At 63.3% G+C, this 115343-nt stretch carries 107 protein-coding genes and 4 pseudogenes (1 of these 111 only partly in view); 57 read left to right on the top strand and 54 right to left on the bottom strand.

Annotated elements, in window-relative coordinates; genetic code table 11:
• Positions 1–166 carry the 3' portion of a response regulator gene (locus ECTHA_RS20605; protein WP_025280199.1) on the top strand. Its footprint begins 3089 nt before the window's first position, so 166 of the gene's 3255 nt are visible here — the last part of the coding sequence; the start codon falls outside the window, past its left edge; the stop codon is at positions 164–166.
• A 268-nt stretch (positions 167–434) separates the two neighbouring features.
• Here ECTHA_RS20605 and pufB read toward each other — a convergent pair whose 3' ends face one another.
• The 4 genes from pufB to ECTHA_RS0114630 form a co-directional block, all read right to left on the bottom strand.
• Complete coding sequence (pufB, locus tag ECTHA_RS0114645; protein ID WP_025280200.1) at positions 435–575, bottom strand: light-harvesting antenna LH1, beta subunit; 141 nt, start codon at positions 573–575, stop codon at positions 435–437.
• Between the two features lie 50 nt (positions 576–625).
• Entirely contained in the window at positions 626–838 is a 213-nt protein-coding gene (pufA, locus tag ECTHA_RS18515) for a light-harvesting antenna LH1, alpha subunit (protein ID WP_025280201.1), read from the bottom strand.
• 242 nt (positions 839–1080) lie between these two features.
• Positions 1081–2727 (bottom strand): alpha/beta hydrolase, encoded by a 1647-nt coding sequence (locus ECTHA_RS0114635; RefSeq protein WP_025280321.1) that lies wholly within the window; start codon positions 2725–2727, stop codon positions 1081–1083.
• Positions 2728–2762: 35 nt separating this feature from the next.
• Positions 2763–3911, bottom strand: a complete 1149-nt coding sequence (locus ECTHA_RS0114630; protein ID WP_025280320.1) for an FAD-dependent oxidoreductase — start codon at positions 3909–3911, stop codon at positions 2763–2765.
• A gap of 180 nt (positions 3912–4091) precedes the next feature.
• Between ECTHA_RS0114630 and ECTHA_RS0114625 the strand changes: the two genes are divergently transcribed.
• From ECTHA_RS0114625 to ECTHA_RS0114615, 3 genes are all read left to right on the top strand, one after another.
• Positions 4092–5165, top strand: a complete 1074-nt coding sequence (locus tag ECTHA_RS0114625; RefSeq protein WP_025280319.1) for an alkene reductase — start codon at positions 4092–4094, stop codon at positions 5163–5165.
• Positions 5166–5270: 105 nt separating this feature from the next.
• Positions 5271–6452 (top strand): alkaline phosphatase family protein, encoded by a 1182-nt coding sequence (locus ECTHA_RS0114620; protein ID WP_025280318.1) that lies wholly within the window; start codon positions 5271–5273, stop codon positions 6450–6452.
• A 50-nt stretch (positions 6453–6502) separates the two neighbouring features.
• A complete protein-coding gene (locus ECTHA_RS0114615; RefSeq protein WP_025280317.1) occupies positions 6503–6802 on the top strand; it encodes a hypothetical protein in 300 nt (99 codons plus the stop codon).
• 4 nt (positions 6803–6806) lie between these two features.
• Here the strand turns inward: ECTHA_RS0114615 and ECTHA_RS0114610 are convergent, their stop codons facing one another.
• Genes ECTHA_RS0114610 through ECTHA_RS18510 form a run of 3 tightly spaced genes read right to left on the bottom strand, consistent with a single transcriptional unit; the run spans position 6807 to position 9127 of the window.
• Positions 6807–8096, bottom strand: a complete 1290-nt coding sequence (locus tag ECTHA_RS0114610; protein ID WP_025280316.1) for an ATP-binding protein — start codon at positions 8094–8096, stop codon at positions 6807–6809.
• Positions 8093–8779, bottom strand: a complete 687-nt coding sequence (locus ECTHA_RS0114605) for a response regulator transcription factor (RefSeq protein ID WP_025280315.1) — start codon at positions 8777–8779, stop codon at positions 8093–8095. Before ECTHA_RS0114605 ends, ECTHA_RS0114610 begins: the two co-directional genes overlap by 4 nt.
• 3 nt (positions 8780–8782) lie before the next feature.
• The gene (locus tag ECTHA_RS18510) at positions 8783–9127 is read right to left on the bottom strand and encodes a PepSY domain-containing protein (RefSeq protein ID WP_025280314.1); all 345 of its coding nucleotides are present in this window, start codon (positions 9125–9127) and stop codon (positions 8783–8785) included.
• A gap of 194 nt (positions 9128–9321) precedes the next feature.
• Here ECTHA_RS18510 and ECTHA_RS0114590 point away from each other — a divergent pair, with 194 nt between their 5' ends.
• The 5 genes from ECTHA_RS0114590 (at position 9322) to ECTHA_RS0114570 (ending at position 12031) form a co-directional block, all read left to right on the top strand.
• Positions 9322–9717 carry a thioredoxin family protein gene (locus tag ECTHA_RS0114590; RefSeq protein ID WP_025280312.1) on the top strand — a complete coding sequence of 132 codons (396 nt, stop codon included), beginning with the start codon at positions 9322–9324 and terminating at the stop codon, positions 9715–9717.
• Positions 9714–10040, top strand: a complete 327-nt coding sequence (locus ECTHA_RS0114585) for a DUF2288 domain-containing protein (RefSeq protein ID WP_084307043.1) — start codon at positions 9714–9716, stop codon at positions 10038–10040. The genes ECTHA_RS0114590 and ECTHA_RS0114585 overlap by 4 nt, the downstream gene beginning before the upstream one ends.
• A 91-nt stretch (positions 10041–10131) precedes the next feature.
• Positions 10132–10521 (top strand): DUF3775 domain-containing protein, encoded by a 390-nt coding sequence (locus ECTHA_RS0114580; protein WP_025280310.1) that lies wholly within the window; start codon positions 10132–10134, stop codon positions 10519–10521.
• A 13-nt stretch (positions 10522–10534) separates the two neighbouring features.
• Positions 10535–11038, top strand: coding sequence for a DinB family protein (locus ECTHA_RS0114575; protein ID WP_025280309.1), 504 nt, complete (start codon positions 10535–10537; stop codon positions 11036–11038).
• A gap of 27 nt (positions 11039–11065) precedes the next feature.
• A complete protein-coding gene (locus ECTHA_RS0114570; RefSeq protein ID WP_025280308.1) occupies positions 11066–12031 on the top strand; it encodes a M14 family metallopeptidase in 966 nt (321 codons plus the stop codon).
• A 19-nt stretch (positions 12032–12050) separates the two neighbouring features.
• Here ECTHA_RS0114570 and ECTHA_RS0114565 read toward each other — a convergent pair whose 3' ends face one another.
• Together ECTHA_RS0114565 and ECTHA_RS18505 are read right to left on the bottom strand one after the other, a co-directional pair.
• Positions 12051–12533, bottom strand: coding sequence for a F0F1 ATP synthase subunit epsilon (locus ECTHA_RS0114565; protein WP_238984801.1), 483 nt, complete (start codon positions 12531–12533; stop codon positions 12051–12053).
• Positions 12530–13264, bottom strand: a complete 735-nt coding sequence (locus ECTHA_RS18505; protein WP_025280306.1) for a cytidylate kinase-like family protein — start codon at positions 13262–13264, stop codon at positions 12530–12532. Before ECTHA_RS18505 ends, ECTHA_RS0114565 begins: the two co-directional genes overlap by 4 nt.
• Before the next feature lie 54 nt (positions 13265–13318).
• Here ECTHA_RS18505 and ECTHA_RS0114555 point away from each other — a divergent pair, with 54 nt between their 5' ends.
• Genes ECTHA_RS0114555 through ECTHA_RS0114545 form a run of 3 tightly spaced genes read left to right on the top strand, consistent with a single transcriptional unit; the run spans position 13319 to position 16602 of the window.
• Positions 13319–14809 carry a putative nucleotidyltransferase substrate binding domain-containing protein gene (locus tag ECTHA_RS0114555; RefSeq protein WP_338042713.1) on the top strand — a complete coding sequence of 497 codons (1491 nt, stop codon included), beginning with the start codon at positions 13319–13321 and terminating at the stop codon, positions 14807–14809.
• A gap of 35 nt (positions 14810–14844) precedes the next feature.
• Entirely contained in the window at positions 14845–15834 is a 990-nt protein-coding gene (locus ECTHA_RS18500) for a DUF1028 domain-containing protein (protein WP_025280304.1), read from the top strand.
• Between the two features lie 24 nt (positions 15835–15858).
• Positions 15859–16602 carry a sulfite exporter TauE/SafE family protein gene (locus ECTHA_RS0114545; protein ID WP_238984800.1) on the top strand — a complete coding sequence of 248 codons (744 nt, stop codon included), beginning with the start codon at positions 15859–15861 and terminating at the stop codon, positions 16600–16602.
• 92 nt (positions 16603–16694) lie between these two features.
• Here the strand turns inward: ECTHA_RS0114545 and ECTHA_RS0114540 are convergent, their stop codons facing one another.
• The 20 genes and pseudogenes from ECTHA_RS0114540 to rpmH all read right to left on the bottom strand — a co-directional run bounded on the left by ECTHA_RS0114540 (position 16695) and on the right by rpmH (position 42332).
• Positions 16695–17162, bottom strand: coding sequence for a phasin family protein (locus tag ECTHA_RS0114540; protein ID WP_025280302.1), 468 nt, complete (start codon positions 17160–17162; stop codon positions 16695–16697).
• Positions 17163–17523: 361 nt separating this feature from the next.
• Positions 17524–19563 (bottom strand): type VI secretion system Vgr family protein, encoded by a 2040-nt coding sequence (locus tag ECTHA_RS0114535; RefSeq protein ID WP_158407525.1) that lies wholly within the window; start codon positions 19561–19563, stop codon positions 17524–17526.
• A complete protein-coding gene (locus tag ECTHA_RS0114530; protein WP_025280300.1) occupies positions 19526–20485 on the bottom strand; it encodes a type VI secretion system baseplate subunit TssG in 960 nt (319 codons plus the stop codon). Before ECTHA_RS0114530 ends, ECTHA_RS0114535 begins: the two co-directional genes overlap by 38 nt.
• 38 nt (positions 20486–20523) lie before the next feature.
• Complete coding sequence (gene tssF / locus ECTHA_RS0114525) at positions 20524–22311, bottom strand: type VI secretion system baseplate subunit TssF (RefSeq protein ID WP_025280299.1); 1788 nt, start codon at positions 22309–22311, stop codon at positions 20524–20526.
• A gap of 80 nt (positions 22312–22391) precedes the next feature.
• Positions 22392–22877, bottom strand: a complete 486-nt coding sequence (locus ECTHA_RS0114520; RefSeq protein ID WP_025280298.1) for an Hcp family type VI secretion system effector — start codon at positions 22875–22877, stop codon at positions 22392–22394.
• An 81-nt stretch (positions 22878–22958) separates the two neighbouring features.
• Entirely contained in the window at positions 22959–24476 is a 1518-nt protein-coding gene (tssC, locus tag ECTHA_RS0114515; RefSeq protein ID WP_026623838.1) for a type VI secretion system contractile sheath large subunit, read from the bottom strand.
• 54 nt (positions 24477–24530) lie between these two features.
• A complete protein-coding gene (gene tssB / locus ECTHA_RS0114510; RefSeq protein ID WP_025280149.1) occupies positions 24531–25055 on the bottom strand; it encodes a type VI secretion system contractile sheath small subunit in 525 nt (174 codons plus the stop codon).
• Positions 25056–25088: 33 nt separating this feature from the next.
• The gene (locus tag ECTHA_RS0114505) at positions 25089–26693 is read right to left on the bottom strand and encodes a TssA family type VI secretion system protein (protein ID WP_025280150.1); all 1605 of its coding nucleotides are present in this window, start codon (positions 26691–26693) and stop codon (positions 25089–25091) included.
• Positions 26690–30148 (bottom strand): type VI secretion system membrane subunit TssM, encoded by a 3459-nt coding sequence (tssM, locus tag ECTHA_RS0114500; RefSeq protein WP_084307037.1) that lies wholly within the window; start codon positions 30146–30148, stop codon positions 26690–26692. The genes ECTHA_RS0114505 and tssM overlap by 4 nt, the downstream gene beginning before the upstream one ends.
• Complete coding sequence (gene icmH / locus ECTHA_RS0114495; RefSeq protein WP_025280152.1) at positions 30145–30867, bottom strand: type IVB secretion system protein IcmH/DotU; 723 nt, start codon at positions 30865–30867, stop codon at positions 30145–30147. Before icmH ends, tssM begins: the two co-directional genes overlap by 4 nt.
• The gene (gene tssK / locus ECTHA_RS0114490; RefSeq protein WP_025280153.1) at positions 30864–32198 is read right to left on the bottom strand and encodes a type VI secretion system baseplate subunit TssK; all 1335 of its coding nucleotides are present in this window, start codon (positions 32196–32198) and stop codon (positions 30864–30866) included. The genes icmH and tssK overlap by 4 nt, the downstream gene beginning before the upstream one ends.
• A 31-nt stretch (positions 32199–32229) precedes the next feature.
• Positions 32230–32715: a type VI secretion system lipoprotein TssJ gene (gene tssJ, locus ECTHA_RS18495; protein WP_025280154.1), complete on the bottom strand. Its 486-nt coding sequence runs from the start codon at positions 32713–32715 to the stop codon at positions 32230–32232.
• A gap of 502 nt (positions 32716–33217) precedes the next feature.
• Complete coding sequence (gene hrpB / locus ECTHA_RS0114480; protein ID WP_238984796.1) at positions 33218–35686, bottom strand: ATP-dependent helicase HrpB; 2469 nt, start codon at positions 35684–35686, stop codon at positions 33218–33220.
• 241 nt (positions 35687–35927) lie between these two features.
• Positions 35928–36602, bottom strand: a complete 675-nt coding sequence (locus ECTHA_RS19645; protein ID WP_084307033.1) for an RloB family protein — start codon at positions 36600–36602, stop codon at positions 35928–35930.
• Positions 36602–37873: an AAA family ATPase gene (locus ECTHA_RS0114475; protein WP_025280156.1), complete on the bottom strand. Its 1272-nt coding sequence runs from the start codon at positions 37871–37873 to the stop codon at positions 36602–36604. Before ECTHA_RS0114475 ends, ECTHA_RS19645 begins: the two co-directional genes overlap by 1 nt.
• 387 nt (positions 37874–38260) lie before the next feature.
• On the bottom strand, positions 38261–39607 hold the full coding sequence (gene mnmE / locus ECTHA_RS0114470; RefSeq protein ID WP_025280157.1) for a tRNA uridine-5-carboxymethylaminomethyl(34) synthesis GTPase MnmE: 1347 nt from the start codon (positions 39605–39607) through the stop codon (positions 38261–38263).
• A 318-nt stretch (positions 39608–39925) separates the two neighbouring features.
• Positions 39926–41575, bottom strand: a pseudogene (gene yidC, locus ECTHA_RS18490) (membrane protein insertase YidC); the annotation flags it as partial.
• Positions 41568–41819: a membrane protein insertion efficiency factor YidD gene (gene yidD, locus ECTHA_RS19640; protein WP_084307031.1), complete on the bottom strand. Its 252-nt coding sequence runs from the start codon at positions 41817–41819 to the stop codon at positions 41568–41570. The pseudogene yidC and the gene yidD, both read right to left, overlap by 8 nt.
• Entirely contained in the window at positions 41795–42112 is a 318-nt protein-coding gene (rnpA, locus tag ECTHA_RS19635; RefSeq protein WP_239822049.1) for a ribonuclease P protein component, read from the bottom strand. Before rnpA ends, yidD begins: the two co-directional genes overlap by 25 nt.
• A gap of 85 nt (positions 42113–42197) precedes the next feature.
• The gene (gene rpmH / locus ECTHA_RS19630) at positions 42198–42332 is read right to left on the bottom strand and encodes a 50S ribosomal protein L34 (RefSeq protein ID WP_082829751.1); all 135 of its coding nucleotides are present in this window, start codon (positions 42330–42332) and stop codon (positions 42198–42200) included.
• A gap of 200 nt (positions 42333–42532) precedes the next feature.
• Here rpmH and dnaA point away from each other — a divergent pair, with 200 nt between their 5' ends.
• The 13 genes from dnaA (at position 42533) to ECTHA_RS0114395 (ending at position 60489) form a co-directional block, all read left to right on the top strand.
• Positions 42533–43951 carry a chromosomal replication initiator protein DnaA gene (gene dnaA, locus ECTHA_RS0114455; protein ID WP_025280160.1) on the top strand — a complete coding sequence of 473 codons (1419 nt, stop codon included), beginning with the start codon at positions 42533–42535 and terminating at the stop codon, positions 43949–43951.
• A gap of 277 nt (positions 43952–44228) precedes the next feature.
• Positions 44229–45329 carry a DNA polymerase III subunit beta gene (gene dnaN, locus ECTHA_RS0114450; protein WP_025280161.1) on the top strand — a complete coding sequence of 367 codons (1101 nt, stop codon included), beginning with the start codon at positions 44229–44231 and terminating at the stop codon, positions 45327–45329.
• Positions 45330–45331: 2 nt separating this feature from the next.
• A complete protein-coding gene (gene recF, locus ECTHA_RS0114445) occupies positions 45332–46411 on the top strand; it encodes a DNA replication/repair protein RecF (RefSeq protein ID WP_025280162.1) in 1080 nt (359 codons plus the stop codon).
• Between the two features lie 320 nt (positions 46412–46731).
• Entirely contained in the window at positions 46732–49155 is a 2424-nt protein-coding gene (gene gyrB / locus ECTHA_RS0114440) for a DNA topoisomerase (ATP-hydrolyzing) subunit B (protein WP_025280163.1), read from the top strand.
• Positions 49156–49284: 129 nt separating this feature from the next.
• Entirely contained in the window at positions 49285–49857 is a 573-nt protein-coding gene (locus ECTHA_RS0114435) for a LemA family protein (protein WP_025280164.1), read from the top strand.
• An 18-nt stretch (positions 49858–49875) separates the two neighbouring features.
• Entirely contained in the window at positions 49876–50772 is an 897-nt protein-coding gene (locus tag ECTHA_RS0114430; protein ID WP_051582662.1) for a GIDE domain-containing protein, read from the top strand.
• A 137-nt stretch (positions 50773–50909) separates the two neighbouring features.
• Positions 50910–52952 (top strand): oligopeptidase A, encoded by a 2043-nt coding sequence (gene prlC, locus ECTHA_RS0114425; protein WP_025280166.1) that lies wholly within the window; start codon positions 50910–50912, stop codon positions 52950–52952.
• A complete protein-coding gene (gene xth / locus ECTHA_RS0114420; RefSeq protein ID WP_025280167.1) occupies positions 52949–53716 on the top strand; it encodes an exodeoxyribonuclease III in 768 nt (255 codons plus the stop codon). The genes prlC and xth overlap by 4 nt, the downstream gene beginning before the upstream one ends.
• A gap of 11 nt (positions 53717–53727) precedes the next feature.
• Positions 53728–55191, top strand: coding sequence for a 4-hydroxy-3-polyprenylbenzoate decarboxylase (gene ubiD / locus ECTHA_RS0114415; RefSeq protein ID WP_025280168.1), 1464 nt, complete (start codon positions 53728–53730; stop codon positions 55189–55191).
• A gap of 144 nt (positions 55192–55335) precedes the next feature.
• Positions 55336–56979 carry a methyl-accepting chemotaxis protein gene (locus ECTHA_RS0114410; RefSeq protein WP_025280169.1) on the top strand — a complete coding sequence of 548 codons (1644 nt, stop codon included), beginning with the start codon at positions 55336–55338 and terminating at the stop codon, positions 56977–56979.
• Positions 56980–57013: 34 nt separating this feature from the next.
• A complete protein-coding gene (locus ECTHA_RS18485) occupies positions 57014–58513 on the top strand; it encodes an ATP-binding protein (protein ID WP_025280170.1) in 1500 nt (499 codons plus the stop codon).
• The gene (locus tag ECTHA_RS0114400; RefSeq protein ID WP_026623835.1) at positions 58485–59918 is read left to right on the top strand and encodes a sigma-54-dependent transcriptional regulator; all 1434 of its coding nucleotides are present in this window, start codon (positions 58485–58487) and stop codon (positions 59916–59918) included. The genes ECTHA_RS18485 and ECTHA_RS0114400 overlap by 29 nt, the downstream gene beginning before the upstream one ends.
• Positions 59919–60078: 160 nt before the next feature.
• Positions 60079–60489 (top strand): DUF4168 domain-containing protein, encoded by a 411-nt coding sequence (locus ECTHA_RS0114395; protein ID WP_025280172.1) that lies wholly within the window; start codon positions 60079–60081, stop codon positions 60487–60489.
• Between the two features lie 60 nt (positions 60490–60549).
• On the opposite strand, the gene ECTHA_RS0114390 is transcribed toward ECTHA_RS0114395, so the two are convergent.
• The 8 genes from ECTHA_RS0114390 to ECTHA_RS0114355 form a co-directional block, all read right to left on the bottom strand.
• The gene (locus ECTHA_RS0114390; RefSeq protein WP_025280173.1) at positions 60550–61110 is read right to left on the bottom strand and encodes an LbetaH domain-containing protein; all 561 of its coding nucleotides are present in this window, start codon (positions 61108–61110) and stop codon (positions 60550–60552) included.
• Positions 61111–61197: 87 nt separating this feature from the next.
• Positions 61198–62139: an NAD-dependent epimerase/dehydratase family protein gene (locus ECTHA_RS18480; RefSeq protein WP_025280174.1), complete on the bottom strand. Its 942-nt coding sequence runs from the start codon at positions 62137–62139 to the stop codon at positions 61198–61200.
• Positions 62140–62349: 210 nt separating this feature from the next.
• Positions 62350–63639, bottom strand: a complete 1290-nt coding sequence (locus ECTHA_RS18475; protein ID WP_025280175.1) for a heme biosynthesis HemY N-terminal domain-containing protein — start codon at positions 63637–63639, stop codon at positions 62350–62352.
• Between the two features lie 3 nt (positions 63640–63642).
• Entirely contained in the window at positions 63643–65154 is a 1512-nt protein-coding gene (locus ECTHA_RS19125) for a uroporphyrinogen-III C-methyltransferase (protein ID WP_084307027.1), read from the bottom strand.
• Positions 65147–65980, bottom strand: a complete 834-nt coding sequence (locus ECTHA_RS0114370) for a uroporphyrinogen-III synthase (protein WP_029762141.1) — start codon at positions 65978–65980, stop codon at positions 65147–65149. Before ECTHA_RS0114370 ends, ECTHA_RS19125 begins: the two co-directional genes overlap by 8 nt.
• Positions 65977–66945 (bottom strand): hydroxymethylbilane synthase, encoded by a 969-nt coding sequence (gene hemC / locus ECTHA_RS0114365; RefSeq protein WP_025280178.1) that lies wholly within the window; start codon positions 66943–66945, stop codon positions 65977–65979. Before hemC ends, ECTHA_RS0114370 begins: the two co-directional genes overlap by 4 nt.
• Before the next feature lie 183 nt (positions 66946–67128).
• Positions 67129–67863: a LytR/AlgR family response regulator transcription factor gene (locus ECTHA_RS0114360; RefSeq protein WP_025280179.1), complete on the bottom strand. Its 735-nt coding sequence runs from the start codon at positions 67861–67863 to the stop codon at positions 67129–67131.
• Positions 67863–68936: a sensor histidine kinase gene (locus ECTHA_RS0114355; RefSeq protein ID WP_025280180.1), complete on the bottom strand. Its 1074-nt coding sequence runs from the start codon at positions 68934–68936 to the stop codon at positions 67863–67865. The genes ECTHA_RS0114360 and ECTHA_RS0114355 overlap by 1 nt, the downstream gene beginning before the upstream one ends.
• Before the next feature lie 90 nt (positions 68937–69026).
• On the opposite strand from ECTHA_RS0114355, the gene argH reads away from it, so the two are divergent.
• The 5 genes from argH to ECTHA_RS18460 all read left to right on the top strand — a co-directional run bounded on the left by argH (position 69027) and on the right by ECTHA_RS18460 (position 76339).
• Positions 69027–70427, top strand: a complete 1401-nt coding sequence (gene argH, locus ECTHA_RS0114350; protein WP_025280181.1) for an argininosuccinate lyase — start codon at positions 69027–69029, stop codon at positions 70425–70427.
• A gap of 264 nt (positions 70428–70691) precedes the next feature.
• The gene (locus ECTHA_RS0114345; RefSeq protein WP_025280182.1) at positions 70692–71072 is read left to right on the top strand and encodes a response regulator transcription factor; all 381 of its coding nucleotides are present in this window, start codon (positions 70692–70694) and stop codon (positions 71070–71072) included.
• Between the two features lie 52 nt (positions 71073–71124).
• Positions 71125–73266 carry a 3'-5' exonuclease gene (locus tag ECTHA_RS0114340; protein WP_025280183.1) on the top strand — a complete coding sequence of 714 codons (2142 nt, stop codon included), beginning with the start codon at positions 71125–71127 and terminating at the stop codon, positions 73264–73266.
• Between the two features lie 5 nt (positions 73267–73271).
• Entirely contained in the window at positions 73272–73571 is a 300-nt protein-coding gene (locus tag ECTHA_RS18465; protein ID WP_203225289.1) for a hypothetical protein, read from the top strand.
• Entirely contained in the window at positions 73568–76339 is a 2772-nt protein-coding gene (locus ECTHA_RS18460) for an ATP-binding protein (RefSeq protein WP_035369641.1), read from the top strand. The genes ECTHA_RS18465 and ECTHA_RS18460 overlap by 4 nt, the downstream gene beginning before the upstream one ends.
• Here the strand turns inward: ECTHA_RS18460 and ECTHA_RS0114325 are convergent.
• Positions 76326–77099, bottom strand: a complete 774-nt coding sequence (locus tag ECTHA_RS0114325) for an alpha/beta hydrolase (RefSeq protein ID WP_238625255.1) — start codon at positions 77097–77099, stop codon at positions 76326–76328. The genes ECTHA_RS18460 and ECTHA_RS0114325 overlap by 14 nt on opposite strands.
• 64 nt (positions 77100–77163) lie before the next feature.
• Here ECTHA_RS0114325 and hemB point away from each other — a divergent pair, with 64 nt between their 5' ends.
• From hemB to ECTHA_RS0114310, 3 genes are all read left to right on the top strand, one after another.
• Entirely contained in the window at positions 77164–78165 is a 1002-nt protein-coding gene (gene hemB / locus ECTHA_RS0114320) for a porphobilinogen synthase (RefSeq protein ID WP_025280187.1), read from the top strand.
• A gap of 12 nt (positions 78166–78177) precedes the next feature.
• Entirely contained in the window at positions 78178–78990 is an 813-nt protein-coding gene (aroE, locus tag ECTHA_RS0114315; RefSeq protein ID WP_025280188.1) for a shikimate dehydrogenase, read from the top strand.
• A gap of 115 nt (positions 78991–79105) precedes the next feature.
• A complete protein-coding gene (locus ECTHA_RS0114310) occupies positions 79106–79765 on the top strand; it encodes a YiaD family glycine zipper/OmpA-like lipoprotein (protein WP_025280189.1) in 660 nt (219 codons plus the stop codon).
• A 41-nt stretch (positions 79766–79806) separates the two neighbouring features.
• On the opposite strand, the gene ECTHA_RS0114305 is transcribed toward ECTHA_RS0114310, so the two are convergent.
• Together ECTHA_RS0114305 and gorA are read right to left on the bottom strand one after the other, a co-directional pair.
• Positions 79807–80361 (bottom strand): gamma carbonic anhydrase family protein, encoded by a 555-nt coding sequence (locus tag ECTHA_RS0114305; protein ID WP_026623833.1) that lies wholly within the window; start codon positions 80359–80361, stop codon positions 79807–79809.
• 31 nt (positions 80362–80392) lie between these two features.
• Positions 80393–81739 carry a glutathione-disulfide reductase gene (gene gorA, locus ECTHA_RS0114300; RefSeq protein ID WP_025280293.1) on the bottom strand — a complete coding sequence of 449 codons (1347 nt, stop codon included), beginning with the start codon at positions 81737–81739 and terminating at the stop codon, positions 80393–80395.
• A gap of 134 nt (positions 81740–81873) precedes the next feature.
• On the opposite strand from gorA, the pseudogene ECTHA_RS20755 reads away from it, so the two are divergent.
• The 6 genes and pseudogenes from ECTHA_RS20755 to ECTHA_RS0114280 form a co-directional block, all read left to right on the top strand.
• Positions 81874–82050: pseudogene (locus tag ECTHA_RS20755) on the top strand (HAMP domain-containing protein); the annotation flags it as partial.
• Positions 82051–82320 (top strand): annotated as a pseudogene (locus ECTHA_RS20750) (methyl-accepting chemotaxis protein); the annotation flags it as partial.
• Positions 82321–82754: 434 nt separating this feature from the next.
• Complete coding sequence (locus ECTHA_RS0114290; protein ID WP_025280291.1) at positions 82755–83024, top strand: type II toxin-antitoxin system Phd/YefM family antitoxin; 270 nt, start codon at positions 82755–82757, stop codon at positions 83022–83024.
• Positions 83025–83324 (top strand): type II toxin-antitoxin system RelE/ParE family toxin, encoded by a 300-nt coding sequence (locus ECTHA_RS19625; RefSeq protein ID WP_025280290.1) that lies wholly within the window; start codon positions 83025–83027, stop codon positions 83322–83324.
• Between the two features lie 141 nt (positions 83325–83465).
• Positions 83466–83732, top strand: coding sequence for a CopG family ribbon-helix-helix protein (locus ECTHA_RS19620; RefSeq protein ID WP_084307025.1), 267 nt, complete (start codon positions 83466–83468; stop codon positions 83730–83732).
• Positions 83729–84016, top strand: a complete 288-nt coding sequence (locus ECTHA_RS0114280) for a type II toxin-antitoxin system RelE/ParE family toxin (protein ID WP_025280260.1) — start codon at positions 83729–83731, stop codon at positions 84014–84016. The genes ECTHA_RS19620 and ECTHA_RS0114280 overlap by 4 nt, the downstream gene beginning before the upstream one ends.
• Positions 84017–84076: 60 nt before the next feature.
• Here ECTHA_RS0114280 and ECTHA_RS0114275 read toward each other — a convergent pair whose 3' ends face one another.
• Positions 84077–84784 carry a TVP38/TMEM64 family protein gene (locus ECTHA_RS0114275; RefSeq protein WP_238625263.1) on the bottom strand — a complete coding sequence of 236 codons (708 nt, stop codon included), beginning with the start codon at positions 84782–84784 and terminating at the stop codon, positions 84077–84079.
• Between the two features lie 174 nt (positions 84785–84958).
• Here ECTHA_RS0114275 and ECTHA_RS20435 point away from each other — a divergent pair, with 174 nt between their 5' ends.
• From ECTHA_RS20435 to ubiA, 6 genes are all read left to right on the top strand, one after another.
• Positions 84959–85099 carry a hypothetical protein gene (locus tag ECTHA_RS20435; RefSeq protein ID WP_156946844.1) on the top strand — a complete coding sequence of 47 codons (141 nt, stop codon included), beginning with the start codon at positions 84959–84961 and terminating at the stop codon, positions 85097–85099.
• Positions 85096–85788 carry a TIGR04283 family arsenosugar biosynthesis glycosyltransferase gene (locus tag ECTHA_RS0114265; protein WP_025280262.1) on the top strand — a complete coding sequence of 231 codons (693 nt, stop codon included), beginning with the start codon at positions 85096–85098 and terminating at the stop codon, positions 85786–85788. The genes ECTHA_RS20435 and ECTHA_RS0114265 overlap by 4 nt, the downstream gene beginning before the upstream one ends.
• A gap of 13 nt (positions 85789–85801) precedes the next feature.
• The gene (locus ECTHA_RS0114260; protein WP_025280263.1) at positions 85802–86422 is read left to right on the top strand and encodes a TIGR04282 family arsenosugar biosynthesis glycosyltransferase; all 621 of its coding nucleotides are present in this window, start codon (positions 85802–85804) and stop codon (positions 86420–86422) included.
• 31 nt (positions 86423–86453) lie between these two features.
• Entirely contained in the window at positions 86454–87416 is a 963-nt protein-coding gene (arsS, locus tag ECTHA_RS0114255; RefSeq protein ID WP_025280264.1) for an arsenosugar biosynthesis radical SAM (seleno)protein ArsS, read from the top strand.
• Between the two features lie 76 nt (positions 87417–87492).
• A complete protein-coding gene (locus tag ECTHA_RS19120) occupies positions 87493–90879 on the top strand; it encodes a sensor domain-containing protein (RefSeq protein ID WP_025280265.1) in 3387 nt (1128 codons plus the stop codon).
• 223 nt (positions 90880–91102) lie between these two features.
• On the top strand, positions 91103–91933 hold the full coding sequence (gene ubiA, locus ECTHA_RS0114245) for a 4-hydroxybenzoate octaprenyltransferase (RefSeq protein WP_051582714.1): 831 nt from the start codon (positions 91103–91105) through the stop codon (positions 91931–91933).
• Here the strand turns inward: ubiA and ECTHA_RS0114240 are convergent.
• A complete protein-coding gene (locus tag ECTHA_RS0114240) occupies positions 91848–92654 on the bottom strand; it encodes a ComF family protein (protein ID WP_026623831.1) in 807 nt (268 codons plus the stop codon). The genes ubiA and ECTHA_RS0114240 overlap by 86 nt on opposite strands.
• A gap of 87 nt (positions 92655–92741) precedes the next feature.
• On the opposite strand from ECTHA_RS0114240, the gene ECTHA_RS0114235 reads away from it, so the two are divergent.
• The 5 genes from ECTHA_RS0114235 to infA all read left to right on the top strand — a co-directional run bounded on the left by ECTHA_RS0114235 (position 92742) and on the right by infA (position 97066).
• Positions 92742–93200, top strand: a complete 459-nt coding sequence (locus ECTHA_RS0114235) for a hypothetical protein (protein WP_026623830.1) — start codon at positions 92742–92744, stop codon at positions 93198–93200.
• The gene (gene bioB, locus ECTHA_RS0114230; RefSeq protein ID WP_025280269.1) at positions 93193–94176 is read left to right on the top strand and encodes a biotin synthase BioB; all 984 of its coding nucleotides are present in this window, start codon (positions 93193–93195) and stop codon (positions 94174–94176) included. Before ECTHA_RS0114235 ends, bioB begins: the two co-directional genes overlap by 8 nt.
• Complete coding sequence (gene bioF / locus ECTHA_RS0114225) at positions 94173–95342, top strand: 8-amino-7-oxononanoate synthase (RefSeq protein WP_025280270.1); 1170 nt, start codon at positions 94173–94175, stop codon at positions 95340–95342. The genes bioB and bioF overlap by 4 nt, the downstream gene beginning before the upstream one ends.
• Before the next feature lie 215 nt (positions 95343–95557).
• The gene (locus ECTHA_RS19115; RefSeq protein WP_025280271.1) at positions 95558–96448 is read left to right on the top strand and encodes a DUF2726 domain-containing protein; all 891 of its coding nucleotides are present in this window, start codon (positions 95558–95560) and stop codon (positions 96446–96448) included.
• Positions 96449–96841: 393 nt separating this feature from the next.
• Positions 96842–97066 (top strand): translation initiation factor IF-1, encoded by a 225-nt coding sequence (gene infA, locus ECTHA_RS0114215; RefSeq protein WP_025280272.1) that lies wholly within the window; start codon positions 96842–96844, stop codon positions 97064–97066.
• An 89-nt stretch (positions 97067–97155) separates the two neighbouring features.
• Here infA and ECTHA_RS0114210 read toward each other — a convergent pair whose 3' ends face one another.
• Genes ECTHA_RS0114210 through ECTHA_RS0114200 form a run of 3 tightly spaced genes read right to left on the bottom strand, consistent with a single transcriptional unit; the run spans position 97156 to position 100006 of the window.
• Positions 97156–98385 (bottom strand): bifunctional alpha/beta hydrolase/OsmC family protein, encoded by a 1230-nt coding sequence (locus tag ECTHA_RS0114210; RefSeq protein ID WP_025280273.1) that lies wholly within the window; start codon positions 98383–98385, stop codon positions 97156–97158.
• Positions 98386–98418: 33 nt separating this feature from the next.
• Positions 98419–98865 (bottom strand): hypothetical protein, encoded by a 447-nt coding sequence (locus ECTHA_RS0114205; protein ID WP_025280274.1) that lies wholly within the window; start codon positions 98863–98865, stop codon positions 98419–98421.
• Complete coding sequence (locus tag ECTHA_RS0114200; RefSeq protein ID WP_025280275.1) at positions 98858–100006, bottom strand: MFS transporter; 1149 nt, start codon at positions 100004–100006, stop codon at positions 98858–98860. Before ECTHA_RS0114200 ends, ECTHA_RS0114205 begins: the two co-directional genes overlap by 8 nt.
• A 249-nt stretch (positions 100007–100255) precedes the next feature.
• On the opposite strand from ECTHA_RS0114200, the gene ECTHA_RS0114195 reads away from it, so the two are divergent.
• Complete coding sequence (locus ECTHA_RS0114195) at positions 100256–101146, top strand: universal stress protein (RefSeq protein ID WP_025280276.1); 891 nt, start codon at positions 100256–100258, stop codon at positions 101144–101146.
• A 60-nt stretch (positions 101147–101206) separates the two neighbouring features.
• Here the strand turns inward: ECTHA_RS0114195 and ECTHA_RS0114190 are convergent, their stop codons facing one another.
• Positions 101207–103030 carry an ABC transporter transmembrane domain-containing protein gene (locus ECTHA_RS0114190; RefSeq protein WP_025280277.1) on the bottom strand — a complete coding sequence of 608 codons (1824 nt, stop codon included), beginning with the start codon at positions 103028–103030 and terminating at the stop codon, positions 101207–101209.
• A 172-nt stretch (positions 103031–103202) separates the two neighbouring features.
• On the opposite strand from ECTHA_RS0114190, the gene ECTHA_RS0114185 reads away from it, so the two are divergent.
• The gene (locus ECTHA_RS0114185) at positions 103203–104621 is read left to right on the top strand and encodes a phospholipase D-like domain-containing protein (protein WP_025280278.1); all 1419 of its coding nucleotides are present in this window, start codon (positions 103203–103205) and stop codon (positions 104619–104621) included.
• Positions 104622–104628: 7 nt separating this feature from the next.
• Here ECTHA_RS0114185 and ECTHA_RS0114180 read toward each other — a convergent pair whose 3' ends face one another.
• The 6 genes from ECTHA_RS0114180 to ECTHA_RS0114155 all read right to left on the bottom strand — a co-directional run bounded on the left by ECTHA_RS0114180 (position 104629) and on the right by ECTHA_RS0114155 (position 110442).
• Complete coding sequence (locus ECTHA_RS0114180) at positions 104629–106050, bottom strand: carotenoid oxygenase family protein (protein WP_025280279.1); 1422 nt, start codon at positions 106048–106050, stop codon at positions 104629–104631.
• The gene (gene radC / locus ECTHA_RS0114175; protein WP_025280280.1) at positions 106047–106718 is read right to left on the bottom strand and encodes a RadC family protein; all 672 of its coding nucleotides are present in this window, start codon (positions 106716–106718) and stop codon (positions 106047–106049) included. The genes ECTHA_RS0114180 and radC overlap by 4 nt, the downstream gene beginning before the upstream one ends.
• Positions 106719–106809: 91 nt before the next feature.
• On the bottom strand, positions 106810–107931 hold the full coding sequence (tcuB, locus tag ECTHA_RS0114170; protein ID WP_025280281.1) for a tricarballylate utilization 4Fe-4S protein TcuB: 1122 nt from the start codon (positions 107929–107931) through the stop codon (positions 106810–106812).
• Between the two features lie 14 nt (positions 107932–107945).
• Positions 107946–109865 (bottom strand): SLC13 family permease, encoded by a 1920-nt coding sequence (locus ECTHA_RS0114165; protein ID WP_025280282.1) that lies wholly within the window; start codon positions 109863–109865, stop codon positions 107946–107948.
• Positions 109866–109898: 33 nt separating this feature from the next.
• On the bottom strand, positions 109899–110159 hold the full coding sequence (locus ECTHA_RS0114160) for a helix-turn-helix domain-containing protein (RefSeq protein ID WP_025280283.1): 261 nt from the start codon (positions 110157–110159) through the stop codon (positions 109899–109901).
• 1 nt (position 110160) lies between these two features.
• Complete coding sequence (locus tag ECTHA_RS0114155) at positions 110161–110442, bottom strand: type II toxin-antitoxin system mRNA interferase toxin, RelE/StbE family (protein ID WP_025280284.1); 282 nt, start codon at positions 110440–110442, stop codon at positions 110161–110163.
• 68 nt (positions 110443–110510) lie between these two features.
• On the opposite strand from ECTHA_RS0114155, the gene ECTHA_RS0114150 reads away from it, so the two are divergent.
• A complete protein-coding gene (locus ECTHA_RS0114150) occupies positions 110511–111122 on the top strand; it encodes a class I SAM-dependent methyltransferase (RefSeq protein ID WP_025280285.1) in 612 nt (203 codons plus the stop codon).
• On the opposite strand, the gene tcuA is transcribed toward ECTHA_RS0114150, so the two are convergent.
• Positions 111111–112484 (bottom strand): FAD-dependent tricarballylate dehydrogenase TcuA, encoded by a 1374-nt coding sequence (gene tcuA, locus ECTHA_RS0114145; protein ID WP_035369638.1) that lies wholly within the window; start codon positions 112482–112484, stop codon positions 111111–111113. The two genes, ECTHA_RS0114150 and tcuA, sit on opposite strands and share 12 nt — an antisense overlap.
• A gap of 249 nt (positions 112485–112733) precedes the next feature.
• On the opposite strand from tcuA, the gene vapB reads away from it, so the two are divergent.
• Complete coding sequence (gene vapB / locus ECTHA_RS0114140; protein ID WP_025280287.1) at positions 112734–112964, top strand: type II toxin-antitoxin system VapB family antitoxin; 231 nt, start codon at positions 112734–112736, stop codon at positions 112962–112964.
• An 8-nt stretch (positions 112965–112972) separates the two neighbouring features.
• Positions 112973–113374 carry a type II toxin-antitoxin system VapC family toxin gene (locus ECTHA_RS0114135; protein WP_029762163.1) on the top strand — a complete coding sequence of 134 codons (402 nt, stop codon included), beginning with the start codon at positions 112973–112975 and terminating at the stop codon, positions 113372–113374.
• Between the two features lie 42 nt (positions 113375–113416).
• Here ECTHA_RS0114135 and ECTHA_RS0114130 read toward each other — a convergent pair.
• Positions 113417–113851 (bottom strand): annotated as a pseudogene (locus ECTHA_RS0114130) (FAD-binding domain-containing protein); the annotation flags it as partial.
• Positions 113852–114080: 229 nt separating this feature from the next.
• On the opposite strand from ECTHA_RS0114130, the gene ECTHA_RS0114125 reads away from it, so the two are divergent.
• Positions 114081–114677, top strand: a complete 597-nt coding sequence (locus ECTHA_RS0114125) for a hypothetical protein (protein WP_026623440.1) — start codon at positions 114081–114083, stop codon at positions 114675–114677.
• A gap of 45 nt (positions 114678–114722) precedes the next feature.
• Positions 114723–115343: helix-turn-helix domain-containing protein (locus tag ECTHA_RS0114120; RefSeq protein WP_026623827.1), on the top strand; the 621-nt coding region annotated here is incomplete at its 3' end.

Raw genomic sequence — 115343 nt, 5'->3', positions numbered from 1 at the left:
CGCCTCAAGCACTCACACCCATCTCACTGTGAGTCTGGGCGTGGCCTCGGCGCGGCCGAAACTCCATGAGGGAGACCCTGGGGCACTCATCAACCTCGCCGATGAAGCCCTCTACAAGGCCAAGGCATCCGGACGCAATCAGGTCGGACTCCACTCAGGCCAGTAGGGCACCGGGTACATTCTGCGTAAATACTTAAGGGGGGGCGGGGGTCAGAACTCACGCCGGGGAGGCGTGTTGGTCATTTTTCGCCGAGAGGGGGTTGCAATACCCGAGCAATTTAGTCAAACTCGGCTTCAAGTCCTCTGGGAACGGTAGAGGAGCCTGATTCGCCGCCGATCCACTGGCCTCTGCAAAAGTCACAGTCGATCGTTGATGGGCGAATCAGCCACTCCTCTACCCGCACCGCTACTTCACAGAAGCGGCATGGCAGACCTTAGTAGAAGGGTCTCCACAGGAACACCAGGAAGTGAGCAGCAGCAGCCAGCACCATGAACACGGTGAAGGTGGTCTTGAACTGCTCGTGGAATTCCTTGGCCTGTTCTTCGGTCAGACCGGAGATGCTGTTGTCATACATGATGATTATCCTCTGATTAGGTCGATGGCTTGAGTGAGCGGTGTAATCGCTTACTCAGCAGCTTCTTCAGCAGCAACTTCCGCGGACGCATCAAAGGTCAGCGGGTTGTAGTTGTCGTTGCTGTACACGAAAGCGTGAACGACCAGGGCCACGACCAGGACGGCCATCAGGATGGGCATCAGCCAAGTGCCGGGGTTCACCACCAGCCACAGCTTCCAGTCGTCTCTGGGGTTGCTCGGCTTGCTCGGTCTGTATTCGCTCATTTCATTAGTCCTCTTGGTTTTTCCGGATCTCGTGCGAGATCCAGGTCATTGCACTCGCCACAACTACTCAAACTTTGTCTCACCAAACCCGTTTAGGCTGCGCCACCGGGCTGGCGTTGGGGTGTAAGTCTACGAGGACACAGGGGGATGTCAAGGCACCGATACACCGACAAGCCCAACTCTCCCGCAAGACTCCCAAAAGCTTGAGCCACGTCAACATGGCGACCTGCCAGAGTCGATTTTCAGTCGTTGAACAGGGCACGCAAACGCTCGATATCCGATTCACTCCACCCCTCCGGTTCGGTCAGCACGCGCCAGGCGTCGATGTAATCGTTTGCCGCGAAGGTGTGACCAAAGCCCGCAGGCGTTGACCCGGCCGCCATGTCCGCTGCCAGTTGCAGCATGGTCACGATGGGGTACCAGCGCAGATCCGGCGACACATCCGGTCCACGGGGTTCCCTTATCCATTCGGGTTCCCGATAAAAGCTCTCCGGATCGAAGAAGGTGATGGGGTCACTGGCATGCTGCAGGTAGGCGATGCGGAACGCCCCCCACTCGCCGTCGTAACGATCAAGCCCCTGATGCTGGTTCATGAATCGCACCACGTCACCATCGCGGAAGCTGGGCAGCCAGGCCGACGTGCCCGGGTCACGCTCCCGGGTGGCCTTGCGCCAGGTCTCGCTGCGAAATGGGGGACCACTCCACAGGGCGCCATGAAAAGGATCCTGGATCACATCGTAGATGTCGAAGGAACGATCCGAATTGAGGGCTCCCAGGCTCAGGCCGTGAAGGTAAAGCCGGGGGCGTTCGTCGGCGGGCAGGCTCGACCAGTGCCCATACACCTTCTCGAACAGGGCGCGGGCCATCTCGGCCCCGTATTCACCTTCCACCATCAGTGACAGGGCGCTGGGCAGGTAGGAATACTGGGCCGTGACCGTGGCAATATCCCCCCGGTGCAGATACTCCATCGGATTCAGCGCAGCGGGATCCACCCACCCGGTCCCCGTGGGCGTCACCAGCAAAAGGACGGAACGCTCGAAGGCGTTGACCCGCTTGAGCTCCCTCAGGGCCAGGTCGGCCCGCTCCTCTGCCGTCTCTGCGGCGTTCAGGCCCACGTAGATGCGAATGGGCTCCATGGTGTTCTCGCCAAAAAACTCGCTCAGATCCGACGCCCTGGGCCCGGATGAAACGAAATTGCGACCCTGCCGCCCCAGGTCGCGCCAGTCCACATAGGAATCCACGCTGCCTGCCTTGAGGGGATCCGTGGGCCGGGTCAACTCATCCTCGATCAGGGCATCCACCTGCTGATAGGAGTTGTCGGCAGCGCGCAGGGCCAGCGAGAAGATCACCCCATCAATGACCGACCAGAACAGGGCGGCAGCCACCAGGACACCCACCACATTGGAGACGTGCTGGGGGATATAGCGCCCCAGCCATAGCGCCAGGAAGCGGAAGGTGTGCTTGAACAACCTGGCCAGCGTGAGCAGGATCACGAACACCACCAGGGTCATCAGGCCCACGCTCACCGGCTGCACGCCACCGGCCTCTTCCATCTCCATGAGCGCCCGCAGGGCGTTCTGCCACTCCCCCGCCTGCCATAGAAAAGTCACCGCCACCACCGAGCAGATCACCGTGGCCAGGATCTTGATGACCCAATCCACCCGCGGTCCGGGCACCGGCAGTTCCACGTAGGACCACAGCCAGCGACCAAAGAAACCCACCGCGTAACCGGCGGTGAAGGACAAACCGGAGATCAGCCCCTGAACCAGAAAGGGACGGGGCACCAGACTGGGGGTGAGCGAGAAGGCGAAGAACAGCGTGCCCACCAGCAGGCCCACCACAGAGAACTGGCGCCATAACCGGGCCAGTCGATTGGCATACACACCCATGAAACCCATACCTTGAAGATCGTGTGGTGGAGATTTTACAGAATCGAAGGCAACTGCCGGGTGAGCGCCTGATGCTCGCGGGTGGCTTCCCGACCGGTGAGTGCAAAGCCCAGCAGCTTACCCTGCTCGTCATGGAACAGGGCCTTGACCCCCTCCCCGACCTCTTCCACCGACCATTGCCCCCGGGCATCCGGCGAGACCGGCGAGACCACCACCGGGTGGCTTGGAGTCTTCACCCGAACCGGCATCGCCGGATAGGACACCGCCGTGGGCTCCCCAGCCAGGGTGCGACCCAGGGCGGGGGCTGCCTGCATGATGGGCATCACATAGGGCAGAACCTGCCCCTCCACCTCGGCACAATCGCCCAGGGCATGAATCCCCTCCGCGGAGGTGATCAGGTGACGATCCACCACGATCCCGCGGTTCACCTCCAGTCCCGCCGCCTCGGCCAGGGCCGTGCGCGGGCGCAGCCCGATGGCAGAGAGCACGGCTCCCGCCCGAATCCTGTCGCCGTTCTTCAGGTGCAGGCAATAACCATCACCCTCACGATCGACCCGCGTCACCACCGTCTCCAGGTGAAAGGTGATGCCCGATTGCTCCAGACCCCGCTGCAGGGCGCGGCCCGCCGCTTCGGGCACCAGCCGACCCAGGGGATAGGCATCCGGCCCGATCACCTCCACCTGGCGCCCGCTGCCGGAGATATCGTTGGCAAACTCACAGCCGATCAATCCCGGACCAATGAGGGCCACCCGGTCGACACCCTCCAGGGTCCTCCGGAAACGGGCGTAATCCGCCAGGGAATTCACGGTCATGATGTCCCCTGCGCCGTCACCCTCGTAGGAGAATTCGATGGGGCTGGCCCCCACAGCCAGCACCAGGCTGTCAAACTCCAGTGATTCACCCGATTCCAGGCACAGTTTGCGTGCACGGGTGTCCAGGGACGCCACCGTGGTGCGTGCCCGGATATCCGCGTCCAGTTCCCGCGCCATGTCCTGCGCCGACTGCTGCACCAGGGACTCGGCGGTCTTGCCCTGGGTCAGGGCATTGGAAAGCATGGGCTTGGTGTAGTATTCGCCGTCATCCTGCGTGATCAGGGTGAGCGGAGTGGATGTGTCGTGCTTGCGCAATTCCCGCGCCACGTTGTAACCGGCCAGCCCGGTACCCAGGATGAGAGTGCCTGCCATGGTGATCCCTTGCGTGGATGGGTGAACCCCCATGATAGACCCTTCCCCCCTCACAGGCACACGGGCGCCAGGGCTTCCAGCCAAGCCCCTCGGGGTGCATGCCACCCCGCCGAATCCTGCTAGACTTCCGGCCTGGCTTTCATCCCTTAGTGATCAACCCCATCCTGGCAGGAAGGCATCATGCCCAAGAAAGACATCGATCTGTTTTCCCGACTGTATGCTGGCGCCCTGGATCTGAAGAACCGCATCGTCATGGCCCCCATGACCCGCTCCCGGGCCGATGATGATGGCATGCCCACGGAGTTGATGGCCCAGTACTACGCCCAGCGCGCCGGGGCGGGGCTGATCATCAGTGAGGGCACCTGGCCCTGCCCCATGGGCAAGGGCTATATCCGCACCCCCGGCATCTACACCGAGGAACAGGTGGACGCCTGGGGCAAGGTGACCGAGGCGGTCCACGCCGCTGGCGGCTCCATCGTGCTGCAGTTGATGCATGCCGGGCGCATTTCCGACCCTTCGTTCCTGCCCGGAGGGGCCACGCCGGTATCCGCCTCGGCGGTGCGCCCCGAGGGGCAATCCTACACCGCCGAGGGCCTCAAGCCGCACGTCACGCCCCGGGCGCTTGAAGTGGACGAGATCGAGGAAATCATCGAGGACTATCGCATTGCCACCGCCATGGCCTTCCAGGCGGGCTTCGATGGTGTGGAGTTGCATGCGGCCTCCGGTTATCTGCCGGAACAGTTCCTGTGCTCAAGCACCAATCAGCGTACCGATGACTACGGTGGCAGCGTCGAAAACCGGGCCCGCTTCATCCTGGAGTTGCTGGAGGCCATGACCTCCGTGCGCAGCGGCGATTACATCGGCATCAAGATCGCCCCGGAGATGGGCTTTAACGACATCCATGACGACAACCCCCAGGAGACCTATGGCTACCTGGTGGATCAACTGGGAGATTACCGGCTGGCCTACCTGCACGTGGCCCTGTTCGGCACCGATGTGGACTACCACGGCCTGCTCAAGCCCCGTTTCCGCGGCGATGCCTATCTGGTGGGCGGCGGCCTCACCCGGGAGAGCGGGGAAGCGCTCATTCAGTCGGGGCGCGCGGATGCGGCCGTCTACGGCACACCGTTCATTGCCAACCCGGACCTGCCCGAGCGGTTCCGGCGCAACGCGCCGCTGGCCGAGGCGGACAAGGATACGTTCTATTCAGGCGGCCCCGAGGGTTACGTGGACTACCCGAAGCTGGATGGCTGAAGCCCGGCCCCAGCCCCTCTCCCCGCAAGAGAGAGGGGCCTGGAGCGCATCTTTCATCATCGGGGGTGACTCGCCACCGTGATGCATGAGAGTTAGCATTGGGGAATGTCAGAACCTTCCCGACACCCCCTCCCCGACCCACCCGATTATCAGGGCGGCAGCCTGGCCAACCTGATGTCGTCCCTCATCACCGGGCTGGGCGGTACGCCCTCCCCGTCGCTCCCCCCGCTTCGACTCCTGCCCCCCGATGAGATATCGGGCCACCGGCATGTGGTCCTGGTGGTGGTGGACGGCCTGGGCGATGAGTTCCTCAAGAGTCAGCCGGCACCCTTTCTGAACACCCATCGCCGGGGGGCCATTCACTCCGTGTTCCCCACCACCACGGCCACCGGTGTCACCACTGTGCTCACCGGCGACGCGCCAGCCCAGCATGGGCTGAGTGGCTGGTATGTGCATTTTCGGGAACTGGGCTCCGTACTGGCTGTGCTGCCGGGCACTCCCCGCCATGGCGGAGTCGGCTACGACAGGGTGAACCTGGACCTCAGGGGAGTGCTGGGTCATCGAGCCCTCTTTGATCGCATCCCGGGCCCGTCAGCCATGGCGGCCCCGGAAAAGATCGCCCGTACCCCCTACAACAAGCTTCACCTGGGCAAGGCCAGCCTGCTGCCCTTCAAGCGCCTGGAGGACATGGTCAATCGGGTGGATACTGCCATCCGCGGGCGTGCCGGGACCCGCTATGTCTATGCCTACTGGTCGGAACTGGACACGCTGGGCCATCATCATGGACCGGACTCACGCCAGACGCGGGACCAGCTGGCCCGCGTGGATGAGGCACTGGCGCGCCTGGCGCGACGCCTGGCAGGCACCGATACCCTGCTGGTGGTCACCGCCGATCATGGCATGGTGGACGTCCTGCAGCGCCTGGATTTGAGCGCCTACCCCGAGATCAGCCGTTGCCTGGCGCTGCCTCTGTGTGGCGAGCCCCGCGTGGCCTGGGCCTATGTGCGCCATGGCTATCACGAGGTGTTCCAGCAGCGCGTTGAAGCGGAGCTGGGTCATGCCTGCACCGTGCTGCCAAGCCGCGATTTACTGGAACAAGGCTGGTTCGGCCCGGGAGTGCCCCACCCGGAACTGGAGGCCCGCATCGGTGACTTTGCGCTCATCATGCACCCTGGCTGGATCATCCACGACCGCATCCCGGGACAGAAGCCCCACGACATGGTGGGCGTGCATGGGGGACTCGATCCCCGGGAGCTCTACATTCCCCTGGCCCGCACGGTGTGTTGAAAAGGGCGTGTTATCATGGGCTGCCCACCCACATGGAACAGGACACCGCCATGAAAGAAGCCCCTACCCTGTTCGACAGCGCCGCCAGCCAGACAGTGGAACTGGCCAACACCCTCACCGAAAAGGATCCCCAGGCCGACCTGTGGGAGATTGCCGACGGCATGCTGGCCGGGGCCGTGCATTACTGGCTGTACACCCGTCAGCCCTGTGGCGACCCCCTCTGCGAGGAATGCGCCGCCATCAGTACCGCCGAGGAACGCCTGGCCCAACTGCTCAAGGACCTGGAACAGTACGCCCGGGAAAGTGACTACTTCCACTCCCCCACTGATCTCAACGTGGGCAGGGCCTGACCCGTCAACCCGGGAGACGAATCACCAGCGCCGCCCCACCCAACTCCGAGTCCTCAACCAGTAGATCCCCCCCATAGGCCGTCACGATCTCGCTGACCACTGCAAGGCCGATGCCCTGCCCGGGCACCCCCTCATCCAGCCGACCCCCACGCGCCAGAATGGCCGGCACCCGGTCGGCGGGGATGCCCGGGCCATCATCCTCCACGCGGATCTCGAGCAACCGTCCCCGGTGCCCGGCCACCGCCCTCACCCGCTGGCGACAGAACTTCCAGGCGTTATCCAGGAGGTTACCCAGCACCTCCATCAGGTCCCCCTCGTTGCCACGAAAATGGCTGCCTGGCTGCACCTGCATGGAAAACGCCACACCCTTGTCCCGGTAGACTTTGTTCAGGGTGTCCGCCAGCCGCTGCATCACCGGGGCCACATCCAGCGGTGCCGCCAGGGCGCTGCGCCCCGAGGTGGCTGCGCGCTGTAACTGGTAGGCCACGATGCGATCCATCCGCTCCAGCTGTTCCAGCACCTGTCGGCTGTCGAGGCTGTCGGTATCGGACCGTTGCTCCAGGCTGCCGCGTAACACCGCCAGCGGGGTCTTGAGGCTATGTGCCAGATCGGCCAGCCCGTCCCGGTAACGGGCCAGCTGAGCGCGCTCCTGCTGTATGAGGGTATTGAGGTTATCGGTGAGGGGCTTGAGTTCTGCCGGGTAGTGGCCGGTGATCTGACCCTGATCGCCCTGCTCCATGGCCCGCAGTTCCCGGGCCACCCGACGCAACGGCATCAGTCCCAGATACAGGGCCAGGGACTGGGCCGCCAGCAACAGCACTGCCAGGACGGCGAGCCAGCCCCACAGACTCCGCCGGTACTCGCTCAACTGCGCTTCCAGCCCCGATCGATCCTCCATCACGGTGAAGGTCAACGGCACCAGTCCGCCGGGTGTCTCCCAGTCCACGGTCATACGGGCCAGGAATCGATCTTCCATACCGACACCCATGGGCAGGCCCAGCGCTGAGGGGGAACGCCAGAGGATGCGCCCGCGGGCATCGGTGACATGGGCCTGGAGCCCCGAATCCGGTAGGGTGAGACGCGCATCCGGCAACCGCTCCGGCATGCTCACGGCGCCCCCGGCATCCACCTCCACGGTGCCCATGAGCATGAACAACTGAGCCTGCAGGCGCTCCTCCAGGGCATGGGTGGCGCTGTCACGAAAGGCCCGCTCCAGGGCCAGGGCTGTGAGTCCGGCGAAGATGGCCACCACCAGGGCGGCGATCAGGCCCACGCGCAGCGTGAGGGAGTTCATGGGTCCCCGTCGGGGCGCAGCGTCAGGCGGTAGCCCCGGCCACGCAGGGTCTCGATGGGCGCATGACGACCTTGTGGGTCCAGCTTGCGCCGCAGGCGCCCGATCAGCACCTCCAGCACATTGCTGTCCCGATCCTCGTCATGGGGATAGAGATAGTCGGTGAGCGCCTGCTTGGACAGCACCTGCCCGGGGTGTCGGGCCAGGTGTTCCAGCAGGCGGTATTCGAAGGTGGTGAGGGCCACGGCATCCCCCTCCATGGAGACCTTCTGGGCCTGGGTATCCAGCACCAGCGGACCCAGGCTGAGGCAGTCGTCGGTACTGCCCACGGCGCGACGCGCCAGGGCCTTGAGGCGGGCCACCAGCTCCTCCATGTGAAAGGGTTTCACCAGATAGTCATCGGCGCCTGCCTCAAGCCCCTGCACCTTCTCCTGCCACTGACCGCGGGCGGTGAGAATGAGGATGGGCAGCCGGCGTCCCTGGGCCCGGGCACGGCGAATCACTTCCAGTCCCGGCAATTCCGGCAGCCCCAGATCCACCACCGCCACATCGGCGGGGTATTCCATCAAGCGGTAGAGCCCATCGCGGCCATCGCTACTGGTATCCACCATCCAGCCCTCGTCCTCGAGGCGCTGGCGCAGCTGGGCCAGCAGGGAGGGTTCATCCTCGATGACCACCACGCGCATGGGCTAGAGCCATTCCCCCGTGGCCGCATCCACCAGGATATGTCGCACCCGCTGATCCTCGATGAGCACCCGGATGCGATGCACCTGTCGACCCTCATGCTCCTGTGTCTCGGCGGACAGCACCCGCCCCCCGGTCTGCTCCTGTACCTGGGCCACCGCCTCGTCCAGGGTGACGGGGCCATTCTGGGCCACCTGCAGGGCGTGGCCGGCACCGGCGCCCGGGTAGGTCACCCCGGTGCCGGCATGGACCGCACCCCAGGCCGCCAGGCACAGGCAAAGGCACAACATCCCGAGCAACGGGATGACCTTGCCGGGCAGCGAATGTGGGATGCAGTGGATCATGGCCATGAGTTTACCAGTCCGCGGACGAAAGGCGCATCAACCACCCCCCGGCTCTCCTCTGAAGGATGGTCTGTGGCACCATATCCCCGCAAGACCGGTCATCAGCCGAACCGCGGGTTCGTGCATCTACACTCTGCGCCCGTCGTGCTGAATGCCGGCTGAACCCGCTGGCCCTCAACGCCCGAATCAGGACCCACTCCATGGACTCCACCGCCTGGATCATCGTCAGCCTCATCGCCTTGTTCCTGCTGGGACAATTCGCCTTTCTGTACCGCTCCAAGGGCATGCAGGGGCGGGTGGCCCCGGACATGACCGACCTGCTCAGCGAGGCCCAGAAGGCGCAGCCGCGGCTGATCTTCTACTTTCACAGCCCCCGCTGCGGCATGTGCAAACAGGTCTGGCCGATCCTCAAGCCGTTGATGGATGAGCGCTTCGACATCATCGAGGTGGATGTGAGCAAGCGACCGGATGTGGCACGCCGCTTCAAGGTCATGGGCACCCCCACCCTGATGCGTGTTCAGGAGGGCCGGATCGAAAAAGTGATGATGGGGGCCAAGGACGAGAAGACCATCCGTGACTTCGTGGAGGCCCCGTGAGCCAGCCAACGCAACCCCAAACCGTCCAGGCGAGGACCCCACAGGAGATTCGCCAGTTGCTGGAGCCCGAGAAGGGCCCGATCACCTGGCCGGAACTGCAGCCGCACTTTGCCCGCGGCGTGGTGCTGCATGTGGCCGAAGAGCTCCCCCTGCTGGATGCTGCCATTCACCTGGTGCAGGACGACAAACTTCGCGTGCAGGATCTGCTCACCCAGGGCCTTCTGGCCCGCGCCGATGTGGATCACGCCAAGGACTGGGAGGCACGCAAACCCCGATTCGAGGCGGTGGTGGTCGCCCCCTGGGTGCTGGTGCGGGAGATCTGACCCGCGCGCGGGCTCCATGGAATGGGCCCCCATGCGGGAGCCGACATGATCCGTTATCATCCCGGGTTAACACGTCATCAGGGGAAAACCCATGTTGCAGATCAGCCCGAACCTGGTGTGCTGGTTCATCAGTCACGCCAGGGAGTTTCACGCCCAGGAAGACGTGATGATGCCCGAGGAACCGGATCACCAAGCCGACGACTGGATTGAAGAGGCCCTGGAAGAACACGCCGACAACGTGGTTTACCTGGAACTCAAGAACACCGTGGAGGAACTGGAGCCCGAGCTTCAGGCCAACATGGTGGCCTTGATGTGGCTGGGGCGCGGCGACTACAGCGAGGACGAGTGGGATCTGGCGCTGGAAGAGGCCAAGTCCAACTGGACGCCGCGCACCGCTGACTACCTGCTGGCCACGCCCATGGGGGCCGACTACCTGGCCGAGGGCCTGGCCATGCTCGGCCACTCATGCGAAGACGACTGATCGGAAAGCCCTGATGGACGTCCTCTATTCCCTGCGACTTCAGGCCCGCTACAGCCGCTGGGCCCACGCCCAACTGCTGGAGCACTGCGACGGCCTGCAGGACGAAGTGCGCAAGACAGAATGGTTTGGTACACAGGGATCGATTCACGGCATCTTCAACCAGATGCTGCTTCAGGATCGCATCTGGCTGGGGCGGATGCTGGACAAGCCCTATGTTTACCGCTCTCCGGATCAGGTGCTTTATACCGAATACGGTCTGCTGCGCGCCGAGCGCATGCGCACGGACAGCGAGATCATGAACTTCGTTCAAAGCCTGGCCTACCCCAACCTGGACAAGAAGATCACCTTTACCCTGGATCATGAACCCCGGGAGTGCACGCTGGTGCTGGGGGAGTGCCTGCTCAACCTGCTGCATCGCCAGTCCACTCAGCGAGGGCAGATCACGGCACTGCTGGAACAGTCGGACGTGGATCTGGCCCCGCTGGACATGCTGGCCATGCCCGGCATCGCCGATTGATCCCACCCCGCCTCCGAGGCCCGAGCCATGAAACAACCCTCTGCCCTGAAATCCATTACCTATCACGGTCTGGAGACCGGCCCTCGTCTCATCGTCCTCGGGGCCGTGCACGGCAATGAGACCTGTGGTACCCAGGCCATCCACCGGATGATGCAGGAACTGGACGCGGGGCAGAGGGAACTGGCCCGGGGCACACTGACCTTCGTGCCCATCACCAACCCCCTGGCCTGGCAACTGGAACAGCGCAACGGCGAACGCAATCTGAACCGCAACTTTCGCCTCACGGATACCCCGGAAGACTTCGAGGACCGCATCGCCAACCGCCTGGGGCCGTTGCTCCAGGCCCATGACGTGCTGCTGGACCTGCACTCCTTCCATACCGGCGGCGAGCCCTTCGTGATGCTGGGCCCGCGTAACAATGACTCCGAGCTGGAGTATTTTCAGCAGGCCGAAGCGGAACAGGCCCTGGCCCGCTGCCTGGGGGTGCGCCGCATGGTGGAGGGCTGGCTGGACACCTACGCCCGGGGCGTGGCGCGGCGCCTGCGCAACCCCAACGCCAGCCTGCGGGCTCAGATGCTGAGCACCGACCCCGGTTATGGCATCGGCACCACCGAATTCATGCGGGCCCATGGGGGCTATGCGGTGACGCTGGAGTGCGGACAGCACGACGACCCGAACGCACCTGAGGTGGCCTATCAGGCCATCATCAACACCCTGGCACACCTGCAGTTGCTGGATCTCCCCGCCCCCACGCCCCGTCAGGATGTGGAAGTCCTGCAACTGGTGGAAGTGATCGACCGGGATCACCCGGAAGACCGTTTCACGCGATCCTGGGGAAGCTTTGACCCGGTCCAGGCGGGTGACGAGATCGGTCACCGGCATACCGGCGAGCCCGTGGTGGCCCCCTGTGACGGTTTCATCGTCTTCCCCAACCCCAACGCCCTGCCGGGCAATGAGTGGTTTTACCGGGCAGAGCTCAGCGACCGCTTTTGAGGACAAGAGCCTGAGCAGGTCACTCCGTGCCCTGTGCTGATCGTCCGTTTTTCTTCTTCTTCCGCCGCACCCCATCCAGGACCTTGAGCTGCGCCACGGCGCGCAGGAATTCCGCATGGGCGGCATCCCGGTCGGTGAACAGCACGCTCTCGCGCATGATCTCCTCGGCGTCACGCTTGGCCTCCAGGGCCGCCTTCTCGTCGATCTCGTCGCTGCGCAGGGCAGTATCCGCCAGCACGATCACCCGATGGGGCTGGATCTCCAGCATGCCACCGGAGATGTACAGCAGATCCTCCTCGGTCTTCCCCTCGGGCAGGTAACGCACCACGCCCGGGACAATGGGCGTGAGCAGTGCCGAGTGGCCGGGGAAAATCCCCAATTCGCCGCCGGTGCCCGTCAGGCAGACCTTGTGCACGGAGCCACTGAACAAGGCTGCCTCGGCACTGACAATCTCCAGATCCATGGTCGCCGTCAACGGTACGGATTGCTCTCTAACGGTCACACACGTCTCCTGCCCTTGCCCTTGGTCGCACCACTGCCACTGGTGGGCTGGGTCGGCACCTGGATGCCGGCGTCTGCCATGGCATTGAGAATCAAATTGACCACCTTATCCCAGTCATGAAGCTTGTCAGTGTTGATCACCAGATCGAATTGGTGGAAGTCGTTGGTGCGCCGCTGCACCATGTTCCAGAGAAACTGTTCGCGCTGATGATTGATGGTTTCCACCTTCTCCCGGGCCTCGGCCTCCGGCAGATCCTCATCCAGGGCCACGCGCACGGCACAATGCCTGGGGGAGCCGGCAATGCGAACCCGAAAGGCCCCCCGATCCCGCAGGAAGATATGCGCGCCCCGGCCCACGATGACCCCGCCCTTGGGGCTGATGGCCAACAGGACATCCACCAGTGCCCGCCGGTAGGTGGTGAGGAAATAGGCATCGCCGGAGAGCACGGAATACACCCAGGTACTCTTCCAGGCAGAAACCTTCTCGTCCAGTTCCCGAAGCAGATTGCGGTCCTGCTCGGCGTGCTTGGCCACACGATCCAGCAGTTCCTCGTCAAAAAACTCCACCTGTAACCGCTCGGCCAGCAGGCGGGCCACCTGCTCACCGCCCGCGCCGTAATCCCGGGAGACAGCCACCAGGGGTGGCGTTTTCGCAGCCCTTCCCCGGTCGGGATCAATCTCCCGTGACTGGGTACGAATATAACGCTGCAGCAGTTCGTTGACGTCGCGCATGCACCACCTTCGGCCTTGTCCGAGGATTCATGGTACAACGTGTGCCTGCTCACAATGAATAACCCACTGCCAATGCCAGCTGCAAAAGGATCCGACGCGCTCATGCATGATGAGGTCCCCTATTTCCGTCCCGTACATCAAATCTGCCAGCGACAGGTGGTGACCTGCCAGCCAGGCGAAAACCTCGTTGATGTGGTAAAAACCATGAGGGATAAGAATATATCCAGCGTGGTGGTCTGCGATGAGGGGGGCGCCCCCATCGGCATCGTCACCGACCGGGACCTGCGCAACAAGGTGGTGCCCTCGGACAAGGCACCCGGATCGTTCCTGGTTCAGGACGTGATGAATAGCCCGCTGACCACGATTGGCGAACATGATGTGCTGTATGAAGCGCTCTATCGCATGTCCAACCAGGGTATCCACCGGCTGGTGGTGGTGGACTCGGAGGGGGCACTCAACGGCATCATCACCGACACGGATATTCTGCGCATGCAAAGCCATTCCCCACATCAACTGGTCAGGGATATCGAACGGGCGCGCAGTATTGAGGATCTCAGCGCCCTGCACACCCGCATCCAGGACCTGGTCGTGCACCTGAGCGGCACCACCACACCGGTGCGCGACATGGTCAAACTGATCGCCAACCTGAACGATCAGATCCTGCTGCGCCTGGTGACCCTGGTCAAAAGGGAGCAGTTTCCCAACCTGGCCCGCGGCTACGCTTTCGTGGTGATGGGGAGCGAGGGACGCTGCGAACAGACCCTCTCCACCGACCAGGACAATGCCATCCTCTACGCGGATGACCTGGACGAGGACGAGGTCCGCGAGATCGAGGCCTTCTCCCACACCCTCATCGATCATCTCATCAGCATCGGCGTGCCCCCCTGCCCCGGCGGCATCATGGCCAAGAACAAGGCCTGGCGACGCAGCCGCTCCGAATGGCTCAAGGAGCTGGACCGCTGGCTCATCACGCCCAGCCCGGAGAACATCCCCAACGCCAGCATGTTCACTGACATCCGCACCCTGCACGGGGATCAGTCCCTGGAGAAGCAACTCAAGCAGCATATCTACAAGCGACTGGCCGAGAACAAGCTATTCCTCATGCGGATGGCCGAGAACATGCTACGTTTCCAGCCGCCGTTGGGCTGGCGCGGCAAGATCAAGACGGGTGCTCAGGGCGCGGGACGCGGGCAGGTGGACCTCAAGAAGGGCGGTATCTTCGCCCTCACGGACGGTATCAAGGCCCTGGCCCTGGAGGCCGGCGCCCTGGATGGTGGTACCCACCAGCGGCTGCAGATGCTGGTGCGCAAAGGGGTGCTGGCCAAGGATCAGGCTGGCGATCTCGAAGAGAGTTTCGACTTTCTGGTGCTCATGCGCCTGCGCGGCCAGGTGCGGGACATCGAAAAGGGTAAGACTCCCGGCAATACGGTGATGCTCGATGAACTCAGCCAGATGGAACAGGGCAAGCTGCGCATCGCCTTCGAGGATGTGGCCAAGTTTCAGCGCTTTATCAGCAGCCACTTCAATTTGGGACTGCTGCGCTGAGACCTCCAGGGAATCTCCCACACCAGGGATCGACCATGCCACACGCCTGCTGCCATACGCCGCCCCCGGGCCCACCGGTGGCCACCTACTCCATCGTCGCCCGGGACCCTGATTCAGGACGGATGGGGGTGGCGGTGCAGTCCCATCATTTCGCAGTGGGCAGCGTGGCCCCTTTCGCCAGGGCTGGCGTGGGGGTCGGCACCATCCAGTCATTTGCACGATTGATCTACGGCAGCGAAGGCCTGCGTCTGATGCGGGAGGGCTCCAGTGCCGGAGACGCCCTGCGCCGGCTGCTGGCCCGGGATCATCACATGGACTTTCGGCAAGCGGCCATGGTGGACACCGAGGGCAATGCCGCCGCTCACACGGGCCAGCTCTGCATTGACCAGGCGGGCCACAGTCTGGGCGATGGCTTTGTGTGTCTGGGCAACATGCTGCTCAGGAAGGACACCTGGGATGCCATGGGCAGCGCCTTCGAAGCGGCTTCCGGGGAATTGCATCACCGCATGCTGGCAGCCCTGGAGGCGGCACAGAACAACGGTGGCGACCTGCGCGGTCGACGCTCGGCGGCCATGATCGTGGTGAACGCCAAGGCCACCGGTGATCCGGCGGAGGATACGCTGCTGGACCTGCGGGTGGAGGACCACACCAGCCCGGTCAAGGAGTTACGACGTCTGGTCACCCTCTGGGAGGCCTATGACCACAACACCCGGGGCGGGCATCACCTCCGGCATGGTGAATATGATCAGGCCATCAAGGCCTTCATGCGCGCCGAGGAGCTGGCCCCAGAAGAAGCAGAACTGGTTTTCTGGCGCGGGGTGGCCATGGTCAATGCGGGCTATCTGGAAGAGGCCCGCCCCCTCTTCAGAGGTCTCTTCAAGGCTTCGGACCACTGGGCGCTGCTGCTCACCCGGGTGGCCCGCAACCGCTTCCTGCCGCACGACCCTGAACTGCTGCGCACGCTGATTCCCGAGGAGTTCAGGGAAGCATCAGAGGTGGCCGAAGCGCTTGAGCACAACGGCTGAGCCGATGATGCCATGAGCTTTGGCATGGAAGAGATCCTCATCGCCCTGATCGTCACACTGGTGGCGGGGCTGGTGCACGGTGCCTTCGGCCTGGGATTCCCCATGGTGGCCACACCGGTGCTGGCCCTCTTCACCGACGTGATGACGGCCATCCTGCTCACCCTGGCCCCGAATATTGCCGTCAATCTCTGGAGCCTGCTGCGCGGCGGCGGTTGGCGGGAGAGTGTGGCCCGTTACTGGCCGGTGGCCGTATGGATGCTGGTGGGCTCGGGCGTTGGCACCCTCATCCTGGTAGCCATGGATCCCAACCCCTTCCGACTATTGCTGGCCGCCACGGTGGTGCTGTATCTGGTGTCCGACCAGCTCAAACGGGTGAACTGGGGCTGGATGCGACGATACCCGGGACCCAGCGGTGCCGGGGCGGGCTTCGTGGGCGGCATACTGGGTGGCACGGTGAACGTGGGCGGCCCGGCGCTGATGATCTATTTCCTGGAACTGCGGATCGCGCCGCTGGTGCTGGTGCAGGCCATCAACCTGTGCTTCCTGCTGGGCAAGAGCACCCAGGCGCTCACCTTCGCCGCCCTGGGCCTGCTGGGCCTGGAACTGCTTTGGCTCTCCCTGCCCCTGGCCATCACCGCCCTGATCGGCCTTAGAGTTGGCATGTGGATCCGTGAACGGGTGAACGCGGACACCTACCGGGGCTGGCTGCGCGGGCTGCTGTGGCTTCTGTGCATCCTGCTGGTCGTGGAGTTTTTCCGGGAACTGTAGCAAGGGCGGACAACCGCACCGCAAGGCATCCATGCCTTGCCGACAGCCGCACCTCGTCAGTAGCAGGGTGCGACTGTCGGGATCAGACCGGACTAGGACTTGCTCTTCTCCGAGATCTCCTTGAGTTCCTTCAGGCTCTCCCGGAAGCGCTCATCCAGTTTCTGCATGGAAGACTCCTGGGCGGCGCGCATGCTCTCGCTGATCTCCCGCATGTTCGCACTCATGCGCTCGTACATGGCACCGATCAGTTCCACCTGGTGACTGGGCAGATCACCGGCCTCCGACCTGGACAGCTTCTCGGTGTTCTTGTTGACCTCCTCCATGGCCTCCTTCACCAGTTCCGACTGACGCTTCATGAGCGCCTCGGTGCTCTCGAACAGGGTGCGATTGGCGGCCACCATGGCCTCCACGTTCTTGCGCTGAGCCTCCATCAGTGCCTTCGTGTCCATCTGCGGCATCTGATACTGCTTCAGCATCTGATTCATCTGTTCCATGTAACGGTTCGGATCAAACAGCTTCATCATCTCCGACATGTCGAAGGGGTTTTTCTGTTCTGCCATGTGTCCTGACTCCTTAGGGGTGTTGGGAAGGCGTCATGAACGCCTTGGTGAACTCACTCCCCGAGGGTAGACGAAAACCGCCACTCATACACCCTCCCTCTGCCCGGATGACCGGGGACAAAGCTGTGGATAAAGCCTGAGCTCGCGGTGGATGAATCAGGGTCGTCGAGTTATCCACATTCCACGCACACCCTATCCTTGAATTGCCCCAACGGTACTGCACAGGTTTCAATGAATACAAAGCCATGATTTATAATGTTTTTTACATAGTTTTCCCGCTTTGACCAGCCCCCTTATTATTATTATTGGTAGTTAATTAAAAAACTTGTAATAAAGGGCGCCACAAAAAAAATTCATCGCCTCAGCCTCCGTTGTGGGTGATCCCGTCCCCCTGCACCCTGATGGTTTCAGCTTCAATACGGACCTCCCGCCCCTGGATGAACAACTCACCCCGGGGAGTAAGGCGAATCCCGGCATTGGCATGACCAATATGGATTTCTCCGGACTGACTCTGCAGGGTGACTCTCCCGCCGGCCCACATCGCCAGTCGACCGCTCGCCACATGGCACTCCAGATCCCCCTGCCGGACCTCCAGGCGCATGCCACGTCCCGCCCTCAGATCCATGGCTCCCTGGCTGCGCTGTTCCAGATCCCCCTGTGCTGCCTCAAGATGCACATCACCTCCTGCCTGAATCCTCAGATCCTCCCCGGAGGACAACTGCAAGGAACCCTCTCGGGTCTCCAGGGATGAAGCCCCCTGAACGTTGACACGCTGATCCCCGCCTACCTCCAGAATCTGATCCCCACCCGTCTGAATGGACAACGCCTGTCCCGCCTGCCAGAGCATGCGGCCATCATCCGCGTGCAGGGCCAGGTGGGGGTCTTCCGGCGTGGCATCCATGAGCAGACGCAACCCATGGTCCCGCGTACTGAGCCTGACACGGGGACCCTGGGGCTGGTCATCCATGAGCAGTTCGTTGCCCCCGTGGGTTCGCAACAGGTTCTGGTGGCGGTTGTGAGCGGTCACGGGACTGGGGTGGTCGGTATTGGGCAGGGCGCCCAGGATGATGGGGCGGTGCGGATCGTTGTTCTCGAAGGCCACCAGCACCTCCGTGCCCGCATGCAGGGGAAAGTGAAAGCCGAAGTCATCACCCGCATAGGGTGTGAGCATGCGCACAGGATGGCTGGCCTGACCGGGTGGATGCTCACGGGAGTCGAAATCAAACCGGATCCGGTAACGTCCCTGGGCATCCAGATGGACGGACTCGCCCTCGGGCCCGTCGATGCGGGCCACAAAACGGGCGCTGCTGCGGTGAGGCTTCAGCGGCGGGCGATAGGATTGAGTGGATGGGATGAGTTCAATCCGTGTGCTGAACGCCGGGCCTGGGGTGGGTGCGCCCTCGGGCAGACTGGAAGCCTGCTCCCCGCGAATTTGCAGGGCCGTGATGGTATAGGTCTGATTGAAATCGGGATGAGGATGGCCGGTCAGGGTGATCCGTTGCCCCGGGGTCAGGCCCCGATGCCCCGTCCAGGCCGAGAAGCTGAATCCCTGCGTATCCAGGGCCTCGGCTCGCATCCGGGCCAGCTGCTCACCCTGGCCCGGGGTGCCAAAACCGGCCCCCCAGTGTTCCTCAATGCCATGCGAGGGCTGTTTGCACGCCTGCCGGGCATGCAGCACGACCTGGGGATGGTCCGGGCAGTGGTCCCTGAGGTCCACCGCCGCGGGCATCAACCGGGACCGGGGCTCCAGCCGGTAGACGATGTCCGCGGGGGCATGCTGTCCGCTGTGAGCGTGATACGGCAATCGCCTGACGGGCGCCTCGGGCAGGTCACGCGCATCATCGTGGATGACCAGGGTCGCCCCCTGCCGGGATTGTTCAAAGCGGTAAAACAGGCCGTGAAAGGCCATCAGGCGGGTCATGAAGGCCAGGTCGGACTCCTCCACCTGAACGATGAGGTCCTCCACCGGATCATCTTGCCGACAGGCCATGCGCCATTGGGCCGGTGTCCAGCCATGGCCCTGCAATACCTCTTCCACCACTGCCCGCACCCCCATGCCAGGGAAAACCCGGTTCTGGCGGGTCCGGGCCAGGGGCGCCAGCGGGGATTCCAGGCGGATGTGCTGGATCACCCCCTTGCCGGTCGCTCCCGGGGACTGATCCAGCGCCGTGACCAGGCCATGGATGCGGGGTGCGGTGGTCCCCCGGTCAAGGCACAGACAGGCGGCCTGCCCCAGGATTTCGCTGGCCACCCAAGGGGAGTGACTGTGGCAGCGGACATCCAGGCGGTAGGAGCGTGACAGGGCAAGGCCCTGGCTGCTGAAGTCCAGCACCGTGAGGTGTTCGCCGCCCCGGCCGGGCAGCTCAAGCCGAAGACGAGGCCGCCGTGTCATGAGGTTCATGGGCATGTATTCCAGGGGGTCGGGTCGTGAAGGCGCTATCCGGCCAGCTGCGAGCGATGACCAGGGCAGGTAATCCGGATGTGGGCAGGGTATCCATGCCCAGCACCGGTCCCTGGCACCCCAGCCGGGGCAAGCGCCGGGATACGTGTTCGAGGGTCAGCACAAAACCATGACGGTGGCCCAGAACCCTGCGGACGTCGGCCGCCAGGGCCACGCCCGAGGGCTGTCCGGGTGACAGGGTACGGACCTGGTCCATGGGAAGCGGGCCGATGACGATATTGATGGGGCCACTGCGGTCTGGCACCCGCTCGCCCAGATGGGTGTCCATGCCCAGGCGGTTACCCGGTGACCTTCCCAGGTGGGTGGCGGGAGACAGGCTGACCCAGTGCGGCTGGAACTGTGTGATCCGCACGGGAGCATGAACATGGGGACAGCACTGCCGGAGCCAGCGGCCGATCCGCGCCGAAAGGGCATCGGCGCTGGGTTCGCCGCTGATTCCTCCCATGACTGGGCCGATGGTTGCCCTGTGCCGAAAGCCCTGGCCTCCCAGGGCTGCCAGGCAGGCTTGCAAAGGATGATTGCCCTGCCCGTCGATCAGGGTTGGGCGTGCGCGCTGCCACACACGGTAGTTCAGGTGGGCCTGTCGATGGCCGAGAATATCCAGAAAACCCCTCAGGGTCCTTGCCTCCGGGCTATCGCCCTGGGCCACCTCGCGCCAGGCGACGGGCAGGTGGCCTTCCACGCCATACAGACCCGAAGTGGGTGCGCACAGGTTGATCCGACCCTGGCTGTCCGGGAGGGTCTTCAGTGGCGACGAGGGAAAGGACAACCCAGGATCCGGCGAGACCATCACGGGTTCTTCCCGATGCAGATGAACACGCATCCATTCCAACAGGCCACCCTGTCGCAGGCGTTTGTTCACCTGTGGGTCAGGAGCACCTGCAGGCCGCCTTGCGGGGCTCATGGAAGATCCCCCAGGCCGGTCACGGCACCAGCAACACGAAGGGATGGTCGAGATTCCACCGGCATCAAGCCCGAATCCGGGCGATGCTCCAGGTACAGCCGGACAAAGCTGTTGAGTGGTGCGTAGTGGTTCAGGAAACGCTCCAGCACCGAGGCAAAGAGCACCCGATCCGCCTCGCCGGCGAAATGGTCCTCATCCACGTGCAGGCGGGCTTCCAGGCCATGGAGTACGGCCCCGCGTACCATGCGGTTGCAGGGGGTGACGGTGAGCTCCCCCAGGCCCTCAAGCCGGCGCCGCTGTGACGCGCTGCCACTGCGATCCAGCAATTGCATCACCTGCCGCAGTGCCGAGGTGGACATCATTCCCTGTTGACGCAGGCAGACCAGGGACACCAGATCCCATCGCCACCGCGCCCGATCCGACGGCGGATAATGCGGCGTCGGACGAATGAGATGAGTCACTTTCAGAGTATCCGGGATGTCCTTCACCCCGTGAACGGTCGTGCCGGGACCCAGGTGGCGGTGGGGCAGATCCCCGTTATGGGCCAACAAGCGGCAGGACAGGGTTTCCGGGAATACGGCTTCGGCAGGATCCAGGTCCAGCCAGGTCTGCCAGCGGCCATTGGGCCCCGGCCGTGGCAGGGCCTGGTAAAGGGGTTGGTCCTCGGCCATGCCAAGGGTCAGGGCTGGGCGGTAAGACCGACGCTGGGCGTTGGCACCATTGATCCCGATGATCTGTTCCACCCGGTGGGCATGGATGGATTGCCGTGCCCGGGCATCGGGTAATACCGGATAACGGGAACGACCCGGTTCCCTGGCGATGGGCTCGGCGGTGTGTTCAAACAGGTTGATGGCCGGGGCGCAGTGCAGCCGCAGGCTCTGGGTGGTCGCAGGGATGCAGGTGGGCAGATGCACATCCAGTTGCAGGTGCAGGGTGAATTTCCCGGTTTCCCTGGGGAGGCGCTCACGGCTTCCGGTGTACAGCCTCAGGAAGCGAAAGGCCTCGGGAAAATGCAGGTAGTCCTGCAGCAGGTGCAGCCCGGCGTGGGAGGCGTCCACCCATGGCGTCATGGGGGCCTGCCAGGGGCGGGGGGCAGTGTCGACAACCCGGTCCCCGACCAGGGGATGTTCTCCCTGCCCTTCCACCCACAGGCTCAGGGTCCGGGTGTGGTGACGCAGGGCATGGACCAGTTCTGCGCTGCCACGCGGATCGGCGGCATACAGATCCAGGTACTCGGGCAGCACTGTTGAGGCACCACGGGGGTCATGGACTTCAAAACACAGGGATACCCGCGTGCCGCCGGGCGTATCTGCTGTTTCGATACTCACCAGTTCCAGGGGGTGGAGGGTCAATTCGGTAACGGTGCGAAAGCGGCAACGGGTGGATTCGTTGCCCACCGGATCACTTTCCACCATGGCTCCGGCTGGCACCGTCTGTGTCATGCCGCCTCGCAGTCGCGGCTGAAAGGCGAGGATGGTGCAGGCGGGATAGGCACTCATGGCGCCGGGCCACAGTTGTTCCAGCAATGCCCCGGCAATCTCCGGGAGGTCATCATCCAGGCGCCGGCTGATGTCGGCGTGAATACGCGCGACCCCCTGCAGGAGGGTTTCCATCCCCGGGCCCGGATTCTCCGGTGTGTCCAGGCCCAGGCGCCGGGCCGGTTCCGGGAAATCTTCCGCAAACTCCCGGGCGGCACGATCCAGGTGCATGCGTTCGCGCAAACATGCCTCGTCCCGGGCATGGGTGAACTCACCCGGTGGGCAAAGATATTGAAGGATGTCCATGGGGCCTCTCTTCCTTGATGAACCGGTGGCACCCGCACCCCTCTTCCATGGAGGAAGAGGGGCTCTGGAGCGCCTGTTTCCTAACGGCCCTCGACCCAGGAATCCTGGAATTCGATGTTGCCGTCCACATAGGTCCAGGTGATGCGCCCGTAGCGCAGGGAGACCTCCTCCAGGTGGGGATAGCGCTCCTTTTCCAGATCCTTGACGTTGTGCATCGTGGGTTTCACCGAGGTCACCTTCACGTCCTCCAGGCGATGGCGGAAGTATTCCCGCTCACTGCCGCTGTCATCGATGCGGAACCAGCTGATCACCACCTCCGAGAGGGTCTGGCCGTTGCTGCAGGCCTTGTAGAGATAGGGGGAGACCTTATCGAAGGTCTTCACGAAACGCAGGGGCTCGTGTTTGCGGGTGCCAGTCAGGCTACCGGTGTCGGAATCCGTGGGGATGCGGATCTGGTGATCCAGTTGCAGCACCTCCACCGAGTTGCGCCGGCCGGTGATCTGCACGGGCCCCTCCACGGGGGCGCCCTGGTCGTCACGGATGCTCAGGTAGGCGGGTACGGCCATGTCATGCTCTCCTTGCAATGGATGGTTGGGGACTTCAAGGGCTTGCCCCTTTACCGGGGCGGGGATCTGGGAGTGGGTGATTTACCCGGCGTCCTTGGGCATCTGCGCCACCAGGGACAGCCGCACATCCACCCCCTCGATCTGGAAATGAGGCATCACGAACAGATTCACGGCATACAGCCCCGGGTTTTCCGGAATCTCCTCGACGCTGACTCGCCCGTCCCGTAGTGGATGACTGGCCACCAGGGCCGGGTCCGGGTCCTTCATGCGGGTGACCAGGGTCTGCAACCATTGATTGAGTTCATCCTCCAGCACCTGGCGGGACTTGCTGGCGCCGATGTTCTCCCGCTGCAGGATCTTCAGGTAATGGGCGATGCGGGACACCAGCATCACATAGGGCAGACGGGCGTTCACCAGGCTGTTGGCCGTGGCTTCCGGTGACGGATATTCGCCGGGCCGTTGGGTGGAATTGGCTGAGAAGAAACAGGCGAAATCCCGGTTCTTGTAGTAACTCAGGGGGATGAAGCCCATGCGGGCATACTCCAGTTCCCGGCTCTCGGAGATGAGAAACTCCGTGGGCATGCGGGTCTGCAGGCCCTGGCCCAGGTCGTACTGGTGCAGGGGGAGGCCAGGCACCTTGCCGCCGGATTCGGGGCCGCGGATGTTCACCGCCCAGCCATGATCCCGGAAGCTCTCGGCCATGTTGGCGGCAAAGGCGAAAGCCGCATGACCCCAAAGGTACTTGTCCGGTTCCGGCCCCAGGGTGTTCTCCTGATAGCAGAAGCTGCGCACCGGGTGATCCTGGCCGTAAGGCAGGCGCAGCAGGAACCGGGGCAGGGTCAGGCCCACATAACGGGCGTCCTCACTGTCCCGGAAGGCATTCCACCGGATGAAGGCCGCCTGGTCCATGTGCGCCCCCAGGTCCTGGATGCGGGGCAGTTCGCTGGCCTTGTGCTTGCCGAAGAACCGGGCCCCCACCGAACCAATGAAGGGACAGTGGCAGGCGGCGCTCACCCGGGCAATCTCCCCCAGCAGGCCGATGTCCTGAGCGGTGTTGTCGAAGCTGTAGTCGGAGATCAGCGCACTGACCGGCTCGCCGCCGGGGGTGTCGTATTCCTGCACATAGATCTGACGGTACAGCCCGCTTTGGGTGGTGTCAGCGGCATCCTCGAAATCCTCCTGAAGATCCTCCTTGCTCACATCCAGCAGTTCCAGCTTCACGTGGGCACGGGGATCGGCCCGTTCGGTGAGAAACTGCAGGCTGCGCCAGGCGGCCTCCAGCCGCTGAAACTCAGGATGATGCAGGATCTCGTCCAGTTGTTCGCCGATCAGGCCATCAATGCGGGCGATGAAATCATCCACCAGGGTCTTGTCGATACGCGCAGCGCTCCCGCCAGTGGCAGGGGGTTCCAGAAAGTCCAGCAGCACCCCCAGGGCGGCGGTGAGGCGATCTCCCTGGGGGGCCTGGGCCAGTTCCCCCGCATCGCTGAAACGGTCCAGATTCAGCCCCTGTTCCAGGGGGGTGACGGCGGCCAGATTGCACAGGCGGGCGTAGGGTGCTGCCTGACTTGGGGTGTCCACGGTCTGTGTGGCGGTCATCTGCATCTCCTTGCAGTCTTCCCGGGTGATGGGTTTGCGGACTTGAGTGGCTGATCAGTGTTCGGTGGTGTCTTGTGATGAAGCCTCGGCCGGGGGTAGCAGGCGCTTGAGCTGACCCTGCAGGGTCTTGAGTTCTTCGTCGTCACGAACGATTCGATCCAGCTCGCGGCGCAATGCGGCGTTGTCCAGCAGGCTGGATTTGAGTTCCTTGAGCAGATTGCGCATGGCCATCAGACGGGCCAGTGAAGGCACCCGGGCTGCCACTGCCTCGGGGGAAAAGTCCTTCATGTGCTCGAAGGTCAGATCCACCGGGATCTCCTGACCCTGCGATGAGATCCTGTCCGGCACGGTAAAGCGCAGTGACGGGGCCATGTCCTTGAGCACCGCCTGCAGATTGCCGCTGTGAACGACCGTGCGCGGGCGCTCTGCCACGCGGCCCTGGGCACGCCCGTGGCTGAAATCAGCCATCACCAGCATCTTGAAGGGCAGATCCACCTTCCGGCGGCCGCCACCCTGGTTGACCTCCAGGGCGATGTTCACACGTGCGCGGGGTACTTCATTCTGAAAACTGCGGGTCATGGCAAGGGTCCTCATCCTTGTGGTGTTGGTTTGTCATGCAGGCCCGGGGCGTGGTCCGCGACCACACCCCTCGGGCAGGGTGAAAGATTCCATGGCGGCCTTGGGGTCCAGACGCGCCAACTCCTGTTCACAGTCCTGTATCAGCGCCTCCTGGGGCAGCCCCCGGCCGTGCAGCGTGATGGCCACCTGGCGCAGACGGGTGAGCAGCGTCCAGCCCATGGCCGGCTCCCAGTCCACAATCCTGATCGTCTCCAGTTGCGACCGGGCAGCCTGCAGGACCAGAAGCGCCACATCCGGACGCCGGGCCCGTAGACAAAGATCGGCGCGGGCAATTGCCACCATCAGGCGCTGTCTTTCGGTGGCCATGGGCCAATGCTCCAGGGCCTGCCAGGCATCGGGCACCGACAGGTCCTTGAGGGCATCGGAATCCGGTGCCGGGGCATCGTGATCGACGGGCGGTAAGGAGCAGGTCGGCAGCAAGGTCTGACTGGATTCCATGGCAGGGTCGTCCCGCAGCCATGCGAGGGTGGTGGCATCGGCAAAGGGTCGGCCATCCTCGAAGCGCAGGGTTTCCAGACCAGGCAGGCGCTGGATCAGGGCGCGGGCCTGGGATTGAATATCCAGGGCCAGATCATGGGCGTGGTGATGTTCGGCGGCGATGGCCAGCCGCTGCTGCAGATCCAGGGCCAGGTGGAACCCCGGTTCGAAGAACAGGGCGGCGCCGCTTTTGAGCACGCCCGCCCAGTCGCCACGGGCCTGCGCATCATCCAGGCAGGCCCACCCCCCCGCGCGGGGTGGCGGGATGCGGGTGATGCCCTGGTCGTGGGGCGGCAGGCTCAGGGGCGCCCAGCGGGCGGCGCGGGCAAAGGCCAGGGCCTCGATGGGGCGGCCTTCCCTGAGCAGGGCGTCGTGCAGGTCGCGGGCGGTGGACAGCAAGGCCTCCGCAGCGGTATGCACCATCCCCGCAGGAACCTGTGCTGCGATGGCGGGTGGTGATGGCTCGGGCTGGGGTTTCTGGCCCAACCCCTGCGGCGCAACGGATGCCTCACTCTTTGCGCCTTGGCCCGTCACCGTCTCCTTTCGGCGGGCCTGAAGCCACTGACGTAGCACCTGCCAGCGGGGGGGCGTTTCCGGATCATCCCAGGGCCCCTGGGCCAGACACGTCTCAATGTGCTCGAGGTCAACCTCGATGAGGTCCAGCGCGTCCGTGTCCGGGGTGGCACCCAGTCGATTCAACAGGAGCCTGACGCGTTCGCTGTTGAGCCAGTCCAGGGCAGCACGTCGCTGGGCAGGCTTGATGGGGTGGATGGGGGAGTCCTGGCATTCCAGCAACTTTCGGTAGAGGGCCGTGCCGGTGATGAGTCCATCGATCTGATCGCGAGTGATCAGCGTCAGCCAAAGATATCCCGCCACCCGCAGATCCTTGGCCTGAGTGGCCAGGAAACCGCTGGCATCCTGTATGACCTGGTCAAAATCAGTCCCCTGAAGACGCCCCATGGCCTGTTTGATGGCCAGCAGGGTGGGATGATGGCGAGGATCCTCGACGCCCGAGCCCTCGGGCAGAGGCGCAGTTGCCCGCTGGATCAGGGAGTCGGGGTCATCCAGTGCTGCCGACGCTTGATGGGATATGGCCTTCATCCACGACTCCCAAGGAAGGGTGAGCGGGTCAGCTCAAAGCCGGTGAAGAGTTGCTGGCGCAGGAAATTCTGCTGTCGATCGGGGCGAATCCGGAAACGGATCTCCTGCGGGTCGCCCTGGCCTTGATGGGGCAGTTGCCAGCGGGTGGTATAAACATGGCCCTCCCCGTCATCGGCCTCTACATGGGCCTCATGCAGCAAACGGAACAGACCCCAGATGCCCTCCTGGCGGTACTCGCCAGTGGCGAGGCCATGATGGTCCACGGCGCGAACGCGGGCACCGGGTGTGCCGGCATCACCAGGCCAGGCGAAGCGCCGCCATTCCTGGGGCTCGTTGCGGTAACGGTACACCTGGCCATTGCTCTCGAACACCACCTCGCTCAGACCGGGGCTGGGCATGGGATAGAGGTGAAAGCTCAATTGGGCCGTTCCCTGGCCATGGGCAAACAGGCTGCGGGTGATCTCGTCGGCCTGCGCCATGTTCCGGACGAAGCCCCGTGAAAACGTGGGTCCCACGCCGATCCAGGTCCGGGGTCGCCACGGGCCCCGGGTGTCCTGCAGGAAGGGGCTCAAATGTTCGTGAACAAAACCCCAGAGCAGGCCCTGCTCGGGGTGAAAGAAATCCACCACGTCCACCAGTGCAGCATCCCGCCCCTGGGGATCGAAGGGGAAACGGCCCGCCAGACCGTCCCGCCACGGGCCCATGACCTGTCCCTGCCATTGGCGTTCCAGATCCCCGACCGCTGTGTACACCAGGGTTCGCCAGGGCTCGCGCACCGCGGATCGCAGCAAGGGCTCGAGCATCGGGCGTTCCGCAACCGGGAGATCGGCCAGCAATGAGGAGGTCGACATCCAGGCCGCCTGCAACGGGATGTGACCACCCCGCCCCTGGAGGAGCCCGGCGGCGGCTACCCGGGCCTCTCGGCCAGGATCGGCACTGGCCATCAGGGATTCCAGATGTGAAGCAATGGCCCGCAGGGTATCCAGGTGGTCGCTGAGGGCGGTGCTCACCAGGGCGTCCTCCTCCGGAGATAACAACGCCAGCAGTGGCCCCGGGTTATCCTGCCCTCCTGCCAGAACGGGATGTTGGAAGCTGGATGTGTCAACGCCCCTGGAAATTGTCCCCAGGGCCTCATGGAGAGGTATGGGTGATTCAGACAGAGTGAGATTGTCATGGGTCCAGCTGGCCAGGCGGGTCAGGGGGCCGGTTTCGGCACCGAGCCGCCCCAGGCCTTCGGCGGCGGCAGACAGATCGCGAAAGGGCATCACGCTCAGACCAGCCAGGAAGTCTCGCCATGCCTCCTGGTAGTCGTCCAGATAGCGTTGGCGCAGGTCATGGGTCAGGGCCTCCACCTGTTCCGGGTCCATCGGTTGTCCCGCGTGGGTGTCGGTGTCGTCCTGGGTGACCCAATCCCCCTGCAGGGCCTGCTGCACCAATTCATCAATGGTGGGGAGCGCGAACTGTTGCCAGGCCTTGGCAGTGTAGAGCCGCGGCAGCGTGTGCTCCGCCCGAATCAGTCGTGCCCCATCGCGCCCCAGGATTTCCTCAAGCACAACGCTGCCCATGTCCCGCGCTGCCCGGGACTGCAGCCGGGCATAGGCGGCCTGGGGTGAGGCCTCCGTCTGAAGTTGGCTGCGCACCTTGGCTACCAGCCCGGATTGCATGGGGGAGTCGGGTGTCAGGCCATGGGCGAACCAGCGACGCCAGAGTGCGTCCAGGGTCGAGGCATCCGGTTGATGGACCGGGCCATGGGAGGGCAGGCTGGAGCTCATCAGTGTGGTCAGTCCCTCCAGGAGGATGTGCTCGTCCCGACGGTCGGGCAAATGGATCATCAGATAAAGCCTCAGATCCTCATAGTGGAGCGGGCGTTCGAGTTCCCGCTGCGCCGGTTCGAGGGATATCCATTGGCGCGCGCGCTCCTGGATGCGCGCCTCCAGCAGGTTGAGGGCATCAGGCAGGACCATGGCGTTCATCACCCGGGCCACGCTGTCATCCAGGGCCACAGCCTGGTTTCGGGGCCACCAGGGAAGAGGATGCAGAGGCAATGGCGCATGCCCATGGGGCGATTCCAGCCGCTGGCCATGGGCATGGATGGCCGCCAGGCTGGCAAGGATCTCGGGCTCCCGGTCCTGTACGTTGTCGGACAGCGCCTGCAGCAGGCTTGCACTGGCGCCCATCAGGTCCGCCTGGGTCCGCTTGGCGGGATGCAGCAGGGTCAAGGACGATACCAGCAAGGCCGCCGTGAGGATGAGCAGGGTCCCTTGCAGTGCCATGGTGCGAAACGCCTGGCGTTGGGTCGGTTGGGCCGTTGCGGGGTCGCCCTGGATGCGCTCCAGGGTCAGGCTCGCCGTATCCTCGGCTGTCCGGTTTTCGGCCCCCGTGGTGCCGGTCAGGTACAGCGTCAGTATGGGGGGCATCTCCTGTCCGGGTTCGGGGCGACACAAGCGTGTGAGTGCATCCCGCAGGCATCCGGCGGCCCGCTCCATGCGATGGGGAAAGGCGATGATCTCACTCCCCCTGACCGGATCGCGGCCAAGGTCCAGTGCCCTGAGTCGCTTTCGGTCCAGGTCCTCCAGAAGATCGCCCAAGGCCTCATCCAGCTGTGGCAGGGTGTCCCGCTGAGGGTTCAGTGCAAAACTCCAGACCCGATCATCTTCGTCCGCCAGGACCGGCGCCAGCCAGGTGAACCCGGGTATCTGATCCATGTGGGTGAGCATCAGATGCACCGGCGGGAGCTGGCCCAGGGTTTCACACAGTTCCTGCAGGTGGCGGCGCAACATGCCCACCAGTGCATCCCGTTGTGGCGGGTCGATCTCCAGCAGCGCCGGCAGGCTCAGGGTCAGGATCAGGCCCTTGAGGGGCTGGCGGGATCGGTGTTGGCGCAAACGGTCCAGCAGGTGTCGCCACAGGTCCTGACGATCCGCCTGCTCGATGACCTTCCCCCGAAGCTCCACCCATACGGCACCTTTCAGGAGCCGGAATTCGACCGCTGCACGGGCAGCCGTCTCCTGCGAACCCTGACCTGCGACCTGGGTATAGCCATTCAGGAGCCGGGTCTTGCCACTGTTGCTCGGCCCCATGAGCAGATACCACGGTGCTGCGACCTGTCGGCGGCGAAGGCCGATTCGGGCTGACGGGGTGGATTCCAGACGCGCATGGATGGCCTTGAGCGCTTCATTCAGGTCCCGGCACTCTTCATCAACAGCATCCCGGGAACCGTTTGCAGGATCGTTGATCGGCGTGCGGTCGCGTTGGATGCGCGCACGCCACCACACCAGCAAACCGGCACACAAGATCAGCAGGAACGCCCAGAGCAGCCATAGGGGCACCCGGTCCAGGCCCGTTCGAATGTCCGACCAGAACAGGACCACCAGTCCAAGGGCCACCACAAGCCCTGCTGCCGGCCCGGCCAGGCGCATGAGGGGACTTCGAAGACGGGCTAAAAGGTGGGTCATGGGAGCACCCGCCTGACGGACTGGATCGGCAGGGCGCGTGAGATGGCTTCAACATGGCTGTCCAGCGTGACGCTAAGGTTCCGGTCCAGGGTGTGCAATTGCCAGCCCTGGAAGAATACGAGTACCGGGATAAGACCCAGGAGGGTGAGGCTGATGCCGCGGATGGAAAGAGGCACAGGTCGCGACCGGTATCGGGTATTCTTCCCGGCCAGGGATGCGGCGGTGGTTGGGTCATCGTCCGATTCCTGCAGTTTTTGCACCTGTTCGCGCAGATCACTCTTCAGGGACTCCAGCCGTTCCGGCCCGCGAAGACGATAGACCCCCTCCAGTCCAAGATGCAGACAGCACAGATACAGTTCCAGCAGGTCCGCATGGTCGCGGGGGTGCTGGCGTAGCTCGGCGAGACGCTCGAAAAAACCCTCACCACCGCGATACTCGCCGAACAGGGTCACCTGCAGGGGTTCTTCGGCCCAGGACTGAGCCAGGGCATCGGTGAGCGCCATGGCGCGTTCATCCACCAGCACGGTCAGGGCATAGCGGGCATCCTGCACGCCCGGTCCCGGAAGGTCTCTTGCCTGGGCACGCCGGCTGAATTGCTCCATGTCTTCCAGGACCCTTTGGCGCCAGGTGGAGGCATCAGATGGGTTCTGGTCGGGCTCGTTCAGGGCCGTCAGGGTCAACAGCAGCGGACCGGCGCAGTGAAGATAGGGATTCTTCATGTGGCCTCCCGGTCCCCCACCATGAGTTCCAGTTGCAGATGCCGCAGGCCTGCGGGCAGGAAGATGCCCAGACTGTCGCTCTCCAGCAATGCTTGCCAGGACTCGCCCTGCGGTTCCAGTCGAAAACACTCCCGTCCCCTTGGCACGGGCAGATCCGCTGGGGGACGCGGCAGATGACAGAGCGATACCCCCGGCAGGGCCGTGCGGATCAGCAGATCCAGCTGATCCGCACTGGCCACCTTGGCCTGACGAGGGAAATCCCTGATCCAGTCCGTATCCTCCCGCTCGGTTCTGACGGTGATGTACAAGAGTTGCGACGAGGAAAGGCTGCGCGTCAGATCACGCGCCTGGAATCGACCCTCGGAAAGCGGCTCCAGGACAGGAGGGCGCGTGTGCAGGGCACGGAAGCGATCCAGCAGCTCCCAAAGGTGTGCCTGGAGCATCCGCAGGCCCGAGGCTGGATCCTCATGTCGATAGAGGGGCAGCGTCCGGTCTTCGTCATCCTGCGGTACCAGTGACTGGATTTCCGCGCAGGTCTCTGCCAGCGCCAGGTGAAGCCCTTCGGGATGGCTCGATTCCATGGCTCGCAGGTGTTCCAGACGGATCAGAAAGCGCTGCAGACAGCCACTCATGGCATGGACGAGATGACGGTCGGCGGGTTTGCACACCGTGCATTCCCCGGCCAGTTCACGGGACTGGAGTCGAATGCGCTCTGCAAGCTGCCCGGTGAAACGCTGCAGTGCGGGTGATGCCTCGATGCTGAGCAGGGGCGGAACAAAGTCGTCGTCGATCTGAAATCCACCGCCCATGCGTGGGGTGAGCCGGGTGACAGGAAGACGTATCAGATCGGGATCCGCGGGTGTTTCGGTGCCCAGGATCAGGTTCAGTCGGCCCAGGGCCACTTCCTGCTGACGCTGGGTGTCGTGCTCATCGGCCAGTTCCACATAGTCCACCTGCCAGGCGCCGCGGCGATGGCCGGCGGCTTCATATCCTGTCATGCCCAGGGCTCGGCGCTCGCGGGTCAATAGGAGATAAACGACGACCGGCTCTCGCGCGGCATCGGGGAGTTCACAGGCCAGGGGTGCATCATCGAAAGGGTCTACCGTGACCAGGCGCCCATCCGGAAGGATGGCTTCCAGCTCGAGGATGCGGCAGATGCCCATGGCGGGGGCGTCCGGATCCAGACGCAGTCGATGCAGACCCCAACTGCGAGGATGGGTGATGCGGAACCGCTCGATCAATGCCTGTTCGTGGTAACGGTCCCAGGCTTGAAAATGCTGCTGGCCGAGGAGAATGCCCTCGCTCCAGATCACCTTGCGGATGGCTGTCATGTACCTGCCCTTCCCTGGCCAGTATTCGGGATTATTCCTGAATGGTCAGCTGGTTACCGCGCAAGCTGACGGTGAGACGCTGATCCATGCGTTTGCCGACATAGCCCTTCGGCAAGGGGGTGACGTCACGCCAGGCGGGGTCCGAAGGTTCACGGAAGATGGCTACAGCCCCCAGGTAGACCGCCTCCGGATGACGCTGCAGTTGCAGATCCGCCTGCTGGGCCGGGTTCAGGATCAACTCCTTGCGACTGAGCGCGGTATCGCCCAGGGCCTGCAGGTCATGCAGCCACAGGTCGCGAAAATCGGCATCCTCGAAGGCCTTCAGGTCACTGAGCTGATAGACCCGCACCACCACAGGCAGGGGCTGTCCTTCGTCACTGAGATTGAGATTGGCGGTGGAGTGCAGATCGACCCGTAGTTGCGGGCTGCTGCAGCCGGTGAGCAGCATGAGCAGGCATAGCCAGGGCCACAGGGGGGGACGATAGCGAGAGGGCCAAGCGTGTTGCCGGGCGGGCATCTTCCCATGGAGCCCGGTGCGGAGGCCGGACGATGGCACGGATGGGCATCGACGGGGTTGGGTGCGCTGGCACCCGCTGACGGGCTGGTTCATGTGGCCACTCCTTGGCTGGGCTTCAAGCCCCTGTGTTCAAGCGATCCTTGCCACGCCCCTGCGGGGCGACGCAGCGACCGAAATTACTCCATATGCCGAGAGGAAAGTCAACACCTCTGCGAGGCGGTGAGAGGGTGTCGAGCCGGTTAGCCCAGGCGTGAAACTCGGGATTTCCCCAGGCGCATGCAACAGTCATTCGTGCTCCACTTGAGTGTGTTCGCTTGTCAAGTCTTGACAAATCCACTGGCCATGGATTGATTAAAAAATCTGAAAAACAGTCACTTATAGTGTTTGATCAAATTTTGATCAAACTGGCCAAGGGGGGCGGCCACACGGGGGATTGCGAGAGTTCCCGACATTTTACCCACACAGTTATCCACAGGTTCTGTGGATAGTGGGATGCGCGGGTTCAGCGCCGTCGGGGCGGTGCCGTGAGGGGGTCTTCAGGCCAGGCATGTTTGGGATAGCGCCCTTTGAGATCCTTCTTCACCTCGGGATAGGTGCGTTCCCAGAATCCGGCCAGATCCTGAGTGATCTGTACCGGGCGCTGCGCGGGTGACAGGACGTGGACCATCACCGGCACCCGTCCCCGTGCCAGGCGCGGGGTTTCCGTAAGGCCGAACAGCAGCTGCAAGCGGGCCGCCAGCACGGGCACCTCGCCCTGGCCATAATCCAGACGCACCCGTGCTCCACCCGGAAGTGTCCAGTGGGTGGGGGCCAGATGGTCCAGGTCCCGGGGCAAGGGCCATTCCAGACGGGCCATCAGGATGGCATGCAGATCCAGACGGGCCAGGTGCGACAAGCGACTCATTCCGGTCAGCCAGGGGCCCAGCCAACCCTCCATATCCTCCAGCAGGGCCTCCCGGGAAAGATCCGGCCAGGGATTGCCCAGGGTGCGATGCAGGAAGCGCACACGCTGGCACAGGGCTTCTGCCTGGGGCGTCCAGGGCAGGGTGTCCAGCCCCGCCTGACGAATCCCCTGCAGCAATGCGGCGCGTATGGCTTCGGGATCGGGTTGGTCCACGATCGTCGTGCTCACTGGCAGGCTGCCCAGCATCCGCTCACGTTGTGCCAGGACCGCGCCAGCCTTGGCATCCCAGGTGATCCGTTCACAGAGTGTGAAACGCTCTGCCAGGTGGTGCTCCAGATCCTCCCGGGCAAGCCGTGCCGCGAGGAAGACACGGGCCTCCCGCTGTCCAGCATCCAGGCTGGGAACCACGATCCACTCCTGGCCTCCCAGGGATTCCTGGGCGGGCAGGGCAGCGCCCCGGCCGCCGCTCAGCCGATAGCGGGCCTGGGCGCCCTCGCGGCGAAGTCCGATGCGGTCCGGATAAGCCATGGCCAGCAGCAGTCCCACGGGCTCACGGGGTTGGGTATCGCAGGCCGGCTTGCCCTGTGTGCGTGACAAACGCTCCGCCAGGCGCCGGGATTGCTCCCGCACCCGGTGACGTACGCCCTTGTTGGCCCGGTGTCCGGGGATCTCACGGCCCTCCAGGGCCTCCAGACGCAGATGGATATCCACCTGGGCCGGGCCATCCAGCCCCATCAACAGGTCAGGTTCTTCCAGCAGCGCGGCCAACTGGCAGGCCGCGGGCTCCTGGCCCAGGCGCTTGCCGGACAACAGCAGATGGGCCAGGCGGGGATGCACGCCCAGGGTGGCCATGCGGCGGCCGTGGTCCGTGGGTCGATGGGAAGTATCCAGGGCACCCAGGGCCTGCAACAGGGTACGGGCCTGGGCCAGCGCCCCAATGGGGGGTGCATCCAGCCAGGCCAGTTCCTGGGGATCGGCGCCCCAGCAGGCCAGTTCCAGCGCCAGGGGCGCCAGATCCGCCTCAAGGATCTCGGGCACGCGTTGGGCCGGCATGGCCTGTTCGTCGCCTTGGGTCCAGAGCCGCAGGCTGACTCCGGGTTCCAGGCGCCCTGCCCTGCCGGTGCGCTGTGTGGCCGAGGCGCGGCTGATGCGCTGGGTCTCCAGACGGGTCATGCCGGAGGCGGGGTCAAAGCGGGGTTTTCTGGCCAATCCGCTGTCCACCACCACGCGAACGCCCTCGATGGTCAGGCTGGTTTCGGCCACATCGGTGGTGAGGACCACCTTGCGCTCTCCGGGCGAAGCCGGGGCCACGGCCTGCTGCTGGGCTTCCACCGGGAGGCGGCCATACAGGGGCAGCACCCTTACCCCGGCGGGCAGATCCCGGGCCTCAAGCCCCTGGGCGACGCGCTGGATCTCCCGCTGCCCCGGAAGAAAGGCCAGCACACTCCCCGTTTCCTCCTGCAACACCCGGTGCAGGGTGTTCACCATCAAGGATTCCATGTCCGGACGGGGTGATCGACTGGGCGGTAGGTGGTGGATTTCCACCGGATGGTGTCGCCCTTCGCTGGTGATGACCGGCGCATCACCCATGATGCGGGCCACGGGTTCGGCATCCAGTGTGGCCGACATCACCAGCAGACGCAGATCCTCCCGCAGCAGCTCCCGGGCCTGCAGGCACAGGGCCAGTCCCAGATCGGAGATCAGGCTGCGTTCGTGAAATTCATCGAAGATCACCAGGTCCACGCCCTCCAGGCCGGGATCCTGCTGCAGACGCCTTGTGAGGATCCCCTCGGTGATCACCTGAATGCGGGTATCGGGCCCCAGCCTGCGTTCCAGGCGGGTCTGGTAGCCCACGGTCTGCCCCACCGGCTCGCATAGTTGCGAGGCCATGAAGACGGCAGCCCCCCGCGCAGCAAGTCGGCGTGGCTGGAGCATGAGAATACGGCCCCGACACCAGGGCACGCCCAGCAGTGCCAGAGGCACGCGCGTGGTCTTGCCGGCCCCCGGCGGGGCCTGCAGCACGGCAGTGCCGCCCTGCTCCAGCGCCTTGAGCAGCGGCGGCAGCACCGAGTCGACGGGTTGGGCCGGTCCGGGCAGGGTCAGGATGGCCCCCTCTTTTCCGATATCGGAAACAAAAGCTCAGAAAAAAGATGCTGTATCAAATTGCTGGAGCACGGACAGCGTGCAATGGTTTTGCAAGGGCAGCAGATAGCGATACCTCTTGTGTTGCTCGAATGTCCGGGGTGCCGTAGACAGGACCACTCGAAATCGGTGTATTCAGGCAAAATCATCGCCACCTCTTTCGGCATTATAATGGTCCATCTTTTATGGACTGCAAAAATTCCACTAGCTCATGCACTCGGGTAGATGGGTTATCGGTTCCGTGCTCTTTGGCCGCGCGTAAAGAGCGTGCGGCGTTACTCTTGGCAAATTCCAGTTGACCAAGCAGCAGGGCAAACATGTTGTCTGCTCCTTTTTCATAGTTTGGCAAATAGGCTTTGAGCTCGGAGAGCACCTGATTGCCCGCACTGTTACCTGGTAACGCTGAATAGGGTCGGGTACTGTAGGTAAAATGTAACAGCAACCAGTACTCGAAGGATGGCACTGAATTTACCGCAATGAAGGTCTCGCGTGGCTGTGACTGGGCGATAGCGTTTAGAGCTTCGTCATAGTTTGCGTGAGCGTCCTTATCGAAAATACAAAAGACCTTATCAAATGCATCGCCTGCGTCTTTTTCTTCACGATAGCGTTGTTTGGCATACCGCAGCACGTCACCTGGGTCCGAACCGCATTCGCCGCAAACCTCTACGTTGGCAGTGTTCAAGTCATGGTGACTTCTAAGCCCTTGAAAATAGTAGGGCTCAGTTTTCTCGCCTTCGCAAACAATAAGCACTTTGGCATACGGATCACGCCTTGCGGCACGTCGTTGCAACCGTTTTATACTTTTGGCCCGGCGTTTATGGAAAAGATTATCCGTACCCATCACCCAACCTGTTTCAGTGACCGAGTAAACGGCAAGGCGCCATACCGACCCGAAAGATAAGCCGCCTCCAGATTTTCACGTCCCTTGCGGGGACTAAAATCGGTTAACGGGTAGAGCATGGTAGATTGGCTTTTATCCTTTTCGCAAAACCAGATCTGATCACGACGGAAAACGTTCTGATTCAAAATAGATGTCTCGTGCGTGGTAAAAACCAGTTGAGCATTATTATTGTTCGTTTCGTTATCGTGAAACAGCTGGACCAGAAACTGAACCAGACTAGGATGAAGGTTGTCGTGAAGTTCGTCGATGAACAGTACGTAACCGTTGGTAAGCGAGTCAATCCAGGGCCCTGCGAATGAAAACAACTTTTGTGTACCTTCAGACTCATCGCTAAAGTCAAAGGTTACATCATGACCCTGACTATCTTTATGGACAGTTTTTATATCAATGACTTTCTTGCCTTTTAGGTCCTCGGCGATGACGTCACGTAGCGATCCCGGCATATCCTCCGGCAATGCATCAAGGTCAAATGGTTTGGTTTCTACCAAAATGTCATCAATATGCAAGTCAGCAGCATGAAGAAAGTCCATGATCTTTTTTTTATCGCTGCTTTCACACAGTGATGCACTGAATCCAGGTCCCCAGGCGCCAACATTGGCCAGGCGTAAAGTTTTTTGGAACCAATCAAAAACAGGTCGTAACTGCTCACTGTTGAGCTGAACAGCCGTTGATAAAAACAAGGAATTATCACGAGTGGATTTTACCCAAAGCTGCTTTTCACCTGTCAGGTTACTGCCTAAGTCCCAATCATAATGCTGCTCAGTTGGATTCCAGGCACGACTAAACCATCGTTGCGATCGGCCCTTGGGATAGGCCAGCAGCCATTCCTCATGGATGCGGTCAGTGGTGGCTGTAAATCCGTATTGGTAGCGTACACCGTCAACCAGAAAGGTCACTTCAAATTCACTGGGTGACTGACGCGCTTCGGGGGTCAACCGGAAGGGTGTGACGGGCAACTTATCCCCCCGTTGCAGATTAATGGCGGACTCCAGGACCACTCGCTTCATTGCTTGGAGGGCCAAGAACAAATTTGATTTGCCGCTGGCATTCGGCCCGTAAATGGCTGCTGAGCGCAATAGGCCGATGTTATTGGGAGCTGCCGTGCTGAAGGTATTGGTATCCATCATTTCACCACCCTTACCCTTCGCCAGGGTAAAGGTTTGTTCCTCGTGAAATGACCGAAAATTGGCCACAGTCATCTCGATGAGCATTTGAGGTGCCTCAGGTGCAGTGAGTGATATGACTGGACAAATCTAGCAGTCAAACGATTTAAAATCCAATTTTTGGCAAAAAATACCAATTTCTTCGACGAAATGGATTCACACAGGGGGTTCCGCGTTCCGGGGTGAAGGCGGGCGCTTGAATCGGGCAGCGCGACTGGATGCGCACAGTGGTCACGACGGACCCCGGCGCGTCATGGCCTCACCCTCCGCGAGATACCCGGAATGCTGACCCGTGCCGGCCATGCGGCACGGCGAGCACATGGTGCAACAATCGGGGGGATTTCTGGATTCTTGGCGAGCTTGGCTACCAGCTTCGGAATAATACCCTTGAAAAAATATTGTTTTTTTTAAGGGATTTGGATCTGTTTGGCTACTTCATTTCCCAATACAGAAGGAGGAAAAGATCTGCCCCAACAGGTCATCGGAGGTCACCTTGCCGGTGATTTCTCCCAGGGTGTCCTGGGCCAGGCGTAGTTCTTCGGCCATCAACTCCGGGGCCTGGGTGGCGTGGAAGTGCTGGCGGGCTTCATGGATATGCTGCCGGGTGCGGTCCAGGGCATCCAGGTGGCGGCGGCGAGCAGTGAACAGGCCCTCCGGGTCGCCATCGTAATGCAAATGCTGCTTGAGCAGCTCCCGCAGGGTGCTGATGCCCTCGCCGGTGCGCGCAGAGAGGTACAGGCTATCGCTGCAGTCCACCGGGACGTCATCCAGGCAATCCAGCTTGTTATGAACCGTGATCACCCGGAGCTTCTCGGGCAGGCGACGGCGGATGTCCGCCTCGGCCTCCCCCTCGCCCAGGGTGGAATCCACCACCAGCAGCACCAGATCGGCCTTCTCGATTTCGGCCCAGGCCCGGCGGATGCCTTCCTGTTCCACAGGGTCATCAGACTCGCGCAGACCGGCGGTGTCCACCAGGTGCAGGGGCAGGCCATCCAGGCTGACCTGCTCCTTGAGAACATCCCGGGTGGTGCCGGGTATGGCAGTGACAATGGCGGCTTCCCGGTCCACCAGGCGATTGAGGAGGCTGGACTTGCCGGCATTGGGACGTCCCGCAATCACCAGATGGACGCCTTCACGGAGCAGATTGCCCTGGCGGGCGCTTTCCACGAGGGTGTCCAGGCGGCTGCTCAGCGCGTCCAGGCGCTGGCCGATGCCTGTGTCCTCAAGCAGTTCCAGTTCCTCGTCGGGGAAATCCATGGCCGCCTCCACGTAGACCCGCAACTCGGTCAACGCGGTAAGCAATTCGTCCACGCAACGGGAAAACCCGCCTTCCAGGGAACGGCGGGCACTGCGGGCCGCAGCGGCCGAGCCGGCGTCGATCAGGTCGGCCACGGCTTCGGCCTGGGTCAGGTCCAGGCGGTCATTGAGAAAGGCACGCTCGGTGAACTCACCTGGCCGGGCCAACCGGCAACCCCGGTCGACACAGGCGGCCAGGATCAGGTCCATGATGACGGGCCCCCCATGGCCCTGCAGCTCCAGAACATCCTCGCCGGTATAGGAATGGGGCCCGGCAAAGAACAGAGCCAGGCCGGTGTCGATGGCCTGCCCCGAGGCATCCTGAAAGTCCGTCAGCAGGGCCCTGCGCGGGGCCGGAACCCGCCCCAGGCACCCCTGGGCCACAGTGCGCGCCAGGGGGCCGGAGACGCGCACGATACCCACGCCACCGCGCCCCGGTGGGGTGGCGATGGCGGCAATGGTATCGGCGTCGGCCCCGATCACCATGGATCACTTACGCGATTTACCACCCCGTGGGCGCTTCCGGCGCGAACCCTTGCCTGCACCCCCCTTGTTCTGGGCGGATTTCGTGGTCTGGGCCTTGGGTGGCTGCGACGGTGCTTCGTCGGTTTGATCGTCGGCCTTTGCCTCGGGTTCTGCAGGCGACTCGGCACGGGTCTCGCTGGCGGCTTCACTGTCCGCCTGGCCCGGGCTGGTGGCGCTGGCATCGGCGCTATCAGTGCCCGAATCACCCGCGCTGTCATCATCATCCTGCTTGCCACGGGAACCCTTGGGCGGGCTGCCACCGGGCTTGACCATGGCCGCCTCGATGTTCCGGGTGATGTAGTACTGCTGAGCGATGGACAGCAGGTTGTTGGACAACCAGTACAACACCAGACCCGCCGGGAAGAAGGCGAAGAACACCGTGAAGATGATGGGCAGGGCCATCATGATCTTCTGCTGGACCGGGTCCATGGGCGCCGGGTTCAGCTTGTACTGGGCGATCATGCTGGCGCCCATGAGCAGCGGCAGCACAAAGTAGGGATCGCGCACGGACAGGTCCTGAATCCACAGGATCCAGGGAGCCTGCCGTAGCTCGACGCTTTCCAGCAACACCCAGTACAGGGCAATGAAGACGGGAATCTGCACCAGGATGGGCAGACACCCTCCCAGCGGATTGATCTTTTCCTTCTTGTACAGCTCCATCAGCGCCTGGTTCATGCGCTGCTTGTCGTCCCCGAAGCGCTCCTTGAGCGCCATCATCTTGGGCTGGACCGCACGCATCTTGGCCATGGAACGATAGCTGGTGGCCGAGAGCTTGTAGAAGACCAGCTTGATGAGCAGGGTCAGGATGATGATGGCCCAGCCCCAGTTGCCCACGAAGTCATGGATGACCCGCAGCAGCCAGAACAAGGGGGCGGAGAGCACCGTGAAAATGCCGTAGTCCACGGTCAGTTCCAGGCCATCCCGGATTTCGGACAAGGGCTGTTGGGCCTTGGGGCCGATCCAGATCCGGGAATTGAGTTCACCCTGCCCGCCCGGTTCGATGGTCACCGGTTCGGAACGCAGGCCGATGATGTACTGAGGCTGACCTCCGGAGGTCACCTCCCGGGTGTAGAGCAGGTTGACTTCGTCATCGAAGGGTACCCAGGTGCTCAGGAAATAGTGCTGGATGACGGCGATCCAGCCCTCGGTGATATTGCGCTCGCGAACGTCCTCGGCCAGATCCTCGAAGCGTTCCTTTTCATAGCGGCCATCGTAGTAGGCAGCGCCGGTAAAGGTGTACAGGAACCAGGAGTCACGGTCGGGTGTGGGCCCATGGCGCAACTGACGGTATTGCCGACCGGTCCAGGGCTGGTCACTCATGTTCTCCACCTGGTGGCTGACGTCCACCAGGAAGTCGCCGCGGCGGAAGGTGTAGGTTTTGGTGACGCGGATTCCGTCTTCACTTTCCCAGGTGAGCGGCACGCGGAGTTCGTCCTGCCCGTCTTCCATGCGGAACTCTGTCTGCTCGGCGCGGAAGATGGCGTGGTGTGAAGGGGCGCGTCCGGCGTGTTCCACATTGGGCACACGGTCATGGATCAGACCGGATTGGGCCACATAGTCGCGGGTGCGCTCATCCAGCAGCCTCACCGGGTTGTCGGGCTCCCGAAGGCTCACCGGATAACTGGGCAGATCGGCACGTACCAGATCACCGCCGCGGGTATCGATCAGCAGGTCCAGCGTGTCGGTGACCACGCGGATCTGTTGACGCTCGATGCCAGTGATGGCATCGGCCTCCATGGGGGCATCCCGGGCCTCGGAATCGGGGGCATCGGGCATGTCATCACGGCGCTCGCCTGCCTCCTGATGCGCGGCATCGGAACGGTCGGGGGAGAACTCGGGCTGAGGACCGTAGTCCACACGCCAGGCCTGCCAGATGAGGAACAGCAGGAAGACGAGAGTGAGGTAGAGTATTGGACGGAGGTTATCCATGATTTCGCGGGGGTCGATGATGGCCGTGAGCGGGGTCCGGAACGGGGTCATACCCGCCCTCGCACCAAGGATGGCAGCGGGCAAGCCGCTTGATCGTCAGCCAGGAGCCATACAGGGCACCGTGGCGTTCGATGGCTTCAATCCCGTAGCAGGAACAGGTGGGCAGAAAACGGCAATGTTGCCCGACGAACGGACTGAGCGTGTATCGGTAGACCTGGATCAGGAAGACGAGGATCTTTCGCATTGGATACTCATCCGTTGCCAGAGTCGGTCCAGGGCTTCACGCAACTGCTCGTTGCTGTAGCGTTCGGCCCGGGGTTTGCAAAGGACCACGATATCGATGGCCCCCAGTGAATCCCGATGATGTCGAAACGATTCCCGGATCAGGCGTTTGATCCGGTTGCGCTGTGTGGCGAGTCGCACGTTGCGTTTTGCCACTGCCATCCCCAGTCGCGCGGTTTGCGGCGCGTCGCTGGGGTGATGACGCCAGAGTCCGGTAAAGGGTGCTTCCGAAACCCGGTGGGCGCCAGCGAACACCTGTTGGTAGTCGCTGGCGCAGGTCAGCCTGGCGGCGCGGGGGAAACCCCTGTCTGCGAGCCTGCCGGCTGGCCGGGCCAATGGATCAGGGGCAGAGACGGGCGCGGCCTTTGGCGCGGCGCGCAGCCAGCACTTTGCGGCCGCCACGGGTGGCCATGCGGGCACGGAAACCATGGGTGCGCTTGCGATGCAGGTTACTGGGCTGGAATGTTCTTTTCATGATGGCGGACCAGGATAGATTCTAATGAGTGAGTGGACGGAACACCCCATCCAAGGCGCGTAAAAGTACCCGCGATTCCCGTGGGTGTCAATGTCGTGGCCCAGGAAGGGTGATCAGGATGTGGAAAAAGGTGTGGATAACTCTTCCGCGCCCAGAGTAGACTGGCGCGTTTATCCACCACCAGCCCTGGAGAATTACCCTTGGTCGGCAGCTCCCTTTGGCAGCAATGCGTCACGCGCCTGGAGGGCGAACTCTCCGAACAACAGCTCAACACCTGGATACGTCCACTGCATGCGGTGGAGGAGCCGGAGGTCCTCCGCCTGCTCGCACCCAATCGATTCGTGCTGGACTGGGTGAAAGATCACTTTTTCGAACGCATCGATCAGGTGGTGAACGATACCTCCGGTGAACACTCGGTGCGGGTGCATCTGGAAGTGGGCAGCAGCCAGCGCCCTGCTCCGGCCAAGGCGCCTGCCCGAACCGCCAACGCTCCCGGCGGCGCCGGTCAGGGCAATGGCCCGCACGGAGCCCGCAATACAGCCATGCGGCAACCGCAGCAGGAGGCGGCGCCGCAGCCAGCGGCCAGTTCACCTCAGTTCACCAACAACCTGAACCCCAATTTCACCTTCGATAATTTCGTCGAAGGCAAGTCCAACCAACTGGCCCGGGCGGCAAGCCTTCAGGTGGCCGGCAACGTGGGCATGGCCTACAACCCGTTATTCTTGTATGGAAGTACAGGACTGGGCAAAACCCACCTGATGCACGCCATCGGTAACGCCATTCTGGCCCATCGCCCCGGGGCCAAGGTGGTGTACCTCCACTCGGAGCGTTTCGTGGCCGACATGATCAAGGCCCTGCAACACAACTCCATTGACGAGTTCAAGCGCTACTACCGCTCGGTGGACGCCCTGCTGATCGACGATATCCAGTTCTTCGCGGGCAAGGAGCGCTCGCAGGAGGAATTCTTCCACACCTTCAATGCCCTGCTGGAGAGCCAGCAACAGGTGATCCTCACCTGCGATCGGTATCCCAAGGAAGTGGATGGTCTGGAGGACCGCCTCAAATCCCGCTTCGGCTGGGGTCTGACCGTGGCCATCGAACCGGCGGAACTGGAAACCCGGGTGGCCATCCTCAATCGCAAGGCTGAGGAGGCTGGGGTGGAACTGCCCAGTGAGGTGGCCTTCTTCGTGGCCAAACGGATCCGCTCCAACATCCGTGAGCTGGAGGGCGCGTTGCGCCGGGTGCTGGCCAATGCACATTTCACGGGCAGCGCCATCACCCTGGAGTTCGCCAAGGAGGCCCTCCACGACCTGCTCGCCCTGCAGGACAAGCTGGTCACCATCGACAACATCCAGAAGACCGTGGCCGAGTACTTCAAGATCCGCGTATCGGATCTGCATTCCAATCGGCGCAGCCGGTCCATCACCCGCCCAAGACAGGTGGCCATGGCGCTCTCCAAGGAACTCACCAATCACAGCCTGCCGGAGATCGGCAAGGCCTTCGGGGGGCGTGACCACACCACGGTGCTGCACGCCTGTCGAAAGGTTCAGGAATTGCGGGAATCAGATGCCCGCATCAATGAAGACTTCGTGAACCTGCTGAGAACGCTGACCAGCTGACCTGGCCAACCGGGCTGGAGACCGGTGATCCGGTGTGGGCGGTGGGCAGGACTGTTGATAACCTGTGGGACAGCACGGGACAGAATCGGCTTCCAAAGTTATCCACATTCCCTCAACAGTTTGTGCGTGGCTTATCCGGGCGGCTGCGCACAGTCCTGAGGTTGCGCAACTTCATGAAAAATATGGTGAAACAGAGCCTTATCCAGGCCAGTGCCGGTTGCTAATTATTATTACTAAAGTAAGTCTTTAAAAAGATCATTGTTAAAGGGTCTCCCTGATGAAATTCAGCATAGAGCGCGAACGCCTGCTCAAACCGCTACAGCAAGTCGTCGGCGCCGTGGAAAAACGGCAGACCATGCCGATACTGAGCAACGTGCTTATCCGGGCGGAGACCTCCCGACTGGAGCTGGTAGCCACCGATCTGGAAGTGGAATGGGTGGCCGACATGGAGCACACGGTTGCCAGCCCGGGTGTGGTGACCGTGCCCGCACGGAAGCTGCTCGATATCTGCAAGGCATTGCCGGAGGGAGCAACCGTCGGGTTGCACCACGAGGGAGACCGGTTGCTGGTGAGTTCGGGGCGTTCCCGTTTCACCTTGAGCACCCTGCCCGCGGATGACTATCCCTCCCTGGAAGAAATGCGCGCCAATCTCTCGCTGGAAGTGACGCAGCGCGAATTGCTGGATCTCATGGAGCGCACCTCCTTTGCCATGGCGGTGCAGGATGTACGGTATTACCTCAATGGACTGATGTTCGAGGTGGAGCCTGGCACGGTTCGCACCGTGGCCACCGACGGGCATCGACTGTCCTTGTGTGCGATCGAGTCCATTGTTGAAACCCCGGACAGTCAGCAGTTGATCCTGCCCCGCAAGGGGGTGATGGAATTGAGCCGCTTGCTCGAGCGGGTGGATGACAAGGTGCGTCTTGAGTTGGGCGCCAGTCATCTGCGAGCCATCTTTGCCGGACTGCAATTCACCTCCAAGCTGATTGATGGGCGGTTTCCGGATTACAAACGGGTGGTACCCGAGGACGACGGCCATGTGCTTAAGGTGGACCGTGAACTGCTCAAACAGGCATTGGGGCGCACCGCTATCCTCTCCAACGAGAAGGTGCGCGGGGTACGCATGGAACTGGGCGAAAACCTTCTCAAGCTGCAGTCGCACAATCCTGAACAGGAAGAGGCGGAAGAAGAGCTGGAGGTGGAGTACGCCGGTCCGGCCATGGAGATCGGCTTCAACAGCACTTACCTGCTGGATGTGGTGAATCATCTGGAGGGCGAGATCATGGAGATCAAGTTCCGCATGTCCGGGGCCTCCATCGTCATTCGCGACCAGGTGATGCCCAGGGCGATTTACGTGGTCATGCCTATCCGCCTTTGAGGATGAGTCTCTCCCGGCTCGACATCTTCAACCTTCGCATCTTCGAAAGGGCCCGGCTCGATCCTGTGCCGGGCCTGAATCTCATCGTCGGTCCCAACGCCTCCGGCAAGACCAGTCTGCTGGAAGGGATTCATATGCTCGCCACGGGACGGTCCTTTCGGACGCCGCGCATCGAGCACGTTGTCCACAGGGGCAGTCGGGAACTGATGGTCACAGGTCAGGTGACCCACCTTCAGTCGGAACGAATCCGCATGGGTATTCGCAAGGGTGCCTCGGGAACACGTGGTCGACTGGCCGGGCGCACTGTGCGCTCCCAGTCCGAACTGGCCCGGGTGTTACCGGTACAGGTCATCCACCCGGACAGTCACGAATTGCTGGCGGGGTCGCCGGCGGAGCGCAGGTCGTTTCTGGATTGGGGGCTGTTCCACGAAGCGCCCGAGTACATGATGATCCTGCAGGGCTATCGACGCGCATTGAATCAGCGGAACGAGGCGTTGAGGCGAGGCTTCCCGGACAACGTGCTGACGGGATGGGAGCGGGAACTGGGAGAACGGGGAGAAGCGCTGGACCGTTATCGGCGCGGCTATCTGGAACGACTGTGGGAGACCCTGTTGGAGTTGCGTGGGCAGTTGCCGGATCTGGATGGGATGACCTGGGAGTATCGCCGCGGCTGGAAGGACGGCGTCGATCTGCGCGAAGCCCTGGCGTCCGGGCGGCATCGAGAGCGGGAACTGGGATACACCCTGATGGGGCCGCATCGCGCAGAGCTTGTCTTGAAGCGCGACGGGGTGTCGTTGGCCATGGAGGCATCCCGGGGGCAACAGAAGACCGCGGTGCTCTTGTTGAGGCTCACTCAAGTGGCTGCCCATCGGCGCGCGACGGGACGGTCTGCGGTGGTGTTGGTGGACGACCTGCCCTCGGAGCTGGACGCGGAACGTCGCGAGGCCGCGCTGGAATTTCTGCGCGGCCTGGAATGTCAGGTGTTTGTGAGCGCCATTGACGGGGCCCAGGTACAGAGGCTGGGGAATTGGGCAAGCCAAAAGATGTTCCACGTGGAACATGGAACACTCAGGTCAGATTAAACCCGACCAAGCCTTACTGTGGAAGCACCCGGGTTCAGCTACGGAAGCTCCCTTCTCTCCCCTGAGGGACAAGGGCTGGGGATGAGGGGGTGGGGGAGGCACTGTGCCGGCCCTTGCCCCTCACCCCAACCCCTCTCCCCCGAGGGGAGAGGGGCTCGTTATGTACCTTTCATCATCGGGGGTGCCTCACCACCGTGACGCATGAGAGTCAATGTTAATGTTCCACGTGGAACATCACGGGTGTCGCACCATCCATCCGGGGGGCAAGTCCACCGAAGTGTTATAATGCCCCCTTCATTTAAGTTCACTGCAGGCAAAGCATGACCGACCTTACGCCTCCCACCTACGACTCATCCAATATCAAGGTCCTCAAGGGCCTGGACGCGGTTCGCAAGCGCCCCGGGATGTACATCGGTGACACGGATGACGGCACCGGCCTGCATCACATGGTTTTCGAGGTGGTGGACAATGCCATCGACGAGGCCCTGGCTGGACACTGCCAGCAGATCGTGGTGACCGTTCATAGCGACGGTTCGGTCAGCGTGAGTGACGATGGTCGTGGTATTCCGGTGGACATCCATCCGGAAGAAGGTCGGTCCGCCGCCGAGGTCATCATGACCGTGCTCCATGCCGGCGGAAAATTCGATGACAACTCCTACAAAGTGTCCGGCGGTCTCCACGGCGTGGGTGTCTCCGTGGTGAATGCCCTGTCGGAGACCCTGGAGATGACCATCTACCGGGGCGGTCAGACGTTCCGCCAGACCTATCACATGGGCGTGCCGGAAGCCCCGCTCAAGCCGGTGAGCGAGACGCAGAAAACGGGCACACTGATCCGCTTCAAGCCCAGCCCCGAGGTGTTCGGTGACACCGAATTTCACTACGACATCCTCTCCCGCCGCCTGCGGGAACTGTCCTTCCTGAACTCGGGTGTGCGCATCGAGTTGGTGGACGAAAGGGACGAAGGCAAGCGGGATGTGTTCGAGTACCAGGGTGGGATACGGGCCTTTGTGGAACATCTGAATCGGAACAAGACCCCCCTGCACCCCAACGTGATCTACATGGACGCCGATCGTGATGGGCTGGGCGTGGAGATCGCCCTCCAGTGGAATGATTCCTATCAGGAAAACATCTTCTGCTACACCAACAATATTCCTCAGCGTGATGGCGGTACTCACCTGGCCGGATTTCGCTCTGCCCTCACCCGTACCCTGAACCAGTATATGGACACCGAAGGCCTGCTGAAGCGCCACAAGGTGAGTCCCACTGGAGATGACGCACGGGAAGGCCTCACCGCCGTCCTGTCCGTGAAGGTGCCCGATCCCAAGTTTTCCTCACAGACCAAGGACAAACTGGTCTCCTCGGAAGTGAAGGGTGTGGTGGAATCGGTCATGGCCGACGCGGTGCATAATTTCCTCCTGGAAAATCCCACCGAGGCCAAGATCATCACGGGCAAGATCACCGATGCCGCCAGGGCTCGGGAAGCGGCACGCAAGGCCCGGGACATGACCCGCCGCAAGGGGGCGCTGGATGTGGCCGGGCTGCCCGGAAAACTGGCCGACTGCCAGGAGAAGGACCCTGCCCTCTCCGAACTTTTCATTGTCGAGGGTGATTCAGCCGGTGGTTCCGCCAAACAGGGTCGCGATCGTCGTTCGCAGGCCATACTGCCTCTCAAGGGCAAGATCCTGAACGTGGAGAAGGCCCGGTTCGACAAGATGCTCTCTTCTGCCGAGGTGGGTACCCTGATCACCGCCCTGGGCTGCGGGATCGGCAAGGACGAGTTCGACCCGGACAAGCTGCGTTACCACCGCATCATCATCATGACAGACGCCGATGTGGACGGCTCTCACATCCGTACCCTGCTGCTGACCTTCTTTTACCGCCAGATGCCGGAGTTGGTGGCTCGGGGCCACATCTATATCGCCCAGCCGCCGCTTTACAAGATCAAGCGGGGCAAACAGGAACTCTACGTCAAGGATGAGCTGGAAATGACCAATCTACTGCTCAACCAGGCCCTGGATGGGGCCAAGCTGCTGGTCCATGAAAATGCCCCGCCCGTGAGTGGCGAGGCCCTTGAGGATCTGGCGCGACGCTACAACAGCGTCATGGCTGCGGTGGGCCGTCTGGGCCGGCGTTATGATCGACATCTGTTGGAGCGCATGGTGTTCTCCTCGCCCCTGGCCGATGAGCAGCGGGCCGACCGCGATCAACTGGAGGCCTGGTTCAATCACGTCATGGAGGGCCTGCAATCGGATTCGGCCGGAGCCACCCAGTACCGAATGGAAATCCACGACGACGACCGGGGTGGCTATCAGGTGCATGTGGTGCGCCTGATGCATGGTGCCGAGATTCGGGATGTCTTCGGTGCGGACTTTTTCGAGTCGGCAGAATTTCGTCTGTTGCGCAGCCTCGCAGAACGCCTGGATGGCCTGCTGGACGAGGGGGCCAGTATTCAGCGGGGCGAACGCCGTCATCCCGTGAGCAGCTTCCGACAGGTCATGGACTGGCTCATGGCCGAGGCTCGCCGTGGTCTGGCCGTGCAGCGTTACAAGGGTCTGGGTGAGATGAATCCCGAGCAGCTCTGGGAGACCACCATGAATGCCGAGACCCGTCGCTTGCTGCAGGTACAGGTGGAGGATGCGATCCGTGCCGATGAAGTCTTCACGACCCTCATGGGGGATCACGTGGAACCTCGACGGGAATTCATCGAGGCCAACGCCCTGACGGCGTCCAATCTGGATATCTGATTTCTCCCTGCCCTACCCTGATCGAGGCGATCATGGGTCGAAAACAGCCGATCCGCTGGGGGACATTCCGCGGCTGCCTGGGGCACAATGGTCTCCAGGCGGTTTCACTATCCGACAGAGGTCAATGTCATGGATATCGGCGGTTATGTCATGCTGGGCATCTTTTTCCTGATTGCCCTGTATTCGGTGCTCATCTACAACAACCTGGTGAACCTCAAGCACGCGGTTTCCAAGTCCTGGTCCAACATCGAGGTGCTGCTAAAACAGCGCTACGATGAGTTGCCCAAGCTGGTGGAGGTGTGCCGCCAGTACATGTCCTACGAGAAGGAAACCCTGGAGCGGGTCATGCGGGCCCGATCAGCCGTGAATGCCGCACAGCAGCGGGGCGATGTAAAATCCCTGGGCGAGGCCGAGGATGGCCTGCGCATTGGTCTGGGTAATCTATTTGCCGTGGCCGAGGCCTATCCGGATCTCAAGGCCGATGAGAGCTATCGCCACTTGCAGACCCGTATCAGCGGCCTGGAAAATGCCATTGCCGACCGGCGCGAGTATTACAATGAAAGCGTCAATCGCAACAACGTGCGCATCGAGCAATTCCCTGATCTGGTGATTGCCCACCTGTTTCGTTTCGGTCCCTTCGATCTCCTGGAGTTCTCCCGCCGCGAGACCCAGGATGTGGATGTGCGGGCCCTGTTCAATTGATCAAGGGTCGTCTTACCCGTGCTGGATCCTGGTGAATTCTGGCTCCTGGCAGGCCTGCTGGGAGCCCTTCTTTGCCTCTCACTGTTCGGTTTCATCCGTGGGGCCACGCGCAAGCGTCTGATTGCCGATACGCCCACCTCGCGGGTCCGTTCGGCCGCTCAGGGCTATGTTGAACTGATCGGCCAGGCCCGCCTCATGGAAGGCCCTCCCATCATTGCCCCCCTCACCGGCACCCACTGCGCCTGGTACTCCTATCGGATCGATCGACGCGACCGCACCGGCTCCGGGCGTCGATCGCGCCAGCGCTGGACCTGCGTGGATCAGGGAACCAGCACGGATCTGTTCTACCTGGTGGATGATACCGGCGAATGCGTGGTGGACCCGGAGGGGGCTCAGGTGGTCCACGTGCATCAGGACCGTTGGCATGGGGATTCACGCCGGCCGCTGGTAGGCCCGGGGGGCGGGGGCACCTTTCTGGGTGCCGGGCGTTATCGCTACACCGAAAACCGCCTGCATCTTGACGATGACCTCTATGCCATCGGTTATTTCCGCAGTCACGTCACAGGCGATGAAACCACCTTGAATACTGAGGTGGCGCAGATCCTGAGGGAATGGAAAAAAGATCCCGCGGCCCTCGCTCGCTTCGATGCCAATGGCGATGGCGAGATCTGCCTGGAGGAATGGGAGGCGGCCCGGCAGGCCGCCACCGATCAGGCGTTGATGCAGCGCGCCGAGCGCGCCATGGCGCCCGCCACGCATCTCCTGAGCCGCGGCCCCGACCGACGGCGCCCTTATATCCTCTCCGCGCTACCTGAGGATCAACTGGTGACCCGGTATCGCTGGATGGCTCGTCTGAGTGGTCTGGGTTTCCTGCTGTCGGTGGGTGGCCTTGCCTGGCTCTTTCTCGCGGGCTGAGATGTCGGTCGGAAGCCTCCTCCCGCCCATGGCAAAACCTGACCTCCGGCACTCCTGAGGGATCACGCGTCGAGTACGCCCAGGAGCGATTTCGCGTGTTACATTAATACCCTGACCTTATCGTGATCCGAGCCCTCATGAATAATCCCCTTTTGCAGATGAGCGGGTTACCCCCGTTTCCCGAGATCCTGCCGGAACACGTGGAGCCGGCACTGGACCAGGTGCTGGCGGAAAACCGCGAAGCCATGAACGCCCTGCTGGATCAGCCCGGGCCCTTCACCTGGGACAATCTCATCCATCCTCTCTCCCTGCTGGAAGACCGGCTCAACCGAATCTGGTCCCCGGTGCGCCATATGAATTCCGTGGTGAATTCCGAGTCTCTTCGTCAGGCTTACAATGCCTGCCTGCCCAAGCTCTCCGACTATGCCACCGAGATGGGCCAGAACATCCGCTTGTTTCAGGCCTATCAGAGCATTGCCGATGGCCCGGGCTTTACCGAGCTCTCCCCCACGCAGCAGCGGGTGATCACCAACGCCCTGCGGGATTTCCATCTCAGCGGCGTGGACCTTCAGGACGAACAGAAGGTCCGCTACAAGGAGATCGCTCAGGAGCTCTCCCAGCTGACCTCCCGGTTTGAGGAACACGTGCTTGATGCCACCCAGTCCTGGCAGCGTCACGTCCCTGAGGAGGGTTCCCTGGCAGGTCTGCCTGAGTCGGCCCTGGACATGTTGCGGCAGAACGCACAGCAGCGCTCCCTGGAGGGCTGCCTGATCACCCTGGAATTCCCCTCCTATTACGCCATCATGACCTTTGCTGACGACCGGGAACTGCGTCGGGAGGTGTACAGCGCCTATGTCACACGGGCCTCGGACGAAGGACCCCATGACCGCAAATTCGACAACTCCGAGGTGATGGAACGCATCCTGGCCCTGCGTGATGAGCAGGCCAGACTACTGGGGTACGACAACTACGCCCAACTCTCCCTGGCCACCAAGATGGCCGAATCCCCGCAGCAGGTGGTGGGTTTCCTCAACGATCTGGCCCAACGTGCCCGTCCCGCTGCGGTTCAGGAACTGGACGATCTGCGCAGGTTCGCCCGGGAACATCTGTCGCTGGAGGATCTGCAGGCCTGGGACCTGGCCTATGCCTCGGAAAAGCTGCGCCAGCATGCCTACAACCTCTCCCAGGAGGATCTCAAGCCTTATTTCCCGGTGGACCGTGTGTTGCAGGGGCTGTTTGACCTGGTGGAGCGGCTGTATCAGGTGCGCATCCGGCGGGAGAACGATGTCCCGGTGTGGCACGAGGATGTGCGCTTCTACGAGATCCAGGATCCGGATGGTACTCCTCGGGCACGCTTCTACCTGGACCTGTATGCGCGCAGCCACAAGCGCGGCGGCGCCTGGATGGACGAGTGTCTGAATCGACTGCGGGACGGCGATGACCTGCAGTTGCCGGTGGCCTACATGACCTGCAACTCCACCCCTCCCGTGGGTGGCAAGCCGGCCCTGTTCACCCATGACGAAGTGCTCACCCTCTTCCACGAATTCGGTCATGGCCTGCATCACATGCTCACCCGCGTGGACTGCCCGGATGTGGCCGGGATCAACGGTGTGGAATGGGATGCCGTGGAACTGCCCAGCCAGTTCATGGAAAACTGGTGCTGGGAGCGCGAGGCCCTGGACATGTTCGCCGCCCATCACGAGACTGGCGAGCCCCTGCCCCAGGAACTGTTCGACAAGCTCCTGGCCACCCGGCATTTCCAGGCCGCCATGCAGATGGTCCGGCAGCTGGAGTTCTCCCTGTTCGACATGCGCCTGCACGCGGAATACGATCCCGAGCGGGGTGGCCGCGTCCAGGAGATTCTGGACGAAGTCCGTGATCAGGTGGCGGTGATGAAGCCACCCGCCTTCAACCGATTCCAGCATGGCTTCTCGCATATCTTCGCCGGGGGTTACGCGGCGGGTTATTACAGCTACAAATGGGCCGAGGTGCTCTCCGCTGATGCCTTTGCCCGCTTCGAGGAGGAAGGCCTGTTCAACCCTGGTGTGGGTCACGCCTTTCTCACCGAGATCCTCGAGCAGGGTGGGTCCCGCCCTGCCCTGGAACTCTTCAAGGCCTTCCGGGGCCGGGAGCCGGACATCGAGGCCCTGCTGCGTCATTCGGGGCTGGCCGCGGCATGAGGATTGCCACCTGGAACGTCAATTCCCTGAAGGTGCGTCTGCCCCACGTCCTGGACTGGCTGGAGCAGCAGCGACCGGACGTGCTCGCCCTGCAGGAAACCAAACTCATCGACGAGGCCTTCCCCGTTGAAGCCCTGGCGGAAGCTGGCTATCAGGCCGTTTTTGCGGGTCAGAAGACCTACAATGGGGTGGCCCTGCTCTCAAAGACCCAGGCCATGGACCCGATGACCGACCCGCCCGGGGTGGAGAGCGTGGACCGGCGTATCATGGCCGCCACCGTGGATGGCGTCCGGGTGGTCAATCTCTATGTGGTCAATGGGTCCGAAGTGGGTTCGGACAAGTACGCCTACAAGCTGGAATGGCTGCATCGGGTCACGGCATTCTTGCGGGCCGAGCAGGCGCAACACGAGCATGTGGTGGTGCTGGGTGATTTCAACATCGCTCCGGAGGATCGGGATGTGTACGACCCCGAGGCATGGCACGAACGCATCCTGTGCTCCACCCCGGAGCGTGAGGCCCTCAAGGCGATCCTGGATATGGGCTTCGTGGATGTGTTCCGGCGATTCGAGCAGCCGGATCCCAGCTACAGTTGGTGGGACTACCGGGCCGCGCGCTTCCGTCGCAACCAGGGGCTGCGCATCGATCTGATCCTCGCCACGACGGCCCTGGCCGGGCAATGTACCGCCAGCATGATCGACACGGCGCCAAGAAAGCTGGAGCGCCCCTCCGATCACGCCCCCGTCGTTGCCGACTTCCACCTCTAGACCGGACCATCATGAAATATCGAGACCTGCGCGAGTTCATTCAGGGCCTGGAGGCCAGGGGCGAATTGAAACGCATCCAGACGCCGGTTGATCCGCGCCTGGAGATGACCGAGATCTGCGACCGCACCCTGCGGGCCGAGGGCCCTGCCCTGCTCTTCGAGAACCCTACCGGATACCGTATGCCGGTGCTGGGTAACCTCTTTGGCACCCCCCGGCGGGTGGCTCTGGGTATGGGGGAGGATTCCGTGGAGGCCCTGCGCGAGGTGGGCAAGCTGCTGGCGTTTCTCAAGGAACCGGATCCGCCCAAGGGTCTCAAGGAGGCCTGGAGCACCCTGCCCGTGTTCAAGAAAGTGCTGGACATGGCGCCCAAGAAGGTGCGTCACGGGGTGTGTCAGACCGTGGTCAAAAAGGGTGATGAGGTGGATCTGGGGGAATTGCCCGTACAGGTCTGCTGGCCGGGTGATGCCGGGCCGTTGATCACCTGGGGCCTGGTGGTCACGCGTGGCCCCCACAAGGAGCGTCAGAACATGGGGATCTATCGCCAACAGGTGATCGGTCGCAACCGGGTGATCATGCGCTGGCTCTCCCATCGGGGTGGCGCCCTGGATTTTCGGGAATGGCAACAGGCACATCCCGGCGAGCCCTTTCCGGTCTCGGTGGTGCTGGGGGCCGATCCCGCCACCATCCTGGGGGCCGTCACCCCGGTGCCCGATACCCTCTCCGAGCACGCCTTTGCGGGGCTGTTGCGAGGTTCGCGCACGGAACTCACCCGCTGCCTGGGCAACGATCTGCAGGTGCCGGCCACGGCCGAGATCATCCTCGAGGGTGTGATCCACCCGGAGGACATGGCACCCGAGGGGCCCTTTGGTGACCATACCGGGTACTACAACGAAGTGGACAGCTTCCCGGTGTTCACCGTGGAACGCATCACCCACCGGCCCGATCCCATTTACCACAGTACCTATACGGGCCGGCCACCGGACGAGCCGGCAATCCTGGGTGTGGCCCTCAACGAGGTCTTCGTGCCCATACTGCGCAAGCAGTTTCCGGAGATCGTGGATTTCTATCTGCCCCCCGAGGGCTGTTCCTATCGCCTGGCAGTGGTGAGCATTCGCAAGCAATATGCAGGTCACGCCAAGCGGGTGATGCTGGGGGTGTGGTCCTTCCTGCGCCAGTTCATGTATACAAAGTTCGTGATCATCGTCGATGATGATGTGAACGCGCGGGACTGGAAGGATGTGATCTGGGCCATGACCACCCGCATGGATCCGGGTCGTGATACGGTCACCATCGATAATACCCCCATTGATTATCTGGATTTTGCCTCCCCTGTGTCCGGCCTGGGCTCCAAGATGGGTTTCGATGCCACCAACAAGTGGCCGGGAGAGACTCAAAGGGAATGGGGCACGCCCATCGTCATGAGCGACGAGGTGAAACGACGCGTTGACGAGATCTGGGACGAGCTGGGCATCTAGCCGACGAGCGTGCTTTGCGGGTGTCGTGGTCTGCGGTAGATTGAGTTGAGTCAAACCCTACAGGCCTGACGGTATTGGCCGATACTTAACTCGCAGGGAGGCGCCGGGCAGGCGCCCCGTGTTCTTCTCATCACGGATCTCGCCATGACACAACGCATACTCCTCATGATCGGTCTGGTGGTTCTGGCCGGGTTGCTCGCACTGACCCTCGTCTGGCTATTGGGGCCCGGGCCGGGGGCAGCCATCCTGGCATCCATGCTGGCTACCGGCGGCGCCATCACGGTGATGGACCGACTGCACGTGGCACCCCGTGAGCAGGCCCTGGAAACACTTTACGCGCAGACCCTCTCCCGCCCCCCTGCCCCACTGACGGTCACGGAAGATCCGCGCAGCAAGGTCATCGCCCAGGCCCTGGAGAGGCAACGCAAGCTGGCGGGGCGCCTGGCCGATACCGGGTCCCGTATCGCTGTCTCTGCCGCCGAAGTGTCCCATGCGTCGGTCACCCTCAAGCAGCGGGTGCACTCCCAGGTCTCCACCGTCAACGGCATCGCCGATGCGTCCGGGCAGATCTCAGCCACGGTGCAGACCTCCGTGGAGAGTTCCGGGCAGGCTGCCGAGAGCGCCCGCCTGACCAACGAGGCCAGTCACGCCGGTCATGCCTGCGTGGAGGACGCCCTCAGTCACATGGAGGAGATGAAGGAACGCATGGAGCAGGCCTCCCAGCTCATGTCCCGTCTGGAAGGCCGCGCCGGAGAGATTCAGCGCATCACCGGGGTGATCAGCGGCATTGCCGAGCAGACCAATCTGCTGGCCTTGAACGCGGCCATCGAGGCCGCCCGTGCCGGCGAACAGGGCCGGGGTTTTGCGGTGGTGGCGGACGAGGTGCGCAGCCTGGCCAACCGAACCTCTCAGGCCACCGGTGAGATCGGCCAGATGGTCCAGGAGATCAACACGGAGACCCACCAGGCTGCCTCCACCATGCAGCAGTTGGTGGAGTCAGTGCAGGGCAGCGCCGACCGCACCGTGAAGGTGGACCAGCATCTCTCCGACATCCTCAACCACTCCGCCAATGCAGATAACTGCATCCAGACGGTGGTCAGTGGCGCCGAGCAGAATCACAATCATCTGGACGAGGTGACCCGGGCCATCCAGACCGTCAGCAGCCACCTGCGGGAGACCGAGGACGATGTGAGCCATCTGTCCTCCCAGGCGGAGCAACTGGCGGAGCGGGCGGAATTGATTTACGAGCTTCTGGGCGATGTGGGACTGGGGGGCCTGCACGATCAGGTGCGCCAGGAAGCCGAACAGGCTGCTGCTGCTGTCGGACACGCGTTCGAGGCGGCGGTGGACGCAGGCCGCATTCGCCTGGAGGATCTGTTCGACCGCAATTACAAGCCCATCCCGGATACCGATCCGGTGAAGCACAAGACCCGCTTCGACGATTTCACCGACAAGGTCCTACCAGCCATTCAGGAACCCATCCTGGAGCGCCATCGCTTTATCGCCTATGCCGGCGCCGTGGATGATCATGGTTATTTCCCCACCCATAACCGTCGCTATGCCAAGGCCCTGACCGGTGATTATGCCAAGGACCTGGCCAACAACCGCACCAAGCGGATCTTCAAGGACCGCACCGGCTCCCGCTGTGGCTCGCACCAGAAGCCCTATTTGCTGCAGACTTACAAGCGGGATACCGGGGAGATCATGCATGACCTCTCGGTGCCCATTTTCGTCAAGGGACGGCATTGGGGTGGTTTTCGTATCGGGTATCATGACCGGAGCGGCTGATCGCGCCGCCTGAATACACCGCCCGGTGCATGCCATGACATTCCCTGCCTATCCCTACAGCCTGCGGTCCGCCCTGCTGGGCTTCGTGCTGGCCCCCCTGCTGCTGATCGTGCTCCTGGCCGGATGGTCGGGGCTCACGAGTCTGGAAGCCCACATGGAAACGCGCATGCAGCAGGACATCGAACTGGTGGCCCGGGCCATCCACCTGCCGCTGAGTGATGCTCTGGCCCGCGGGGAGCGGGCCAATGTCCAGCAGGCCCTGGACTCTGCCTTTCGCATCGATCAGGTTTACGGTGCCTATGTCTACGACCACCAGGGTGAGCTGGTGGCTGCCAGTGGCCCGCGCAGTCCCTCCATGGATCGCCGTCGCGATGCTCGTCTTGCCACGGTGACTGGCACCCACGGGGCCTTTGACGACCGCAGTGGTCAGGAGATCTATTCCTTCTTCATGCCCCTGAGTGATGCGGGTGGCCGCATCAACGGGCTGCTCCAGGTCACCCGCCACGGCGGCGACTTCCACGAAGATCTCATGCAGGTGCGCTCCCGCGCCCTCATGGCCCTGGGGGTCCTCAGCCTGTTGTTCGTTGCGGTGGTCGTGCTGGGTCACCATCGAGCCGTAGGGCGCCATGTGAGCCGCCTGGTCAATGCCATGGCACGGGTGGGTCAGGGGGATCGTCAGTTGCGCGTGGCAGGTGCCGGGCCGCGGGAACTGCGTGTGCTGGCCGAGGCCATGAACCGGATGCTGGACAATATGGATCGTTCCAATGCTGAACTGGAGGCCCAGCGCCGCCATCAGGCCGCCCTGGAGGAACGCCTTCGCCAATCGGAAAAGCTGGCCGCCATCGGCCAGCTGGCGGCCGGGGTCGCCCATGAACTGGGTTCCCCCCTGGGGGTGATCAACGGGCAGGCGCAACGGGCCTTGCGACGTGTGGAGGCCGAAACCCCTCAGGCCCGGGCGCTGGCAGAGATCCGCCAGGAGGTGGGTCGCATGGATCGTATCGTGCGCCAGTTGATGGACTTTGGCCGAAGAAACCCCCCCCGTGTGCGTGATGAACCCGTGCGGCGTCTGGTCAGCGCTGCCCTCGCCCAGGTGGAGGATGAAGCACGGACCCGGGGAACCACTCTGCGTCTGGTCAATCAGGAGGATGGCCCGGTGATCCCCATGGATCGGGCGCGATTGGAACAGGCCCTGACGAATCTTTTGCGCAACGCCATCCAGGCCACGCCCGGCGGACAGGTCCAGGTGAGCTGGACATCGGCGCAAGGGCGTCTGGCACTGGTGGTGGAAGATGATGGGCCGGGCATCGACCCGGACCATCGCTCACGATTGTTTGAACCCTTCTTTACCACCAAGTCCGTGGGCAGCGGCACGGGTTTGGGACTGGCGGTGGCCCATGGTGCCGTCACGGAGCACCATGGCGAGATCCACGTGGAGGAAAGCCCCCTGGGTGGGGCACGGTTCGTGCTTCATCTACCCCTCAATGTCGTGGCAACCGAAGGCAATGATGACCCAGACCTCCAACAAAAACCCTGAGCAGATCCTGGTCGTGGAGGACGATGCCTCCCATCGTGAGCTGGTGGTGGAAGAGCTCAAGGATGCCGGCCTGGATGTGTTCGCCGTGGGCGATGCGGAGGCGGCCCGGGCGCATCTGGAAAGCGGGCATATCTCGCTGGTCCTCAGTGACCTGCGCCTGCCCGGGAACGATGGCCAGGACTTGCTCATACAGTCCCGTCGCCTGCCCATGCCGCCGTCGTTCATCATGCTCACCGCGTTTGGCACCATTGCCCAGGCGGTGGAGGCCCTCAAGCAGGGAGCCGACGATTTTCTCACCAAGCCAGTGGATCTGGATCATCTGGTCATCTCCGTGCGCCGTGCCCTGCGCACCCGCCGATTACAGGCCGAAGTGGCCCGCTACCGCGAGCTGCTGGAGGCGGATGATTTCCATGGCCTGATCGGCAGCAGCCCGGCCATGCAGGCCCTGTACGAAAATGTGCGTCGACTGGCACGTGCCTCCGGACCGGTGCTGGTCACCGGGGAGTCGGGCACCGGCAAGGAACTGGTGGCCCGGGCCATTCACGCCGAGAGTAATCGCGCCGGTGGCCCCTTCGTGGCCATCAACTGCGCGGGCATACCCGGCGAACTCATGGAAAGCGAGCTTTTTGGCCATGCCGCCGGGGCCTTCAGCGGGGCGCAGCAGGCGCGCCGAGGCCTCTTCGCCGAAGCCCATGGCGGCACCCTGTTGCTGGACGAGATCGGCGAGATGCCCATGGCCATGCAGGCAAAGCTGCTGCGCCTGCTTCAGGATGGTCGTGTGCGTCCGGTGGGCAGTAATCAGGAAAAGGAAGCCAATGTGCGCGTCGTGGCGGCCACCAACCGTGATCTTGGGCCCATGATTGCCGAGAATTGTTTCCGCGAGGACCTGTTTTATCGCCTGGAAACCTTCCGCCTGCATGTGCCGCCGCTGCGCGAACGGGGTGATGACATCGAACGCCTGGCGGCGCGTTTCCTGGCCCGTTTCGGAGCGGCCATGGATCGTCCTGTGGAAGGCATCACCCCCGAGGCCATGCGCGCTCTGCGCAGCTACTCATTCCCCGGCAACGTGCGGGAATTGACCAACCTCATCGAGCGGGCGGTCACCTTCTGTCGTGGCACCGAGATCCAGTTGGCGGATCTCCCTGAGCGGCTTGATGCTGCACGCACCGAATCAGGTGCCGGCGCCGCGGCCACCCAATTGTGGTCGGAGGAGGACACCCACATGCCTACCCTTCAGGAGATCGAGGATCGCTACATCCGTTGGGTGCTCGAACGCCTGGATGGCAACAAGCGCCAGGCGGCCAAGGTGCTGGGGATCGGTCGCCGCACGCTGTACCGGCGCCTGGGCGATGGCCCCCAGGATGACGAGGCGGACATGGACGCTCAGGCATCCCAGCGCACGTAGCATGGTGGCGCATGTGCCATCCTGACTCACCCTCAGCGGGGGGCATGGCAGTGTCGTAAGAGAATTTCGCTGGAGTGAAGGGCTACGGTCTCGGCATGGCCTTCCTGGCACGGAATCTGCATATCCAAGACGTAACGCTAATTTCACCAGGAGAAACCGCATGAAACATCATCCCCTTCGCACCCTGTCCCTCACCGTGGCCATCGCCGGCCTCTTGGGCGTGGGTGGCCACGCCGTGGCCCAGCAGCAGGGTGATTTCCAGGGCCAGCAGCAACAGCCCCCGGGCATGGACCAGCAGCAGGCTCCCCAAGTGGATCCCCAAACCCTGGATCGCTTCGTGGATGCCTTTGTGGCCGTACAGCATATCCGCGATGACTTTGCCGAGCAGCTCCAGGATGTAACGGACGAGGCCGAGGCCCAGGCCCTGCAGCAGGAGGCCCAGGAGGAAATGATCAACGCCGTGCAGCAGGAAGGCATGAGTGTGGATGAGTACAATCAGGTGGCCATGTCGTTGCAGAACGACCCGGCCATGCTCCAGCAGGTCCAGGAGATGGCCGCCGAGCGGATGTAATCCTGGCTGCGGTCTACCTGCTCCAGGCCGGCCGGCTCATGCCGGCGGCCTGGCTTCCCCTTAAAGTTCGTTCTGAATCCGCTTGTAGCCCTGCACGAGGCCCACGTTCGTCTGTGCTACATCCTCCGAGAAGCTTGAAGCATCCGCCGTGACCGACTCGATGGTTTCCAGGTCGGTGTCCGAGTGGATATTGCTGGTGGAAGGGACGTAGAAGGATTCCGGTATGTGGCAGTCTTCCACCACCGAGTTATGGCGAATGACCGACCCTGCCCCCACCGAACAGTTGAACAGCACTGTATTGAAGCCGATAAAGACCTGGCTCCCCACCTTGCAGGGGCCATGAATGATGGAGCGGTGAGCAATGGAGGTCTTCTCGCCGATCTCCACACGGGCACCGGACTTGGAGTGGATCACCACGCCGTCCTGGATGTTCGAATTGTCGCCGATGATGATGGGCTCCAGTTCACCCTGAGCATCGAGTTCATCGGCCCGGATCACGGCATAGGGCCCAATGAAGACATGCTCCCCCACCACCACCTTGCCGCAGAGGATCGCTGTGGGGTCCACGAATGCGGACTCAGCCACTTTGGGAAGATGGCCTGTGGGATTCTTGCGTATCAAGCGTGTGTCCTCGCGTCAGTATGAAAAGGTTCGCCATGCTGCCACCGTTGAGGGGGCAAGGCAATTGCCCCACCGCCAGCCTGGATATCATCCGGGTGTGTGGCGGCGGCTGATGTGGTACGGCGTGATCTCGGAGTCATCCAGCGTGTCGTCACCCTCCTCCACCTTGAGCGATGCGCGGATACCCGCTTCCATCCGCGGATACTGCAGGTCCACCCCGAGATCCACCAGGCTCCGCCCTGCGACGACGACCCGTGACTCCCGAAGGAAGGACATCATGCCAGGACTGAGCACCTTTTCCGCCTCTGCCATGCTGACGCAGGGGGGGCGCGGGAGGTCTGCGGCATCAGCCACGGCATAGACGAAATCCGTCATGGAACGATGGTCACTGTCCCCCACGTTGTAGGTCTGCCCTTCCGGGCCATGATCCAGGGCGGCCGCGCACAGGGTGGCCAGATCATCGGCATGAATGCGATTGCCAGGGCCGGATTCTTCGGGGCAGATGACCGGCTCCCCCGCCCTGATGCGAGCCAGTGGAAGCCGGAAGGGGCCGTAGATCCCCGGGGCCCTGAGCACCACTACCGGGATGCGCGCCTCGGCCATGAGTTGGCTCAGGCGCTTTTCTGCATCCAGCCGGCGATGCCCGCGATCGGTCATGGGTGAGGGTTCAGTGAGGTCGTCCACCTGGGCTCCACCCTGGTCCCCATAAACCCCGGTAGTGCTGATGTAGACGATCTTCTCGGGTGGCTGGCGGCGACATGATTCGGTGAATCTGGCGGTTCTTGGATCCACCCGCCCTTCGTTGGGGGGCGGCGCGCTGTGCAGTACCAGGCAACCGGCCATGGGGAGTTCGTCCAGGCCTTCACCGGTATCCAGATCGGCCTGGAAGGTCTCGAAACCCATGGCCTTGAGGGCCTCTACCCGCTCGGTGCTCCGGGCCACGGCGATGACCCGGCGCCCCTCGCGAGCCATGCGGTGTCCAACGCGCTCCCCCACATAGCCGCAGCCCATGATCAGTACCGGTTTCATCATCGTTCTCCTGATTGACTGGCTTTGCGTGACTATACCGTTTAGGGGAAGGCCCTGTCCGGGCTGAGGGGCCAGGTTTTACCCAAAAAAAAGGCCATCCGCCTGGGCGGATGGCCTTTCATTCATCTGGATCAAGCCTTGGCTGTGTCCAGCGCCTTCAAGGGGCCGACGCGGCCCTGTGCGGACCGTGCCGGAAGTCCCTGCCTGAGATCAGGCACTGGAGAGTCGGGGCTGGCCCATCTTGCCGCGGCGACGACCGGGCAGTGGCTTGCCCGCTTCGGGCTTGGGTGCCACGGGCACCACCGGCTCGGAGAGGCTGCCGTCGACTGCCACTTGCAGGCCCTTGCGGTAGGCATCCTGAGCCAGCTTTTCTTCACCCACCTGATCCAGGATCTCGCCCAGCTCACGGTAAGCTTCGGGCGTGGGCTTGGCATTCACGCTGGATTCCAGGTAGCCGCGGGCCTTGCCCCAGGCCTTGCCCTTCTTGCACAGACGACCCAGGGTGAGCAGCAGCACCGGATCGCGACGATGCTCACGCAGCCAGCCTTCCGCCACACTGATGGCACGGTTGGTGTCGTTGACGTTGAGCTGACCATACAGCTCCACGAGACGCTCATTCCACTTCTGCTTCAGGCTGCTGCGCAATACCACTTCGGCACGATCCGGCTCATTGAGGTTGATCAGCGCACGGGCATAGGGCTCCACCAGTTCATTGCGGCTGCGGGAGGTCTTGGGCAGGCTGACCCAGGTACCTTCCAGCTTGCCCAGGTCACCGGCAGAGGCCAGCTCGGCTGCCCGTGCAGAGAACGCTTCGGCTTCCAGTTCGTTCAGGGCCTCGTTGTCCAGGGCCCTGGCCTTGCGCAACTCCGGCAGCACGTTCAGCAGGGAGGCGCTGTCGCCGGTCTCCCGGTAGAGCCGAGCCCGCAGACGCAGCAACTGGGGATGACCGGGGGCCACGTCATTCATGTGACGCAGGGTGCTGGTGGCAGGACCGGTCTCACCGTGGTCCAGCTGCAGCTCGGCCTGGGTGAGGCCAACCGACACTTCGGCACCGGCTTCAGCCTGGGAGGCCTGACGCAGATACTCATCGCGACGGTCATAGGCGCCCTGGGCCTGGGCGGCACGGGCCGCGGACAGGTAGTTCAGGGTGGGGGAATCACCACGGCGCGCCGACTGCACCAGCAGCTTTTCGGCCTTGTGCCAGCGACCTTCGGTCATCTCTGCCATGCCCAGGGCCAGGCCCTTCTGGCAGGCCAGGGCCTTCTTCTGCTTGCGGCGGGCACTCATGTTGCCGGGGAGACCGAACAGGCCCACCAGGAAGCGGATGACGCCATAGAGCACCAGCAGCGCGACGACCATGGCCACAATGTAGAAGGCCATGCTGGTTTCAACGCTCATGTCACCATAGGCGAAGAGCACGTATCCCGGCTCTTCCATGAACAACAGGGTCGCGATCGCCGATGCGATCAATACGAGAAAGATGACGATAAGAGATTTCATTGATTAACCCTCCAGCTTAGCCAGCAGCTCAGCCGACTTGCCGATTTCAGGCTGCTCGGGGCGCAGATCACGTTTTTCCAGGTCTTCCAGACGCTTCATCAAAGGAGCGACCGGCTCGGACGCGAAGTACTCCGCCAGCAGGGAGCGGGCACTCTGGAGGTTTTCGCGATATTCGGCTTCGTTGTTGCGCAGCGCCGCCAGGCGGGCGGATTCGATGCGCAGCGCCAGCACCTGACGCATGAACAGTTCGGCATCCGCATCAGGCATGGAACGCACGGCCTGATCGTGACGGCGCACCGTCACCTGCTGGTTCAACTCGGAGACCACCTGATAGTAGGCACGCTCCCACCAGGGGGAGTCACCGTTGGGAGCCTCACCGTTGACCAGCGAGAGACGACCACCGGATTCGGTTTCCGGCTTCTGCAGCGGCATGGGCTTGAGTTCTTCGGTGATCTTGTCCAGTTCAGCAACGATTTCCTGAACGTTGGTGCCCTCGAAGCCTTCCAGGGCAGCGATCTCCTCGGCGATGGCGTCGCGTACGTCGCTGTATTTGGGATCGCCCATGGCCTGCAGCATGTTGTCGGCCGATCTCAGTGCCGCAATGGCACCCTTGGCGTCGCTCATGAGGTTGATGCGGTGATCGGCGATTCCCAGGAGGTAGGCCACCTCGGCGGTTTGCCATTCGCGATGCGGACGCTCGGATTCGTCCTGAATGGCCCCCAGGCCTTCTTCCAGGGTCTGCAGACGACGCTGCTGACGCTCCTCAATGCTGGCCAGTTCGGTGCGGGCCTCTTCCAGGGCCTTCTCCAGCTCGGCGCGCACATCACCCTCCAGTTCGCTGACCTGGGTCTCCATGCGGCTGATGGTTTCGGGCAGTGCCTGGGTACGTTCCTCGATCTCGGCCAGCTCGCGCAGGGCGCTGCTCAGGCGGTCGTTGGCCTCGTTGGCCATCTCCATCGCCTTGTTGGCATTCGAGGAGGCATTCATGCCGATGCCCAGGGCCAGCACCACGGCAACACCACCAACGATCAGCGGCAGCTTGCTGTTGCGGCCGTTGCTGTCACCGCCGGAAGGAGGCGGCGGCGTACGGCCTGCGCCACCTCCACCCTGACCGGGGGCCGGGCTGGCCGGCTTGGCGGCACCGGGGCTACCCGCGGTCGTCTTCGCGGCAGCGCCCTTTACGGGTTCGGATTTGTCGGACCCGCTCTTTGTCGAGTCGGCTTTCGAAGTTTCAGGTTTGTTGTCCACGGGTTTTGATGCCTCGGGCTTTGGGGTTTGGGTTTTGTCTGCCCCGGCCTGGTCCGCAGGCTTGGTGCCGACCTGGCCGGAAAGTGCGTCCTTGTCCTTGGAATCGGCGTTATACGCCACTGTATCCGTCTTGGCCGCGGCGCTCAGGGAGTTGCCGGAGGCCTTGCCACGGCTCCTTGTTCTCGTCTTGGCAGCCGGGGTGCCCGCCCCGGTCGCCGTTGGCTTGGCGCCGCCTTTGGCCTTTGGATTCGATCTTTGTCTACTCATGAGTTTGCTTCCTCTTTTCAGCCCATTTCTGCACGGCCTCCAGCATGGCCTCGTCGCTGGGGTCTGCGGCCACGACTGGGGTCTGTTTGAAGCCCATCTCCCGGGCCGTGTCCAGCATGCGTTCGCAGCCCACCACGAGCGGTGTGCCGCGCAGCCAGAACTGCCCCACCTTGCCTACCATTTCGTAGAGGTTGCGCAGCCCCTCGCTGCTGGTGATCGCAATCACATGGATGTCCCCACGGGACCACTGTCGCAGCACCCGGTCGGTATCCGCATCCGGCAGGCCGCGACGATAGGACTCCACGAAGGTCACCCTTGCCCCCCGAGCAGTGAGTGTAGCACCTAGCAGTTCCCGACCCCCGTCGCCCCGGAAGATCACCACTTCCCGTCCCTGCATGTCCTGCAATTCAGGTTGTTCCAGCAGGGCCTCACTGTCAAAGCGGCTGGGCGGGCAGATGTCCACCTGATAACCGAGCCGCTCCAGGGCCTGGGCCGATTTGCGGCCCACGGTGGCCAGTTTCAGCCCCGAAGGCATCTGCCTTCTTCCATGGATCCGGTTGAGGGTCCGGTTCACGGCGTTGGGGCTGACGAACACCGCGATGTGGAAGTCTTCAAGCCTGTCGATCAGGGCATCCAGGGCGGTGGTGTCACGCGCCTCCTTGATCTCCAGCGTGGGAAAGCGCAGGGCCTGCCCGCCGGACTCTTCCACCATTTGGCAGAAACGATCTGCCTGGTGGGCCGGACGGGTCACCATCACGGTCACCCCCTGCAGCGGGCCCGCGGCGCCTTCCCTGGGGGCTGTTGCCCTGGCTTCTACTGAACTCATGACATCGGGTTTTGACTTTTGGGTAGTTCGGCGGGGTTCAGGCCCAGATCCTTGAGGATCCGGTCGGCTCCTTCGCGCAGCAGCTGCTCCGCCAGGGCCACACCCAGTTCGTGGGCCTTCTCGCGTGGACCATCCAGGCTGGCCCGGTAGACCAGCGAGCCATCAGGTTCACCCACCAGGCCACGCATGTGCAAAGTCCCGTCGTCGCGCAATTCCGCGTAGCCGCCGATGGGCACCTGACAACCCCCGTTGAGGCGATGGTTGAAGGCCCGCTCGGCCGTGACCCTCACGTTGGTGTCCGGGTCATTGAGGGGCCCGATCAGTTCCATCACATCCGGGTCATTGCAGCGGCATTCGATGCCGATGGCACCCTGACCGATGGCCGGCAGGCTCTCCTCCGCGCTGAGTACCCGGGTGATACGCTCACCGAATCCCAGACGCTTGAGTCCGGCCGAGGCCAGCAGGATGGCGTCGTATTCGTCGTTGTCCAGTTTTGCCAGGCGCGTGTTCACGTTGCCGCGCAGATCCAGCACCTGGAAGCTGGGGAACCGCGCCCGCAACTGGCTTTGCCGCCGCAGGCTGGAGGTGCCTACGCGAGCCCCTTCGGGGAGTTCCTCAAGAGAGGTGTAATGATTCGAGACGAAGGCATCGTGGGGGTCTTCGCGATCCAGGATCACGGGCAGTTCCAGGCCCTCGGGCAACTCCATGGGTACATCCTTGAGGGAGTGCACGGCGATGTCCGCGTCCCCTTCCAGCAGCCCTGTTTCCAGTTCCTTCACGAACAGGCCCTTGCCGCCCACCTTGGCCAGCGGGGTATCCAGGATGCGATCACCCTGGGTGGACATCTTCACCAGTGTGACCTGCACATCCGGGAACAGGGCTCTGACCCGGCGGGACACCTCTTCGGCCTGCCACAGGGCGAGAGGGCTTTTCCGGGTGGCGATCTTGAGTTCAGTCTTGGGCATGGGCGGGTAGAAGCTCGCGTAATCTGGCCGTGTTGAAGGTTTGCGGTATCGTACAACGCAACCATACATTATGTCTGCCTTTCAACACACGGGGCAGACCGGTCTCTGTCAACTTTACTTGACCCAGGCCCGGTCATTGGATCTTCCAGGCCTCGATCGTCGTTCAAAATTCCAAAAAAGGCGTTATAGGGTCTTCAGGAAACGGCGCACCTCGGCCACGTGCCGTCGACTGACCTCCAGGCGCTCGCCCGAGTCCTTGAGTACCACCTCGAAGCCACCCTGGTTGTTCTTTTCCATGCCGCAGAACCGGCTCTTTGCCACCAGGGCATTGCGGTGGATGCGCAGGAAGTCTTCGCCAAACTCCTCTTCCAGGGCCTTGAGGGGCTCTTCGATCAGCACCTCGCCCTCGTCGTGGCGCACGGTGACATATTTCTGATCCGCCTGGAAATAATGCACGCTTTCCACGGGGATAAGTTCCAGGTTGCCGCGCACCCGGGCGCAGATGTGGCTGCGGGTGCGACTCTGGTGGGTGGAATCCTGAAGGTGTCCCAGTTGCGCCCGGTTGGGCCGGCCGGCCTGCTCCAGGGCCTCCTGCAGGCGCTCCTGACGCACGGGCTTGAGCAGGTAACCCACCGCGTGGGTCTCGAAGGCCTCAATGGCGTGACCCTCGTAGGCAGTGATGAAGATGACGGCGGGCGGAGTCTCCATCTCGGCGATGTGGCTGGCAGCTTCCAGGCCGTCCATGCCCGGCATGCGGATGTCCAGCAGGACGATGTCCGGTTCCAGTTGCTGGGCCAGCCTTACCGCCTGCAGGCCATTGGACGCATTGGCCACCACCTCGTAATCCGGCATCCGCTCCAGCAGAGAGGCCAGCCGCTCACGGGCCGGTTGCTCGTCATCCACGATCAGCACCTTCATCACTTCCTCCTGGGCAGCGAGATATCCACACGATAGCGTTCCTGACCCTGGGTCGTCTCCATGCGCGCTTCGCCCCGATAGGCCAGCGCCAGTCGCTGGCGGATGCTTTCCTGCGCGAAACGGTTGCCGGGCCTTTGATTGCGTTCCTTTTCCGGCGGTAACGGGTTTTCCACCATGATATGCAGATAATGATCCCGCAGTCGTATCTCCACGGTCACCGTGCCGCCCTCGGTCAGGGGTTCGATACCATGGTAAATGGAATTTTCCACCAGGGGTTGCAGCGTCAGACTGGGAATGGGGTAATCCATGGGCACCGAGTCATCAATGCGCCAGCTCACCCGCAGGCGATCCCCCAGTCGCAGGGCCTCGATCCGCAGATAGCGTTGTGTCAGACCCACCTCCTCGTCAAGGGTGACGCTGTCCTTGGTGGACAGGGTGGCGCGGAACAGGTCGGCCAGGTCCATCACGGTGGATTCCGCCTGCTCCGGCTGGCTGCGGGTGAGATTGGCGATGGTGTTCATGCTGTTGAACAGAAAATGCGGGCGAATGCGGGCCTGCAGGGCCTGCACCCGGGAGCGGGCCTCGGCCTCCACGTTCTCTTGCCACTGCTTCTGCACATACAGATAGCGCAGCGCCACGGCGCAGACGATGGCGCTCACGGCCAGTGTGCGCATGAGGAATTCATCCACCGGGAAGCCCGAACCCAGGGTGTACCATCCCAGATGATGTGACAGCTGCAGGGCGATGACGGACAACACCAGGGTGACTGCCAGCATGATCAGCCAGGCGGCCACCGCAGCGTTCAAGGGACGCAGGCGCCGCAGCCAGCGCCGATTCAGGCATAGGGTGAACACCGTGCCCAGGGCCACCCACTGCACAAACAGCGATGTCAACGCCAGGTTGACCCAGAATCCCTGGGGTCGTGGCTCCGATGCCAGGGCCAGGATGAAGGCCAGCAGCTGTGCCATGAGTACCACCACGAAGACCGTGCGGCTTTCGCAGAAATCCGGCAGGAAGGCGCGATGGCTGCTTGCAGTGCTTCCGTTTCGTGTGTGTCTCGGGATGATTGTCATGGGGTGAAGGTCTGTTGCATGGGCCATCCTCCAGGGTACGTTATCCCAATGATATACTCCGCGCCAATGAACATAAGGCATGCATGACCCATGAGCGAAAAGCCAGCACAAGACAAACTCTGGGGCGGACGTTTTTCCGAACCCACCGATCAATTCGTGGAGGCCTTCACCGCCTCGGTGGGCTTTGATCAGCGCCTGTACCGACACGACATCGAAGGCTCCTGTGCCCATGCGCGCATGCTCGCCCGGGTGGGCGTGCTCAGCGATGGTGAATGCGAGCAGATCCAGCAGGGCCTGGGAGAGATCCTGGCGCAGATCGAAGCCGGCGATTTTCAGTGGTCGGTGAGCCTGGAGGATGTCCACATGAACGTGGAGGCCCGGCTGATCGAGCGCATTGGCGACGTGGGCAAGAAGCTTCATACCGGGCGCTCCCGCAACGATCAGGTGGCCACCGACATCCGTCTGTACCTGCGCGAGGCCATCGACGGCATCCTGGCGGAGATCCGCCGCCTGCAGCAAGGCCTGCTGGATCTGGCCGAGCGCGAGGCCGAGACCGTCATGCCCGGTTTCACCCATCTGCAGACCGCCCAGCCGGTGACCTTTGGTCATCACATGATGGCCTGGTTCGAGATGCTGGAGCGGGATCACGCCCGGCTGCTGGACTGCCGGCGCAGGGTGAACGTCATGCCCCTCGGCTCGGCCGCCCTGGCCGGCACCCCCTACCCACTGGATCGGCATTACACTGCGGAACTGCTGGGCTTTGAGGGGGTGTCCGACAACTCCCTGGATGCGGTCAGCGATCGGGACTTCGCCATCGAGTTCTGCGCCGCTGGCGCGCTGATCATGACCCACCTGTCGCGCTTCTCCGAGGAACTCATCCTCTGGGCCAGCGCCCAGTTCGGGTTCGTGGACCTGCCTGATCGCTTCTGCACCGGGTCGTCCATCATGCCCCAGAAGAAGAACCCGGATGTGCCGGAACTGGTGCGGGGCAAGACGGGCCGGGTGAACGGCAACCTCATTGCCATGCTCACCCTGATGAAGGCTCAGCCGCTGGCCTACAACAAGGACAATCAAGAGGACAAGGAGCCCCTGTTCGACACCGTGGACACCCTGGCAGGGAGCCTGCGCGCCTTTGCCGACATGATGCCCCATGTTCAGGTACGCGCCGAGGCCATGGAGGCCGCTGCCCGGAGTGGCTTTGCCACCGCCACCGACCTGGCCGATTACTTGGTGAGCAAGGGGATGGCCTTTCGTGATGCTCACGAAGTGGTGGGCCGCGCGGTACGCCTGGGGGTGGAAACAGGTCGTGACCTGTCCCAGATGGATCTGCAGGAGTTGCAACGGTTTTCATCCGTGATTCAGGATGATGTGTTCAAGGTGCTGACCCTGCAGGGGTCGGTGGCTGCCCGCAACCTGCATGGTGGCACCGCGCCAGTCCAGGTTCGCGAGCGTATCCGGGAAGCGCGAACCCGTCTGGACTGCGGAAGCTGAGCGCTCCGGTTGTGTAAGGGGGCTCTATAAAATGTGCGTACGGGCGCGTTCCCGTCATGACGCCCCCTTCCGGCTGTGCTATTTTGACCTTATAGCCAGAGGTTAATAGACCATCGGGTTCAGTTCTGCACACCGCAAGACAAGACACCAAAGCAAGCCGATTCGTCCACCCAGCGGCCCTTGAATGGCCGCCACCACGCCGCCCTCTAGTGGCGGCGGGCAAGATCGAGACGCACGGCATGGTGAGGATATAAGGAGGAGGAGATGGCACCCCAATCCGTACTGGTGGTGGATGATGAGCCCAATATCGTCCTCTCACTGGAATTTTTGATGAAAGAGGCAGGTTTCGACGTGCGCGTCGCCCGTGATGGCGAGAGCGCCCTGGAAGCCGTGCGCGAACGACCACCCCATGTGATCCTGCTGGATGTCATGTTGCCCAAGCGGGATGGCTATGATGTCTGTCAGACGATCCGCGCCAATCCGGACTGGAAGAATGTGCGCATCCTGATGCTCACCGCCAAGGGGCGGCAGATCGAGCAGGAAAAGGGATTGGCCATGGGGGCGGATGACTACATCACCAAGCCCTTTTCCACCCGCGAGGTCGTGGCTCGCGTGCGTGACTACATGCCGGATGATGGCGCCTGATCCGGGCCCTTGACCGACCTGTATCCCAGCCAGCAGCCAGGCCATCGACTCCGTGGATAAACGCACCCTCATCGCCCTGCTCTTCGCCTGTCTGCTGGGGTTCGCCTACGCAGCCCTGGTGACCGTGTTCAACTGGGAGGTCATCAGCCAGGGCCAGCTCCCGAGCGCGTGGCTGGGTCCCCCGCTGGTGGGGGCGCTGGCGTTTGCGGTGCCCGTGTACCTGGTCTGGTTCGTGGTGCGTCGGCTGGTGTTCCGCCCCGCACGGCGCATCAGCCGCGACGTGCGGGCGCTGCTGGAATCCCGTAATGCCGACACCGAGGTGACCAGTCCGCCCCATCATGCCCTGGGCGATCTGCCCGAGTCGGTACGTTCCCTTGCCCTTTCACTGCGCAGTTCCCGGCGCGAGGTGCGCAGTGCCATGGCCACCGCCACGGCGCAGATCAACGAACAGAAGACCTGGCTCGAGGTGATCCTCCAGGGGCTCACTGAGGGCGTGCTGGTATGCAACCGCAATCACCAGATGCTGCTCTACAACCAGTCAGCCGTTTCCATCCTGGAAACCCCCGAGGCGGTGGGTCTGGGGCGGCCCCTGTTCCAGGTGATTTCCAGGGCACCGGTGATGCACACCCTGGATCGACTGGAGTGGCGGCGCCGCGAAGCCGAAGGCAGTGGCGAGGACCTGTCGGCCTCCTTCGTGTGCACCGATGCCACGGCCACCCGCATGCTGCAGGGGCGCATGTCACTGATCCTGGATCCGGATGGCAACACCAGTGCCTATCTCATCACCCTGGTGGACATCTCCAGCGAGCTGGAAATGATGACCCAGGTGGATGCGGTGCGTCGCGCCCTCACCGTGGATCTGCGTGGTGGGGTGGCCAATCTGCGTGCGGCCGCAGAGACCATCGAGGCCCATCCGGATATGCCCGAGGAAAAACGCCGCCAGTTCGATCATGTGCTGCGCGCCGAGAGCGAGGAACTGAGTCGGCATGTGGACGAACTGGCCAGCGTTTTCCGCGGCCACGCCCTGGGGCGCTATCCCATGTCCGATCTCCTGAGCACCGACCTGGTCAACTGTGTGGCCCGGCGTCTGGAGGATCTGCCCGAGGTGAAGCTGGTCACGGTGGGACAACCCCTGTGGATCCAGGGGGACAGCCTCTCCCTGGTGCAGGTGATCGAGAGACTGCTGCGCCACCTGGTGCGTTTCTCCCGGGCCAGCACGTTCTATGTGGAAACCCTGCTGGGGGATCGGCGTGTCTATATGGATTTCTCCTGGCAAGGGCCGCCGGTGCCGTCCAGCGCCCTGGAAAACTGGCTGGACACCTCCTGCGGTGAGGAACTGGCCCACCAGTCCATCCGCGAGGTGCTGGAGCGCCATGGCATTGAGTTATGGAGCCAGTCATGTGGCCGCAATGGTGAGTCCCTGCTGCGCCTGCCCATGATCGCGCCCAAGAGGCCCCAGTTCCTGCCCGAGGGCGACCGTCTGCCGCCAAGGCCCGAGTTTTACGATTTCGGCCTGATGCGCGAACACGAGGGCGACCCGGAGCTGGCCGCCACACCTCTGGACGAACTCACCTTCGTGGTATTCGACTGCGAAATGACCGGCCTGGATCCCATGGGAGGGGACGAGATCATCTCCATCGCCGGGGTGCGCGTGGTCAAGGGCCGGGTGCTCAGTGGCGAGACCTTCGAGCGCCTGATCCACCCCGGCCGCCCCATCCCGCCCGCGTCGATCCGCTTCCATGGCATCACCGACGACCAGGTGGCAGGCAAGCCCCCGGTCACCGAGGTGCTGCCCCAGTTCAAGACCTTCGTCGGCGACGCCGTGATGGTGGCCCACAATGCGGCCTTCGACATGAAGTTCATCAGCCTCAAGGAAAAGCGCTGCGGCGTCAGCTTCCACAACCCGGTGCTGGATACCCTGCTGCTGTCGGTGATGGTGGAGGACGAAGACGAGGACCACTCCCTGGATGCCCTGATCGAACGCTACGGGATACAGATCACCGGCCGACATACCGCACTCGGGGATGCCATCGCCACCGCCCACCTGCTGGTGACCCTGGTGGAACGGCTGCAGTCCCAGGGCTTCAAGACCTTCGGCGAAGTGATGCGTTCCTCCAACATGGCCGCCCAGTTGCGCCAGCGTGAGCGCAGCATCACCCACCAGAACAGCAGCGGCTCGGCGGCGGGGGCCTGATCGCCATGGCCCGTGTGCCGCTCTCCGAAAAGACGGCGGCCGGCAAGCGAAATCTGCGCATGGCCCCGCCCAGTGGCGCCCGCGAGCGCTACGTGGCGGCCTTCATGCTGGGGCTCGCCCTGTTCTTCCCGCCCTTGCTCGTGGTCTTTGATGCGGATGGGTTTGTCCTGGGCATCCCGCTGCTGTTCGTTTATCTCTATGGGGCCTGGCTGGCCTTGATCATTCTGGTCGTGCTGATCGTGGCCCGCTCCTCCCATGAGGAACCGGGTGACCACCGACCCTACGATCCGGGACGCGAGCCGTGAACATCGGGCTGGTCATCGGTGTCTCCCTGGGGTATCTGCTGATCCTCTTCGGGATTGCCTACTGGGGCGACAAGCGCTCGGATCAGGGGCGCAGCGTCATCAACAGCCCCTATGTCTACGCCCTCTCCATCGCCGTTTACTGCACCTCCTGGACCTTCTACGGCAGTGTCGGGCTGGCCGCCGAGAGCGGCATCCATTACCTGCCCATCTACCTGGGCCCCACCCTCATGGCGGCCCTGTTCTGGATCGTGCTGCGCAAGATGGTGCGCATCTCCAAGGTCAACCGCATCACCTCGATCGCCGATTTCGTGGCCTCCCGCTACGGCAAGAGCCAGATGCTGGGGGGGCTGGTCACCATCATTGCCCTGGTGGGTCTGGTACCGTATATCGCCCTGCAGCTCCGGGCGGTGTCCGACACCTTCAACGTGATGGTCAGCTATCCGGATACGTCGGCCTCTCAGTTGGCTCATACCGTGCCCTTCTACGCCGACACCGCCTTCTATGTGGCCCTGATCCTGGCCGTCTTCGCCATCCTCTTCGGCACCCGCCACATCGATGCCTCGGAGCACCACTCGGGCATGGTGGCCGCCATCGCCTTCGAGTCGGTGGTGAAGCTGGTGGCCTTCATACTGGCGGGCCTGGTGGTCACCTTCGTGATCTTCGGTGGCGTGGGAGATCTGTTCAGTCAGGCGGCGGCTCATCCCCAGCTGGCCGAGCTGTTCCACGTGGGAGAACTGTCCGATTACGGCAACTGGATTGCCTTCACCCTGCTGGCCATGGTGGTGGTGCTGGTCCTGCCGCGACAATTCCAGGTGGCGGTGGTGGAGAACGTGGACGAAAGCCATGTGCGCAAGGCGGCCTGGCTGTTCCCCCTGTACCTGTTCCTCATCAACCTGTTCGTGCTGCCCATCGCCTTCGCCGGCGTGCTCATGTTCGGATACGGGGAGGTGAACCCGGACAACTTCGTGCTGGCCCTGCCCCTCTCCCAGGAAATGCAGCTGCTGGCACTGATCGTGTTCCTGGGTGGTCTGTCTGCCGCCACGGCCATGATCATTGTGGAGACCGTGGCCCTGGCCACCATGCTTTGCAACGACCTGGTGATGCCGGCGCTGCTGCGCATCCGCTGGCTGGGGCTGGAGCGGCGTCGGGACCTCACCCGGCTGCTGCTGTATATCCGCCGCGGTGCCATCCTCATCGGCATCCTGCTGGGCTATGCCTATGTTCGGGTGACTGGCGACATGGTGGGCCTGGTGAGCATGGGGCTGGTGTCCTTCTGCGCCGTGGCCCAGTTCGCCCCGGCCCTGATCGGGGGCATCTTCTGGAAGGGGGCCACCCGCAAGGGTGCCCTGGCAGGCCTGTCGGCCGGGTTTGTGGTCTGGCTGTACACCCTTTTGCTGCCCTCCTTTGCCCAGGCCGGCTGGCTGCCCGCCACATTCATCACCCATGGGCCCTGGGGTATCGAACTGCTCAAGCCCTACGAGCTGTTCGGGTTGTCCGGGCTGCATCAGATCACCCATTCCCTGGTCTGGTCCATGCTGGTGAACCTGGGGGCCTACGTGACGGTCTCCCTGCTCACTCAGCAGAACACCATGGAGCGCATCCAGGCCAATCTGTTCGTGGACGTCTTCCGTCTGTCGGCCGAGCGTTATGGCATCTCCCGCTTCTGGCGCGGCACGGCCACGGTGGATGACCTGTTCGATCTGCTCAAGCGCTTCGTGGGGGAGGCCCGTGCCCGCGCGGCCTTTGAACGCTATGCTCGCGGTCGGGGCCTGGATCTGACACAGATGCGGGAAGCGGACTCCGATCTGATCCAGTTGTGCGAGCGCATGCTGGCCGGCTCCATCGGCGCCGCCTCGGCGCGGGTGATGGTCTCCAATGTGGCCAAGGGGGATGTGGTCAGCCTGGAGGAGGTGATGGAGATCCTGGACGAGGCCAGCCAGGTGATCGCCTACAGCCAGCAACTGGAAACCAAGTCACGGGAGCTGGAAACAGCCACCCGGGAGTTGCGCGCCGCCAACGAGCAACTCAAGCAACTGGATCGGATGAAGGATGATTTCATTTCCACGGTCACCCATGAACTGCGCACGCCGCTCACCTCCATCCGCTCCTTCACCGAGATCCTCTATGACAACCGGGACCTGGACCCGGACAAGCGTCAGGAATTCCTGGGCATCATCATCAGCGAGAGCGAGCGCCTCACCCGACTGATCAATCAGGTGCTGGACCTGGCCAAGCTGGAATCCGGTGCCATGCGCTGGTACATCCGCCGTTATGATCTGGTGGAAGTCCTCAGTGATGCCGCCACCGCCACGTCACAGCTCTTCAAGACCAAGGCGGTGGACCTGCATCTGGACCTGCCCGATCATCCGGTTCCCATGGACACCGACCGTGACCGGCTCATGCAGGTGATCATCAACCTGTTGTCCAATGCGGTGAAGTTCACCCCTGCCCATACGGGGCGCGTGACCCTGAGGCTCACGCTCCTGGAGGAAGGGGGCGTCAAGGTGGAGGTGGAGGACAACGGGCCCGGCATCCCCACCGAGGATCTGCCCACCCTGTTCGAGAAGTTTCGCCAGGTGGGGGATGCCCTCACCGAAAAGCCCGAGGGAACGGGCCTGGGACTGGCCATCTGCAAGAACATCATCCAGCACCTGGGCGGGCGCATCTGGGTGGATAGTCAGCAAGGCGCCGGCACCACCTTCGCCTTCAACCTGCCGCCGCTGGATGGCTCGGCGAAGGAGGATGGCAAGCCCGCTAAGCCTGAATGAGCGGCCCCATCCACCGGCTCAGGTCACGGATCTCGTCGGGGCACACACTGTGGGGCATGGGATATTCATGCCACTGCAGTGTCACCCCCATGGCGCGCAGGGCCTGGCTGGTGTGACGGCCGAAATCCGGAGGGATCACGGGATCGAAACTGCCGTGGCCCATGAAGATCGGCAGGCCGGCCGCCCGGGGGGACAGTTGCAGACCCGCCTTGGCGGCATCGGGCAGATAGGTGGACAGTCCGAAGACCGCGTCCGGGGCCGGCCCTTCCACCAGGCCGGTGAGCAGGGCCATGGCGCCCCCCTGGGAGAATCCCCCCAGCAGCACCGTGTCGTAATGACGCCTGGCCTCGGCGAGCAGGGTCTGAACAGCGGCGACCCCCTCCCCCACCTGGCCGTGATCCTCTCCCTCCCCCGGGGCCAGTTCCCGAAAGTCATACCAGGCGCGCATGGGCATGCCATTGTTGATGGTCACCCGCCGCACCGGGGCATGGGGGAAGATGAAGCGGACCGGCTTGCCGGGCGGCAACTGCATCTCGGGCACGATGGGCTCGAAGTCATGGCCATCGGCCCCCAGGCCGTGCAGCCAGATGACGCAGGTTTTCGGATTCTCGCCGGTGTCGACGATGACGGATTCAAAGGGATGTGTATTCATGGGCGCAAGGATATCCGGTTTGTCATCGCTATGGGAGCCACCACCCTCGGTGGCAGCGGCCCGGGCCGCGACTTCGGCATGACGCCACGCCGTGCTCCGTCGGGGCAAATCGGCTATCCTGAGCCCCTTTCGAATCCATCCCAAGACAGCCCATCAAGGCGTGGAGTGATCAATGTCCCAGTACAAAGGCTACTATCCCCTGGTTCGACCCCGTCGCATGCGGCGCGATGACTTCTCCCGCCGCCTGATGCAGGAGAGCATGGTCACGCCCAACGACTTCATCTACCCGGTCTTCGTCCTGGAAGGCGAGGGTCAGCGTGAACCGGTGCCATCCATGCCCGGCGTGGAGCGGCTGTCCATCGACCTGCTCATCGAAGAGGCCAAGGTGAGTGCCCGCCTGGGCATTCCGGCCATGGCCCTGTTCCCCGTGGTGCCCATGGAGAAGAAGAGCGAAGATGCTGCCGAGGCCTATAACCCCAATGGCCTGGCCCAGACCGCCGTGCGCGCCCTCAAGGACGCCGTGCCCGAGATCGGTGTGATCACCGATGTGGCCCTGGACCCCTTCACCACCCACGGCCAGGACGGGCTCATCGACGAGACCGGCTACGTGCTCAATGACGAAACCGTGGACGTGCTCACCCAGCAGGCCCTGTCCCATGCCGAGGCCGGCGCCGACGTGGTGGCCCCCTCCGACATGATGGATGGCCGCATCGGCGCCATCCGCGAGGCCCTTGAGGAAGGCGGTCATATCCACACGCGCATTCTGGCGTATTCCGCCAAGTATGCCTCCAGCTTCTACGGCCCCTTCCGCGACGCCGTGGGTTCGGCTGCCAACCTGGGCGCCGGCAACAAGTACACCTACCAGATGGACCCGCACAATTCCGACGAGGCCCTGCAGGAAGTGGCCATGGACCTGGAAGAAGGGGCCGATATGGTGATGATCAAGCCCGGCATGCCCTATCTGGACATCGTCCGCCGCGTGAAGGAGACCTTCGGGGTGCCCACGTTTGCCTATCACGTGAGCGGCGAGTACGCCATGCTCAAGGCCGCCGGTCAGAACGGCTGGATCGACGAGCGAGCCTGTGTGCTGGAGGCCCTGGCCTGCATGAAGCGTGCGGGCGCCGATGGCATCCTCACCTACTACGCCCGTCAGGCACTGGAGTGGATGGACTGATCCGCCATGCCCATGGATCATTATGCCGTCATCGGCCACCCCATCGGCCACAGCAAGTCACCGCAGATCCATACCCTGTTTGCCCGGCAAACGGGCCAGGAGATGGTCTATGAGGCGGTGCTGGCGCCGGAGGATGATTTTCCCGGCACGGTGCGCAGGCTGGTGGATGCGGGGTATCGAGGCTTCAGTGTCACCGTGCCCTTCAAGCACGAGGCCTTCGAACTGGCGGATACCCTGACCGACCGGGCCCGGCGGGCCGGTGCCGTGAACACCCTCACGGTCACCGCCGACGGGCTCGACGGGGACAATACCGATGGCCTTGGGCTGGTGGCGGATCTGAAGCGCCAGCCCACCCCTCTGGCCGGCAGCCGTATCCTGTTGCTGGGGGCCGGCGGGGCAGTGCGCGGTGTGCTGGCTCCGCTATTGGCCGAGGGCCCGGCACGGTTGCACATCGCCAATCGCACCGCCGCCAAGGCCCAGGATCTGGCTCGGGATTTTGCCGATCTGGGGCCGGTGTCCGGCAGCGGGCTGGAGGCGCTTGCCGGGGAATCCCACGATCTGATCATCAATGGCACGGCCGCCGGGCTTTCCGATGAAACCCCTCCCCTGCCTGCCGGCCTGCTGGCCCCCGGTGCCGGTTGTTATGACATGATGTATGGCGACACCCCCACCGCATTCGTGCGTTGGGGTGATGCACAGGGAGCGGCCTGGACGCGGGATGGCCTGGGCATGCTGGTGGAGCAGGCGGCGGAGGCGTTTGCCATCTGGCGCGGCCAGCGTCCACAGACTGATCCGGTCATGGAGGCCCTGCGTCCCCGTTCATGATGGGTTCATCAGGCCTGCGGTAGCCTGGCTTCCAGGCGGTTATCGACCGATATAACCGGGGCGCGTCCTTATCCTTGACGGGCAGCCCCTTGACTGAGTGTTGCGGGAGTTTTTCATGCGTCATCCATTGCTGATCATCGCCGTGGCGGCCTTGGTGGGCCTCGCCGGCTGTACCACCATCGATCCTTATACCCGTGAGGATAAAATCAGTGCGTCCACCACCGGTGCGGCCATTGGCGCGGCTGCCGGCGCCCTGGTAGGCAATCTCACCACCCGTCGCGACCGCACCAAGCGGGCCATGATCGGTGCCGGTATCGGCGCCCTGGCCGGCGCCGCTGTGGGCAACTACATGGACCGTCAGGAGCAGGAACTGCGCCGCGAACTGGATGGCACGGGCGTGAGCGTGACCCGGGTGGGCGACAATGTGGTGTTGAACATGCCGGGCAACGTTACTTTCGACGTGAACCGCGACGAGGTGAAGTCCCAGTTCTACGATGTGCTCAATTCGGTGGCCAAGGTGGCCCAGGAATTCGATCAGACCGCCCTGGAAGTGGCTGGCCACACCGACAGTACCGGTAGCGTGGAGTACAACATGGACCTGTCGGAGCGTCGCGCCCGCAGCGTGGCCCGCTATCTGCAGAGCCAGGGGGTGTCACCGGTGCGGCTGGACACCATCGGCTTCGGTCCGCATCGTCCGGTGGCGGACAATCACACGCCAGAGGGGCGCGCCCAGAACCGACGCGTGGAACTGACGTTCATCCCGCTGACCCAGTGATCTCCAGGTGCCGGTGGGGATGGAGGCGGGCGGCTGCTCGCTCAGACCTCCATCCCGTCCGGTGGCCTCCCCTGCCCCTCGTGCCTCAGCTTGAGACGCACATAATGCTCGGCCGAATAGCGCAGATGGTCCCGTTCCTCCTGGGTGAGCGGGCGCACCCGCTGTGCCGGCCTGCCCCGCCAAAGATACCCCGAATCCAGTACCTTGCCCGGTGACACCAGGCTGCCGGCGGCCAGAATCACGTCCGAGGCGATGATCGCCCCATCCATCACCACGCTACCCATACCGATCAGCACCCGGTCATGGATGTGGCAGGCGTGCAGGGTGACGTTGTGGCCCACAGTGACCTCGTTACCCACTGCCAGATCCTGACCACCAGGGGTATAGGGCCCGTCATGGGTGACATGCAGCACGCTGCCATCCTGGATGTTGCTGCATTTGCCGATACGGATGCGGTTCACGTCCCCGCGCAGCACGCTCATGGGCCACACGGAACTGTCTGCACCCAGGGTGACATCCCCCACGATCAGGGCACTGTCGTCCACCCAGGCGGACGGGGCGATCTTCGGTGTATGACCTTCAAAGCTTCGGATCATGAGAGGGCTCCTGTCGCGGGGCTTGAACAGTTCACTTCATGGTCACCAGCTCCTCCGCGCTGGTGGGATGCAGGGCCACTGTATCATCCAGATCACGCTTGGTGGCCCCCATGCGCACGGCCACGGCGAACCCCTGCAGCATCTCGTCGGCGTCCGGGCCAATGATGTGTACGCCCACCACCTTCTCCTGTGCCCCCACGGTGACCAGCTTCATGGCGGTGGCCACCTTATGGGGGGTCATGGCGTGGTACATGGAGGTGAAGCGGGTGGAATACACCTTCACCGCCTCCCCGTGGGCCGCCCTCGCCTCTTCCTCCGTGAGGCCCACGGTGCCGATGGGAGGATGGCTGAAGATCACCGAGGGGATGGTCTCATAGCTCAGGTGCCGATCCGTCTGGCCCCCGAAGAGCCGATCCGCCAGGCGTCGACCAGCGGCGATGGCCACCGGCGTCAGCGGGGCCCGCCCCGTCACGTCACCGATGGCATAAACACCCTCTACCGAGGTGTTCTGGTAGAGATCCGTGGGGATATACCCCTGATCGTCGGGTTGAATGCCGGTATTGTGCAGATCCAGATCGTTCGTGGCCGGTGTCCGGCCAGTGGCCCAGATCACCTGATCGAAGACCCCGCGGCACTCCCCCTGGTCGCAGAACAGTTCCACGCTGTCCGGGTGGGCGATGAGTCGCCCCACCTGTGTGCTGGGGAACAGGTTCACCCCATCGGCCAGCATCTGCTCCATGAGCGTGTCGCGCAACATGGGGTCAAAGGAGCGCAGCAGAGTCTGGCGGCGCAGGTACATGGACACCTCGGAACCCAGGGCGCGCAGCATGCCCGCCAGTTCCACGGCGATGTACCCTGCCCCGATGACGGCCACGCGCCGCGGCTGACTCTTGAGCTGGAAAAATCCATCGGAGGTGATGCCCAGTTCGGCCCCCGGGATGTCCGGCACGCTGGGCTGACCGCCCACGGCGATCACCACATGATCCGCGCTCACCCGCCGGCCATCCACCTCCAGGGTGTGGGCGTCCACGAAACGGGCGCGGCCAGGGATCTCGTCCACACCCGAGTCCGCAAGATAGGTGTGATACCAGGTGTTGATACCCTCGATATAGGCATCCCGGGCACCCACCAGTTCGCTCCAGTCAAAGCCCTCCCGGGCCAGCTTGAAGCCGTAGCCCGGGGCGTCATCCAGCCGATGGGCCATGTCGGCGGCATACCACATCACCTTCTTGGGCACGCAGCCCACGTTCACGCAGGTGCCTCCCAGCGGCCCTGATTCCACCACGGCGCAGAGGGCCCCGTAACGGGCCGCGCGCTCCACCACGGACAGGCCGCCGCTACCGGCGCCGATGGCAATCAGATCGTAATGGTCATTCATGGGGGACTCCCTTGCAGCGAAAACAGGCAGAGGATTTCTCTCTGTCCCATCTTAACAGCCTGATCGACGATCATCGGATACGGACCAAAGGTCTAAAATAGGGAAAAGGCCCTAACCCGTGAGCCGGAATCCCCATGAAAGTTCTGGAGGATGCGACCATCCTGGCGCGGATGATCTCCGGCCCGATTGAGCAGGTGGCCACCACCCTCAAGGACATCGCGCAAGGGGAGGGCGATCTCACGCGCCGCCTGGCTGAGGGGGGAAAGAATGAGCTTGGAGACCTGGCGGGGGCCTTCAACGCCTTCGTGGACAGGATCCACCAGATGGTGAAGCAGATCGCAGGGGCCTCCCTGGAGGCCATCACCGGCTCCATTGGCAACATCAATGACATGAACACTCAGATCGCCAGCGCGGCCGAGGAGCAGTCGAGCGTATCCGAGGAGATCAACCGTAATATCTCCAATATCGCCCAGTCCGTGGATCAGACCGCCTCCGGGGCCGGTCAGATCGCCGGAGCCAGCGACGAACTGGCCCGGTTGGCGGCGGAGCTACAGGTGCTGGTGGGGCGATTCAAGGTGTAAGCCATCCAGGCCTGGCGTATCCGCGGGTCCACCGGCGTTCCGGACAGGATCGAAGGTCACACCAGGGAGAGTACGTGTTCAGTCAAGGGTTGAACAGAATGCGCCCGTATCGCTCGGCAAATACTGTATTTCATTGCATTCATGCCAAGTTATACAGACTCGGTATAGCACCGACTGCGTGGGTGCCTTCAATCATTGGGGCTGAGTTGGGCGTACCTTTTCGGGATGGATTGCTCTTTGAGTCAGTGGGTTGTGGGGTCGGTTCGGATGCTGGGTGTGCGTTTCGCGGCAGGTAAGGCGGGTTGCCAGGGCGTGCTATGCGGAATCTGTCTTTCCTGGGGAAGGCCGATTCCGTCTAAGATCTGTCATGTTTCTTGACAGCACCTGTTAACCGGTGCTATTGGTAGCACCAAATCGTTGGCTAGGTAATCACTATGCAAGTGAAATTTTCCGAGGATGTCATTCCTCTATCAGACCTGAAGATCAATCCCGGCAAGGTGGTTGGTCGAGCGCAGGATACGCATCGCCCGATCCTGCTTACCAGTCGTGGCCGTGGTGTGGCTGTTGTGCAGGGGCTCGAGGATTATGAGAGAACTGCCGAGGAATTGCGGTTTGTAAAGGCGGTAGCGCAGGGGCTTATGGATGTTCGCGAGGGCAACACCGTATCGTTGGAGGACGCCAGAAAATCTTTGGGTATCAAGTAAATGGAATTACACATCGCACAATCTGCTCTTGAGGACTTACAGGCTATTCAGGGCTATTACAAAGAGCAGGATGTGCCACACATCGGTGATGGCTTCGTGGCTGCTATCCTGGAGCACTGTGGAATGCTTCAAATTCACCCTGATGCTGGCCGAGTTGTTCCTGAATTCAACATGGATCATATTCGCGAATTGATTCACGCGCCGTTTCGAGTTGTCTATCTCAGGCAGGCAAAAGAGGTTGTGCTCATACGAATCTGGCGTAGTGAGAGGCAGCTCGAATTACCAGCAAACGAAACATAACCAAGCCATGCACCGGATGCCAAACCCTCCGCTTCGCTGCGGTTTTGTCACCGGTGATGGCCAGCGTTATAAATTCGTCTAGCCATGATGCTCTGGCTGTACTAATCTGTATTACAGATCACTACACTGGGAGTGGGCATCATGGGCGTCACGAGTATTCGAATTTCTGACGACTTGGAAAAACCCTTGGAGGTTCTTTCCAAAAAGCTTGATAGGAGCAGGAATTATATTATAAATCAAGCGATTAAAGAATTTCTTGCGAGGCAGTCCCTGGAGGATTCAAGGTGGCAGGATACCCTCGAAGCGCTTGAATCCATCAAGGCAGGTAAATCCATTGATGAAGAGGATGTGAATGCTTGGCTGAATAGCTGGGGCACCAATAATCGAAAATCGCCACCTAAATCATGAAAATAAGGTACTCGCCGGAGTCGGTCGATGATCTCTGCAGAATGGTGGAATTTGTAGAGGTTAAGAATCCGTTCGCAGCCCGTCGAGTTGCGATAGATCTACAAGAAGGTATCGATAAGCTGAAGCAGTTTCCAAAAATTGGTCTGCCCGTTTTGAAAGCATCCGACCCGGAGTTAATACGCGATCTTTATATAAGCAGCTATACGGTACGTTACCTTATCGCCGATGAGATGATCTACATATTAAGGATCTGGCACAACAAAGAGAATGAAAAGAATTTATAATAAAGCGTTTCACACGGACAAATTATTCGCTGCGCTCGTTATTGGCTGGTGAGTGCAGCATTATCGCGTTTTACGCTCGTCCGGCGCGTCGTCCAGGCCTGGCACCGGGTCACGACGAATGCGCCGCACCAGCCGCGGCAGGAAGAGGGCCATGGCCAGCAGACCGATGGCGATCAGTACGGCCTGGACGGTGCGCTCGCCACCGGCGATTGCCTGCGCGCCGGCATGGCCGATCCACACGTACGCCAGTGCTCCGGGGATCATGCAGACCAGCGTGGCCGCTACGTAATGCAGCAAGGGGATTCGGGTCAGGCCGAGCGCGTAGTTGAGCAGATTGAAGGGGAACAGCGGGACCAAGCGGGTAAAGGCCACGAAGCGCCACCCCTCCCGTTCCACGCCCACGATCACGCGCTTGACCATGCCGCCTGCCTTTCCGGCCACCCAGTCGGAGGCGGCGTGGCGTGCGACCAGGAATGCCAGGGTGGCTCCGAGGGTGGCGCCCCCCAGGGCGTAGATCAGCCCGAGCACCGGGCCGAATAGGGCACCGGCCGTCACGGTAAAGATCCAGGCCGGCAGGAACGCCACGGCGGCCAGGGCGTAAGCAACCATGAACACCACGGGTGCCCAGGCACCGAACTGGTCCAGTTGCTGGCGTACCGACTCCACGCTGAGGGCATCCCGGTAAAGCACGCCCAGGGTCACCACGGCCGCAATGAACGCCAGCAGGACCCCGCGTACCAGCCATTGCCGATTCAGGTCATTCATCATGGGTGCGATGCTCCCGTTCCCGGTTGTTGTGGCCCAGTATCCAACGGGGCCGGCGCATTGCCTATCCGTAATAGCCACAGCGCTGCGCTGGCAGTCCGCGATTCCCTGTGCCCATGAGGTCACGGACGGAAACTGAAGGTTCCATGATGCATCTAACCAAGGCGGAGATGCTCCATGCAGGAATCTCTTCTTTCCTGCCGCACCGAGGTGATATCGATGATGGGAGACTGGGTGATGGCGCAGGAATCAATCATTGGAGTGGGGTTTCTCTCTCACGGTCATCGCATCAATCGCCGTGCGGAGCATTCATCGTGACGGGGCGGGCGCTGGCCGTGATCGTGCCGGTCCTGAACGAAGCCGCCAATCTGCCGTCTCTGGCGCGAAACCTGGAGGCGGCTGTGTTACGGGAGACGGAAATCCTCCTGGTGGACGGCGGCAGTCAGGATGACACGGTGGCGGTGGCCGAGGGCCATGGACTGCCGATCATCGTCTCGGCGCCCGGGCGGGCCCGTCAGATGAATGCCGGCGCAGCGGCGACCCGGGCACCCGTCCTCTTGTTCCTGCATGCCGATACCCACCTGCCCATGGGTGCCGATACTCGGGTACGTGATGCCCTGAAGGGCCAGTCCGGCTGGGGACGTTTCAACGTTCGTATTCGGGGGCGCAGCCGTGTGCTGCTCCCCCTGGTGGCCGCATTGATGAACCAACGTTCGCGTCTCACCGGGATTGCCACGGGGGATCAGGCCCTGTTCATGCGGCGTGAACTCTTCGATTCGGTGGGGGGCTTTCCGGATCAGCCCTTGATGGAGGACATCGAGATCAGCCGCCGACTCCGGCGGATCACGGCCCCCCGTTGTCTGCGGGCGCGGGTGAGCACCTCGGGACGACGTTGGGAACAGCATGGGGCGTGGCGCACCATCCTGCTCATGTGGCACCTGCGTTGGTTGTACTGGCGTGGCACGTCGGCCCACATCCTTGCACAGCGCTACAACGGCCAGGGATGAGGATGAAATCCCCATGACCCCTGAAACGCATGTCCTGATCTTCGCCAAGGCGCCCCGTGCTGGCCTGGCCAAGACCCGTCTCATCCCGGCGCTGGGCCCCCGGGGTGCGGCGGCACTGGCCGAGCGTCTTTTGCACCATGCCCTCCACGAGGCCCTGGGCGCGGACCTTGGCCCGGTGACTCTCTTGAGAACCCCTGATGAGGCCGATGCCTGGAGCGGCATACCGCTGCCCGCACGCCTGGCCACCGCCCCCCAGGGAGACGGCGATCTGGGCGCGCGTCTCGCCCGGGGTGCCGCACCATTGCTGGCTCGCGAACAACGGGTGATCGTCATGGGCACTGACTGTCCCGGGCTTACCCGGAATCGTTTGCGTGCCATGGCACTGGCCCTGACCAGCCATGATGCCGTCATCACCCCGGTGGCCGATGGCGGATATGCGGCGCTGGCATTGAGTCGTTTTCACTCAACCGTCTTCGAGGGGATCGACTGGAGTACGCCCCGGGTGGCCCAACAGACCCGCGAACGCATTCACGCATTGGGCTGGTCTCTGAGTGAGCAACCCCCATTGTGGGATATCGATGAACCCGATGATCTGCGCCATCTCCCGGAACACTGGGAAGAATGCACGACTTGACGGCCGCATGGCCGGTGCCAAAGGAGGTTCCATGAGCGCCATTGTGCAAAACATGCAATCCACCACTTTCCCGGCCATCCGGCGGGGCCGGCTGGAAACCCTGCAGGTCAACGTGGGTTATGTCTGTAACCTGACCTGCTTTCATTGCCACGTGAATGCGGGGCCCAATCGCCGGGAGAAGATGGATCGCGCCACCGCCGATCTGGTGCTGGATTATCTTCGCGGTGCCGGGATTCGCACCCTGGACCTCACCGGCGGGGCGCCGGAATTGAATCCTCAGTTTCACTACCTGGTGGAGCAGGCGCGGGGGATGGGTGTGCATGTGATGGACCGTTGCAACCTCACGGTGCTGGAGCAGCCGGGGCAGGGCGATCTGGCGGCGTTTCTGGCAGCCCACCAGGTGGAGGTGGTGGCCTCCCTGCCTTGCTACACCCCGGATAATGTGGACGCCCAGCGCGGAGACGGTGTCTTCGAGCAGAGCCTGGCGGGCCTGCGGCAACTGAACGCCATGGGCTACGGGCAACCCGGCAGCGAGCTGGTGCTCAACCTGGTCTATAACCCGCTGGGTCCTGATCTGCCGCCTCCGCAGGCGCAGCTGGAAGCCGACTACAAGGCCCATCTGGCCCGGGAATACGGCATCGTGTTCAACGGCTTGTTTGCCATCACCAACATGCCCATTCACCGTTTTGCCAAGCAGCTTCGCAAGAGCGGTCAGTACGAGGCCTACATGACGCTGCTCAAGGATGCCTATCGGGCAGAGAACCTGGAAAGCGTCATGTGCCGCACCCTGCTCAGCGTCGACTGGCAGGGCTATGTGTATGATTGCGATTTCAATCAGATGCTGCGCCTTCCCCTGGGGGCGGGTACACAGCAGCGTACCCATCTGCGGGACTTGATCCACCGGGATCTGGAGGGGGCGCCCATCACGGTTGCTGATCATTGCTACGGTTGCACGGCCGGCCAGGGCTCCAGTTGCGGCGGGGCGGTCACATGAAGTGGATCATGGGGCTGCAACTGACACCTTGAAAGCGTTACCCTTGACCACCCAGCCTTGAATAGGCAACCCCAGCATGGACAGAAACCGCTTACGCGAGCGTGCTCAGGCCATTCTGCGCGACAACGCGTGGAAGGATATGGATCTGGCCATCGAGCGGGGCGAAGTGGACCTGGATCGTCTGCTGGAAGAATTGCACATCTACCATGCGGAGCTCGTCCTGCAGAACGAGTCTCTGGTCGAGGGGGAAAAGGTCACCCAGCGCGCCCTGGCGCGCTTCAATCGCTTTTATCAGGGCCTCCCGCAGCCCACTTTCGTGATTGATCATCGAGGCGAAGTAAGAGAGGCCAATGGCGCGGCGATGGCGGCGCTGGCCCTGGACCAGAAACTGTTCCAGCATCTGGCAATCCCCTCGCATCACTCGGCACTGCAAGCGGCTCTGGGCGAGGCTGCCCGCGAGGGGGGTGCTGAACTCCGTGAGATTCCCCTGCGCGGTGCCAACGGGCAGCGCATGATCGCCGACCTCAAGCTCATCCGCATTCCCGATACCTACGATGGGGCCACGGAGTTCATCTGCAGTGTTGTGGACCAGACTGCCGCTGTGAATCAGCGGCACGCCCTGGAGGCCCTGAACCAGCAACTGCGTGAAGAGCAGGAGCGCTATCGGATCCTGGCGCAGTTCTCGCCGGACTGGGACTACTGGTTGGGTGAGGACAACCGATTCCGCTACGTGTCCCCTGCCTGCGAACAGATCACCGGCTACGCCGCAGAGGCGTTTCTGGATGATGCGGGCCTCATGTTGCGCATCATCCATCCGGATGATCGAGCGGTCTATGAGGGGCATGTGCACGCGGGCAGTCATGAGGACCAGGCACTGCTGCACTTCCGCATCATCACGCAATCCGGCGATGTCCGCTGGATCGAGCACGACTGCCGCTCTGTGTGGGATGCGTCGGGTCGCTATCGGGGGCACCGCGGAACCAACCGGGATATTACCGCACGCCATCACGCGGAGGCGGCGCTGCAGCGCAATGAGGCGGCCCTCACCCAGCTGCTGGACACCGTGCCTGAGATCTCGATTCAGGGGTATCGGCCCGACGGGACGGTGACCTACTGGAACTTCGCCAGTGAGCGTCTCTATGGCTATTCCGCTGAAGAAGCTCTGGGCGCAAACCTTGCGGATCTGATCATTCCCCTGGAGGATCGCGAGGCTTTTTTCCACCGCATGCGGGACGTGCGCGAAGGGGAGCAGCTGCCCGCGTCGGAGATGCTGATCCTTCGGCATCGAGACGGGCACGCTCTCAAGGTCCTTACCTGCCATGTGGTGGTGCGACATGCCGAGGATAACCTGAGCCTCTACGCCATGGATGTGGACCTCACGGCGCGACTCAGGGATCAGGAGCGTTTATGGGAGGCGGTGCAGGGCGGTAACGTGGGCCTGTTCGAATGGCGTCCGAATGGGGAGGTTTTTCTATCGCCTGAACTCAAGGCACAGCTGGGCTACCGGGATCATGAGATGGAGGATGACCTGGAAGCCTGGCGGTCGTTGATCCACCCCGATGAGCGCGATGAGGGCATTCGCCAATTCGAGCAGTACACGCGACAACCGCAAGGGCGATTCCGCTTCGAAGTACGCATGCGCCATCAGACGGGTCAGTGGCGATGGATACTGCATCAGGCCTCTCCCGTCTATGGTGCAGAGGGCAATCTGCGCAAGATACTGGGGTCCACCCTGGACATCACCGAGCGCAAGCTGGTCGAGGAGCAAAGCAAGCGACTGGCCTATGCGGTGGAGCAAAGCCCCGGCGTCGTGGTGCTCACCGACACGGATGGCGTGATCGAGTACGTGAACCAGCGTTTTTGTGACATTACGGGTTTCGCCCGCGAGGAGGTGCTGGGGCAGCAGCCCGGCATGCTGCGTTACGGCGAAAAAAACGTCGAGCAGTGCGAAGAGCTCTGGGCAACGATCCGCAGTGGTGAAACCTGGGAGGGCGAGTTCAATAATCGCACCCGCTCGGGCGAGCCGTACTGGGAGCAGGCCCGGATTTCACCGATCCGCAATGCCTGTGGGGAGGTGACGCATTACATCAAGCTGGCGGAGGACATCTCGGACAAGCGCGCCCTGACCCAGCGCCTGGAGTATCTGGCCTTCCATGATCCGCTGACCGGCTTGCCCAATCGCAGCGTCATGCTGGACAGGATCGATCGGGCGATCGCCCAGGCTCGACGGGATCAGCAGACTGTGGCCGTGGTGTTCATCGACCTGGACGATTTCAAGGTGGTCAACGACTCACTGGGCCATGCCCAAGGCGATCAACTGCTGATCCACATCGCGCAACGTCTACGCACCCTGTTGCGCGAGGAAGATACGGTGGCCCGCTTCGGCGGCGATGAATTCATCCTGCTGCTGTCCAGCCTCACGCATGTGGAGGACGTGATCCCCGTGATCGAAAAGCTCCAGGCGAGTCTGAATCAGCCGGTGTCGCTGCCATCCCAGCAAGTTTCCATCACCGTGAGTATCGGTATTGCTGTCTACCCCGGCGACAGTGATTGCCCCGAGGAGCTGGTACGTCATGCCGACGCGGCCATGTATCGCGCCAAGGCCGAAGGTCGCCGCTGCTACCATTTCTACATCCCGGAAATGGACGCGGCGCTACAGGAACGCATGGAACTGGACCAGGCCATGCGGCTTGCGTTGGAGCAGGACCAATTTCATCTGGTGTATCAGCCCCGGGTGGAACTGGTCAGTGGACGTGCGCTCAGCCTGGAGGCCCTGGTGCGCTGGCGCCACCCCCAACGGGGCATGATCTCACCGGGTCGTTTCATTCCCCTGGCGGAGGAGACCGGCTTCATCCTCTCGCTGGGGCCGGCAATCCTGCGACAGGCCTGCGAGCAGATTCGCGACTGGAAGGCCCGGGGTGTCCCGACGGTGCCCGTGGCGGTCAACCTGTCAGCGCGCGAGTTCCGGGAACCCGGCGTTGTCGAGCGCATCCTCACCGTCTTGGCCGAAACCGGCCTGGACGCTGGCGACCTGGAAATCGAGATTACCGAGAGCGCGGCCATGAGCTCCATTGACCAGACCATACGTACCCTGACCGAGCTGCATGGTCATGGGATCCGCATTTCCATTGACGACTTCGGCACTGCGTACTCTTCCCTGAACTATCTCAAGCGCCTGCCGGTGCATGCCATCAAGATCGATCGATCCTTCGTCTTCGAGATGGAGGAGGACCCTGCCAACCATCCCGAGGATGCCGCCATCATCCGCGCCATCATCGGACTGGGCGAGACCCTGGGCCTGAAGGTCATCGCCGAGGGCATTGAAAACACGGTGCAACGGGACTTCCTGCTGGATCATGGCTGCGTGCAGGGACAAGGCTATCTGTTCAGCCGACCCATGCCGGCCGAGGAAGTGGAGCACATGTTGTTGCATTCAAAGCCCCTGGATCCTGACGATTCCTGAGTCGTCATCTTCCGATGCAGGGAAATTCGACCGAGAGCTGCGCGACCAGACAAAGCGGTTTGAACAGCATCCAGAGCTGGGCCGCAAAGGGCGGCCGGGCTTTGCTACACTTGGCCACCGACTGCCACTGACCCAATATGCGTCGATACCCGTGAACACCGAGACCGCATCATCCAATGGGGGCCTGAAGGGCCGGCTGATCAATTATGCACTGCTCACGCGGATGCATCGTCCCGTGGGCACCCTGCTGCTGCTATGGCCCACCCTCTGGGCCTTGTGGATCGCCGCCGAGGGCATGCCCGATCCCCTGGTGCTGTTCGTGTTCGTGGCGGGTGTGGCCCTGATGCGCGCCGCCGGCTGTGCCATGAACGACTTCGCCGACCGGCACATCGACGGTCATGTGAGCCGCACCCGCGATCGCCCCCTGGCCATGGGCCTGATCAGCCCCACCGAGGCGGTGGGCGTGGCGGTGGTGCTCTCCATCATCGCCTTCGGCCTGGTGCTGCTGATGAACCCGCTGACCATCGCCCTGTCCGTGGTGGCGGTGCTGCTGGCGGGCACCTATCCCTTTATGAAGCGATTCCATCACCTGCCCCAGGTGCATCTGGGCGCGGCCTTTGGCTGGGCCGTGCCCATGGCCTTCGCTGCCCAGACGGGCGCGTTCCCGCCGCCCTTGGCCTGGTTGCTGTTCGTGGCCACCATCCTGTGGGCCACCGCCTACGACACCATGTATGCCATGGTGGACCGGCCCGATGATCTCAAGATCGGCGTCAAGTCCAGCGCCATCCTGTTCGGCGAGTCGGACCGGAGCATCATCGGCCTGCTGCAGTTGCTGGTGCTGATCGCCCTGGTGCTGGTGGGCATGCAGGCAGAGCTGGGCATGATCTTCACCCTGAGCCTGGTGGCGGCGGCCGGCCTGGTCATCTATCAGCAGTATCTGATCCACGACCGGGACCCCAAAGGTTGCTTCAAGGCCTTTTTGAACAACAACTGGTTCGGGGCGGTGGTGTTTGCCGGGATTGCCATGGATTATCTGGTTCGGGGTGTGCTCTAGCCGGGTCGGGCACCCGCGCCAGCACCCAGACATCCACCCGCTGCACGCCGCGGGTCTTCAGCAAGCCGGCCAGTTCGTCCAGGGTGGATCCGGTGGTCATGACATCATCCACCAGGGCCACGTGGGCCGGCGCAAACCCTTCAGCCACATGGAAGGCGCCCCGCAGATTGCGTTGACGGTGTTTCGCGGACAGCGTCTGCTGGGGCGGCGTGGCGCGAACCCGGTGCACCGCGAAGGCCTCCAGCGGGCAGTCCAGGGCGCGGCACAGCGGACGCGCCAGTTCCACCGCCTGATTGAAGCCCCGCTCCCGTATTCGGTGCGGGTGCAGCGGCACCGGGATCACGCAGTCCGGGCGGGTCACCCGCGGCGCCAGTTCCCGGGCCATGAGCTTGCCCAGCAGCCGACCGTGGTTGAGGCGCCCGTGAAACTTGAAGCGTCCCACCAGGTCATCCACCGGCCACAGATAGCTCAGCGCCGCCCAGGCATGATCGAAGTCGGGTGGGTGGGTCAGGCAGTGACCACAGGGGTGCGCCGAATCACTCCCCAGGGACAGGCCGCAGCGGGGGCAGACGTGGCCCGGGCGGGGCAGTTCGGCGGCACAGGGCCGGCACAGGTCCAGCCCATCGTCCCCGGCGGCCCCGCAGAGCAGGCACACGGGCGGGTAGGCCCGCGCCATCCAGGCGGCGCCCAGGCGCCGTACTTCCGAAATCAGTCGATTCACTTCCCTGTCACCTCGCTCACGGTTGCGGTATATTCGAGGTTTGTCCGTTGACCGAACGGGCCGGCCATTTTTCCCAGGTGTCCGAGTATGTCCCAGCCCGCCGCCACCCGCCATGTCTCCGCGCGCGCCTGTGCCGGATCGGCCAAGCTGTTCAATTATGGCACCATCATCGCCGTCTCCGTGGCCGGGGTACCGCTGTTTCTGGTGACGGGCGAGGTGGGCGTGGCCACGATCATTGCTGCCATCATGGGGATCGTGCCCCTGGTATTGTGGTTCGGCGGCTCCATGCTGGTGTACGCCTTGAACCGGCACCATCCGGACGAGCGGGTGGGGTATTACACCCAGCAGGCGGCCTATCGGTACTACGCCTTCATGGGGGCGCTGATCGTCATCGGCACCTTCTTCCCGCCCGAGATCTTCTATTTCCGGATCTACTGGCTGGTGGCTGCACTCATCATCATCCCCTGGTCGATCCGCGACATCATCCGGATCAACCGGGAGCATTGGCAAGACGTCGAGATTCCCAAGGAGCCTGACCATGGCTGAAACCCGTCACGACTGGACGGTGGACGAGATCCTCACCCTGCTGGATCGTCCCTTCAATGATCTGCTGTTCGAGGCCCATACCCTTCATCGGGCCCATTTCGATCCCAATCAGGTCCAGGTGAGCCGCCTGCTCTCCATCAAGACAGGGGCCTGCTCCGAGGACTGCGGCTATTGCTCCCAGAGCGCCCACAACGATGCCGACGTGGAACGGGAGCGACTGCTGCCCGTGGAAGAGGTGCTGGCCGAGGCCCGTAAGGCCAAGGACGAGGGTGCCACACGCTTCTGCATGGGGGCCGCCTGGCGCAACCCCACTGACAAGAACCTGGAGCGGGTGATCGAGATGGTGCGCGGCGTGCGCGAGATGGGCCTGGAAACCTGCATGACCCTGGGCATGCTCACCGAGATGCAGGCGCGTCGCCTCAAGGAGTCCGGCCTGGACTACTACAATCACAACCTGGATACCTCGCCGGAGTATTACGGCGAGGTGATCACCACCCGCACCTACCAGGATCGCCTGGACACCCTGGCCCACGTGCGCGAGGCGGGCATCAATGTCTGTTCCGGGGGCATCCTGGGCATGGGCGAGTCCCGTCGCGACCGGGCCAGCCTGCTGCAGCAGCTGGCCAACCTGCCGCGTCACCCGGAATCCGTGCCCATCAACAATCTTGTACCGGTGGAGGGCACCCCCATGGCCGATGCCGAGCCGGTGGACCCGCTGGAGTTCGTGCGGGTGGTGGCGGTGGCGCGGATCATCATGCCCACCTCCCATGTGCGCCTGTCTGCCGGTCGCAGCGAGATGAGCGACGAGATGCAGGCCCTGTGCTTCTTTGCCGGTGCCAACTCCATCTTTTACGGCGAGAAACTGCTCACCACCGCCAACGCCACCGAAAACCACGACCAGCAGCTCTTCCGCCGTCTGGGTGTGAATACCCTGGAGGTGGAGCGCACGGCAGACGACGAAACCCGGGTCGCGTGACCCGGGATCTCAAGGCACCCCTTCAGGCCCTGCGCAACGAGCACCGGTACCGTTCGCGGCGCATCCTGGAGGGGCCCCAGCAGCCGGAGCAGGTCATCGACGGTCGACCGGTGCTGGCCTTCTGCAGCAATGATTACCTGGGTCTGGCCAATCATCCTCGGGTGATCCAGGCGTTCCGGCAAGGGGTCGAAGCCTATGGTGTGGGGGCCGGTGCCGCCCATCTGGTGAACGGCCACACCCGGGCCCATCATGCCCTGGAGGATGAGCTGGCCGCCTTCACCGGTCGTGATCGGGCCCTGCTGTTCTCCACCGGCTACATGGCCAACCTGGGCGTGGCACAGGCGCTGCTGCGCCGGGGTGATCGATTGTTCGAAGATCGCCTCAACCACGCCTCGCTGATTGATGCCGCCATGATCAGCGGTGCCCGGCTCAGCCGCTATCATCACGCCGATGCCGGGGATCTGGCCCGCCGTCTGGGCAAGACCGCCAGGGAGGAGGATCGCGAGACCTTCATCAGCACCGACGCGGTATTCTCCATGGATGGCAACCTGGCGCCGCTGGAGGCCCTGGCCTCGCTGGCCGATACCCACGGGTGCTGGCTGATGGCTGACGATGCCCATGGTATCGGCGTGCTGGGTGAGCGGGGAGCTGGAACCCTGGAGCATCTGGGGCTTTCTCAGGATCAGGTGCCCATCCTCATGGGCACCCTGGGCAAGGCGCTGGGTACATCGGGTGCCTTCGTGGCCGGCCCCGAGGACCTGATCGAAACCCTGATCCAGTCGGCACGTACCTATATCTACACCACTGCCATGCCCGCTGCGGTGGCCGAGGCCACCCGGGCCTCGCTGCGCATCGTGCAGCAAGAGCCTGAACGTCGGGGGCATTTGCGTGATCTGGTGGTGCAGTTTCGGGAGGGCTCAGGGCAGTTGGGCCTGGAACTGATGGAGAGCACCACGCCCATTCAACCCATCGTGGTCGGAGCCTCCGAGCGGGCTGTCCAATGGAGCGATAGCCTGCTTCAACAGGGGTTTCTGGTGCCGGCCATTCGGCCCCCCACCGTTCCTCAGGGCAGGGCGCGGCTGCGTGTCACGCTCAGCGCCACCCATTCCAGAGCGCAGGTGGATGGCCTGTTGCAGGCCCTGGGTGGGCTGGTCGGCAAGCCCTGAAAAACCTTGGGCTGCTACATTTCAAGTGCCCAAGACCCGATATCCCTCAAAAAACCCTATTAATTGGCTTGTAATACGTTCGCCACGGCCTACAAAATCGGACGACTGTGCCTTTTTCAGGCCGGTCAGAATCTGTTGCCGGGAAGTGGCCCGTAGCGCGAACAAAACCGGACCCTTGCCCGGATTTCCATTTAATCCGATGGAGGGATGTTGTGATGGCGGAAGTACTGATCATATTGTTGTTCGCTGCGGCGGCGATCGCTTTCTATACCCAGTATCGTGCCCGGGTGGACCTACCCCCGCCCAATTCCGGTGCCTACCAGCGCGAAGAGAAGCTGCTCACCCCCAAGGAGATCGAGGTCCTCAAGGCCCTTGAAGAGAGTTTCGGTGACCAGCATCGTATCTACCCCAACCTGACAGCCAGCGAAGTGGTGGCCGTCAAGCCCACCCCCGATCAACCGCTGAAGGAAACGGCGCAGAAGCGCATCGACGACGAAACCTTCGATTTCGTCCTGTGCAAGAAGGACAGCTTCGACGTGGTCTGCGCGATTCGTTGCCGCAGCGCACGGCGCAAGGGCCTGGTGCACGACCCGGACGACTTCCTGGAAGAGGTCTGCGCACATATCGAGCTGCCTCTGGGGGTGATCCGCATCGATCAGCCCATTTCGGCCGCCAAGGCCAAGACGGCGGTGGAAGAGGCCATCAAGGCCGTGGCCGACCGCGCTGAGGAAGCCAAGGCTCGCAAGGCCAAGGCCGAAGAGCAGAGAAAGAAGGCCGCCGAGGAGAAAAAGGCCGCCCAGGCCAAAAGGGCTGCCGCGAAGTCCGGCCCCGCCGGTCGTCCTGCACCCTCCAAGGCAGCGACGTCGTCACCTGCCAAGCCCGAAAGCAAACCCGAGCCCAAGGCCGAACCGAAGGCGGCAAGCAAACCCGAGGCCAAGCCTGAGGCCAAGCCTGAGGTAAAGACTGACGCCAAGCCGGCGGAGACGCCGGCAGGGCAGGGGGCTGCCACGGCCCCGGCCGGTGAGCCGGCCAAAACGGCTGCCAAGACCGATGAGGCTGACAAGCCCCTGAGCGGTACCGTGAGTTCGCCTGGCAGCAGTTCCTGAAGGCCGTCCTTCATGACCCGTGGACGCCCCCCGGCGTCCCGGGTTTTCTCCAGGGGCCGTCATCGATTCAGCGCAAGCCCCTGAAACGCCTTGACGATTCATGTATACTGTGCGCGACTTCAAGAAATCATCGGCCATTCAGGGCGTGGATTAGCCGAACGTTTCCGATCCTGGCAACGGCCACGCCCGGCAGCCTGCGCACCATCCTGCACTGACGATCCGGGGTTGCGGCCTGGCCGGTCATCACCGGCTGAGGGACCGCCAATCTGCATCAACGGAAGCAGCCCGAATAACGTCTCGGCCCTGGCTGTCTGGTCGACACACCGATTCACTTCATCATAAGCCCCGGGAATGGACTGCAATTCCCCGTTCCCATGCGTGCGAGGTACAACCATGTCTAATAAAGAAGATCTCATCGAAATGGAAGGCACCGTCACCGACGTGATGCCCGATCAGCGTTTCAAGGTGGAACTGGACAATGGCGTCCATGTTCAGGCCTACGCCTCCGGCAAGATGCGTCGCTACCGCATCCGCGTGGTCAGCGGCGACAAGGTCAAGCTGGAAATGTCCCCCTACGACCTCACCAAGGGTCGCATCAGCTACCGTTACAAGCACTGATGGATCGTGGCGCCGCGGTCGAGAGCGCCGACGCGCTCCGCCGCTCCGCCAACACCGGGCTCCCCCAACGCCGGGGGAACCGCACTACCTCACTCCACTCTCTCATCCCCCAGCCGCGTCTGGATACGCACCTCGGATTCCAGGGTGCGGTGTACCGGGCAGCGATCGGCAACCTGTAGCAGCCGCTTGCGCTGGTCGTCCGTGAGGTCCCCATCCAGGGTGATCTCCCGGTCGAACTGGTCCCGCTGAGCGGGCTTGCCGCCGTCCTCGCTCTCCTCCTCCACCTTGCGATGCCGCAGGCGCACCGAGACGTGCTCCAAAGGCAGTTCCTTGCGCTGCGCATACATGCGCAGGGTCATGCTCGTGCAGGCACCCAGGCCCGCCATGAGGAACTCATAGGGGGCCGGGCCCTGATCCTTTCCGCCCATGGATTCGGGCTCGTCGGCGTTGATCCGATGGGGGCCGATCTCGACGGTCTGCGCGTAGGGACCCACACCGTTTTCCGCCACCAGCACGCCCCGCTCGTGATCCCCTGATTCCTCTCGCTCCGGTGGGTCCAGAAAGCGCTCGGCCCAGGCGCTGAGCAGGGATGCCACGTAGCTGGAGTCGGCGGGCCGGGAGAGCATGTGGTCCACGTTATCCAGGGACACGAAGCTCTTGGGATGCTTGGCAGCCCGGTAGATCTGCGCCGCATGATCGATGGAGACGATCTTGTCGTGGGGCGAATGAAAGATCATGAGAGGCCGCCGCAGCTTCGCCACCTGATCCAGCACCTTGTGGCTGTCCAGATCCTCCAGGAACTGCCGCTGGATGCGGAATTTCTGCCCCGCCAGGTTCACCTCCGATTCCCCTTGCTCCCGAATGACCTCCAGGGTGTCCTCGCCAAAGAGATGAGTCACGTGGGCCACATCACTGGGGGCGTTGATGGTGGCCACGGCGCGTACCTCCGGCACATCCTCCGCCACGGCCAGCACGGCCGCCCCGCCCAGGCTGTGGCCGATCAGCAATTGTGGGGCTTCGTGTTCCTGGCGCAGGTAATCGGCGGCCCGCCGCAGGTCTTCCAGATTGGAGCTGAAGTTGGTGTTGGCAAAGTCACCCTGGCTATTGCCAAGCCCTGTGAAATCAAAGCGCAGCAGCGCGATCCCGTGGGCCCGCAGGGCCGAACTCAGGCGCACTGCTGCCAGGATGTCTTTTGTACAACTGAAGCAGTGTGCAAACAGGGCATAGGCCCGTGGGGGACCCTCGGGCATGTCCAGGCGTGCGGAGAGCTCGTTACCCTGGGAGCCGGGAAAGCGTATGCGGGGGTTATGATCGGGCATGTCGGGCGTCTCCGGGAAGAGTGGGTGGCGTCGCTACCGGGCGGGCGAGACGCCCAGATGTTCGTGCATGGCATCGCGCAGAACCTGTTCATGGCGCGGGCTTTGCAGCAACTGAACCGGTTGTCCGTCGCCCCGAAACAGTATCACCGCGCCGTCGTTCACCCGAAACCGCGTGGCCAGATCACGGCCATCGGGGGTGCCCAGGTTGGCCACCAGAAACTCCACCTCATCACGATACTCATCCCGGATCCGGTCCATCAGATCCATCACCTGCATCCCGGTCATGTAAGCCGCGTCGTAGGTGAGCACCAGGGCGGGGCGTCCATCGCCAATGCGCGACAGGTCGGTGGAGTAGGCCCCCTTCGGTAACTGGCTCCAGATCAATGCGCCCGCGACCACCAGGATCAGGGGCGTGACCAGCAGCCTGGCCCAGCGAGGCAGCCCGCCGGATTGCTTTTCTTCTTTTTTGTTCTCACGCATGCGTCAGTTTCCCCTTGAGTCCCCATAGCAGCCAGGCCCCCAGTCCCACGATCACCGCCAGTGATCCCAGGTAGGCGTGCCAGCCCAGCCCGTGATAGAGATACCCCGGCAGGAAGGAACCGGTGGCGCCTCCGGCATAGTAAAAGGCAATGTACAACCCATTGACCACCCCCCGCTGGCCGTCGTTCCCCTGGTTGAGCACTCCCGGGGCCAGGGAATGGATCAGGAACATGCCCGCGCACAGCACGAACATGCCCACGAACATCACCCAGACCTGACTTCCGGTGAAGAACAACAGCGCGGCCAGAAACACGGCCGTGCCCAGGATCATGGTGTTCACGGTGCCGCCGATGTAGTCCGACAGACGCAGCGACAGCAGGGAGGTGACCACGCCCATGAGATAGCCGGCATACATGAGGGCGATGCCTGTCTCATTCAGGCCCGTGCCCAGTTCCACCAGGCGGAAGGGCAGGAAGTTCAGCAGCGAGGCGAAGGCGCCAAAGGCGCAGAAGACCACCAGATAAAGGCGCAGATAGGTGGGCTCACGCAGGACTTTCAGGATGGCGCCCCACTCCAGGCGCTGAAAGCTGGCTGGTGGGTCGCTGCGCAGCCGCTGCAGCAGCAGTGCACACAGGGCAATGGCACCAGCCAGGCACAGGAACGACCAGCGCCAGCCCAGATGCGTGGAGATCAGTCCCGAGGCCATGCGCCCCAGAAAACCGCCCATCACGCTACCGGCGATGTACAGGGCCATCACGCGGGCCACCTGCCCCGGCTCGGCGCTGGACCCCAGGTAGGTCATCAGCGAGGTGAGCATGGCCGGGATGATGAGCCCCTGAGCCAGACGCAGCATCAGCAGCAGTTCAAAGCTGGTGACGAAGAACGCCAGGGCCTGAGTGGCGGCCAGCAGCCAGGTGGCGGCGATCAGCAGGCGCCGGGCCGAAAAGCGCTGCAGGAGGAAACCGTAGGCAATGGGCGCCACCGCCAGCGGCAGCAGCGCTACGGTGATCAGCAGCGAGGCCTTGGCCTCGCTCACCGCGAAGGCGTCGGCGAGTACCGGCAGCAGCGGCTGCGGGGCATACAGGGCGGAAAAGACCAGAACCGCGCAATACAGCACGATGGCAAGATGACGGGCAGGCAATGCGGATTCCCCGAAACAGCGCCCGGTTGCCGGGCGGGAGAAAGGATGAACGGACGGGCCGGCAAGCGGCATTTCGGTGACCCATGATACCCGAAATGCCCCGTTTCCATCCGCCGCCCGGGTGGGTGTCCGGGGCACGTGGCCGAAGTGGCTTGCATGTCCTTGTGGCTATGCGACACTGGTAACCTATCGAACATATCCATCCACGGTGCGGCGGGCATCCCTGCGCGTCGTGCGGGAGAGCATGCCATGAAACTCGAAAAGATCCTCTATGCCACTGATCTGTCGCCCGGTGCCGACGATGCCGGTCGACGCGCCCTGCAACTGGCCCGGGATCATGGCGCCAACCTGCGGGTGATCAATGTGTTGAATGCCCCTGTGGTCAACGAGGAGGTCATGCGTCGTCTGCGTGGCAGCCCCGGGGACATGATGACCGACCTGGCAGAGGCTACTGAGGTGGCCATGCGGGAGCGCATGCAGGCGTTGGGGGCATCCGATGACGAGGATATCGATTATCACTGCATTCAGGGTCAGGGGCACAAGCGAATCCTGGCGGAGGCCCGCAGCTGTGGTGCCGATCTCATCGTGGTGGGTTCCCACGGGGATCGCACCCTGCAGGATGTCCTGCTGGGTACCACCACCCAGAACCTGGTGCACCACACGGATCGCCCCGTCCTGGTGGTGAAACGCCCCGTGGATGGCCCCTATGAGCGCGTGGTGGTGCCCGTGGACTTCTCCAAACGTACCCGTTCTGCTCTTGAGTTGGGTGCATCGCTGGCGCCGGGCAAGAAGCTGCACGCCGTGCATGCCCACAACCTGGATGCCCTGGATAATGTGCTGCGCAATCGGGTGGAACGCAAAGAGGTGGAGCGCATCAAGTCGGAGGTGCGGGCGGAGCGCCAGCAGGAGCTGGATGCCTTCCTCATGAGTTGCGATGTCAGCCCGGAGCAGGTGGAGGGTTACTTGCGCACGGGCTATGCGCCGGACGTGCTGGATCGCGCGGTGCTGGAGTGGAAGGCACAGCTGGTGGTCATGGGCACTCACGGCCGCAATCGGCTGCAGGATGCCCTGCTGGGCGGCGTGGCCCGGCGGGTGGTGCACCAGGTGAAGGATGCCGACGTGCTGCTGGTGCGTGCCTGACGGCCGATCCCACCCTCACCCCAGCCCCTCTCCCGCTGGCGGGAGAGGGGCTTGATCACCTCAATCCGTTCCCGTCCGCAAGACCTCCCCCGCCTCATCAGCCCCATCCCGGAACTGCAGTGCCGCCAGGCGGGCATACAGCCCACCGGCAGCCACCAGCTCATCGTGGGTACCCACCGCCGCGATCGCCCCTTGATCCATCACCACGATCCGATCTGCCTTGCGTACCGTGGCCAGGCGATGGGCGATGATCAACGTGGTGCGGCCCTCCATCAGGCGCTCCAGGGCCTCCTGCACCAGACGCTCGCTCTCCGCGTCCAGGGCGCTGGTGGCCTCGTCCAGCAGCAGCAGGGCCGGATCGCGCAGGATGGCGCGGGCAATGGCGATGCGCTGGCGCTGACCGCCGGAGAGGCGCACCCCCCGCTCACCCAGATGACTGTCAAAGCCCTCTGGCAACTGATCCAGAAATTCGCTGGCATGAGCCGCATCGGCGGCGGCGCGAATCTCTTCCTGAGTCACATCCTGCATGCCGAAGGCGATGTTCTCCCAGGCATTGGCCCCGAAGATCACCGCATCCTGAGGCACCAGGGCCATGCGTTGACGCAGGTCCGGCGGGGCGGTCTCGCGTACATCCACACCATCGAACCGGATCACACCCGATTCGGGGTCGTAGAACCGCAGCAGCAATTGCAGCACCGTGGACTTGCCCGCGCCGGAGGGCCCCACCAGTGCCACCTTCTCGCCCGGCGCCAGGGTCAGGGAAACACCCGCCAGGGCAGGGGGTTCGGGTCTTGAGGGATAGCGGAATACCACCTGGTCCAGGATCACCTGCCCACGGGGTGGCTGTGGCAGGGCCTTGGGGTGCGGCGGAGGCTTGATGGTGGGCTCGGTGTCCAGAAGCTCCATGAGCCTTTCCGCAGCACCGGCCGCCCGCAGCAACTCGCCGATGACCTCACTCAGGGCGCCCACGGCACCGGCCACCAGCACGGCGTAAAAGACGAAGGCCGCCAGTTGGCCATTGGTCATGCGCCCGGCCAGCACATCGTGCCCCCCCACCCACAGCACCAGGCTGATGGCAGTGAAGATCAGCAGCATCACCACCGCGCTGAGCAGGGCACTCACCTGGGTGCGGCGGATGGCGGCATCAAAGGCCCGCTCCACCTGCCGACCATAACGCACCGCGTCCACGGCTTCGTGGCAGAACGCCTGCACTGTGCGGATGCCGTACAGGGTCTCGTCAATATAGGCGCCGATGTCCGCCACCCGATCCTGAGTCTGGCGCGAGAGCTGACGCACATGGCGCCCCAGGATCCAGATGGGGATGAATACCAGCGGTACCCCCATCATCACCCAAAGGGTGAGTTTGGGGCTGGTGATGAACAGCATGACCAGGCCACCGGCGAACAACAGGGCGTTGCGCATGGCAATGGCGAGGGTGGAGCCCACCACCACCTGTACCAGAGAGGTGTCGGTGGTCAGACGGGAGATCACCTCGCCGGTGCGGGTCATCTCGAAAAACGCCGGATCCAGGCGCAGCACCTTGGCGAACACGGCCCGGCGAAGATCCGCCACCACCCGTTCACCGATCCAGGTGACCAGGTAGAGCCTGAGGGCCACCGACACGGCCATGACCAGTACCACTCCCAGCAACAGGATCAGAGCCAGGTTCAGGGCGTCGGCATTGCCGGCGGTGAGCCCCCGATCGATCACCAGGCGCAGCACGGCACCGAAGGCCAGGACCGCGCCCGAACCCACCACCAGCGCAGTGATGGCGGCGAGCACCCGCCAGCCATGGGGTCGGACAAAATCCAGCAGACGTCCCAGCACGCTCAGATTCAGGCTGGTGGGGCGATCGGTGAGTTCGGTGGAAGCGTGTTCAGACACGGATGGATGATCCCTGAGATGGCGTGAAACAGTTTCATGGTAACGCAGCCCAGCCCTTCATGGGGCCCCTGTGGGAGCGGGCCTTGCCCGCGAAAGTTCCACCCCCACACATTGGTCACGGCCCCACTCCTTGGTATGGTTTCACCGTCATTCTCCCTCCAAGGAGCCCTCATTGTTCGACTGGCAGGCCCTCGTGGCCAGCGCCACGGCCCTGGGTGTGCTGGGTTTTGCCGTGTACAGCGCCGGACACGCCGTGATCTACAAACGCGACACCCGGGCAGTGATCGCCTGGGTGGGACTGATCATGTTGCTGCCCCTGCTGGGCTCCATCCTCTACTGGCTGCTGGGGGTGAACCGCATTGCCCGCCAGGCAAAGGCCCTGCGGCACGACGGATTGCACCGCCAATCGAGTCCCGTTGACGGCGCCACCCTCGTGCCCGAACGCTGGCGACGTCTCGCCCGGGCCGGGGACGCCCTCAGCCCCTTCAACCTGCAGTCGGGCCATAGGGTGCAGGCCCTGATCAACGGCGAGCAGGCCTATCCCGCCATGCTCCAGGCCATCGGCGAGGCCCGCGCCGGAGTCTGCCTGTCCACCTACATCTTCGATCATGATCCGGCGGGCGAGGAATTCATCGAGGCACTGGTGGCGGCCGCCGCCAGAGGGGTGGCCGTGCGGGTGCTCATTGATGGGGTCGGCGCCCGCTACAGCCGCCGCAGCGTGGTACGCGAACTGCGTCAGCGGGGGGTGCCGGCCCAGTTGTTCCTGCCCATGCACCTGCCGCGCACCCTGGCCGTGTTCAACCTGCGCAACCACCGCAAGCTGCTGATCGTGGATGGCAGCCTCGGCTTCACCGGCGGCATGAACATCCGCGAGGGGCATCGGCGCCGGGCGCCCTATCCCTACGCCATCCAGGATGTCCAGTTCCGGGTGGAGGGCCCCGCCGTGGCGCAGATGCAGACCATCTTCAACGAGGACTGGCACTTCTCCTGCGGCGAGCATCTGACAGATCCTGCCTTCTTTCCCCCACTGGAACCCGTGGGAGAGGCCCTGGTGCGAGGCGTGGTTGACGGACCGGACGAGCACCGGGATCCCCTGCGTCAATTCATGCACACGGCCGTGGGCGAGGCCCGGGAGCGGGTGGTGGTGATGACGCCCTACTTCCTGCCCGATGACGTGCTCATGTCGGCCCTCAATGCCGCCGCGCTGCGCGGCGTGCGCGTGGACATCCTGCTGCCTGCCCGCAACAATCACGTCCTGGTGCACTGGGCTTCCCAGGCCCTGCACTGGCAGTTGCTGGAGCGGGGCTGCCGCATCTGGTTCACGCCGCCCCCCTTCGACCACACCAAGCTCCTGCTGGTGGACTGCCACTGGCTGCTCATGGGCTCGGCCAACTGGGATCCGCGCAGCCTGCGACTCAACTTTGAATTCGACATGGAGTGTTACGACGCCGATCTGGGCCGGGAGCTGAGCGACTGGGTGGACGAGCGCCTGACCGCTGCGAGGCGGTTGACCCTGCAGGAGGCGGATCAACGCTCCCTGCCCATCCGCCTGCGGGATGGCACGGCCCGCCTGCTGACCCCCTATCTGTGATGGGTCTCTATCCCTGATCGGGCAGGAACTCCCCGTGAAAGCCGAACGGCAGATGAAACGGCAGGGTGGCCCGGGCCTGCTCCTCCAGGGTGCGCGCATCCAGGATCAGCAGGCTGCTGGTGCCGGCCGCGGCCTCCAGGATCACGCTCAGCAGCACGCCATCATCCTCGTCATCGGCACCCGGGCGGGGCACGAACACCGGTTCCCCGGGATAGTAGTCGGCCTCGCTCCAGGTCAGATGGGTGCCCTGGCGGACATCCAGTTTGACCAACTCATCGGTCAGCGCACCGGGCACATGGTTGCCCGTGCCGTACACATGGCGATAGTCACGTCCGCTGCAGCGATCGCCATGGATGCGCGGTAATTCCAGGCCGCGCTCGGCGAGGCGGGTGCGGGTTGCACTGCCATCCCGAAGATCCAGGGTGAAGCGCCAGGCCTCCCCGCAGGCCGGTTCCTGCCAGCCTTGGCGCAGGGGCTCCAGATAGAGTCGGCGGATGACGTCGTCATCGGGATAGGCGGCCAGGTCCACCTGCAGCCGGCCGGCCTGGTCCTCAAAGGCATTGATGTGGTGGAAGGCAAAACAGGGCTCGCCCACACACGTGCCCAGGTGGGTGCCGCGGTGCTTGTCGAAGACCTGGAACCGGGTGCCCCTGTCGGGCTCCCAGCGGAAGTTTTCGATGAAGGGCCGCCCCGTGATCTGCATATCCACAGGGCGGATCACCAGGGGGAACTCGCTGAGGATCACATGATGCTCGGTGACCGCGAAGCTGTGCATGTAGGACGGGGTCTTCACTGGCAGGTGCGCGATGATGCGGCGCTGGCGGCTGCCCGCCGGGATGCGGTACAGCAGGTAGTGGCTGGTGAGCGCGAATTGTATGCCGAAGCCATAGAGATCGCCGCCATGGTGATCCGCCACTGGATGCGCGGTGCTCATGTGCAGCGTGGTGTTGTCCTCAAAGGGCAGGATGCCCCGGGTCTCCAGGGTGTCGGCATCGAAGGCCACGGGCAGGGGGGTTTCGGTAAGGCACACGGTCTGCCCCGCCAGGTGGGCGATGCTCACGTTGGCGTTGTCGGTGAGGTTGGGGCGCATCATGCCCCGCAGGCGCTTGAGCAGGGAGCGGTTGGTGTCGGTGGCAAATCCCGAGCCTTCGATGCGTCCGCTGCGTCGGGCCTGCTCCAGGGTGCGAGTGATCAGGTGCCGGTTACGAAACCCCACGCGCCCGTCCCTGAGGATGAAGGCCTGCAGCATGGCCAGGCCATCGAACCAGTGCCGGCAGCGGTAACCGCCCACCTCGAACAGGCCGGGCCCATTGCGCAGCAGCACCCCCTGCAGCCAGTCGGGCAAATGCCCGCGCAGGGGCAGGGTTGCCTGTTCCACTTCCCGGCCCTGGGAGGTGAGGCCCAGGTGATACCCAACCCTTGCTGTCATATCAGCCCTCGCTCCGCGAACGATACCAGTTCATCGCCGACGATGATGTGATCCAGCACGCGTACATCCACCAGCCCCAGGGCGTCGCGCAACCGCTCGGTGATGCTCTGGTCGGCGCGGGACGGCTCGGCAATGCCCGAGGGATGATTGTGAGCCAGGATCAGGGCCGCCGCATTGTGATGCAGGGCCCGGCGCACCACCTCCCTCGGGTGGACGCTGGCCCCGTCAATGGTGCCACGAAACAGCTCCTCGAAGGCCAGCACCCGATGCCGGTTATCCAGGAACACGCAGGCAAACACCTCGAAAGGGTAGTCCCTGAGCCGCGCCGCCAGGTAACGACGGGTGTGCTCTGGGCTGGTGATGGCATCGCCCCGCTTGAGGGACTCGGACAGGTGCCGGCGTCCCATCTCCAGCACCGCCTGCAGCTGGGCATACTTGGCCTCGCCCAGGCCCCGGGCGCTGCAGAAATCCTTGATGTCCGCCTGCAGCAGCGGCCGGAGTCCGCCGAAGCGGTTGAGCAGATCCCTGGCCAGGTCCACGGCGGTGAGTCCGCTCACGCCGGTGCGCAGGAAAATGGCCAGCAGCTCCGCGTCGGACAGGGCCTCGGGCCCCTGGGCCAGCAGTTTTTCACGGGGCCGCTCGCTGGCGGGCCAGTCGGTGATGCGCATGGTGCAACCTCCTTGTTGTTTGTCTCTCCCGCCCGCCTCCCGTGCGGCGCGGGGCCTTCATCCGTCAGGTCCGACTGTAAACCCGGGGCCTTCAGCCGGCAACGCTCCGATGAAGGGGACGTTCCCGGGCCGCCTGCAGCAGGGCGGCGGCGCGATAGGCCCCGTGCACGAACTTGCTGTAGGGGATCATCAGAAAAAACCCCAGCACCGTGCCCAGGTGCAAGGCCAGCAGCAGACCCATGGCAGGCGTCTCCCGCAGGACCATGAGGATGAGCCCGGTGGCGGCGGTGGCGAACAGCAGCCCCAGCAGGGCGTAGTCGGCGGGCAGGGTCTCGGTGGCGGTGGGTTCCGGATCGGCGCCCCATTTCACCCATACCAGACCCGTGGCGCCCACCATCATGCCTATTCCGCCTACGGTACCCAGCAGGTTGGGCAGGCTGAAGAAGGGGTAGGGGGCCTGCCACTCCAGAAAGTGGTGATAGCCCGCAGCCACGGTGGTGGCCGCCAGGCAGAGCAGAAAGCCATAGAACAGGGCGTGGTGAAAGCGTCGCCGCACCTGACTGAACCGATGATCGCGGTCGTTGCAGCCCCCGCCGCCGCCATCCAGATTGCGCAGGGTGAACAGATCCCGGGCGGCCGCGGGCAGGGCGCGCCATACCGGGATGGCCGGCGGCCCCTGGGTGCTGATGTCCCGCCAGTAGCGCATCACGCTCACCATCACCGCCAGCACGGAGAACCCCAGGGTGAGGGCTGCCACCGCGCTCATCACGCCCCAGGGGATGACCTCATAGAACGCCCCTTCGGCCTGGTGGATTGCAAACAGGGTGTCGAAGGGCACCAGCAGCAGGGTGAGCAGGGGGATCAGTAGCGTGGCGCCCAGGCTGACCAGCGTGGTGGCCAGCCCGCTGCGGGCCAGCAGGGCGGCCAGGGGTCGCGGCCAGGCGTAGTGCCGGTAGCTCTGCGTGCGGCGACGGGCCAGGGTGGCGGGCACGTTGATGGCGAATTCGTGGGGCGGCGCATACTGGCAGGCATACCAGCAGGCTCGGCAGTTGTGGCAGAGGTTGGCCAGATAATCCAGATCGGCGCCGGTGAGATCCGGCCGGCGTTCCGAGGCGGGGAAGACGTCGCACAGTCCGGTGCAGAAGCTGCACACATTGCACAGCTGCATTACCCGGCGGGGCTCGGCGTCGTTGTCGGGTTCGGATTGTTGCAAGGCTTTCCTCTCCGTCACAGCGGCCACACCACCAGCAGCAGCGGCACCGCGATGGCCACCACGATGATCTCCAGCGGCAGCCCCAGCCGCCAGTAGTCACTGAAACGGAACCCGCCCGGGCCCAGGATCAGGGTGTTGTTCTGATGACCGATGGGGGTGAGGAAGGCGCAGGAGGCGCCGATTGCCACGGCCATCAGGAAGGCATCGGGGCTCACCCCCAGGGCGTTGGCGGTGCCGATGGCAATGGGGCACATCACCGCGGCGGTGGCTGCGTTGTTCATCAGATCGGACAGGAACATGGTGACCACCAGGATCAGCGCCAAGCCGACAACGGCATGCCCCTGAGCCACATTCTCGATCAGCAGGCGGGCAATCAGGTCGGCCGTGCCGGTGGTTGCCATGGCGCCAGCCACCGGTATCAGGGCCGCCAGCAGCACGATCACCGGCCAGTCGATGGCATGATACACCGCCTGTGGCGGCACGGTGCGCAAGGCCATCGAGGCCAGTACACCCAGGGCAAAGGCCACGGCCGCCGGCAACAGCCCGAAGGCGGCGCCGCCGATGGCAAACAGCATGATCAGGCTGGCCTCCCAGATCTTGCGCTTGTTGGGGATGCGCAGTTCCCGCTCGGCCAGGGGCACGCAGCCATTGTCCGACGCGAACTCCGAGATGGATTCGGGCGGGCCCTGCATCAGCAACAGATCCCCGGACTGGAAGGCCATGGAACGCAGTCGTTTCATGGAGCGCTGGCCCTCCCGGGACAGGGCCAGCAGGTTCACCCCATAGCGCGTGCGCAGCAGGATGTCGCTGGCCGAGCGTCCGTTCAGGGGGGAGTTGGGTAGCACAGCCAGTTCCATCAGCACCAGATCGCCGGACTTCGGCGAGGATTCGGTGGCCTCGGCCTCATCGCCGTTTTCCTGCTTGCCGGATTTGTCTGAGTCCTTGTCCCTTGAGGCGGCGGCATTCTCCTTCTCCTTTTCTTCCCCCTTGCCCCTCTCCTCCTCCTCATCATCCTCTTCGGAGGCTTTATCCTCCTTCTCGGGTTTGACCTCCTCTTCCAGCTTCAGGCCGAGGATGGACAGCACATCCTTGAGGGCTTCGGCCTCGGCTTCGATCATCAGGATGTCGCCGGCATGCACCCGGCGCCCGGGGTTGGCGGCAATGAGGCGCACCTCCCGCTGCACCATGCCGATGATCTGCGCATCCACATCGGCGAGCTCGGCCTCGATCTCCCGCAACCGCAGGCCCGCCGCCTTGCTGTCTTCCAGGACACGCACCTCGGTGACATACGCACCCGACTCGAAACCCTCGATGCCGGCCTGCTTGCGTGCCGGCACCAGTCGCCAGCCCACCAGGGCGACGAACAGCACGCCCGCCAGTGCCACGGCCAGGCCGATGGGGGTGAAGTCGAACATGGCAAAGCTGCCCAGCCCGGCTTCGGAGCGAAAGCCGGAGACGATGAGGTTGGGCGGGGTGCCGATCATCGTGGTCATGCCGCCGAGGATGGTGCCGAAGGCCAGTGGCATGAGCACCTGTCCGGGGGTGAGCTCCAGGCGCTGGGACAGATGGATGGCCACCGGCATCAGCAGCGCCATGGCGCCCACGTTGTTCATGAAGGCCGACAGGAAGGCCCCGAGCCCCATCAATGCCATGAGGCTGATCAGGCGCCCGGACTGGGCCGGCATCACGTTGCGCGCCAGCACATCCACCGCGCCCGAGAGCTGCAGCCCACGGCTGAGCACCAGCACGCAGGCCACCGTGATCACCGCCGGATGGCCGAACCCGGCGAATGCCTCGCCCGTGGGCACCAGCCCCGCCAGCACACAGGCCAGCAACGCGCCCGCCGCCACCATGTCGTGACGCCAGCGCCCCCACAGGAACATGGCGACCGTCGCGGTCAGGATGGCGAGAATGAGCCACTGATCCTGGGTCATGCATGCCTCGGGAGTCGTGCGGGGCCGTTGTGATCAGGCTGCTTGATTGTTGTCGATTTCCCAGCCAGGGAATACCAGAACAGCAGGATGACAGCGTAGCGCCTTTGCCAATACCTTGGCCCTTTCAACGCCCAGGCTCACGCGGTTGTTCTCGATTGCCGAGAGGGTGGACTGGGGAATGCCGGTCAATTCAGCCAGTTGATTCTGACTTAACGCCTGAAGTTCGCGAATGATACGGACCGATTCACCCACGGTGACTTCCACATTCTTCTTGGCCTTCTGATAATCTTGCATGTCACTTGCTCCTGTAGTCGTGCGGCGTGACTTCAACCACTTTCACCAGGATGTTGTGCTGTTCAATCGTGTAAATGACGCGATACTGTTTGTTCAAGCGGGAAGATCGGAAGCCCTTCCACTCACCTTTCAAGGCCTCATCGTTGAAGCCCCGGATTGCTCGCAACCCATCCGGCCCTGACAGCTGAACAATATCCTTCCATTTTTCATATCGCAGCAGAACCTCTCCCGGTATCTTGCCGAGCTGGCGAGGAACTTTTCGATGCTCGTAGACTTCCCACATACCCATTGTAGTATATATACCAAATATGGTATGTCAAGCTCTTTCGCCGCCATGGGTAGAGGTTCATGATTCGAGGCATCATCTACGACAGACTGATCCTGAAACTCACCTCGCGCTGGTATGCCGAGGTGCTGGAGCGGCTACCGGAGGGTGCCGTACTGCTGGATGTGGGCATCGGCACGGCGGGGGCGCTGCTGGCCAATGCCGGGCGGTTGAGGGACAAGGCGCTGCGCGTGACGGGCATCGACATCGATGCCGACTACGTGGAGCGCGCCCGGCAGCGGCTGCGGGGGTCGCCCGTGGAGGACCGGGTTCAGGTGCGGCTCGAGTCGGTCCATGAGCATCGGGGCGGGCCATACGACGCCGTGTACTTTTCCGCCAGCTTCATGCTCCTGCCCCACCCGGAACAGGCCCTGCGGCATTGCTGCGACCTGCTGAACCCTGGCGGGTGCATCTTCTTCACCCAGACCATCCAGGAACGCCGCTCACGCTGGATGGAAACCTTAAAGCCCTGGCTCCGGCGGCTGACCAGCATCGATTTCGGGCGGGTCACCTACCGGGAAGAGCTGGAGGCCCAGATCCGCGGCGCCGGACTGGAGGTTGAAGCTTTCACGGTGCTGTCCCGACATGGCCATCGAGCCTCCTGCCTCATCATCGCCCGGGCCACCTCAACCCCGTGACGCCGTGTCCCCCGCGATGCGACCGAAGACGGCTCCGATGGTGAGCGCTGCCCCGGCCACGTAGCCGGTGCCCAGGATCGCTGGCGACATGATCATGCCGGCGGCCAGCAGCGTCTGGCAGGTTGGGTCCTGGCTGCGGCGGATGCGGCCCTGGGTGTCCACCCTCAGGCCATGGCCGGTGAAGGTCACGCCGGGCGCCATGGTGTGGGCAAAGTAGGGCGGTTGCGAAAGGGGCAGGGCGCAGCGGCTCTTGGGGGGCTCAAGTCCCTGGGTGTGGTGTGTCTCGGGATCATCCCCACCGGGAACCCGCGCCTGATGATAGCGCTCGACGGTGTTCACCAGGTTGTGCGGCGGTATGCCCAGCTGCATGGCCAGGGCCTCCAGCGTGTCGGCCACGACCGGCGCATAAATGGATGTGGGCGCCCGGGCATGCCCCGGCGCATCCAGGATCAGATGGGCCCGGGCATCGGGGCGCTCGGCCACCCAGCGACCCCAGGCCGAATAGCGCCGCGGGGAGATGATCTCGCCCTCGTCCCGAAAGCGATGTCCCTGGGTATCCACCACCAGCCCCCAGGGCATGCCATCCACCCGGGTGACGATGCCGCCGTCCGCATCCGGTGACCGTGCATTCACCGCTACCAGGTGGCAGGCCCCGGGCTGACCGCTGGGGGCCGCTCCCTGGCGCAGCAGTGACAGCAACAGCTCACCCTGTACATGGGGACTGCCACGAATGATGAAACCTTTCGCCGCATCGCCCCGCGTGGCGGCCAGGGCCTCCCGGTCGGCCTGGTAGCCGCCGCTGCAGACGATGACGCGCCGGGCCCGTAGCGTCAGCGGTTGATCGTGCTGACGGGCCTGGATTTCATGCACCTCCCGGTCTTCCAGGACGACATCCTCCACCCGCGTGTCCTGGAGGACATCCACACCCAGGGCCTCGGCACGGCCAAACAGCGCATTGATCATGTTGCGCCCACCCCCCAGGAAAAAGGCTGTCTTGCGCGACCAGGGCAGGGTGCCCTGGGCCGGGCGCTCGAAGTGCACACCCTGTGCCTGCAGCCATGCCGGCAAGGTCAGCGAACCTTCGGCCAGGGTGCGTGTGAGCGCATCATCACAGCACCCCTGGCTGGTCTGGCGCAGGTCCTCGACGAACTCTTCCACCGTATAGCGGCCAGGGAAAAGGGCCGAGGGCGCCTCATGGGCAATGCGCAGATTGCGGGAATGGCGGGAGTTGCCGCCCCGCTGATACGTCGGCGCGCGGTCCACCATCTGCACCGTGGCCCCGTGTTCACGCGCCGAGATGGCGGCACACAGGGCCGTCAGGCCACCACCGATCACGAGGACATCATGGGTGTGTGAGGGCATTGTGGAGGTCGTTGAATGGGGCGTTATCGATATCCGCGGGGGCACGGGACGTGTTGTACAGCATATGGGGGCTGGGGGCGAGGGTCTGCGGGTGCCGGCTCTCGCATCCGGTCGCTCAGGGGCCCCAGATGTTTCTTGAAGACAACCCGTCGATGCGAGGAATGCTCGGTTGATCAGCATATGCCTTGCATATCTCTAATCCGGCTACTACATTGACATATGTAAAGCATATGCTTGGAGGTGCCAAAGATGCGTACCGTGTCAATTTTCAGGAACGGTAAGAATCAGGCAGTTCGCCTGCCCGCCGACATGGCCTATGACGGCATTGGGGAGCTGGAAATCACGAAGGAGGGTGACGTGATCACGCTTCGCCCCGCGCGACCTTCCTGGACGTCTTTGCATGGCCTACCAAAGGCTGACGACGACTTCCTGAAAGATCGGCCTACTGTCGTTGGCGATGAGGGCAGGTTCCATCTGTGACGACCTATATGCTCGATACCTGTATCTGCTCGTTCATCATGCGAGAGCACCCGGCCTCGGTGATCCAGCGGTTGGCGGCTGAAGTTGAGGCGGGGAACCGGATCGTTGTATCTGCCGTGACTTACGCAGAGATGCGTTACGGGCAGATCGGCAAGAAGGCGTCAGCCAGGCACAGGATGCTGGTGGATGAATTTGTAAAGCGGCTCGATGCTGTGCTGCCATGGGATCAACGGGCAGTGGACGCCACAGTGGAAGTGATGCGCGAATTGAGCAAGTCAGGTACGCCCATCGGGCCGAACGATACGGCGATCGCAGGGCACGCGATTTCGTCTGCTTGCACGCTGGTCACTAACAACGTGCGCGAATTTGGCCGTGTTCCGGGCCTGGTTCACGAAGACTGGTGCGATTGAGGCAAAGGCGCTGACTGGAATGAAGATCGCTTGATGAGGACGTCATGGGTGTGTGAGGGCATTGCGGGCCAGGAGATCAGGGATCTCACGCTTGAAGCGGAAGAAACCGTGGGTGGCATGCGGCCAGGCCAGCTCATCCCATTCGCGGCGTAATGGGATGAGCTGGATTCCATCGGACGCCAACGCCGCAGCCACACGCTCGAGCGCATCGGCCATCGGTCCCACAGGCGCTTCCGGGGTGGCAATCACCCGAGCGTTGGCCTGGTCGCAGGCCTCGCGCAGGTTGTCGGCATCCAGGTGGGGCAATAAGCTTGCCGGTTGTTGCAGGGCGTTGCTGGCCCGCTGCGCGGCATCCTCGGCCAGCGCCGCGAACCAGTGGGCGGTCGCCTCCCCGAAGGGCCACGGGTCATCGGGATGACCCTGTCGGGCGACGGCGATCCCGCCCACATCGATTCCAGCGGGCTGTTGTTTCCCACCCCAAATCGCTGATCACCGCCTGATCTGAAGCGGATTATTTCCTCGTTGATAGAGCCAGCGTGGTGGCAGAGTGTGAGTCGGGTGTGAGGCGAAGTGCCCGGATTGATTCACCGGGCTGGCGGATCGGGGCGGACAGGGGCATGATCTGAGGCCAACCCATAAAAGTGGCCCGCCACGGTAGCCGCCGTGCGGGCCGGTGGCCGGTGTGCTATTGCGGTTGAGAACGCCTTTGACCGGCGAACAATACGTTACCCAGCAAGGCTGGTTGAAAGCAAGCCTGACGTGTTGTCCGCTGCATCCTGCCGGGGGCTGTGGCTTTGCCCGCCACGGCAGCTATGCGCGCAAGCGGCCTCGGGGGGCACGGATCGCCCGCTGGTATTGCCCGCAGGGGCACCGCACGTTTTCCCTGATACCTGATTGTCTGGCGGCCCGCTGGTCGGGGAAGCTACAGGCGGTGGAAGTGGCGGTGATGACCGCGGAGATCGCGCCCAGTCTGGTGGCGGCCGCCAGGATGCTGCGCCCCGAGATCGAGGAGGCAGGGGCGGTGCGCTGGGTACGCCGCCGCAAGGATGCGATAGACGATTGCTTGCACCGCCTCAGGGGACTGCTACTCGACCTGCTCACCGACTGCGCCCCCACCTTGACCGCCTGCCAGATCGCATTAGGTCAGACACCCTTGCTCCCCGCCCTGCGTGAGATTGCCGCGCCCTGGCTCGATCAGTTACCGCCGCCATTCGGTTTTGCCCACCGCTGCAGTGGCGGTGTGTCCACCTCCCCGTCGCGCCAACACACAATGGGCCCTGACCCGCCTGGCAGCGGGGCGTAGCGTCGTGGAGCGACCGTTTGGGTCGTTTTCCCCGGAGACGCTGCCATGCCCGATCCCTCTCATGACCTGCGCCACGAGATCGCCCTGTTCCGTTTCGGGCTGATCGCCGACCTGGTGCGTCGGCCGCCCGGCGCGCCCGGGCTCTATACCCAGCTCCATGCCATTGCCGCCCGCACCCATCAGATCCCTGGCAGCCATCGCACCCATGTGGCCGCCGAGACCTTGCGGGACTGGATGAAGAAGTACCGCCAGGGTGGCTTTGACGCCCTGCTGCCCAAGCCGCGCCAGGATCGTGGCCAGCCCCGGCGCCTGTCAGCGACCGTCACCGAGGCCCTGATCGCCCTGAAGGAGGAACATGCCTCCTGGTCCGTGCGCCAGGTGATCCGGCACCTGCGTGACAACGGCGCGGTGGACGCGGATCTGCCGCTGCCACCTTCCACGGTCCACCGCCTGTTCGTGCGTCATGGGCTGATGCAGCGCCAGGCCGAGGCCACTCATGACCAGGATCGCCGCCGCTTCGCCTTCGCCCGAGCCGGACAGCTCTGGTCCAGCGATGTCATGCACGGCCCCAGTGTCACCGTCGAAGGGCGCGTGCGCCGCAAGACCTATCTGATCGCCTTCATGGACGATGCCACCCGGGTGGTTCCCCATGCCGCCTTCGCCCTC

Source organism: Ectothiorhodospira haloalkaliphila ATCC 51935 (assembly GCF_000633935.1).
In the GTDB taxonomy this organism is placed as follows: Bacteria; Pseudomonadota; Gammaproteobacteria; order Ectothiorhodospirales; family Ectothiorhodospiraceae; genus Ectothiorhodospira; species Ectothiorhodospira haloalkaliphila.
Note: the sequence above shows the minus strand (reverse complement) of the source record. Positions and strands in the feature narration are given on the sequence as shown.

Bases quoted from the DNA above. Each gene is read 5' to 3' on its own strand.
- pufB (WP_025280200.1), bottom strand. From the start codon at position 575: ATGTATGACAACAGCATCTCCGGTCTGACCGAAGAACAGGCCAAGGAA.
- pufA (WP_025280201.1), bottom strand. From the start codon at position 838: ATGAGCGAATACAGACCGAGCAAGCCGAGCAACCCCAGAGACGACTGG.
- ECTHA_RS0114635 (WP_025280321.1), bottom strand. From the start codon at position 2,727: ATGGGTGTGTATGCCAATCGACTGGCCCGGTTATGGCGCCAGTTCTCT.
- ECTHA_RS0114630 (WP_025280320.1), bottom strand. From the start codon at position 3,911: ATGGCAGGCACTCTCATCCTGGGTACCGGGCTGGCCGGTTACAACGTG.
- ECTHA_RS0114625 (WP_025280319.1), top strand. From the start codon at position 4,092: ATGCCCAAGAAAGACATCGATCTGTTTTCCCGACTGTATGCTGGCGCC.
- ECTHA_RS0114620 (WP_025280318.1), top strand. From the start codon at position 5,271: ATGTCAGAACCTTCCCGACACCCCCTCCCCGACCCACCCGATTATCAG.
- ECTHA_RS0114615 (WP_025280317.1), top strand. From the start codon at position 6,503: ATGAAAGAAGCCCCTACCCTGTTCGACAGCGCCGCCAGCCAGACAGTG.
- ECTHA_RS0114610 (WP_025280316.1), bottom strand. From the start codon at position 8,096: ATGAACTCCCTCACGCTGCGCGTGGGCCTGATCGCCGCCCTGGTGGTG.
- ECTHA_RS0114605 (WP_025280315.1), bottom strand. From the start codon at position 8,779: ATGCGCGTGGTGGTCATCGAGGATGAACCCTCCCTGCTGGCCCAGCTG.
- ECTHA_RS18510 (WP_025280314.1), bottom strand. From the start codon at position 9,127: ATGGCCATGATCCACTGCATCCCACATTCGCTGCCCGGCAAGGTCATC.
- ECTHA_RS0114590 (WP_025280312.1), top strand. From the start codon at position 9,322: ATGGACTCCACCGCCTGGATCATCGTCAGCCTCATCGCCTTGTTCCTG.
- ECTHA_RS0114580 (WP_025280310.1), top strand. From the start codon at position 10,132: ATGTTGCAGATCAGCCCGAACCTGGTGTGCTGGTTCATCAGTCACGCC.
- ECTHA_RS0114575 (WP_025280309.1), top strand. From the start codon at position 10,535: ATGGACGTCCTCTATTCCCTGCGACTTCAGGCCCGCTACAGCCGCTGG.
- ECTHA_RS0114570 (WP_025280308.1), top strand. From the start codon at position 11,066: ATGAAACAACCCTCTGCCCTGAAATCCATTACCTATCACGGTCTGGAG.
- ECTHA_RS18505 (WP_025280306.1), bottom strand. From the start codon at position 13,264: ATGCGCGACGTCAACGAACTGCTGCAGCGTTATATTCGTACCCAGTCA.
- ECTHA_RS0114555 (WP_338042713.1), top strand. From the start codon at position 13,319: ATGAATAACCCACTGCCAATGCCAGCTGCAAAAGGATCCGACGCGCTC.
- ECTHA_RS18500 (WP_025280304.1), top strand. From the start codon at position 14,845: ATGCCACACGCCTGCTGCCATACGCCGCCCCCGGGCCCACCGGTGGCC.
- ECTHA_RS0114545 (WP_238984800.1), top strand. From the start codon at position 15,859: ATGGAAGAGATCCTCATCGCCCTGATCGTCACACTGGTGGCGGGGCTG.
- ECTHA_RS0114540 (WP_025280302.1), bottom strand. From the start codon at position 17,162: ATGGCAGAACAGAAAAACCCCTTCGACATGTCGGAGATGATGAAGCTG.
- ECTHA_RS0114535 (WP_158407525.1), bottom strand. From the start codon at position 19,563: ATGAACCTCATGACACGGCGGCCTCGTCTTCGGCTTGAGCTGCCCGGC.
- tssF (WP_025280299.1), bottom strand. From the start codon at position 22,311: ATGGACATCCTTCAATATCTTTGCCCACCGGGTGAGTTCACCCATGCC.
- ECTHA_RS0114520 (WP_025280298.1), bottom strand. From the start codon at position 22,877: ATGGCCGTACCCGCCTACCTGAGCATCCGTGACGACCAGGGCGCCCCC.
- tssC (WP_026623838.1), bottom strand. From the start codon at position 24,476: ATGACCGCCACACAGACCGTGGACACCCCAAGTCAGGCAGCACCCTAC.
- tssB (WP_025280149.1), bottom strand. From the start codon at position 25,055: ATGACCCGCAGTTTTCAGAATGAAGTACCCCGCGCACGTGTGAACATC.
- ECTHA_RS0114505 (WP_025280150.1), bottom strand. From the start codon at position 26,693: ATGAAGGCCATATCCCATCAAGCGTCGGCAGCACTGGATGACCCCGAC.
- tssM (WP_084307037.1), bottom strand. From the start codon at position 30,148: ATGACCCACCTTTTAGCCCGTCTTCGAAGTCCCCTCATGCGCCTGGCC.
- icmH (WP_025280152.1), bottom strand. From the start codon at position 30,867: ATGAAGAATCCCTATCTTCACTGCGCCGGTCCGCTGCTGTTGACCCTG.
- tssK (WP_025280153.1), bottom strand. From the start codon at position 32,198: ATGACAGCCATCCGCAAGGTGATCTGGAGCGAGGGCATTCTCCTCGGC.
- tssJ (WP_025280154.1), bottom strand. From the start codon at position 32,715: ATGCCCGCCCGGCAACACGCTTGGCCCTCTCGCTATCGTCCCCCCCTG.
- ECTHA_RS19645 (WP_084307033.1), bottom strand. From the start codon at position 36,602: ATGGGTACGGATAATCTTTTCCATAAACGCCGGGCCAAAAGTATAAAA.
- ECTHA_RS0114475 (WP_025280156.1), bottom strand. From the start codon at position 37,873: ATGCTCATCGAGATGACTGTGGCCAATTTTCGGTCATTTCACGAGGAA.
- mnmE (WP_025280157.1), bottom strand. From the start codon at position 39,607: ATGGTGATCGGGGCCGACGCCGATACCATTGCCGCCATCGCCACCCCA.
- yidD (WP_084307031.1), bottom strand. From the start codon at position 41,819: ATGCGAAAGATCCTCGTCTTCCTGATCCAGGTCTACCGATACACGCTC.
- rpmH (WP_082829751.1), bottom strand. From the start codon at position 42,332: ATGAAAAGAACATTCCAGCCCAGTAACCTGCATCGCAAGCGCACCCAT.
- dnaN (WP_025280161.1), top strand. From the start codon at position 44,229: ATGAAATTCAGCATAGAGCGCGAACGCCTGCTCAAACCGCTACAGCAA.
- recF (WP_025280162.1), top strand. From the start codon at position 45,332: ATGAGTCTCTCCCGGCTCGACATCTTCAACCTTCGCATCTTCGAAAGG.
- gyrB (WP_025280163.1), top strand. From the start codon at position 46,732: ATGACCGACCTTACGCCTCCCACCTACGACTCATCCAATATCAAGGTC.
- ECTHA_RS0114435 (WP_025280164.1), top strand. From the start codon at position 49,285: ATGGATATCGGCGGTTATGTCATGCTGGGCATCTTTTTCCTGATTGCC.
- prlC (WP_025280166.1), top strand. From the start codon at position 50,910: ATGAATAATCCCCTTTTGCAGATGAGCGGGTTACCCCCGTTTCCCGAG.
- xth (WP_025280167.1), top strand. From the start codon at position 52,949: ATGAGGATTGCCACCTGGAACGTCAATTCCCTGAAGGTGCGTCTGCCC.
- ubiD (WP_025280168.1), top strand. From the start codon at position 53,728: ATGAAATATCGAGACCTGCGCGAGTTCATTCAGGGCCTGGAGGCCAGG.
- ECTHA_RS0114410 (WP_025280169.1), top strand. From the start codon at position 55,336: ATGACACAACGCATACTCCTCATGATCGGTCTGGTGGTTCTGGCCGGG.
- ECTHA_RS18485 (WP_025280170.1), top strand. From the start codon at position 57,014: ATGACATTCCCTGCCTATCCCTACAGCCTGCGGTCCGCCCTGCTGGGC.
- ECTHA_RS0114400 (WP_026623835.1), top strand. From the start codon at position 58,485: ATGACCCAGACCTCCAACAAAAACCCTGAGCAGATCCTGGTCGTGGAG.
- ECTHA_RS0114395 (WP_025280172.1), top strand. From the start codon at position 60,079: ATGAAACATCATCCCCTTCGCACCCTGTCCCTCACCGTGGCCATCGCC.
- ECTHA_RS18480 (WP_025280174.1), bottom strand. From the start codon at position 62,139: ATGAAACCGGTACTGATCATGGGCTGCGGCTATGTGGGGGAGCGCGTT.
- ECTHA_RS18475 (WP_025280175.1), bottom strand. From the start codon at position 63,639: ATGAAATCTCTTATCGTCATCTTTCTCGTATTGATCGCATCGGCGATC.
- ECTHA_RS19125 (WP_084307027.1), bottom strand. From the start codon at position 65,154: ATGAGTAGACAAAGATCGAATCCAAAGGCCAAAGGCGGCGCCAAGCCA.
- ECTHA_RS0114370 (WP_029762141.1), bottom strand. From the start codon at position 65,980: ATGAGTTCAGTAGAAGCCAGGGCAACAGCCCCCAGGGAAGGCGCCGCG.
- hemC (WP_025280178.1), bottom strand. From the start codon at position 66,945: ATGCCCAAGACTGAACTCAAGATCGCCACCCGGAAAAGCCCTCTCGCC.
- ECTHA_RS0114360 (WP_025280179.1), bottom strand. From the start codon at position 67,863: ATGAAGGTGCTGATCGTGGATGACGAGCAACCGGCCCGTGAGCGGCTG.
- ECTHA_RS0114355 (WP_025280180.1), bottom strand. From the start codon at position 68,936: ATGACAATCATCCCGAGACACACACGAAACGGAAGCACTGCAAGCAGC.
- argH (WP_025280181.1), top strand. From the start codon at position 69,027: ATGAGCGAAAAGCCAGCACAAGACAAACTCTGGGGCGGACGTTTTTCC.
- ECTHA_RS0114345 (WP_025280182.1), top strand. From the start codon at position 70,692: ATGGCACCCCAATCCGTACTGGTGGTGGATGATGAGCCCAATATCGTC.
- ECTHA_RS18465 (WP_203225289.1), top strand. From the start codon at position 73,272: ATGGCCCGTGTGCCGCTCTCCGAAAAGACGGCGGCCGGCAAGCGAAAT.
- hemB (WP_025280187.1), top strand. From the start codon at position 77,164: ATGTCCCAGTACAAAGGCTACTATCCCCTGGTTCGACCCCGTCGCATG.
- aroE (WP_025280188.1), top strand. From the start codon at position 78,178: ATGGATCATTATGCCGTCATCGGCCACCCCATCGGCCACAGCAAGTCA.
- ECTHA_RS0114310 (WP_025280189.1), top strand. From the start codon at position 79,106: ATGCGTCATCCATTGCTGATCATCGCCGTGGCGGCCTTGGTGGGCCTC.
- ECTHA_RS0114305 (WP_026623833.1), bottom strand. From the start codon at position 80,361: ATGATCCGAAGCTTTGAAGGTCATACACCGAAGATCGCCCCGTCCGCC.
- gorA (WP_025280293.1), bottom strand. From the start codon at position 81,739: ATGAATGACCATTACGATCTGATTGCCATCGGCGCCGGTAGCGGCGGC.
- ECTHA_RS0114290 (WP_025280291.1), top strand. From the start codon at position 82,755: ATGCAAGTGAAATTTTCCGAGGATGTCATTCCTCTATCAGACCTGAAG.
- ECTHA_RS19625 (WP_025280290.1), top strand. From the start codon at position 83,025: ATGGAATTACACATCGCACAATCTGCTCTTGAGGACTTACAGGCTATT.
- ECTHA_RS19620 (WP_084307025.1), top strand. From the start codon at position 83,466: ATGGGCGTCACGAGTATTCGAATTTCTGACGACTTGGAAAAACCCTTG.
- ECTHA_RS0114280 (WP_025280260.1), top strand. From the start codon at position 83,729: ATGAAAATAAGGTACTCGCCGGAGTCGGTCGATGATCTCTGCAGAATG.
- ECTHA_RS0114275 (WP_238625263.1), bottom strand. From the start codon at position 84,784: ATGATGAATGACCTGAATCGGCAATGGCTGGTACGCGGGGTCCTGCTG.
- ECTHA_RS20435 (WP_156946844.1), top strand. From the start codon at position 84,959: ATGCAGGAATCTCTTCTTTCCTGCCGCACCGAGGTGATATCGATGATG.
- ECTHA_RS0114260 (WP_025280263.1), top strand. From the start codon at position 85,802: ATGACCCCTGAAACGCATGTCCTGATCTTCGCCAAGGCGCCCCGTGCT.
- arsS (WP_025280264.1), top strand. From the start codon at position 86,454: ATGAGCGCCATTGTGCAAAACATGCAATCCACCACTTTCCCGGCCATC.
- ECTHA_RS19120 (WP_025280265.1), top strand. From the start codon at position 87,493: ATGGACAGAAACCGCTTACGCGAGCGTGCTCAGGCCATTCTGCGCGAC.
- ubiA (WP_051582714.1), top strand. From the start codon at position 91,103: ATGCATCGTCCCGTGGGCACCCTGCTGCTGCTATGGCCCACCCTCTGG.
- ECTHA_RS0114235 (WP_026623830.1), top strand. From the start codon at position 92,742: ATGTCCCAGCCCGCCGCCACCCGCCATGTCTCCGCGCGCGCCTGTGCC.
- bioB (WP_025280269.1), top strand. From the start codon at position 93,193: ATGGCTGAAACCCGTCACGACTGGACGGTGGACGAGATCCTCACCCTG.
- ECTHA_RS19115 (WP_025280271.1), top strand. From the start codon at position 95,558: ATGGCGGAAGTACTGATCATATTGTTGTTCGCTGCGGCGGCGATCGCT.
- infA (WP_025280272.1), top strand. From the start codon at position 96,842: ATGTCTAATAAAGAAGATCTCATCGAAATGGAAGGCACCGTCACCGAC.
- ECTHA_RS0114210 (WP_025280273.1), bottom strand. From the start codon at position 98,385: ATGCCCGATCATAACCCCCGCATACGCTTTCCCGGCTCCCAGGGTAAC.
- ECTHA_RS0114205 (WP_025280274.1), bottom strand. From the start codon at position 98,865: ATGCGTGAGAACAAAAAAGAAGAAAAGCAATCCGGCGGGCTGCCTCGC.
- ECTHA_RS0114195 (WP_025280276.1), top strand. From the start codon at position 100,256: ATGAAACTCGAAAAGATCCTCTATGCCACTGATCTGTCGCCCGGTGCC.
- ECTHA_RS0114180 (WP_025280279.1), bottom strand. From the start codon at position 106,050: ATGACAGCAAGGGTTGGGTATCACCTGGGCCTCACCTCCCAGGGCCGG.
- radC (WP_025280280.1), bottom strand. From the start codon at position 106,718: ATGCGCATCACCGACTGGCCCGCCAGCGAGCGGCCCCGTGAAAAACTG.
- ECTHA_RS0114165 (WP_025280282.1), bottom strand. From the start codon at position 109,865: ATGACCCAGGATCAGTGGCTCATTCTCGCCATCCTGACCGCGACGGTC.
- ECTHA_RS0114160 (WP_025280283.1), bottom strand. From the start codon at position 110,159: ATGCAAGATTATCAGAAGGCCAAGAAGAATGTGGAAGTCACCGTGGGT.
- ECTHA_RS0114155 (WP_025280284.1), bottom strand. From the start codon at position 110,442: ATGTGGGAAGTCTACGAGCATCGAAAAGTTCCTCGCCAGCTCGGCAAG.
- tcuA (WP_035369638.1), bottom strand. From the start codon at position 112,484: ATGCCCTCACACACCCATGATGTCCTCGTGATCGGTGGTGGCCTGACG.
- vapB (WP_025280287.1), top strand. From the start codon at position 112,734: ATGCGTACCGTGTCAATTTTCAGGAACGGTAAGAATCAGGCAGTTCGC.
- ECTHA_RS0114135 (WP_029762163.1), top strand. From the start codon at position 112,973: ATGCTCGATACCTGTATCTGCTCGTTCATCATGCGAGAGCACCCGGCC.